This is a genomic window from Streptomyces sp. 4N124 (genome assembly GCF_052245395.1).
Lineage (GTDB): Bacteria > Actinomycetota > Actinomycetes > Streptomycetales > Streptomycetaceae > Streptomyces.
In genome coordinates, this window is the sequence record NZ_JBQQBS010000018.1 from 1 (window position 1) to 110,663 (window position 110,663).

111 protein-coding genes, 2 tRNA genes, 5 pseudogenes and 1 riboswitch (1 of these 119 running past the window's edge) are annotated in these 110,663 nt (G+C 68.5%); of the genes and pseudogenes, 41 read left to right on the top strand and 77 right to left on the bottom strand.

Annotated elements, in window-relative coordinates; genetic code table 11:
* Positions 1-40: 40 nt before the first annotated feature.
* Entirely contained in the window at positions 41-718 is a 678-nt protein-coding gene (locus ACTWQO_RS19735; protein ID WP_443238633.1) for a histidine phosphatase family protein, read from the bottom strand.
* A 57-nt stretch (positions 719-775) separates the two neighbouring features.
* Between ACTWQO_RS19735 and ACTWQO_RS19740 the strand changes: the two are divergent.
* Positions 776-1,007: pseudogene (locus ACTWQO_RS19740) on the top strand (hypothetical protein); the annotation flags it as partial.
* Positions 1,008-1,051: 44 nt separating this feature from the next.
* Here ACTWQO_RS19740 and ACTWQO_RS19745 read toward each other — a convergent pair.
* Positions 1,052-2,464, bottom strand: a complete 1,413-nt coding sequence (locus ACTWQO_RS19745; protein ID WP_443238634.1) for an HNH endonuclease — start codon at positions 2,462-2,464, stop codon at positions 1,052-1,054.
* 231 nt (positions 2,465-2,695) lie between these two features.
* Between ACTWQO_RS19745 and ACTWQO_RS19750 the strand changes: the two are divergent.
* The 4 genes and pseudogenes from ACTWQO_RS19750 to ACTWQO_RS19765 form a co-directional block, all read left to right on the top strand.
* A pseudogene (locus ACTWQO_RS19750) lies at positions 2,696-3,674 on the top strand (IS110 family transposase); the annotation flags it as partial.
* Positions 3,675-3,703: 29 nt separating this feature from the next.
* Complete coding sequence (locus ACTWQO_RS19755) at positions 3,704-4,015, top strand: YrhB domain-containing protein (protein ID WP_443238635.1); 312 nt, start codon at positions 3,704-3,706, stop codon at positions 4,013-4,015.
* Positions 4,016-4,369: 354 nt separating this feature from the next.
* Entirely contained in the window at positions 4,370-5,050 is a 681-nt protein-coding gene (locus ACTWQO_RS19760) for a hypothetical protein (protein ID WP_443238636.1), read from the top strand.
* The gene (locus ACTWQO_RS19765; protein WP_443238637.1) at positions 5,047-6,648 is read left to right on the top strand and encodes an ORC-CDC6 family AAA ATPase; all 1,602 of its coding nucleotides are present in this window, start codon (positions 5,047-5,049) and stop codon (positions 6,646-6,648) included. The genes ACTWQO_RS19760 and ACTWQO_RS19765 overlap by 4 nt, the downstream gene beginning before the upstream one ends.
* Before the next feature lie 912 nt (positions 6,649-7,560).
* On the opposite strand, the gene ACTWQO_RS19770 is transcribed toward ACTWQO_RS19765, so the two are convergent.
* Positions 7,561-8,133: a GNAT family N-acetyltransferase gene (locus ACTWQO_RS19770; protein WP_443238638.1), complete on the bottom strand. Its 573-nt coding sequence runs from the start codon at positions 8,131-8,133 to the stop codon at positions 7,561-7,563.
* A 2-nt stretch (positions 8,134-8,135) separates the two neighbouring features.
* Entirely contained in the window at positions 8,136-9,407 is a 1,272-nt protein-coding gene (locus ACTWQO_RS19775; RefSeq protein ID WP_443238639.1) for a hypothetical protein, read from the bottom strand.
* A 189-nt stretch (positions 9,408-9,596) separates the two neighbouring features.
* On the opposite strand from ACTWQO_RS19775, the gene ACTWQO_RS19780 reads away from it, so the two are divergent.
* The 3 genes from ACTWQO_RS19780 to ACTWQO_RS19790 all read left to right on the top strand — a co-directional run bounded on the left by ACTWQO_RS19780 (position 9,597) and on the right by ACTWQO_RS19790 (position 10,965).
* Complete coding sequence (locus tag ACTWQO_RS19780) at positions 9,597-10,076, top strand: hypothetical protein (RefSeq protein ID WP_443238640.1); 480 nt, start codon at positions 9,597-9,599, stop codon at positions 10,074-10,076.
* An 88-nt stretch (positions 10,077-10,164) separates the two neighbouring features.
* Positions 10,165-10,389 (top strand): DUF397 domain-containing protein, encoded by a 225-nt coding sequence (locus tag ACTWQO_RS19785; protein WP_443238641.1) that lies wholly within the window; start codon positions 10,165-10,167, stop codon positions 10,387-10,389.
* A gap of 108 nt (positions 10,390-10,497) precedes the next feature.
* Complete coding sequence (locus ACTWQO_RS19790; protein WP_443238642.1) at positions 10,498-10,965, top strand: hypothetical protein; 468 nt, start codon at positions 10,498-10,500, stop codon at positions 10,963-10,965.
* A gap of 190 nt (positions 10,966-11,155) precedes the next feature.
* Here the strand turns inward: ACTWQO_RS19790 and ACTWQO_RS19795 are convergent, their stop codons facing one another.
* Positions 11,156-11,905: an alpha/beta fold hydrolase gene (locus tag ACTWQO_RS19795; protein ID WP_443238643.1), complete on the bottom strand. Its 750-nt coding sequence runs from the start codon at positions 11,903-11,905 to the stop codon at positions 11,156-11,158.
* A gap of 25 nt (positions 11,906-11,930) precedes the next feature.
* Positions 11,931-12,389 carry a nuclear transport factor 2 family protein gene (locus tag ACTWQO_RS19800; RefSeq protein ID WP_443238644.1) on the bottom strand — a complete coding sequence of 153 codons (459 nt, stop codon included), beginning with the start codon at positions 12,387-12,389 and terminating at the stop codon, positions 11,931-11,933.
* 247 nt (positions 12,390-12,636) lie between these two features.
* On the opposite strand from ACTWQO_RS19800, the gene ACTWQO_RS19805 reads away from it, so the two are divergent.
* Positions 12,637-13,524 (top strand): alpha/beta fold hydrolase, encoded by an 888-nt coding sequence (locus ACTWQO_RS19805; RefSeq protein ID WP_443238645.1) that lies wholly within the window; start codon positions 12,637-12,639, stop codon positions 13,522-13,524.
* Positions 13,525-13,540: 16 nt separating this feature from the next.
* On the opposite strand, the gene ACTWQO_RS19810 is transcribed toward ACTWQO_RS19805, so the two are convergent.
* The 5 genes from ACTWQO_RS19810 to ACTWQO_RS19830 all read right to left on the bottom strand — a co-directional run bounded on the left by ACTWQO_RS19810 (position 13,541) and on the right by ACTWQO_RS19830 (position 17,074).
* Positions 13,541-13,936, bottom strand: coding sequence for a VOC family protein (locus ACTWQO_RS19810; RefSeq protein ID WP_443238646.1), 396 nt, complete (start codon positions 13,934-13,936; stop codon positions 13,541-13,543).
* A 93-nt stretch (positions 13,937-14,029) separates the two neighbouring features.
* On the bottom strand, positions 14,030-14,524 hold the full coding sequence (locus ACTWQO_RS19815) for a hypothetical protein (RefSeq protein WP_443238647.1): 495 nt from the start codon (positions 14,522-14,524) through the stop codon (positions 14,030-14,032).
* A 76-nt stretch (positions 14,525-14,600) separates the two neighbouring features.
* Positions 14,601-15,035 (bottom strand): VOC family protein, encoded by a 435-nt coding sequence (locus ACTWQO_RS19820; protein ID WP_443238648.1) that lies wholly within the window; start codon positions 15,033-15,035, stop codon positions 14,601-14,603.
* Positions 15,036-15,107: 72 nt separating this feature from the next.
* The gene (locus ACTWQO_RS19825) at positions 15,108-15,680 is read right to left on the bottom strand and encodes a dihydrofolate reductase family protein (RefSeq protein ID WP_443238649.1); all 573 of its coding nucleotides are present in this window, start codon (positions 15,678-15,680) and stop codon (positions 15,108-15,110) included.
* Positions 15,681-15,817: 137 nt separating this feature from the next.
* Complete coding sequence (locus ACTWQO_RS19830; protein ID WP_443238650.1) at positions 15,818-17,074, bottom strand: sulfatase-like hydrolase/transferase; 1,257 nt, start codon at positions 17,072-17,074, stop codon at positions 15,818-15,820.
* A 176-nt stretch (positions 17,075-17,250) separates the two neighbouring features.
* Here ACTWQO_RS19830 and ACTWQO_RS19835 point away from each other — a divergent pair, with 176 nt between their 5' ends.
* Positions 17,251-18,159, top strand: coding sequence for a LysR family transcriptional regulator (locus ACTWQO_RS19835; protein ID WP_443238651.1), 909 nt, complete (start codon positions 17,251-17,253; stop codon positions 18,157-18,159).
* 143 nt (positions 18,160-18,302) lie between these two features.
* On the opposite strand, the pseudogene ACTWQO_RS19840 reads toward ACTWQO_RS19835, so the two are convergent.
* The 3 genes and pseudogenes from ACTWQO_RS19840 to ACTWQO_RS19850 all read right to left on the bottom strand — a co-directional run.
* Positions 18,303-18,612, bottom strand: a pseudogene (locus tag ACTWQO_RS19840) (acyltransferase family protein); the annotation flags it as partial.
* A gap of 77 nt (positions 18,613-18,689) precedes the next feature.
* Complete coding sequence (locus ACTWQO_RS19845) at positions 18,690-18,944, bottom strand: hypothetical protein (RefSeq protein ID WP_443238652.1); 255 nt, start codon at positions 18,942-18,944, stop codon at positions 18,690-18,692.
* 245 nt (positions 18,945-19,189) lie between these two features.
* Complete coding sequence (locus ACTWQO_RS19850; RefSeq protein ID WP_443238653.1) at positions 19,190-20,296, bottom strand: DUF4037 domain-containing protein; 1,107 nt, start codon at positions 20,294-20,296, stop codon at positions 19,190-19,192.
* 128 nt (positions 20,297-20,424) lie between these two features.
* Between ACTWQO_RS19850 and ACTWQO_RS19855 the strand changes: the two genes are divergently transcribed.
* Positions 20,425-22,281 carry a leucine-rich repeat domain-containing protein gene (locus ACTWQO_RS19855; protein WP_443238654.1) on the top strand — a complete coding sequence of 619 codons (1,857 nt, stop codon included), beginning with the start codon at positions 20,425-20,427 and terminating at the stop codon, positions 22,279-22,281.
* Positions 22,282-22,287: 6 nt separating this feature from the next.
* Here ACTWQO_RS19855 and ACTWQO_RS19860 read toward each other — a convergent pair whose 3' ends face one another.
* The gene (locus tag ACTWQO_RS19860) at positions 22,288-22,611 is read right to left on the bottom strand and encodes an SCO4225 family membrane protein (RefSeq protein ID WP_443238655.1); all 324 of its coding nucleotides are present in this window, start codon (positions 22,609-22,611) and stop codon (positions 22,288-22,290) included.
* A 130-nt stretch (positions 22,612-22,741) separates the two neighbouring features.
* Here ACTWQO_RS19860 and ACTWQO_RS19865 point away from each other — a divergent pair, with 130 nt between their 5' ends.
* Both ACTWQO_RS19865 and ACTWQO_RS19870 read left to right on the top strand, forming a co-directional pair.
* Positions 22,742-23,218: a hypothetical protein gene (locus ACTWQO_RS19865; protein ID WP_443238656.1), complete on the top strand. Its 477-nt coding sequence runs from the start codon at positions 22,742-22,744 to the stop codon at positions 23,216-23,218.
* Positions 23,219-23,307: 89 nt separating this feature from the next.
* Positions 23,308-23,733, top strand: a complete 426-nt coding sequence (locus ACTWQO_RS19870) for a hypothetical protein (RefSeq protein ID WP_443238657.1) — start codon at positions 23,308-23,310, stop codon at positions 23,731-23,733.
* A 21-nt stretch (positions 23,734-23,754) separates the two neighbouring features.
* On the opposite strand, the gene ACTWQO_RS19875 is transcribed toward ACTWQO_RS19870, so the two are convergent.
* The 5 genes from ACTWQO_RS19875 to ACTWQO_RS19895 all read right to left on the bottom strand — a co-directional run bounded on the left by ACTWQO_RS19875 (position 23,755) and on the right by ACTWQO_RS19895 (position 28,770).
* Positions 23,755-25,449: a glycosyltransferase family 2 protein gene (locus ACTWQO_RS19875; protein WP_443238658.1), complete on the bottom strand. Its 1,695-nt coding sequence runs from the start codon at positions 25,447-25,449 to the stop codon at positions 23,755-23,757.
* A 208-nt stretch (positions 25,450-25,657) separates the two neighbouring features.
* Positions 25,658-27,073: a pectate lyase gene (locus ACTWQO_RS19880; RefSeq protein ID WP_443238659.1), complete on the bottom strand. Its 1,416-nt coding sequence runs from the start codon at positions 27,071-27,073 to the stop codon at positions 25,658-25,660.
* A 203-nt stretch (positions 27,074-27,276) separates the two neighbouring features.
* Positions 27,277-28,068, bottom strand: a complete 792-nt coding sequence (locus ACTWQO_RS19885) for an inositol monophosphatase family protein (protein ID WP_443238660.1) — start codon at positions 28,066-28,068, stop codon at positions 27,277-27,279.
* Positions 28,058-28,618, bottom strand: coding sequence for an alpha/beta fold hydrolase (locus ACTWQO_RS19890; protein WP_443238661.1), 561 nt, complete (start codon positions 28,616-28,618; stop codon positions 28,058-28,060). The genes ACTWQO_RS19885 and ACTWQO_RS19890 overlap by 11 nt, the downstream gene beginning before the upstream one ends.
* Positions 28,615-28,770, bottom strand: coding sequence for a hypothetical protein (locus tag ACTWQO_RS19895; RefSeq protein WP_443238662.1), 156 nt, complete (start codon positions 28,768-28,770; stop codon positions 28,615-28,617). Before ACTWQO_RS19895 ends, ACTWQO_RS19890 begins: the two co-directional genes overlap by 4 nt.
* Before the next feature lie 61 nt (positions 28,771-28,831).
* Between ACTWQO_RS19895 and ACTWQO_RS19900 the strand changes: the two genes are divergently transcribed.
* Positions 28,832-29,134: a hypothetical protein gene (locus ACTWQO_RS19900; RefSeq protein WP_301981385.1), complete on the top strand. Its 303-nt coding sequence runs from the start codon at positions 28,832-28,834 to the stop codon at positions 29,132-29,134.
* 1 nt (position 29,135) lies between these two features.
* On the opposite strand, the gene ACTWQO_RS19905 is transcribed toward ACTWQO_RS19900, so the two are convergent.
* Positions 29,136-30,428: a glycoside hydrolase family 27 protein gene (locus ACTWQO_RS19905; RefSeq protein WP_443238663.1), complete on the bottom strand. Its 1,293-nt coding sequence runs from the start codon at positions 30,426-30,428 to the stop codon at positions 29,136-29,138.
* Positions 30,429-30,480: 52 nt separating this feature from the next.
* Positions 30,481-30,843 (bottom strand): VOC family protein, encoded by a 363-nt coding sequence (locus ACTWQO_RS19910; protein WP_443238664.1) that lies wholly within the window; start codon positions 30,841-30,843, stop codon positions 30,481-30,483.
* A gap of 96 nt (positions 30,844-30,939) precedes the next feature.
* On the opposite strand from ACTWQO_RS19910, the gene ACTWQO_RS19915 reads away from it, so the two are divergent.
* Positions 30,940-32,418: an alginate lyase family protein gene (locus tag ACTWQO_RS19915; RefSeq protein WP_443238665.1), complete on the top strand. Its 1,479-nt coding sequence runs from the start codon at positions 30,940-30,942 to the stop codon at positions 32,416-32,418.
* Positions 32,419-32,451: 33 nt separating this feature from the next.
* On the opposite strand, the gene ACTWQO_RS19920 is transcribed toward ACTWQO_RS19915, so the two are convergent.
* Both ACTWQO_RS19920 and ACTWQO_RS19925 read right to left on the bottom strand, forming a co-directional pair.
* Entirely contained in the window at positions 32,452-32,922 is a 471-nt protein-coding gene (locus tag ACTWQO_RS19920) for a hypothetical protein (protein ID WP_443238666.1), read from the bottom strand.
* Positions 32,923-33,029: 107 nt separating this feature from the next.
* Positions 33,030-34,442: a DUF445 domain-containing protein gene (locus ACTWQO_RS19925; RefSeq protein ID WP_443238667.1), complete on the bottom strand. Its 1,413-nt coding sequence runs from the start codon at positions 34,440-34,442 to the stop codon at positions 33,030-33,032.
* A 189-nt stretch (positions 34,443-34,631) separates the two neighbouring features.
* Between ACTWQO_RS19925 and ACTWQO_RS19930 the strand changes: the two genes are divergently transcribed.
* Positions 34,632-35,969: an SGNH/GDSL hydrolase family protein gene (locus ACTWQO_RS19930; RefSeq protein ID WP_443238668.1), complete on the top strand. Its 1,338-nt coding sequence runs from the start codon at positions 34,632-34,634 to the stop codon at positions 35,967-35,969.
* Between the two features lie 46 nt (positions 35,970-36,015).
* On the opposite strand, the gene ACTWQO_RS19935 is transcribed toward ACTWQO_RS19930, so the two are convergent.
* From ACTWQO_RS19935 to ACTWQO_RS19950, 4 genes are read right to left on the bottom strand one after another with little or no spacing between them, the layout of a single operon-like run.
* On the bottom strand, positions 36,016-36,828 hold the full coding sequence (locus ACTWQO_RS19935; protein WP_443238669.1) for a DUF1707 SHOCT-like domain-containing protein: 813 nt from the start codon (positions 36,826-36,828) through the stop codon (positions 36,016-36,018).
* Between the two features lie 33 nt (positions 36,829-36,861).
* Positions 36,862-37,827: an ABC transporter ATP-binding protein gene (locus ACTWQO_RS19940; RefSeq protein ID WP_443238670.1), complete on the bottom strand. Its 966-nt coding sequence runs from the start codon at positions 37,825-37,827 to the stop codon at positions 36,862-36,864.
* A gap of 5 nt (positions 37,828-37,832) precedes the next feature.
* Positions 37,833-38,666 (bottom strand): ABC transporter permease, encoded by an 834-nt coding sequence (locus ACTWQO_RS19945; RefSeq protein ID WP_443238671.1) that lies wholly within the window; start codon positions 38,664-38,666, stop codon positions 37,833-37,835.
* Between the two features lie 7 nt (positions 38,667-38,673).
* Positions 38,674-39,474 (bottom strand): ABC transporter permease, encoded by an 801-nt coding sequence (locus ACTWQO_RS19950; protein WP_443238760.1) that lies wholly within the window; start codon positions 39,472-39,474, stop codon positions 38,674-38,676.
* A gap of 205 nt (positions 39,475-39,679) precedes the next feature.
* Between ACTWQO_RS19950 and ACTWQO_RS19955 the strand changes: the two genes are divergently transcribed.
* Positions 39,680-42,049, top strand: a complete 2,370-nt coding sequence (locus tag ACTWQO_RS19955) for a transglycosylase domain-containing protein (RefSeq protein ID WP_443238672.1) — start codon at positions 39,680-39,682, stop codon at positions 42,047-42,049.
* Here the strand turns inward: ACTWQO_RS19955 and sugE are convergent.
* The 3 genes from sugE to ACTWQO_RS19970 all read right to left on the bottom strand — a co-directional run bounded on the left by sugE (position 42,043) and on the right by ACTWQO_RS19970 (position 43,263).
* A complete protein-coding gene (gene sugE, locus ACTWQO_RS19960) occupies positions 42,043-42,363 on the bottom strand; it encodes a quaternary ammonium compound efflux SMR transporter SugE (protein WP_443238673.1) in 321 nt (106 codons plus the stop codon). The genes ACTWQO_RS19955 and sugE overlap by 7 nt on opposite strands.
* A gap of 52 nt (positions 42,364-42,415) precedes the next feature.
* Positions 42,416-42,478, bottom strand: a riboswitch (guanidine-III (ykkC-III) riboswitch).
* Between the two features lie 55 nt (positions 42,479-42,533).
* On the bottom strand, positions 42,534-42,890 hold the full coding sequence (locus ACTWQO_RS19965) for a GroES family chaperonin (protein WP_443238674.1): 357 nt from the start codon (positions 42,888-42,890) through the stop codon (positions 42,534-42,536).
* A gap of 43 nt (positions 42,891-42,933) precedes the next feature.
* Positions 42,934-43,263 (bottom strand): DUF3618 domain-containing protein, encoded by a 330-nt coding sequence (locus ACTWQO_RS19970; protein WP_443238675.1) that lies wholly within the window; start codon positions 43,261-43,263, stop codon positions 42,934-42,936.
* Between the two features lie 95 nt (positions 43,264-43,358).
* Here ACTWQO_RS19970 and bcp point away from each other — a divergent pair, with 95 nt between their 5' ends.
* On the top strand, positions 43,359-43,826 hold the full coding sequence (gene bcp, locus ACTWQO_RS19975) for a thioredoxin-dependent thiol peroxidase (protein ID WP_443238676.1): 468 nt from the start codon (positions 43,359-43,361) through the stop codon (positions 43,824-43,826).
* 42 nt (positions 43,827-43,868) lie between these two features.
* Positions 43,869-43,955, top strand: a tRNA-Leu gene (locus tag ACTWQO_RS19980).
* Between the two features lie 4 nt (positions 43,956-43,959).
* Here the strand turns inward: ACTWQO_RS19980 and rdgB are convergent.
* The 4 genes from rdgB to ACTWQO_RS20000 all read right to left on the bottom strand — a co-directional run bounded on the left by rdgB (position 43,960) and on the right by ACTWQO_RS20000 (position 46,244).
* Positions 43,960-44,562, bottom strand: a complete 603-nt coding sequence (gene rdgB, locus ACTWQO_RS19985) for an RdgB/HAM1 family non-canonical purine NTP pyrophosphatase (protein ID WP_443238677.1) — start codon at positions 44,560-44,562, stop codon at positions 43,960-43,962.
* A gap of 34 nt (positions 44,563-44,596) precedes the next feature.
* Positions 44,597-44,998: a hypothetical protein gene (locus ACTWQO_RS19990; protein ID WP_362933990.1), complete on the bottom strand. Its 402-nt coding sequence runs from the start codon at positions 44,996-44,998 to the stop codon at positions 44,597-44,599.
* Between the two features lie 146 nt (positions 44,999-45,144).
* A complete protein-coding gene (gene rph, locus ACTWQO_RS19995; RefSeq protein ID WP_328363783.1) occupies positions 45,145-45,882 on the bottom strand; it encodes a ribonuclease PH in 738 nt (245 codons plus the stop codon).
* Between the two features lie 128 nt (positions 45,883-46,010).
* A complete protein-coding gene (locus ACTWQO_RS20000) occupies positions 46,011-46,244 on the bottom strand; it encodes a glucose PTS transporter subunit EIIB (RefSeq protein WP_443238678.1) in 234 nt (77 codons plus the stop codon).
* 150 nt (positions 46,245-46,394) lie between these two features.
* On the opposite strand from ACTWQO_RS20000, the gene ACTWQO_RS20005 reads away from it, so the two are divergent.
* Positions 46,395-47,690 carry a PTS transporter subunit EIIC gene (locus tag ACTWQO_RS20005; RefSeq protein ID WP_443238679.1) on the top strand — a complete coding sequence of 432 codons (1,296 nt, stop codon included), beginning with the start codon at positions 46,395-46,397 and terminating at the stop codon, positions 47,688-47,690.
* Between the two features lie 93 nt (positions 47,691-47,783).
* Positions 47,784-49,031 carry a PTS transporter subunit EIIC gene (locus ACTWQO_RS20010; protein ID WP_443238680.1) on the top strand — a complete coding sequence of 416 codons (1,248 nt, stop codon included), beginning with the start codon at positions 47,784-47,786 and terminating at the stop codon, positions 49,029-49,031.
* A gap of 69 nt (positions 49,032-49,100) precedes the next feature.
* On the opposite strand, the gene ACTWQO_RS20015 is transcribed toward ACTWQO_RS20010, so the two are convergent.
* On the bottom strand, positions 49,101-49,853 hold the full coding sequence (locus ACTWQO_RS20015; RefSeq protein WP_443238681.1) for an MBL fold metallo-hydrolase: 753 nt from the start codon (positions 49,851-49,853) through the stop codon (positions 49,101-49,103).
* 215 nt (positions 49,854-50,068) lie between these two features.
* Between ACTWQO_RS20015 and ACTWQO_RS20020 the strand changes: the two genes are divergently transcribed.
* The gene (locus ACTWQO_RS20020) at positions 50,069-50,518 is read left to right on the top strand and encodes a type II toxin-antitoxin system PemK/MazF family toxin (protein ID WP_443238682.1); all 450 of its coding nucleotides are present in this window, start codon (positions 50,069-50,071) and stop codon (positions 50,516-50,518) included.
* 21 nt (positions 50,519-50,539) lie between these two features.
* On the opposite strand, the gene ACTWQO_RS20025 is transcribed toward ACTWQO_RS20020, so the two are convergent.
* From ACTWQO_RS20025 to clpS, 7 genes are all read right to left on the bottom strand, one after another.
* The gene (locus ACTWQO_RS20025; protein WP_443238683.1) at positions 50,540-51,490 is read right to left on the bottom strand and encodes a PLP-dependent cysteine synthase family protein; all 951 of its coding nucleotides are present in this window, start codon (positions 51,488-51,490) and stop codon (positions 50,540-50,542) included.
* Positions 51,491-51,496: 6 nt separating this feature from the next.
* The gene (locus ACTWQO_RS20030; RefSeq protein WP_155054671.1) at positions 51,497-51,775 is read right to left on the bottom strand and encodes a MoaD/ThiS family protein; all 279 of its coding nucleotides are present in this window, start codon (positions 51,773-51,775) and stop codon (positions 51,497-51,499) included.
* Between the two features lie 118 nt (positions 51,776-51,893).
* Complete coding sequence (locus ACTWQO_RS20035) at positions 51,894-51,989, bottom strand: putative leader peptide (RefSeq protein ID WP_350954403.1); 96 nt, start codon at positions 51,987-51,989, stop codon at positions 51,894-51,896.
* A gap of 79 nt (positions 51,990-52,068) precedes the next feature.
* Positions 52,069-52,491: a Mov34/MPN/PAD-1 family protein gene (locus ACTWQO_RS20040; RefSeq protein ID WP_443238684.1), complete on the bottom strand. Its 423-nt coding sequence runs from the start codon at positions 52,489-52,491 to the stop codon at positions 52,069-52,071.
* A 78-nt stretch (positions 52,492-52,569) separates the two neighbouring features.
* Positions 52,570-53,991 carry an amino acid permease gene (locus tag ACTWQO_RS20045; RefSeq protein WP_443238685.1) on the bottom strand — a complete coding sequence of 474 codons (1,422 nt, stop codon included), beginning with the start codon at positions 53,989-53,991 and terminating at the stop codon, positions 52,570-52,572.
* A 319-nt stretch (positions 53,992-54,310) separates the two neighbouring features.
* Positions 54,311-54,913, bottom strand: a complete 603-nt coding sequence (locus ACTWQO_RS20050; protein WP_443238686.1) for a DUF2017 domain-containing protein — start codon at positions 54,911-54,913, stop codon at positions 54,311-54,313.
* 70 nt (positions 54,914-54,983) lie between these two features.
* On the bottom strand, positions 54,984-55,301 hold the full coding sequence (gene clpS / locus ACTWQO_RS20055) for an ATP-dependent Clp protease adapter ClpS (protein ID WP_443238687.1): 318 nt from the start codon (positions 55,299-55,301) through the stop codon (positions 54,984-54,986).
* A gap of 156 nt (positions 55,302-55,457) precedes the next feature.
* On the opposite strand from clpS, the gene ACTWQO_RS20060 reads away from it, so the two are divergent.
* Complete coding sequence (locus tag ACTWQO_RS20060; RefSeq protein ID WP_443238688.1) at positions 55,458-56,804, top strand: nicotinate phosphoribosyltransferase; 1,347 nt, start codon at positions 55,458-55,460, stop codon at positions 56,802-56,804.
* Positions 56,805-56,934: 130 nt separating this feature from the next.
* Positions 56,935-57,519: a nicotinamidase gene (locus tag ACTWQO_RS20065; protein WP_443238689.1), complete on the top strand. Its 585-nt coding sequence runs from the start codon at positions 56,935-56,937 to the stop codon at positions 57,517-57,519.
* Positions 57,520-57,523: 4 nt separating this feature from the next.
* Here ACTWQO_RS20065 and ACTWQO_RS20070 read toward each other — a convergent pair whose 3' ends face one another.
* Together ACTWQO_RS20070 and ACTWQO_RS20075 are read right to left on the bottom strand one after the other, a co-directional pair.
* Positions 57,524-57,859: a hypothetical protein gene (locus ACTWQO_RS20070; protein WP_443238690.1), complete on the bottom strand. Its 336-nt coding sequence runs from the start codon at positions 57,857-57,859 to the stop codon at positions 57,524-57,526.
* Between the two features lie 121 nt (positions 57,860-57,980).
* Positions 57,981-60,326 carry an immune inhibitor A domain-containing protein gene (locus tag ACTWQO_RS20075; RefSeq protein ID WP_443238691.1) on the bottom strand — a complete coding sequence of 782 codons (2,346 nt, stop codon included), beginning with the start codon at positions 60,324-60,326 and terminating at the stop codon, positions 57,981-57,983.
* A gap of 370 nt (positions 60,327-60,696) precedes the next feature.
* Between ACTWQO_RS20075 and ACTWQO_RS20080 the strand changes: the two genes are divergently transcribed.
* Positions 60,697-60,966: a hypothetical protein gene (locus ACTWQO_RS20080; RefSeq protein ID WP_443238692.1), complete on the top strand. Its 270-nt coding sequence runs from the start codon at positions 60,697-60,699 to the stop codon at positions 60,964-60,966.
* Between the two features lie 76 nt (positions 60,967-61,042).
* Here the strand turns inward: ACTWQO_RS20080 and ACTWQO_RS20085 are convergent, their stop codons facing one another.
* Together ACTWQO_RS20085 and ACTWQO_RS20090 are read right to left on the bottom strand one after the other, a co-directional pair.
* Positions 61,043-61,654 (bottom strand): RDD family protein, encoded by a 612-nt coding sequence (locus tag ACTWQO_RS20085; RefSeq protein WP_443238693.1) that lies wholly within the window; start codon positions 61,652-61,654, stop codon positions 61,043-61,045.
* 89 nt (positions 61,655-61,743) lie between these two features.
* Positions 61,744-63,246, bottom strand: coding sequence for an RDD family protein (locus tag ACTWQO_RS20090; RefSeq protein WP_443238694.1), 1,503 nt, complete (start codon positions 63,244-63,246; stop codon positions 61,744-61,746).
* A gap of 276 nt (positions 63,247-63,522) precedes the next feature.
* Here ACTWQO_RS20090 and ACTWQO_RS20095 point away from each other — a divergent pair, with 276 nt between their 5' ends.
* Entirely contained in the window at positions 63,523-63,933 is a 411-nt protein-coding gene (locus tag ACTWQO_RS20095; RefSeq protein ID WP_443238695.1) for an SsgA family sporulation/cell division regulator, read from the top strand.
* A 17-nt stretch (positions 63,934-63,950) separates the two neighbouring features.
* On the opposite strand, the gene ACTWQO_RS20100 is transcribed toward ACTWQO_RS20095, so the two are convergent.
* Positions 63,951-65,357, bottom strand: coding sequence for an FAD-binding oxidoreductase (locus tag ACTWQO_RS20100; protein ID WP_443238696.1), 1,407 nt, complete (start codon positions 65,355-65,357; stop codon positions 63,951-63,953).
* Positions 65,358-65,449: 92 nt separating this feature from the next.
* Between ACTWQO_RS20100 and ACTWQO_RS20105 the strand changes: the two genes are divergently transcribed.
* On the top strand, positions 65,450-66,865 hold the full coding sequence (locus ACTWQO_RS20105; RefSeq protein ID WP_443238697.1) for a tetratricopeptide repeat protein: 1,416 nt from the start codon (positions 65,450-65,452) through the stop codon (positions 66,863-66,865).
* 4 nt (positions 66,866-66,869) lie between these two features.
* Here the strand turns inward: ACTWQO_RS20105 and hppD are convergent, their stop codons facing one another.
* Positions 66,870-68,015, bottom strand: coding sequence for a 4-hydroxyphenylpyruvate dioxygenase (gene hppD / locus ACTWQO_RS20110; RefSeq protein WP_443238698.1), 1,146 nt, complete (start codon positions 68,013-68,015; stop codon positions 66,870-66,872).
* Positions 68,016-68,137: 122 nt separating this feature from the next.
* On the opposite strand from hppD, the gene ACTWQO_RS20115 reads away from it, so the two are divergent.
* From ACTWQO_RS20115 to ACTWQO_RS20145, 7 genes are all read left to right on the top strand, one after another.
* Positions 68,138-68,623 carry an Lrp/AsnC family transcriptional regulator gene (locus ACTWQO_RS20115; protein ID WP_443238761.1) on the top strand — a complete coding sequence of 162 codons (486 nt, stop codon included), beginning with the start codon at positions 68,138-68,140 and terminating at the stop codon, positions 68,621-68,623.
* Between the two features lie 25 nt (positions 68,624-68,648).
* Positions 68,649-69,296 carry an ABC transporter permease gene (locus ACTWQO_RS20120; RefSeq protein ID WP_443238699.1) on the top strand — a complete coding sequence of 216 codons (648 nt, stop codon included), beginning with the start codon at positions 68,649-68,651 and terminating at the stop codon, positions 69,294-69,296.
* A 22-nt stretch (positions 69,297-69,318) separates the two neighbouring features.
* On the top strand, positions 69,319-70,593 hold the full coding sequence (locus tag ACTWQO_RS20125; protein ID WP_443238762.1) for a betaine/proline/choline family ABC transporter ATP-binding protein: 1,275 nt from the start codon (positions 69,319-69,321) through the stop codon (positions 70,591-70,593).
* Complete coding sequence (locus tag ACTWQO_RS20130) at positions 70,590-71,447, top strand: ABC transporter permease (RefSeq protein ID WP_443238700.1); 858 nt, start codon at positions 70,590-70,592, stop codon at positions 71,445-71,447. Before ACTWQO_RS20125 ends, ACTWQO_RS20130 begins: the two co-directional genes overlap by 4 nt.
* Positions 71,444-72,412, top strand: coding sequence for a glycine betaine ABC transporter substrate-binding protein (locus tag ACTWQO_RS20135; protein WP_443238701.1), 969 nt, complete (start codon positions 71,444-71,446; stop codon positions 72,410-72,412). The genes ACTWQO_RS20130 and ACTWQO_RS20135 overlap by 4 nt, the downstream gene beginning before the upstream one ends.
* A 67-nt stretch (positions 72,413-72,479) precedes the next feature.
* On the top strand, positions 72,480-73,067 hold the full coding sequence (locus tag ACTWQO_RS20140; protein WP_443238702.1) for an ArsR/SmtB family transcription factor: 588 nt from the start codon (positions 72,480-72,482) through the stop codon (positions 73,065-73,067).
* Between the two features lie 14 nt (positions 73,068-73,081).
* Positions 73,082-73,270: a hypothetical protein gene (locus tag ACTWQO_RS20145; RefSeq protein ID WP_443238703.1), complete on the top strand. Its 189-nt coding sequence runs from the start codon at positions 73,082-73,084 to the stop codon at positions 73,268-73,270.
* Here ACTWQO_RS20145 and ACTWQO_RS20150 read toward each other — a convergent pair.
* The 4 genes from ACTWQO_RS20150 to ACTWQO_RS20165 form a co-directional block, all read right to left on the bottom strand.
* Entirely contained in the window at positions 73,260-74,018 is a 759-nt protein-coding gene (locus tag ACTWQO_RS20150) for a S16 family serine protease (RefSeq protein WP_443238763.1), read from the bottom strand. The two genes, ACTWQO_RS20145 and ACTWQO_RS20150, sit on opposite strands and share 11 nt — an antisense overlap.
* Positions 74,019-74,178: 160 nt before the next feature.
* Positions 74,179-74,820 (bottom strand): IclR family transcriptional regulator, encoded by a 642-nt coding sequence (locus ACTWQO_RS20155; protein ID WP_443238704.1) that lies wholly within the window; start codon positions 74,818-74,820, stop codon positions 74,179-74,181.
* A gap of 359 nt (positions 74,821-75,179) precedes the next feature.
* Positions 75,180-76,979, bottom strand: coding sequence for a DEAD/DEAH box helicase (locus ACTWQO_RS20160; RefSeq protein ID WP_362933906.1), 1,800 nt, complete (start codon positions 76,977-76,979; stop codon positions 75,180-75,182).
* Positions 76,980-77,146: 167 nt separating this feature from the next.
* The gene (locus tag ACTWQO_RS20165; RefSeq protein ID WP_443238705.1) at positions 77,147-78,655 is read right to left on the bottom strand and encodes an MFS transporter; all 1,509 of its coding nucleotides are present in this window, start codon (positions 78,653-78,655) and stop codon (positions 77,147-77,149) included.
* 186 nt (positions 78,656-78,841) lie between these two features.
* Between ACTWQO_RS20165 and ACTWQO_RS20170 the strand changes: the two genes are divergently transcribed.
* Positions 78,842-78,916: transfer RNA gene (locus ACTWQO_RS20170), tRNA-Cys, on the top strand.
* Positions 78,917-78,937: 21 nt separating this feature from the next.
* On the opposite strand, the pseudogene ACTWQO_RS20175 reads toward ACTWQO_RS20170, so the two are convergent.
* The 11 genes and pseudogenes from ACTWQO_RS20175 to ACTWQO_RS20225 form a co-directional block, all read right to left on the bottom strand.
* Positions 78,938-79,576, bottom strand: a pseudogene (locus ACTWQO_RS20175) (SUKH-4 family immunity protein); the annotation flags it as partial.
* Between the two features lie 365 nt (positions 79,577-79,941).
* A complete protein-coding gene (locus tag ACTWQO_RS20180; protein WP_301981433.1) occupies positions 79,942-80,070 on the bottom strand; it encodes a hypothetical protein in 129 nt (42 codons plus the stop codon).
* The gene (locus tag ACTWQO_RS20185) at positions 80,067-82,376 is read right to left on the bottom strand and encodes a xanthine dehydrogenase family protein molybdopterin-binding subunit (RefSeq protein WP_443238706.1); all 2,310 of its coding nucleotides are present in this window, start codon (positions 82,374-82,376) and stop codon (positions 80,067-80,069) included. Before ACTWQO_RS20185 ends, ACTWQO_RS20180 begins: the two co-directional genes overlap by 4 nt.
* Entirely contained in the window at positions 82,373-84,151 is a 1,779-nt protein-coding gene (locus ACTWQO_RS20190) for a 2Fe-2S iron-sulfur cluster-binding protein (protein ID WP_443238707.1), read from the bottom strand. The genes ACTWQO_RS20185 and ACTWQO_RS20190 overlap by 4 nt, the downstream gene beginning before the upstream one ends.
* Positions 84,148-85,041, bottom strand: a complete 894-nt coding sequence (locus ACTWQO_RS20195) for an FAD binding domain-containing protein (RefSeq protein ID WP_443238708.1) — start codon at positions 85,039-85,041, stop codon at positions 84,148-84,150. Before ACTWQO_RS20195 ends, ACTWQO_RS20190 begins: the two co-directional genes overlap by 4 nt.
* A gap of 271 nt (positions 85,042-85,312) precedes the next feature.
* On the bottom strand, positions 85,313-86,929 hold the full coding sequence (locus ACTWQO_RS20200; RefSeq protein WP_443238709.1) for a beta-N-acetylhexosaminidase: 1,617 nt from the start codon (positions 86,927-86,929) through the stop codon (positions 85,313-85,315).
* Between the two features lies 1 nt (position 86,930).
* On the bottom strand, positions 86,931-87,776 hold the full coding sequence (locus ACTWQO_RS20205; RefSeq protein WP_443238710.1) for a carbohydrate ABC transporter permease: 846 nt from the start codon (positions 87,774-87,776) through the stop codon (positions 86,931-86,933).
* Positions 87,773-88,711 (bottom strand): carbohydrate ABC transporter permease, encoded by a 939-nt coding sequence (locus tag ACTWQO_RS20210; protein WP_443238711.1) that lies wholly within the window; start codon positions 88,709-88,711, stop codon positions 87,773-87,775. The genes ACTWQO_RS20205 and ACTWQO_RS20210 overlap by 4 nt, the downstream gene beginning before the upstream one ends.
* Before the next feature lie 44 nt (positions 88,712-88,755).
* Entirely contained in the window at positions 88,756-90,051 is a 1,296-nt protein-coding gene (locus tag ACTWQO_RS20215) for an extracellular solute-binding protein (protein WP_443238712.1), read from the bottom strand.
* Positions 90,052-90,267: 216 nt separating this feature from the next.
* The gene (locus ACTWQO_RS20220) at positions 90,268-90,573 is read right to left on the bottom strand and encodes a DUF3039 domain-containing protein (protein WP_365283380.1); all 306 of its coding nucleotides are present in this window, start codon (positions 90,571-90,573) and stop codon (positions 90,268-90,270) included.
* Positions 90,574-90,602: 29 nt separating this feature from the next.
* A complete protein-coding gene (locus ACTWQO_RS20225) occupies positions 90,603-91,175 on the bottom strand; it encodes a YqgE/AlgH family protein (RefSeq protein WP_443238713.1) in 573 nt (190 codons plus the stop codon).
* A gap of 250 nt (positions 91,176-91,425) precedes the next feature.
* Between ACTWQO_RS20225 and murA the strand changes: the two genes are divergently transcribed.
* Entirely contained in the window at positions 91,426-92,766 is a 1,341-nt protein-coding gene (murA, locus tag ACTWQO_RS20230; RefSeq protein ID WP_443238714.1) for a UDP-N-acetylglucosamine 1-carboxyvinyltransferase, read from the top strand.
* A gap of 117 nt (positions 92,767-92,883) precedes the next feature.
* Here the strand turns inward: murA and ACTWQO_RS20235 are convergent, their stop codons facing one another.
* The 6 genes from ACTWQO_RS20235 to ACTWQO_RS20260 form a co-directional block, all read right to left on the bottom strand.
* Positions 92,884-93,165 carry an HU family DNA-binding protein gene (locus tag ACTWQO_RS20235; protein ID WP_054220032.1) on the bottom strand — a complete coding sequence of 94 codons (282 nt, stop codon included), beginning with the start codon at positions 93,163-93,165 and terminating at the stop codon, positions 92,884-92,886.
* A 336-nt stretch (positions 93,166-93,501) separates the two neighbouring features.
* A complete protein-coding gene (locus tag ACTWQO_RS20240) occupies positions 93,502-94,920 on the bottom strand; it encodes an NAD-dependent malic enzyme (RefSeq protein ID WP_362933879.1) in 1,419 nt (472 codons plus the stop codon).
* Between the two features lie 302 nt (positions 94,921-95,222).
* Positions 95,223-97,628: a HelD family protein gene (locus ACTWQO_RS20245; protein WP_443238715.1), complete on the bottom strand. Its 2,406-nt coding sequence runs from the start codon at positions 97,626-97,628 to the stop codon at positions 95,223-95,225.
* A gap of 60 nt (positions 97,629-97,688) precedes the next feature.
* Complete coding sequence (locus ACTWQO_RS20250) at positions 97,689-98,516, bottom strand: anti-sigma factor family protein (protein WP_443238716.1); 828 nt, start codon at positions 98,514-98,516, stop codon at positions 97,689-97,691.
* Positions 98,516-99,037: a sigma-70 family RNA polymerase sigma factor gene (locus tag ACTWQO_RS20255; protein WP_010039908.1), complete on the bottom strand. Its 522-nt coding sequence runs from the start codon at positions 99,035-99,037 to the stop codon at positions 98,516-98,518. Before ACTWQO_RS20255 ends, ACTWQO_RS20250 begins: the two co-directional genes overlap by 1 nt.
* Before the next feature lie 318 nt (positions 99,038-99,355).
* Positions 99,356-99,964 carry a CGNR zinc finger domain-containing protein gene (locus ACTWQO_RS20260; protein WP_443238717.1) on the bottom strand — a complete coding sequence of 203 codons (609 nt, stop codon included), beginning with the start codon at positions 99,962-99,964 and terminating at the stop codon, positions 99,356-99,358.
* Positions 99,965-100,196: 232 nt separating this feature from the next.
* Here ACTWQO_RS20260 and ACTWQO_RS20265 point away from each other — a divergent pair, with 232 nt between their 5' ends.
* Positions 100,197-100,727 (top strand): anthrone oxygenase family protein, encoded by a 531-nt coding sequence (locus ACTWQO_RS20265; protein WP_443238718.1) that lies wholly within the window; start codon positions 100,197-100,199, stop codon positions 100,725-100,727.
* Here the strand turns inward: ACTWQO_RS20265 and ACTWQO_RS20270 are convergent.
* From ACTWQO_RS20270 to ACTWQO_RS20280, 3 genes are all read right to left on the bottom strand, one after another.
* Complete coding sequence (locus ACTWQO_RS20270; RefSeq protein ID WP_443238719.1) at positions 100,676-101,827, bottom strand: uroporphyrinogen-III synthase; 1,152 nt, start codon at positions 101,825-101,827, stop codon at positions 100,676-100,678. The genes ACTWQO_RS20265 and ACTWQO_RS20270 overlap by 52 nt on opposite strands.
* Positions 101,828-102,031: 204 nt before the next feature.
* Complete coding sequence (locus ACTWQO_RS20275; RefSeq protein WP_443238720.1) at positions 102,032-103,414, bottom strand: nitrate/nitrite transporter; 1,383 nt, start codon at positions 103,412-103,414, stop codon at positions 102,032-102,034.
* A gap of 257 nt (positions 103,415-103,671) precedes the next feature.
* Positions 103,672-104,088 (bottom strand): peptidoglycan-binding domain-containing protein, encoded by a 417-nt coding sequence (locus ACTWQO_RS20280; protein ID WP_443238721.1) that lies wholly within the window; start codon positions 104,086-104,088, stop codon positions 103,672-103,674.
* 287 nt (positions 104,089-104,375) lie between these two features.
* Here ACTWQO_RS20280 and ACTWQO_RS20285 point away from each other — a divergent pair, with 287 nt between their 5' ends.
* Both ACTWQO_RS20285 and ACTWQO_RS20290 read left to right on the top strand, forming a co-directional pair.
* Positions 104,376-105,152: a peptidoglycan-binding protein gene (locus tag ACTWQO_RS20285; protein WP_443238722.1), complete on the top strand. Its 777-nt coding sequence runs from the start codon at positions 104,376-104,378 to the stop codon at positions 105,150-105,152.
* The gene (locus tag ACTWQO_RS20290) at positions 105,149-105,961 is read left to right on the top strand and encodes a DUF2690 domain-containing protein (protein ID WP_443238723.1); all 813 of its coding nucleotides are present in this window, start codon (positions 105,149-105,151) and stop codon (positions 105,959-105,961) included. Before ACTWQO_RS20285 ends, ACTWQO_RS20290 begins: the two co-directional genes overlap by 4 nt.
* 67 nt (positions 105,962-106,028) lie before the next feature.
* Here ACTWQO_RS20290 and ACTWQO_RS20295 read toward each other — a convergent pair whose 3' ends face one another.
* Both ACTWQO_RS20295 and ACTWQO_RS20300 read right to left on the bottom strand, forming a co-directional pair.
* Positions 106,029-106,379 carry a hypothetical protein gene (locus ACTWQO_RS20295; RefSeq protein ID WP_443238724.1) on the bottom strand — a complete coding sequence of 117 codons (351 nt, stop codon included), beginning with the start codon at positions 106,377-106,379 and terminating at the stop codon, positions 106,029-106,031.
* Between the two features lie 47 nt (positions 106,380-106,426).
* A complete protein-coding gene (locus tag ACTWQO_RS20300; RefSeq protein ID WP_443238725.1) occupies positions 106,427-106,909 on the bottom strand; it encodes an ATP-binding protein in 483 nt (160 codons plus the stop codon).
* A gap of 228 nt (positions 106,910-107,137) precedes the next feature.
* Here ACTWQO_RS20300 and ACTWQO_RS20305 point away from each other — a divergent pair, with 228 nt between their 5' ends.
* The gene (locus ACTWQO_RS20305; RefSeq protein ID WP_443238726.1) at positions 107,138-107,989 is read left to right on the top strand and encodes a helix-turn-helix domain-containing protein; all 852 of its coding nucleotides are present in this window, start codon (positions 107,138-107,140) and stop codon (positions 107,987-107,989) included.
* 10 nt (positions 107,990-107,999) lie between these two features.
* Positions 108,000-108,200, top strand: a complete 201-nt coding sequence (locus ACTWQO_RS20310; protein ID WP_443238727.1) for a DUF397 domain-containing protein — start codon at positions 108,000-108,002, stop codon at positions 108,198-108,200.
* A gap of 273 nt (positions 108,201-108,473) precedes the next feature.
* Here ACTWQO_RS20310 and ACTWQO_RS20315 read toward each other — a convergent pair whose 3' ends face one another.
* Positions 108,474-109,439, bottom strand: a complete 966-nt coding sequence (locus ACTWQO_RS20315) for a WD40 repeat domain-containing protein (RefSeq protein ID WP_443238728.1) — start codon at positions 109,437-109,439, stop codon at positions 108,474-108,476.
* 773 nt (positions 109,440-110,212) lie between these two features.
* Positions 110,213-110,663: pseudogene (locus tag ACTWQO_RS20320) on the bottom strand (RHS repeat-associated core domain-containing protein); its annotated part runs 1,076 nt beyond the window's last position; the annotation flags it as partial.

Sequence of the window (110,663 nt, forward strand, 5' to 3'; positions counted from 1 at the left end):
TAGGCGCGTCAACTTTCGTTGACGTGAGGGTGCGCAGGTATCAGTCATCAACCGAAACGTGTAATCGCCAGCCCGGGCAACGGCCCATGCCCCTACCGTGGAAGATCATTTGCGGGACAACCCTTAGGTTCCGCGACGGGGATGGTCGGCCAGGTTCGTCTGCGGTGCTGGCCGACCACCCAGTCGGGAGGGTGTAGTGCCAGCCTTCCTGCCATTGGAACGGCGCGTCGACCAGGTCGTCGATCAGGGCACCGGTCAGAAGGCAATCAAGGGCCCACCTATTGGCCGAGTGCGCAATGATCAGTACGCGCTGACCGCTCCAGCCGACGCCCAGGTCCCCGAGGTAGTCCGCGGTGGCGTCGACGACCTCGCGATAGCTCTGTCCGCCTGGGAAAGGGACGTCGATGTGCCGACTGCGTTCGGCGGCGAGAACGGACACCGAGCAGCCGTTGAACTCGCCGTAGTTACATTCCCGCAGCCGTGAATCGTGGTGGATCGGGATCGAGGTGTCAGCGAATGCGATCTGAGCGGTCTCCACCGCCCGGTGCAGGTCTGACACAAAAACGGCCGTGAGGTTGTCGTCGCGACGCCGGTCACCGAGCTGAGCGGCAACGCGCCGCCCCGCGACGGAGAGCCTCCCGGGCAGCCAGCCGGTGGCGATGCCCTTCTCATTGTCCTCGGTGATCGAATGAGTCTCATAGACAATGTCGACGGCCATTGCGGCTCCGCTCCCGTCGCGATTCCGACCGCCCGCGCGCACGGCTGCTCCTGACATGTGACGGAACTCCCGGATTCGACACATCTACTCCGCTTGGGCCGCCAGAGAGTACGGCCGATTGTGTGCGCCGCCCACGACGACTGGGATCTCCTGGCCGACACCCTTCACTCGTCCCGTCTCCCTTTCGAGTTCCACGACCCGAAGCGCGGGACCCTTCCGCTCGAACAACCCGGCGGAACTGGAGGCGGAGATCTCCCGACTACGAGCCGAGCTGGGGACGTACCGGGAGGGGCGTGGGTCGGGTCGCGCGCACAAGGAGTGCCACGGGAACGACTAGTCGCTTTCCATAAACGAGCGATGGCGCGAACGAGCTATACCGAGCAGTTCCTTTTCCAGCTTGTGCCGGTTCCTGCCACGCGTCTTGAGAGCGTGACAGTTCGGGCAGAGAGCGATCATGACTTCGGGTATGTCCCGTCCGGTACGGGCCAGGCCATTAACATGGTCGACCTCGAGAAGGGGTTCGTCCGCGTCGGTGCGATCGAGCGGGTGTCCCATGCAGGACGGGTTTTCGCAGCGGCCTGCGCTGCGGAGTACCACTGCTTCCCGGGCAGCGGGTGAGCGCATATACCGCTCCACTTGAGCAATCTTGGATCGGCGGGTTCGGCCGGCTTCCGTCCGACGAGCGGCCGCCGCTAGCCGCTGATACCTCTCACGGGCACTAGTCCGCTTCGTCTCCGGGGCTGAGTCCACCTCAATGGGGATGACATCGACAGAGTCGTCATGAAGTTGCCCGTCATCTTCGTTGAGAGCCTCGATGACCTCAGGAGGCCAGGTCTCCCGCATCGGCGAGGGCACCGGCGCGAGGATCCAAACGAACTCTCGGCGGTGCAGACCGTCCTGACCGAGACCCCAGCGCTTCCGGCGCTGAACGACGACAGCCCAAGTCTCGAATGTCCAGTGGCCGTTGTAGGGCTTGTGCCAGTAGCGCAGAGCTTTCTGCTGCTCCTGGTACTCCGCCATCCTGCGATTGCCAGCACTCAAGGTCTGCTCGCCGGACAGCCCATCGCCGGTGTAGGCGATCCAGTCCATCTCCGGCAGGCGTTGGTCAGCGTATGGCCCCTTGTCGTCCGAATAGACGGTGAGGATGCCATCCGCGAGCGGAGTGATACCCAGTACCCGATTGCCTCCATAAACCTCGGCGATTGCGTTGCGATGCGGATACGGCTCCCCGGGAACAGGACGCAAGCAGGTGGCAACCTGTCCGGCCACCAACTCCTTTAGCCCCAAGGCTTCCAGCAACATCGGAGGCGTCGGAGTGAAGAACCGAATGATCAACGTGCTGACAGCCCATGCCGCCAGCTCCATGTCCTCGGACAGACGGTCGTAGTCCCGTTTCGGCAACCCAGCAAGAGGGTTCGCCTCATCCAGCGCAGACAGCTTCGGACGCCGCCCTTGACTCGTCAGGGGAAGGTCAGCGGACTCCGCGACCTCCCACAGCTTGTCCCGCTGCAACGCCCAGAAGGGATACAGCACATCCTGCTGGCCGTCGGATGAGTCGGTGAACGCGGTGAGCAGCGGCCCCACGGCCTCCTTGACCACCGACCAGGGCTGCTCCCGCGGGCGCCCATGGACAGCTTGGGCGATGGCCCACAAGAGCAACAGCGGCCGGTGCAGCGGTTGACCGGTGCGCCGGTGAGCCGGGCGCAGCTTCCCTATTCGCTCGATCAGATCCCGTCCGTCGGTCACTTCGTCACTCCAGCCCTCTAGTACTACTAGTAGGACTATCTGACCAGACGGCACTGACACTGCTCCCGTACCGGCACCCACGTCGACTCTAGGCTTGCGCGCGGCATGCGAAAGGGAGCACTCACACCGGAAGCCGGCCTGAGAGAATGCCCAGGTCAGATGCCGAAAGCGGCTCCTCCAGGAGACGCCCTCCGGAGCCGCGTGCGCAGGGACACCCTTCCTGAGGTGCCGCACGGCCAACGAGTGATCTATGTGCCCGGCCGGACGGTCAACCGCATGGCTGGCGCCTACCGGGGCGAGGCCAACACCGACGCCCGCGACGCCTACGTCATTGCCGACATCGCCCGTCTGCGGCGGGACTTCGTTCCCGTCGAGGTGTGCACAGACCCTGGCCGCGGACCTGGCCCTGCTCACCACACACCGGTCTGACCTGATCACCGACCGGGTCCGTCTACTCAACCGCCTCCACGACGTGCCTACCGGCATCAGCCCGGCGCTGGAGTCGGCCTTCGATGACGCCGGCCACAAGGGCGCCCTGGTTCTGCTCGCCGGCTACCCAGACCCCCGCCGCCCTGCGCCGGCGCGGGCAAACCGGCCTGACCCGTTGGCTCGGCGCCTGAGGCGTGCGCCACCCCGGCACGGTGGCTGAAACTGCCCTCGCTGCCGCGCACGCTCAGCGCATCATCCTGCCCGGCCAGGACACGGCCGCGTGCACTGCCGCGGACCTCGCTCAGCAGGTCCTGCCCCTGGACGACCGGCTCAAGCAACTCGACCGGCAGATCCGCGACGCTCTCCGCAGCCATCCGCACGCCGCCGTCATCGAATCGATGCCCGGCATGGGCCGCATCCTCGGGGCTGAGTCCTCATCGCTGCGGGAGACCTGGCGGCCTACCCGGACGCCGGACATCTCGCCTCCGCCGCCGGCCTGGTCCCGATAGCCAAGGACTCCGGACGCCGCACCGGCAACCTGCACCGGCCCACGCGCTACAGCCGACGCCTGCGCCGCGTGCTCTACCTCTCCGCCCAGACCAGCATCATCCGCGACGGCCCCAACCGCACCTACTACCTCAAGAAACGAGCCGAGGGCCACAAACACATTCCTGCCGTCATCGCTCTGGCCCACCGTCACGTCGACATCCTCTGGGCCCTGCTCCGCGACAACCGCCCTTTTACCTCTACACCACCAACAGCGCACGAGGCAGCCGCTTGACCTCGGCCCCTCGGGAGTAGCCTCACGCCGTGATCACAGCCGAGCAAGCACGTGAAACCGTCGAGGCACACCTCGCCATCATGCCCACCGAAGACGACATCGCCGCAGTCATCGTCAGCGTCACGGAACATCCCTTCGGCTGGGAGTTCCACTATCAAAGCTCGGTTTGGACCAGAACCCGACAGACCGGCGATATGTGGGTGGGCACCGGCCCCATCGTCGTAGACCGGCGCGACGGCAGCCTGCACCAACTCGGAGGCCACCAGTTCGGCGACACCGTCGCCGCCTACCAGCGTCAGTACGACAACGAGACATCAATACGCCAAGATCAGGCCCCTTGACTCCCCCATTAAGACTCCGCCGACCTTTGTCAGTGCCATCCGCTTGTGGCGTCCAGCCCCTTGACAAAGTCACGAGACGAAAGGCTCTATCACGCCGCAGGACAACCACGCCGAGCCTGACTGTCGCGCACCACGAGTCAGGGCCGGTTTCCTGTGAAGGAAACCGGCCCTGACCTGATCCTTACTCGGGCTGGCACCCGCGCCTGCTCCATAAGCAGACGTCTGTCCGGTGCGACCTCGACAGAAGACGACGACAAAAGGCGATAGCAGTGCTACATTACAATCATGTCGCAGCGGAGTGCTGAAAATGCTTCGAGCGTCGAAATAACGATGCTCAAGCTACATAAATCTTGCATGAATCACATTGAGCAAGCAACAAGATCAAACGAGTCTGAAATAAATCGGGTTCTCCATCTTGAGGCCGATCTAGCCGTATGGCTTGAAACTCTAAAGTTGCAGCCAGAATCCCAGCAACTACAATCTGCTCATCGCGACTTTGGGTTTGCCTTCTACGCCGCAATGAGCGGCCTTTACCGCCAGGCATTCTCTAGCTTGAGGTCTTTCCTCGAAGTTACGGTCGGCGCAACCTATCTAAGCTCCCACGAATTTAAGCGGCGGCAGTGGGTTAGCGGACTTCTCGACATAAGCTGGTCGTCAATCACCTCAAAAGAAGATGGACTCTACTCTGCACCATTCCTGAAAGAGTTCTGCCCAGAAGCAATGGACGAACGAGAGGAGATGCTCGACAGCCTGAAGCAGGCGTACAGGAGATGTTCGGAATATATCCACGGGAACGTCTCGACTTCCCAATTACTGCCCACCCACATCTCTTACCGTGAAGACATCGCCAAGGAATGGCTTTCGGTCGCGGCCTCATCCCTGACTGCAGCAATTCATTGCCTCATGGTCAGATACTATAAAGACTTGCCGCAAGCCGAAAAGGGGGTAGTGGAAGGCTCCCTTGAGGATCACTTTTCCCACCTCATATCCACTAGGCAGTTGCTAGGTCTTCCATTGGAGGAGCGAACCTCGTGAGCGCAAACGAACTTCACTTCCGGACAGAAGATCTCACACTGGAGGATGTCGGGAAGTACTTTGTCGAAACGGAATTTGACCGTCAGACCATCAACTCCCTAAAGAGTAGGAAGACAATAGTCCTACAGGGTGCGCGAGGCGTAGGTAAGTCCTTTCTTCTGAAGGCCCAGAAGGAGCTGAATGAAGACTTCTCTAACTCCAAGACGCTCGCTATTTATGTCACCTTCAACAAGTCCGGCCTTCTCGACAGCTCAGATTCGGAACGCTTCAAGCACTGGATGCTCGCCAAGATCTGCGAGAGGATAATTCGCGAGGCCCGAAAGAAGGGTCTGCTGCAAAGCCAGAGTAGCGTCTTCGCCACGCTCTCAAGCAGCCAAAGCGACGACGCCACCGCGTCCCGACTCGAAACTCTCTGGAAAACCGTGGAGGACTCCTGGAGGAACGAATCAGCTCCGCTCGAAGTCGACTCCGGAATTGATCCGGAGATGATTAAAGATGCAGTCGAGGATCTATGCGACCAGACTGGCACGAGCAGGATTGTACTACTCATCGATGAAGCAGCACATGTATTTATCCCTGAGCAGCAGCGACAATTCTTCACAGTGATGCGTGACCTCCGAAGCCCATACCTATCGGTCAAGGCAGCGGTATACCCGGGCGTGACGTACTTTGGCGACTCTTTTCAGTTGAGTCACGACGCAGAATTGATCAACGTTAACCGCAACATCCAAGATCCGACCTATCTCACCTCCATGCGCGAAATCGTGATTCGCCAGGACCCGTCACTAGAGGCTTCGATAACTCCAAATGGGGCAGTCTTTGACGCTCTGGCATTTGCTTCTAGCGGAAATCCACGAACTCTACTAAAGACGATATCAGCCACATCTAGGCTGAACTCAAATAACGCCCAGCGCGTCATGAGGGAGTACTATCGCGACACCATGTGGGGAGAGCACTCCGCTCTCGGCGATCGATACATTGGCCACCGCGCCGTGATCGATTGGGGTCGCGAATTCCTGCAACAGCACGTGATCCCAATGTTGCGAGGCAAACAGCGTCAGACGGGGGATGCCGATAAGCGAATATACCTTTGGATTCATCGCGACGCCCCTGCCGCCGTAAAAGAAGCACTGCGCCTTCTCTGCTACAGCGGGATTCTGCATGAGGCTGGCAGCGGGCTGGTTGCGACTCGTGGTCTAACTGGGACCCGATACATGTTGAACGTCGGAATACGAACCGCTCCCGAAGCAGATCCGGTCACGGCAACGAACTGGTTGCGAGGGAACATATCTATTAAGCGAATGGTCGAATTTGGGGCCAATCACGAGCTCTATGAGAGCATCGCTCGACTTGATGTCGAAAAGATGGACGAGGAACGGCAAGAGTTCATCAAATCGCAGCTCGGTCGAACCGTTGACGAGTTGGATATGACTGCTTTCGCTCGGGGGCGGCTCAAGGACCTTGGCTTCGATACGGTGGGAAAGATCCTCGCGGCCTCCGAGACTGATTTTCAGCAAGCAAAATGGGTCGGCCCGGTACGGTCGCGCCAAATGATGAACATCGCAACTGCCGCAGTGATGGAGTATTTGTCCGGCTGATGCATGTGTCCTTTGTGCGCGATCACGGCAGCTACGCTTCGGTCTGGAGCTCCGGCACCCCACGGCGCTCCAGAACTGCGTGTCTAAGTGAGTGACAACGATCGCGTACACCAGCCCACGTCCACGCACGTTCAGGGACAGCCGGAGCAGGTCAGCGCCCCGTGCCTCACTGGTCTGATCACTACCAAGATTGCTTCGGGACGAAGAGGTCGGGCTGCAGTTCGGCGCAGATCGACAGTCGCGTTCCGTTAGGGTGCGCCAGGTGATCAGCGATGTCCCGGTCTGTCCTGAGTGCGGCCAGCCGATGAGCTCTGGTGGACTCGTGCTCTCCAAGCGCGAGGACGACGGCCGGCGTGCCTGCCGATCTCTGTGGAGGTGTGCCAGTCGACATGTCTGGTGGAGATGGGCGGATCGAGCGGACGAGCCCTTGGAGATCTGCCCTGTGCCAGAACTGTTCCGCTGACATCAACGACCATGCACAGCCGCAGCCTTGGGCGGTTACAGACGGTCCTCGCCCTCGGTGACGTCAACTGCCGTGTCCCGGACCAGCTGCCGGGCCCGTTCCGCCTGCGAACCGGGCCCGGCTCCGGTGCGCGCAGCTGGGCCCAGTCAAGGCCGAGGCGGATCGAACTCCGCAGGCGGTGATCAGTCTGCTTCGATCAGCCGGGAGCCTGTGACCTGCGTAGACGCCTGGGACCGAAGGGCCCTCCGGAGCCGTTTGCGCACCGAGGCCCTCTTCTGCTCTTGCTCCCTGACGTGAACGGCTACTGGCTCCAGGTCCCGACCCTGCTCTCGAGCCTCAGGCTATGCGTCGGAGAGCGGTCAGCGACAGGCGGCGAGATCACTCGCGTCAGGCGCCGATTCCGCCGGAGACGAGATCACTGCGGCAACTCCCATAGCAACACACCGCCCTCACGGACTCGACATGTGCTGACCTGCTCGTCCAGTTCCGCGTCGGAGAAACAAGGCGTCGTACAAAGGCGCGTCGGGGAAGGGAAGCACTTCTCCGAACCACTCGTATCCCCATGACTCGTACAACGCCCGGACCTTGGGATGATCCCGCTCGACCAGGAGCGTCACGCGTTCCTCTGGCCGGTCGCGTAGCAACTCATCGTGGATGTGTCGGGCGACGCCCGTTCCGCGGGCCTTCTCGACGACCATGAGTTCCGAGAGAGCGAAGGTGCGGGCGCCAGTCTCCCTGGTTGCGTCTGCCGGGACCGGTGTTTTGAGGCCGTTCCACCAACGCGTCGTCTCCTGGAGCGTGCAGCCATACGCATAGCCGATCGGGGTGTCGTCGAGATAGCCGACGACGGCGGCGAAGCCGGGAACTTCGGTGTTCCAGCCCAGCCGTTCGTTGAACCTCTCGACGCTGTGGAAGTCCTCGCTCAACCGGTCCGCGTAGATCTCCGCGTACACGTCGAGGAGTTGCTGTCGGATGTCGCCCAGACCGGCCGCGTCCCTGCGTTCCAGTCGAAGCCCGTCCATTTTCACGCTCCCGTCTCTCGCGTTTGCTCCAGGAAGTCCGCTGCCGCCGGAACGTACGCGTATCGCTGAAGATGCTGTCGCAGGTCGCCGAGCTTGTTTCGGATGCGCTCGCTTTGAACTCGTCCCGCCAGTGCGACGGCTTCACCGGCTTGGGCTGCGGCGCGCTCAACATCTCCGTTGCTGATGAGGGCTTGAGCGTGTTGAGCGGTGTAGTAGACCCGATTCCGCTCGAAGCGCGGTTCAAGCATGTCGAGGGCGGACGCGGTGAGTTGCTCGGCCCGCCGGTGCTGTCCCAGGGCCTGATGCGCGGCGCCTGCCAGGCCTGTCAGCTCCGCTGAGGTGAGGAAGGACAGCCATGCTACGGGCTGGCCTTGGGTTCGATCGTAGGCCGTCTCAGCGCGGGACAGGGATCGCTGGGCGCGAGTGCGGTCTCCGGTGCGCGCGTGTCCGACGGCCTGACGGCAGTGGAGCAATGCCATCAGCCACGGGTCGCTCTTCGCCTGGCGCGTTTCGACGGCGGCACGACCAATTCGTAGGGCCTCCCTGTCGCGATTGAGGAGGCGAGCCTGCATCGCGAGGTTTGACCAGACACGGGCCTGCAGCATTCCGTCCCCGGAGAGCATGCCGGCCTGGAGGGCTTCGTTGTACAGACCGGTCGCGGCTTCCTGCCGTCCGGCGTCATACGCGAACCATCCGGCGGAAGCGGCCAGATCTCCCATCGCGGAGTACAGGAGACGCTCGATGCGCTCGCCATAAGTGCAGTGATTGACAGCGTTCTGAACGCGGCGCAGGGCTTCGGTAGCGACCTCGTGCAGGGCGCCACCGCCCAAAGAGTGGTCGTACTTGTACAGGGCCGGAACGATGGCTCGAAAGCGCTCAACGTCGCTGGTGCCAAGGCGGCCGACCGAGGGAATGGCGTCCAGACCAAGTGCCGCGACAAGACCAACGGCGATGAACTCCCGCCGTCGTACGGTGTGTCGACCTTTCGCGGGATCCGGCCGCCGAGGCGCAGGCGGGACGTGTGAAGAGCTGCGCGGGATGAAGCCCATGGCCTCGGGGCTGCGGCCGAAGATGTGCTGGAGCGGGAGGAGGTAGCGCGGCCAGGGCCACTGCACGTCGCCTGCAATCCAGCGGCGCACGTGGCGGTCAGTGCAGTTGGCGGGCGTGTCGAAGAGGTCCTCCGCCGCGCTGTTCACCGCGTCCGCAAGCTGCTGATGGGTGTAGCCGAACTCGGTTAACAGGGCTTCGAGCCTGGCGTTTCTCTTGTTGCCCACTTCTGCCCCCTCGCGCACGTGGTCCCTCGACGGTAGTCCTAGCGGCCTCCGCCACTCGGTGAAACTGTCCGGTCGGCTGCGAGTAACTCCCCAGGATCTGTCCTGATGGCCAACAGGCCACTTCGGGTTTCCTCATAGGCGTGACCAGCACATTCGACCTAGGGGGCTACGGTGCTGACGCCAGCCGACATGGACAGACTGATCACAGAGTGGCTTGCCCGCGCTCATCCGGTACCGCCGCAGGCACACGCAGAGTGGTCGCACCAGGGCGTGGCGCTCCTCCCACTCGGCGGTCTCTTTGCAGCAGTCCGATTGCCCTGCGAACTCGTGCAGGCTGCCGTCGGATATGAGGAACCCGCCCCCGTCGCCGCCGCCATTCAGGAATGGCTGAGTGGTCCCGTCATCCACGACCACCGCACGGCGGGTGCCACCTACTACGCCCTCATCAACTGGGGCGCAGGCGTGATCCAGCAATTGGAGCAGGACGAGGATGCGCCGTGCCTCGGCAAAGGCACGTATCTCGGCGTCCCACGGATCGACCGCCGGAAGCCGCCCGGAACCTACTGGGTGGTGCCACCGCGACGCGATGGCGATCTCTGCCGCCCGGCGGCCGTGCGCTCGCTCGTCGCCGCGGGCCGACGCGAGCTCGCACAGCGCGCCAACGCCTGAGTTTGGCCGCCACGAAATCAGACTCCCGCCCACCAAGGGCGGCGGCGGTCACCCACGGCCGCGACAGCTGAACAGGAAGGTGGAGCAAATGCTGGACGGAACCAACCTGTACGGACTCGACATCAACGGGGCTTCCTTCGTGAAGGCCTGCGGAGGCCCCTGCACGGAAGGCTGCGTCACCCTGGCCCGGATCGGCGACAACGCCTGGGCCCTGGGTGACAGCAAGCGGCCGGACACGGAGCCCTTGCGGTTCACCACGGAGGAATTGACGGCGGCCGGGATCGACCCGGCGCGGTTTGGCCTGTCCGTCTGACCCTCCCCTCTTCGGTCGGCCCCGCCCGAGTCCTCCGTCGGGTCGGGGCCGGCCAGTCCTTGGACCTTCGAGACTCTTTCGACCTTCGACACCGAACAGGTACGAGCGGTGCACCATCACGGCTACCTCTGGACCGGCCCGAAAGAGCGCTTCGACAACGAAGCCCTACGACGGCCCCCACACCCTGAGCCGCCCCCGGCCGGAAGCAGGCCCGAGCTGATCCAGCGCTACCGGGAGGTGGCGGCGGAGTTCCGGACCACGGATCTTCCGCCTCTGGAAACGGCGTACTGGCTCGTCAAACCGCGTGCCCTGATTCGTGGCACATGGGACCAGGCCAAGGAAGCCGCGGCCTGGCTCGGGGAGCAACTGGCCGAGTGCGCGCCTCGGTTCGCCTCGGAGAGGGATCGCGAGGTCACCCACCTGGCACGGCTGGTCGACTCCGCTGCCGAGAGGCTCGATGCGGGCGCTGACGTATCGCTCGGCTTCTATCTCGAACGCCCCTCGTATCTGTCGCTGGCGGTGGTGACATGCTCCCCGAACCACTCGAAGACCGAACTGCCGTGTCCTGTCCGGTAATCGCAACTCGCTGGTCAGGCGGATGAGGCCACGGCGCCGGGTGCTGGTTCGGTGATGGGGATGCACTCGTCAGCAACGGCGACTTCCCGGCGTACTGGCGTTATCACCTGCCCCCCCGAACACCACCGAACCCATGAGGACCAGACCATCACCAGGACGGATATCGCCTGACAGCCTGAGGGACCGTGGCTCAACTGGGTTCGGAGAGAAAGACGGTGACCGCATCGGCGAACCGCGCTGGAACATCGTGATGCACGACGTGACCGGCGGGCAGCTCGGCAAGGCGGACTCTGCCGGCACAGCGGGCGACCATGTCTTTGGCGTGATCGACCGCCAATTCGTCGCTGCGTGTTCCATGGACCAGCAGCGTGGGGCAGGACACCGATATCCAGTCGTCCCAGTGATCACCGTTGAGAGCCTTCTGGGACGCCACGGTGTCAGCGATGTCGAATGAGAACCCCCAGCCCTGGGCTGTCTGCCGGAAGGAACACTCCAGGTAGGGCGCCGTCGTGCCCAGAGCCGCGACCAGCGCTTCCCGGGACGGCGTGACACCGGGAAGGCGTGTGGTGAACGACCAGTCGCAGTCCACGACCGCACCGATGTCCTCGACGATCAACGCGCTGACCTTGTCCGCGTGCCGGGCCGCGAACTGGTAGGCGTTCACTCCGCCCAGTGAGTGGCCCAGCACCGGCACAGGGCCGACTTCCAGATGCCGGTGAAAGGCAGCCACATCGGCCACGTACTCGTCCCGCTCGTAACTGGGAGCCCGGTCGGACTCTCCATGCCCGCGTTGATCGAGCGCGATCACTCTCCACCGTGGGGTGAGTGCCGCAGCCAACGGCGCGAACGCCGAAGCTTCGTTGTAATGCCCGTGCAGGGCCAGAAGCGGCCTTCCCGGGCCGCCGAAGTCCAGATACGAGAGCTTGCGCCCGCCCGCCATGAAGAACCTACGCATGGTGCGGATATTAGGAGGCAGTACTGACACTTCGTTGCTGACCAGCAGCCGTCGCAGCCCCCGCGCCGCGCGGGGGCGCGAAGCCCGTCAGGGGACTCTCATCGAGGTACCGGATCTCGTAGACGCGCTCGGTGAACTTCCAGCCGTCCGAGGTGCGCTGGTAGCGGTCGTGGTAGATGGCGTAGTTCACCCCGGACCGGCCGTCGCGGCCGCGCCCGACCTCGGACATGTACGTACGGCCGGACGCGGTGTCGCCGTCGAGCCGGATCAGGCCCGGATGCGTGTTCTGCACCAGGAAGTCCACGAAATCCGGCACCCGTCGGCCCCAGGCGCGGATCTGCTCCTGGCCGGACATCTCGGCGGGGATGTCGGGCATCCGCCACACGCCGTCCGATGTGAACAGCGACGCGGCACGGTCGTAGTCGCGCATCATCACCGCGTCGGTGAACTCACCGCGCAGCGCCGTCATCGTTCGGGTGGCCGACCACCACATCGATCTGAATGCCCATGGTTGCTGAGGCTACTGGCCGCTTCCGACATGCCGGCCCAAACCTCCTGCGCCTGGTTCCGGGACGGTGGGGCGCGAGTCGGTGATCATCGAGGTCGACGGGGTACCTCGTAGGCTGGACATGCACCACGGGCCCCGGGAATTCGCCAGGGTTCCAGAACGGGGCTCCCGGCATCGTCACTACGCAAACCGGCCAAGGAGACCCCGGATGGATGTGATCCAAAAGCCACGCCACCGCAGCATCGACGTGGGCGGCCTCGAGATCTTCTACCGCGAGGCCGGGGCGGCGGACAAGCCATGCGTGCTGCTACTGCACGGCTTCCCGAGCTCCTCGCACATCTTCCGGCAGGTGCTCTCACCGCTGGCCGAGGTGAGCCGGGTCGTCGCCCCCGACCTGCCGGGCTTCGGCTTCTCCGCCGCGCCCGGCACCGACGAGTACGCGTACACCTTCACCAACCTGGCCGACACTGTCGAGGCGTTTCTGGAGCGGATCGGTGTGGGCGAGTTCTTCGTCTACCTGCACGACTTCGGCGCCCCCGTCGGCTACCACCTCGCCACCCGCCGTCCCGACCGCGTCCTCGGACTCATCGTGCAGAACGGCAACGCCCACGACGACGGCCTCGGGAGCCAATGGGACACCGCCAAGGCCTACTGGGCCGACCCCACGGAGGCCAACCGTGCCCGGTTGCCCGAGTGGCTGAACTTCGAAGGCGTCCGTGACGAGTACGCGGGCGGACTGCCGGACCGGCTGCGCGAACTCGCGCCGCCCGAGTCGTGGCACCTGGATTGGGCGCGGCTCTCACGGCCCGGCAACATCGAGGCACAGTTCCAACTCTTCGGCGACTACGGCAACCACGTAAGCCGCTTCGGCGAACTGGCCGACTACCACCGAACCCACCAGCCTCCGTGCCTACTCCTCTGGGGCCGTCACGACCCGTACTTCGACCTGGCCGAGATCATGGGCTATGCCCGGGTGCTGGACCGACTGGAGATGCATGTCTATGACGCCGGCCACATGCTGCTGGAGACCCACGCACCCGAATGTGCCGCGGTGATGCGCGACTTCGTCGCCGGGTACGCCACAGTGGTGGCCTAGTTCTGCCTAGTTCTGCCTAGTTCTGCGGTGCCAGGGTGCGCAGGACGCAGAACTCGTTGCCCTCGGGGTCTGCCATGACCACCCAGGTCGCATCTGGGCCCTGGCCCACATCCGCGTGGGTGGCGCCGAGGCCGAGCAATCTGGTCACCTCGTCCTCGGTGCTGCCGTCGATCGGGCTGACGTCGAGGTGAAGCCGGTTCTTCACGGTCTTGCCCTCGGGCACCTGGACGAACAGCAGGGCGGGCGGCATCTGGCGAGCCCGGACCTCCTCGACGGTCGGCGCCCAGGAGCCGATCTCGACCTTGCCCTCGCTCCGGTCGATCACCTTGAAGTCCAGGACCTCGCACCAGAAGGCCGCGAGTCTCTCCGGATCGTGGCAGTCAACGGCCAACTCGGTGAACCTACTTGTCATGACGCTCCCAGATCGTGCGGACGGGGCTCAGAGTATGGGCCTGTGCCGCCCTCGTCCTGGTCGAGCTCGACAGCGTGTGCAGTCGGCCGCCCGTCAACCCTCCGTGCGGGGCCGCAGGGTCACCTGGAAGTTCTCTCCGCCGTAGAGAGACTCGTAGCGGATCTCCAGGTGCAGGCGCCGAGTTATGAGGTCTATGAACTCGGCATGAGCGTGTGGCTCGTACGGTTCCACGCTCAGCAAGAACTCCTCATAGTCGGTGGCAATGGTCTGCGACTCGGTGAACGTCACGGCGTAGGGCCAGGCGACAAGGCCTTCGCGCGCCCTGTCCGCGCCGGGCTTGTTCCACACGCCGACCACTTCGCCGTCCACCGTCAGGGATGTGCTGAGGACGACGGCCGGGCCGAGGCCGGCGTTGATGAGCCTGATCCCCGCTTTCTCCCCCTTGGACATCCTTCGTTGCAGCTGGAGTATGGGCCGCACCGAGTGGCGGTTGTGCTGTCGTGTCGCGCGTACCTCGTAGACCGAGACGGCGAACGATGCCACGGCGATCGCGACGGCACACGCCGCGATAACCGTCTCCCCGTCCATTCCGGGCCCCCCCTCCTCCGACTCATCCCGCTTGGAATGCCCGGAGGAGGAAGAACCCATGCACCCCGGCGCAGCCTCAGTCGAGACAGAACTCGTTGCCCTCGATGTCCTGCATCGCGATGCAGGACTCGTTGAAGCCATCGGCACGCAGTAGTTGCACGCGTACCGCGCCGAGCGCGATCAGTCGTGCGCACTCGGCTTCGAGCACGGCGAGGCGCTCTTCACCCACGAGCCCGGTGCCCACCCGCACGTCGAGATGCACCCGATTCTTGACGACCTTGCCTTCGGGAACGCGCTGGAAGAAGAGTCGCGGGCCCACGCCTGAGGGATCAATGCACGCGAACGCTGAACCCTGACGCTCAGGCGGCAGGGAGCGATCGAAATCGTCCCAAGAAGCGAACCCCTTCGGTGGCGGCGGTACGACGTACCCCAACACCTCGCACCAGAAACGAGCGACGCGCTCAGGTTCTGCGCAGTCGAAGGTGACCTGGAACTGCTTGATCGACGTCATCGGTGCACCATAGCGAGACCCCGGAAGTCATCGCCGCACGGGTCGAGGGCTCCCGCCACTTCGACGGCCTTGTCAGCGGACCACGTCGAAGACGTTCTTCTGCAGACCGTTGGCGTAGACCTCGTGCTCGACGAGCTTCAGCTTCTGGGTGTCCTTGTCCGTGGCGCTGAAGAGCCGCTTGCCCGCGCCGAGCAGGAGCGGGAAGACGAGCAGGTGGTAGCGGTCGATCAGACCGGCGTCCGAAAGGGCGTGGTTGAGGGTGGCGCTGCCGTGGACGATGATCGGGCCGCCTTCGGTCTCCTTCAGCGCGGCGACTTCGTCGAGCGAGCGCAGGATCGTGGTCTCGCCCCAGTTCGACACCAGGTCGTCCTCGGTGAGGGTGGTGGAGACGACGTACTTCGGCATCACCTTGTAGTCGGGGAAGTCCTCCATGTCGGGCCACACCGGGCTGAACGCCTCGTAGCTGGTCCGGCCCAGCAGCAGCGCGGCGGCTTCCTTCTGCTCCCGGCCCTTGAGCTCGTATGCCTCGGGGAGGAACTCGACGTCCTTGAAGGTCCACCCCGAGTTGCGGTAGCCGGGCTCGCCGCCCGGGGCTTCCATGACGCCGTCGAGCGAGATGAACGCGGTGCTGATCAAGGTACGCATGAGGGTTCCTCGGTGTCTCGTGTCCGGTTCTCAGCAGGTTCGGTTGGAGCACGCTACGCCCACACTCGCGGTTGCAGCGCACCAACCATGAACTCTGACTGCGGATCACGGAGAAACTCATCGACAGCAACAACGACTCAGGACAGCGCGGGGGCGCCGGAGTCGTGGAGGGCCTGGCGCAGGGTGTCGAGTACGGAGTCGTTGTCCTCGATCATCCGGTCGATCGACTCGGCCTGGGGCCACTCGTCGATCCGGTCGAGGCCCCAGAACTGCGCGTCGGACAGCGAGCCGTTGCTGGCGCGCATCAGGCGGACGTCCAGGTACGGGTAGTCGCGGGCGTGGGCGCGCAGCCAGCCCTCCAGGCGGAGGTACTCGGCGATCTGCCGGTTGATCCGCTCGACGCGACGGGGCGCCCCGCGCCCCCGGGGCGCGGCGCCCGAGCGGTCGTCCGTCCGTATCTCGTCCAGCACGCGCCCGGAGCCGCCGTCGTCGCTGGGCGCGGGGACCTGCGCTAGAGCCGCCACGGTGGGGGCGATGTCGATGTTCTCGGCGTACGGGATGGTCCTGCCCTTCGCCGCCCCGGGACCCGCGAGGATGAGCGGGGTGCGCCAGGAGTCCTCAGCCTGGACGGGGTGCCAGCCGAACCGTGACTGGCCGTCGGAGAGCAGGACGAGCAGCGTGTCGTGCGTCATGCCGAGCCGCTCCAGGCCATCGAGGAACGTACCGAGCAGGGCGTCTGCTCGGCGGACCACCGCGGGGTACGGAGATCCCTTGGCGTAGATGTCGCGCGCCCAGGGCTCGCCGGCCGGGGCGTTGGCAACCTCCTGGCTGGCCGTGTTGGCGTCCTGGAGCAGCAGCCGCATGAAGGTGAGGTCGTCGTGCTCGCGCAGCAGACGCAGGCCGAGGCGTACGTTGTCCTCGTCGCTGTCGTCGCCGTTGAGGCGGGTGAAGTCGAAGCCGGGGTTGAGGGAGCGGTACGCCTCGCTGTTGGCGATGTGCGCCGTGAATCCGCCGAAGCCGTGCTGGAGATAGCGCTGCTCATGCGAGGGGCGGAGGAAGAGTGAGCCTGCGAAAGTGGTCGGGTTCGGGAAGGACGTGGTGGAGAGCGGCAGATAGCCGCTGACGGTGGGGTGCCAGGGCGAGATGACCAGGGACTCCTTCACCTGGGTGCCCCGCTCCGCCAGACGCTGGACATTCTCCAGGCCGAGGTGCCGGGATGCCTCGTGGTGCAGGCTGTCGATGTGGAACAGCACCACGCGCCGCACGCCGCCGGAGGGCCGTACGGGGTGAGCGGCGGCCCGTACCTCGGCCGCCTCAGCCGTCCCACCAGCCGTCCCACCGGCCGCTGCGACTCCCGTACTGCCGGCCGCCGCCGCACCGGCAAGCTTCAGCACACGTCGACGACTCGGCGCCGACGAGACCCCATCCCTCTGCTCCGCGCACATAACGTCCCTCGCTCCTTCCCGACTGCAGACGGCACTGTTGCGCCAGGTTGTCGGATACGGAGGCTTTCTTGCGTATCCATAGCGCAATTGACCGCCAGTAATACGCGGTGCATATCGTGGGCCGCGTGGAACTGAGACATTTACGGGCAGCCGTAGCTGTCGCCGACCATCTCCACTTCGGCCGCGCAGCCGCCGAACTGGGCATCGCACAGCCGCCGTTGAGCCAGACCATCAAGGCGTTGGAGCGCGAGCTGGGCGTCTCGCTGTTCGACCGGGACACCCGCCACGTGCGGCTGACCACGGCCGGGGAGCTCTTCGTCGCCGAGGCGCGCGGCGCGCTGGCTCTGGCAGCGCGGGCGGAGACCCGTGCGCGTTCCGCCGGGCGCGGCGACATCGGCGAGCTCTCCGTCGGCATGGTCGGGTCCGCCGCGCTGCACCCGTTGCCCGCCGTACTGCGCGCCTACCGCACTCGCTACCCGGACGTGGTCGTACGCTTCAGCGAGCTCCCCACGGCCACTCAGATCGAGCGGCTGCGCGCACACTCGCTCGACGTCGGCTTCGTCCGTCCGCCGCTCCCCTCACCCGCCGACGCGGAGTTCGCCCTCCTTCCCGTCTCCCGTGAACCGCTGCTCGTCGTGCTGCCCAGCGACCACAGGCTGGCCGACCGACAGCGCCTGCATATCCGCTCGCTGGCCGACGAGCCTTTCGTGCGCTTTCCCCGGCACCTGGGTGTGGGCCTCTACGACCGGATCACCACCCTGTGTCGGCACGCGGGCGGCTTCGAGCCGAGGGTGGTGCAGGAGGCGATACAGATGCAGACGATCGTCGGCCTGGTGGCGGCCGGCTGCGGCGTCAGCATCGTCCCGGGCTCGGTCGGGGCCCTGACCGGCCTGGGCGCGGTATTCGCCCGCCTGGTCCCCACCACATCACCGACCGAACTCGCCCTGGCGGTCCCGCGCCACGGCGTCTCACCCGTCACCGCGAACTTCGTGGCCGTCGCACGAGACGTCACGAGCGTCCCGAAAGCCGGTTGAACCAAACAAGGGACGGCCGACACTCCACAGCGCACCCCCCAGCCGATCATGAGTACCAGGCAGGACGCCGGGCTGTGGACAATGGTTCCGCGGGCCCGACCACTGCCCCAGCTCTGGGCCGGCGCCTCGATATAGCGGTACGTCAGGAGGTAGAAGGCCATCTCGTAGGAGAGTGTCCAGAGGACGAGCAGGAGATTGGGTGTGCCCAACAGCTCCTGGAACAGGGTGAGAGATCCAGAACGTCCGTACGCAGCCCCGGCGTTCCAGCGATGCGGGGATGATGTAGCCGCTCACCAGGAAGAACACCGGGATGCCGTGGGGGCTGGTGTTGAACTCCGGCATCAACTCCCGTCGGAACTCCGCCATGAAGGAGTACGAGGAGTGGTCGAACACCACGACCAGTGCCGCGATGCCGCGCAGCGCGTCCAGCCAGCCGAGCCGCGACGGAGACAGAAGCAAGGGCCCCGGCCCCGGGCTTGTGGCCCGGGTGCCGAGACCCATTGCGGTGAGCTACCAGTCTCGGATCTCCGCTAGTGGCCGTGGCCGCAGCTGGAGCCGACGTGCTGGTGTTGCCCGCCCGCGTTGCCTTCGCCGTTGATCGCGTTGCCCAGGAGGCCGTTGAGGAGGCCGACCTGGCCAAGGAGGCCGACGTTCAAGTCGTGAGACTTGCAGCCTCCGCCGCCGTACATGACGGGCGCGCTCTGGGCGGTCGCGGTGCCGGTGGCTATGCAGCTGAACGTCCCAATCATGGCGGCCGCAACAGCGGCCTTCTGAAGCTTGCGCATGTCTCCTCCTTGCGTGAGTAGAGCGCACCATCAAAAGATCCACTTTGCGCTCGTATCGGAGGCTAATCCGATATCTCCCACGGCGCTCTTCGGAGCTGCCATCCGGGGCGCGGAGCTGCCATCCGGGGCACGGGACACGCCCAAACCGGCTACATCGGCCCCTTCCAGGGCCCTGGCTGATACCCCCTCACCCTTCACCCCTCACCCTTCACCACTCACCCTTCACCACTCACCCTTCATCGCGCTCACCGCGGCTTCCTCATCACATCGCTCACCGCCCGCGTCAGTTCCGGTCGCGTGAGGACGTCCGTGCTGTCCATGAACTGGTCCGCCGATCCGACGGCCGGCAGGTCCCGGAGGGTGGGGTCGGTGATGCGGGCGCTCAGGGCGCGAGTGAAGCGTTCGGCGTGCAGGACCTGGAAGGGGCGGGAGTGGTACGGGCGGGTGGTCGGGTCCACGCGGTGGGTGAGGTCGAGCTGGTTGTGGATGCCGGCGACGATCTCGTAAGCCTGCGCGAGGTGCCGTTCGCGGGTGTGCCAGTCCGTGGCCGCGAGGACGGCGGTCAGGACGGGGGTGAGACGGGGGGACGCGTGGGTGCGCGCGAAGGCGCTGCCGAGCCATTTGGCGTACGGCGGGTAGCGGCGGTCCATGAGGAGGCAGAGCCGCATCAGGTCACGGACGAGGCGGGCGGCGACGACGGCGGAACCGAGTTCGTCGCCGACTTCGCCGCAGCGGCCGACGAAGGCCTCTTCCTGGGAGATGCGCTGCCATTGGCAGGCCAGGACGTGGAGCCAGACGTCGTGCGGGTACCAGCGGAGGGTGTGGCGTAAGGGGCCGAGTTCATGGAGGCCGTCGTGGAACACGGCGCCGGCGGTGACCTCGGCGAGGAGCTGGGTGGGGGTGGCCAGCCAGTCCGCGGGGGTGACGCCCTGCCACGGGTCGAAGCCGAGTTCGTCGGTGAACCAGGCTGCGCGATGGGTGACCTCGATGCGGTGGTGGACCGGCCCGTCGGTGGCCCGCATGACGCGGGTGTCACCCTCGCCGGTGGGGGCGAAGTGGGTGGGGTAGCCCTCGAAGGTCTTCGGAAGGTGTTCGGTCAGTACGTGTCTGATGCGGCCGCCGTGCCGGGAGACGTCACTTCTACGGAGGAAGAGCTGCAGACGCGGGCCCCATTCGTGGACGGCCGAGCGGGGGGTGTCGAAGCCGAGCACTTCCGATCCGCTGCCGATACGGGCTGCGGAGTGCGGGATTCCGGGGGCGGCTTCCTCTAGGAGGGGGCGTACGGCATCTGTGTAGAAGCGACGGGAGAGTTCAAGGCCGGGTATGAAAGGTGGCATATTCGTGAAGCTCATGCCGGTGCACCTTCCCCGTCCGCACATGATCGTGCAGAAAAGTTTCACCTCCGGCGCGCGAGCGTCGTACGGCATCAAGTCGCCTTGCTCGCAGCGGCGTTGTCAGACCCGTCCGCTAGCGTTCCTTCATGACTTCAGGCAAGGGCAACACCGCAGGTCGGCTGGACGAATTACGCGCGGGCGTGGAGACGGCCACACCGGTTCAGGCGCGCAAGGCGGTACGGGAACTCGTCCTCGTCGTCGACGACGGGGAGGCGCTCGAACTCGCCGTCCGGTACGCCCCTACGGCGGACCTGTCCTCCGAGATGCTGCTGCGGCTGTGGGAGGGGGCCGCCGACCCGGACGCGTTCTGTGCCGCGCTGCTCGCGCCCGCGTTCCACCGCGAAGGACGGACGGAACTGCGGTTGCAGCGGCGCAGTTCGCTGCTGGGCCTGCGGCATCTGACCATGCTCCGTACGCTCCACGTCTTCCGCTGCAAGGAGATCACGGACCTCACCGAGGTCGGAGCGCTGAGCGGGCTGACCGAGCTCGATCTGAACGGCTGCTCGGGCATCGAGGATCTGACGCCGCTCGGTCGGCTCACCGAGCTGGTCCGGCTCAACCTGCACCGGTGCCGGGGCGTGACGGACTTCGCGCCGCTGCTGACGCTCGGGCGGCTGCGTGAGCTGGACCTGAGCGTGACCAAGGTGTCCAGGCTGTCCTCGGACGACGGCTTCGGCCCGGCGTTCCCCGTGCTGGAGAGCCTGTCGCTGCGCGCGTGCCGTGCCTTCAAGGACGCGCGGCAGCTGTCCGGGCTGCAGCGGCTCACCCGTCTCGACCTGGGCCACACGGGTATCCGCGACCTGGCGGGCGTACGGGATCTCCCCGCCCTCGCCCACCTGGACCTGCGGGACTGCGCACAACTGCGCGGCCTGACCGGCATCGACGCCCTGACGGCGCTGACCGACCTGGTCCTCGACAACTGCCCCCGGCTCAGCACCCTGCAGGGCCTCGGCGCCCATCCCCGGCTGACCCAGCTCACCATCGCGAAGTGCCCCGAACTGCGGGACCTGGTCGGGCTGTCGCCGCTGGCCGGCCTGACCGAGCTGAAGATCAAGCAATGCGAGCGGCTGACGTCCGTGCGCGGCGTCGGAGCGCTGGGCACCCTGACGACGTTCAGTGTCACCGTCTGCCCCGCGCTGGAGGACTACGCCGAGCTGAGCTCCCTTCCGTCACTCAGCCACCTGAAACTGCACGGGCTTGAGCAGCTCCGGGATCTCTCACTGTTCGACGCCGTCCCGGGACTGCGGCGGCTGGACATATGGCACTGCCCGGGACTGACCGATCTCGAAACACTGGGAGAGCATGGCCAGTTGGCCAAGTTGACGGTCGGTGTGTGCGAGAACCTGCGGACACCGGGCAGCCTCACCGGCCTGCCCGCCCTACGGGAGGTGGAGTTCAACTGCCGCTCCATGACCGGCCTCGGAGGCCTCGGCAATCTCCCCTCGCTGAGGAAACTCGTGGTGGTCAGCGGCACGTTGGAAAGCATCGACCCCGTGGCCGGGACCCCGCTGGTCGAGGTGGCGCTCTACGGAGTGGATGGACTGACGTCCCTCCGCGCCCTGGAGCAGTGCCCCGACCTGCGCAAGCTGCTGATCCACCGGTGCGTCGATGTCGAGGAACTCCCCGTCGGCTCGCCCGGCGAGCTCTCCCTCGCCTTCCTGGACTGGAAGGACCTGTCACCCCTCACCGGCCATGACGGCATCCGCACGCTCCACCTCAACTCCATGAAAACGCTTCAGGACTTGAGCGCCCTGACCACCCTCCCCGCCCTCACCCACCTCAGCTTCAACACCGTCTCCGGCCCGGAGAACTTCGAGATCCTGCTCGAACTGCCGGCCCTGGAGCGGCTCACGATGCCGGGAGGACTACACAGGCGGAGAGGGGTGTACGACGCCGTCGTGGACGAACTCGCCGGGCGCGGGGTGGCCGTATCGCACGGGTGAAGTGTTTCAGGACGCCATGTCCGTGCTGCCGCCGCCGCGGCGCAGGGCGCGGGCGCAGCAGCCGATGATCGTGGCGTTGACGATCGCCCCGATCACGACGGCGACGACGAGCATCGCGCCGTTGTCCGGCAGCGCGAGCAGCACCAGGCTGACCGGGGCGGTGGCGAGCAGCGGTATGACACCTGCCATGGACTCGTCCGAGCTGTCGGCGACGGTCACCGCGAGCGCCCCCACGAGCAGGACGGCACAGAGGGCGAGGTAGAGGCGGGCGACGATGTCGCTGAGCGCGAGACGCAGGATGCGGGGGAAGGATCGTCCGGAAGCTGTCACGGTGGTGGACTCCTCGGTGGGGTCGCGTGCTGTGCGGCGGTTCGCTCTCTTCGACTCGACTGGACAACACAACACCCCGGTTGACCGGCAACTCGCTTTCCATGCCCACCCGTCCACAGGAAGGCGACTGATGCGGCCGGAACTCACCGAGCACTACATCTTCAAGGACAGCAGAACGATCGTGCTGGAGCGCGGATTTGAGTGGGATTCCGCGTCCGACCGGAATCCGCTCGAGTGGGAGCGCGTCACCGCTCACTGTGCGGTCCGAGCACTGACCTCGCTGTGTGAGGGGCTCATCAGACCCATGACGTTCGGCGTGACCCGACAGTGGGTGGACGAGGAGTTCGGCGTGCCGCTCGGCGGTGCCGGCAAGCCGCCGCGATGGAACTGGTTCCTGAAGACGCCGCAGACACCGCCCGACGCCGAATCGGCTTACGTGGATGAGCAAGTCATGGAGACGGCGACGCTGGACGAGCGGACGACCGACGAAATCATCAAGCTGACGATCAGCGTCAACTGGTCCTTCTGGTGGAACCCCGGAGCGGGCAGAGCCATGCTCGACGAAGCGGTGAACCGCCTCATTCGGCAGGGGTGGCGCGACGCGTAGGCCGAGCGACTCCCTCTTCGGGAGGGGTCCCCGTATCCAGGCGGTATCCATGCCTTGACGGCCCACGGGCGGCGAGGGGGTGGGTAGCGATGTTGTTGCTCAGCGAGATCGGGATGCGGGTGGGGACGGGCACAGCCGGTGTGGGTTCGGCAGTTCTGGTGGTGATCTTCGATGATCTTGTGATGCGCTTGGTGGCTGTCTGGCTCGCCGTGATCTTCTTGAGCGTGTTCACGGTGATGGTGGTCGGGGACATCCGGGAGCGGCGCGGCCTCCCGCCGCCGAAGATCTTTGGGACCGGCCGACCCACAGCCGCCGAATGGTGCTACGTCGTGGTCTTCGACGCCCTCATGGCTCTCATCGTCTACGCCGGAGTCCTCGACGTGCAGCGGGGCGGTACAGGCGAGTTGATGGTCGCCGGCGTGCTGGTCGTCGGGATGGTGCTGCACCTCACCGGCGGCATGGCGCTCCGTTGGTGGCGGCATCGCGGCGCCGGGACGACCGGTGGGAGGCGTTGAACGCCGCCTAGTTGGGCGGCGTCAACGTCCGGCGCCGGGCGGTCGCGTCCATGGGTCGGCTCTGCGGACGAGGGTCGTGACGTGGCGGCGCAGAGGCGGCGGGAGGTGGTGGAGGAGGGCGTGGGCCCTGCGGCGGAGAGTGGGGGACGTGGTGGTCCGTAGGAGGGCGCGGTGGGCGACGGTGGTCTTGCCCGGTGAGCCTACGGACAGGCGGAGTTGGGACTCCCGGGGGGTCCAGTTGGGGATGACCAGGCGGGGTGGGGTGCCCACGGTCATCGTGGGGAGGTGCGGGCCGGCCCCCGCACCGGAGAGCGGGGCCGTCACACGCATGTGGCGGCCCACGCCGAGGAGTTGGGCGTAGGCCCAGAGGTTGTGGTTTCCGGGGGGCAGGGACCGGCCGCCGGTCAGGGCCGAGGGGTCCAGGGCGGTCGTGCCCGAGACGACCACCCGGTGCCGGCCGCCGCCCAGCGGCTCGATGCGGGCGGCGAGGTCGGCGTCCGGGTACCACGAGAGGTTGCGGGACGTGTCGTGGAGGCGCAGTTCCCCGTAGGCGTATCCGAGGGGGTCCGGCACCTCCCAGTCCTCGGCGCCCTTGATGCCGTACAGGAGGTCGGGGTCCAGGAGCAGGCGGCCGTCGCGCTCCACGAGGGTGAGGGGTTCGCCGTCGGGGCGGAGCATGGCGATCGTCGTCGTGACGAGGAGGCGGTCCCGCTCCCGGCGGATGGCGTCGACGGCGATCCGGGGTCTGATGTCCTGGACCCGGCGGGCCAGTTCGACGAGGGACTCCAGCAGGCCCTCCTCCAGGAGGGTCGCTCTCAGGCGGGTGATCGCCGGGAGTCCCTGCCGGACGCCCGGCGGGTAGCAGTCGAGAGCCATACGGCGTACGGCGGTGAAGTACCGCTCAAGGGCCTTTCCGGTGCGTTGCAGGGCGCGGGGCTCGCTCACCGGGCGGAGGAGTTCCACCCGGTAGGAACGGCGGAGCAGATGGTCCTGGAGCGGGCCCGGTTCCGTGCCCTCCCTGATGGCTTCCACCACGGAGCGGAGGTGGCCGTAGTAATCCTCGGGAGTGGTGGCGCGGGCGCTGGTGTTGGCTCCGTCGTCGCGGCGGTTCCAGACGTAGCACGGGTGGTCGCCGAGGATGGAGACCGTCTTGGCGCGGACGTAGGCCCGGGCCATGAAGACCTGGTCCTCCAGGCGTACCCGGCCCTCGGGGAACTCGATGCCGTGGTCGAGCAGGAAGCGGCGCCGGAACATCTTGTGCGGGGTCATGCTCTCGAAGAGCGGGGCGTCGGCCGCGTTGCACCGCTCGACGGTGCGTTTGAAGACGCTGCTCGGGCCCTGCATGGTGCCGATGACCTTGCCGAGGACGATGTCGGAACCGTTGCGGACGGCGAGCCGGTGGAGGCGTTCGAGCGCCTCGGGGGTCAGCTCGTCGTCCTGGTCGACGAACTGGACGTACTCCCCTCGCGCGAGACGGACACCGACGTTGCGGGGTCTGCCGGGCCAGCCGGAGTTCTCCTGGTGGACCACGCGGACGTGGGGCCAGGCCGCGGCCAGCCGTTCGAGGCGCACGGCCGAGTCGTCGGTCGAGCCGTCGTCGACGTAGATGATCTCGTACGCCTCCGGTCCGAGGCTCTGGCCTAAGAGGGAGGGGGCGCAACGCTCGATGTAGGCGCCCGCGTTGTAGACGGGCACCACAATGCTGACCTTGAGCATCTCTAACCCCCGTTGTACGGACTCTGCACGGATCGGGCCCAGTCACCACGTTATGAGAGGTTCCGGGACCAGGCGAGTCACCACGCACGTCGGCCCCCACCGCAGTGACCGTGCGGTGGGGGCCGACGTACCGCTCAGGCCCCGTCTCCTGAGCGTGTCGTGGTGAGCCCTCGTCCCGGGGGCCCACCACTCGCAGTGGTTCAGTGGATCACTGGTACGCGACGGCCGACTCGCTGTACTTGCAGTGCGTACCGTCCGCGCCCGCCCCCAACGACGTCGGCTCGTCACCGGAGTCGTTGCCCTTGAAGCGCTCGCAGATGGTGAGGTCCTTGTCGCCGACGACCGTCACCCCCGAAAGGCTCGCGGTGTCGCCGAAGTTGGCGTTGATGCCGACGAGCACCTTGCCCGGGGCGGTCGCCTTGATGTTGCTGATGACGATGTGGCGCTGGTACTGGGTGGAGCAGTTGCCGCAGGAGCGGACCAGCTTGCCGAAGTTCTCGACCTGGAAGTTCTTGATGGTGAGGGTGCCCGCGCCGTTGAACTGGAGGACCTTGTCGTCCGCCTTGCGCGCGCCGCCGCCGTCGACGACGTACTTCGCCGACGCCGACTTGCCCTTGAAGCTGGCCGCGTCCTCGCCGACGTCCTCCCACCACACGTTCTGCAGCGTGCAACTGCCCAGGCAGTGAACGCCGTCGGCGGCCGGGGAGCCGAGGACGACGTTCTTCAGGACGGCGCCGTCGGCGAGTTCGAAGAGCGGGTCCTGGCCCTCGGACTGGCTGTCGCCGCCGAGGCCGCCGGAGCCGTAGAAGCGGGCGAGGCCACCGTCGTACGTACCGGAGACCGCGATCGTGGCCGTCACCGCCTTGTTGCCGGTGGGGGTCGGCCAGGCGCCCAGGGCGGTACCGCTGGTGGCGGCCGGGGCGGCGGTGGGGGTCTTGGTCGCGGGGGCGGACGTGGAGGGTGTGGCCGAGGGCGACTTGGTCGCGGAGGCCGACGCCGGGACGGACGGCGACGGGGAGGGCGACTTGGTGGCAGAGGCCGAAGGCGTCGCGGACTTCGTCGGCGTCGCGTCGCCCTCCCCCACCAGCGTCCAGCTCTTCGTGGTCGCCTTGTCACACGAGTTCTGCTGGAGCAGCCCGGCCTTCACATTGAGGCACTTGGCGCTCTTCGCGTTGACCAGGTGGTACGCGTCCCCGACCGCCGTCGGCTTCCACACCTGCGCGGCACTGCCGTCGCACGCCTGCAGTTGTACGGCCTTCCCGGCGGACGTCGATGCGCCCTTCACCCCGGCGCACAGCGCGCCGTCCGAGGACTTGACGGTGAATCCGCCGTCGCTGTCGGCCAGTTGCCAGGTCTGGGCAGTCTGCTGGGAGCCGGTGTTCGCGCACGCGGCCGTCGCCAGCCGGGTTCCGGCCGCGGTCGACGGTACGGTCACGCAGGTGCTGTCGGCGGCGTTCACCAGGTGATACGTGCCGGCGCCGGGACCCGACGCCGACGCCGTCATCAGCACACCGCCGGTGACCGCGCCCGCGCCGAGCGCCACGACCACGCCGCCGATCAGGACTCCCCTGCGGCGGCTCGTCTTCCTGCGCCGTGACCTGCGCACAGCTGCTCTCTCGCTCACGTCGTCGCTCTCGTTCGGAGGTTGGAGGGCGGAAGCGGCCCGCCCAGACAGCCGTGCGTTGCCTTCTGCCGCATGGGATGCCGCTCCTGTGCCGCTCCTGCCGCATCAGCCGTCTCTCGGGCCGCTTCCACCCCTTCTGTCGCCGCCGGAGGGGGAAGGGTTGCCGCGAGTGCGAGATTCTTTGCGAGTTCTCGGGCCGCCGATCACTCAGGCCGTACGGTCGCCCGCCACAACTCCTCCGCCTCGCCCGCCACTCCGGGCGCGGTCAGCAGCAACGGCTCGTCGTACGCCGGGAGTTGCGGCAGCGCCACCGCGCCCGCCTCCGTGGCGATCAGCAGGGCGGGGAGGCTGTCCACGGGGTGGAACTCGCCGATCGCGGTGGCGGAGGCGCGGCCCGCGGCGACCTGGGCCAGGGAGAGGGCGGTGGAGCCCATGACGCGGACGGTGCAGTGGCGGGCGGAGAGTTCGGCGAGGAGGGCGTCCATGCCGGGCCAATGCGCGTGGGCGGCCCACTCGGTGAGGAAGACATGGCCGGTGAGGGTGGTGTGGTCGGCGGCGCGGGTGGGGGCGCCGTTCAGCTGGGCGCCCCTGCCGCGGGCCGCCGTGAAGATCTCGCGGCGCCATGGGTCGGCCACGACGCCCAGGAGGGGGCTGCCGTCGGGGGCGGCCAGGCCCAGGGAGAAGGAGCACCAGCCGATGCCGTGCGCGTAGTTCGTCGTACCGTCGACCGGGTCGATCACCCAGTGCGGGGCGTCGGGCGCGCCCTCGTGGACGCCGTGTTCCTCGCCTTCGATGCCGTAGGAGGGGAACTTCGAGCGCAGCAGCGACCGTACGTACGTCTCGATCTCCTCGTCCGTGTCCGTGACGATGTCGGCGGGGCTCGCCTTCTCCCGCACCGGACCGTCCGCCGCGCCACGCGGCCGGCGGATCATCTCCGAGGCCCACTCGGCCAGCTTGGTCGCGACCCTCAGGGCGCGGTCGAGGTCATCGGTCACGGTTCGCTCGCTGTTCTTCGGTTACGTCTCTGTGGGCATCGGTCGTGAGGAAGGCACGCACGGCCGCGTGCAGGCGTTCCGGCTGGTCCAGGTGTACGTCGTGAGCCGCGGCCGGGATCACTTCGAGGGCCGTACGGGTCGGGCGGCGGGCCCGCATGTCCCTGTGGTCGTGCTCGGGCATCGTGCCGTCCGCTCCGCGGATCACGAGCGCCGGGCAGGTGATCCTGGTCCAGTCGTCCCAGTAGTCGTGGGCGGCCAGTTCCGTCACGGCCGCGATCATTGTGTCGCGGTCGACCCTCGGGTACCAGCCGTCCTCCCGTTCCTCCAGGTTCGCCGCCCACGCCTCATGGCCGAAGAAGGCCTGGACCGCGGCCCGCGAGCGGAACGGCGTCGGCCAGTTGTCCAGCCAGGCCGCGATGCGGGAGGGCAGGTCCGGGGTAGGGCCGCCCGGGCCCGCCTCGATGAGGATCAGGGACTTCACGAGGGCAGGGTGCGCGGCGGCCAGCAGCATGGCCGTGTGGCCGCCCAGGGACTGGCCGATCAGGGTCACGCCAGCAGCCGCCGCACCAAGTCGTCCCACTCGCCCATGTGACCCGCGAGGCCGTGCAGGAGGAGTACGGGGTCGGGGGCCTGCGGGGTGGGCGACGGGCTGTGGTCGCGGTAGGCGATGTGGGTGCCGTCCGGGGTGATGAGCGTCTTCACATGGGTTGCAGCGTGCGGGTTAGCCTCGCTGCATATCGGTCGTGAGCGGTTGGAGGCAGGCATGGCGAAGGTTCCCAGCGCGGTGGTCGCAGCGAGCGGGCTCGTCGGCGGGTACGGCGTGGCGCGGTGGACCAAGAAGCGGGAGCTCGGCGGTGCGGTGCTGGCCGTCGCCGGGGCCGCGGCCGCCCTGCAGTGGCGCCAGCAGGCCGGCGGGAAGGCCGCCGGCGCGCTGACGGCCGCGTATGTCGCCGGCTTCGCCGGTTCCCACCCGCTCGCGAAGAAGGTGGGCGCCTGGCCTGCCGTCTTCGGCGTCGCGGGGGCCGTGGCCCTTGCCTCGTGGGCGGTCGCGGACCGGCGAGGCTGACTCACGGCGGGGTGAGGCGGTACAGGGCCGACCCATGCACCGGCAGCTCCGCGTGGAGGCTGTGGCCGTCGTGGGCGATGTCCGTGTGGGTCCACAGCTCGCGGATGCGGTCGCCTGGCCGGGCGCCTATGGAGCCGAGCGGCACGGTGACCTTCTCGGGGCTGTCCGCCAGCGAGAACACGGCCGCGTAGCGCGTACGTCCGTCGGTGTCGTCGGCGGTCCACAGCACGAGGTCCCTCTCCCGCAGCACCTCGCGGTTGCCCCTGCTGTGCCACAGCACGTCGAGCGCCTCGTCGTTCGTGAGCAGTGCGATGGTCTCCGCCGGGCTGGTGGGCAGATCACCACCCATCATCAGCGGGGAACGGGAGATCAGCCACAGGCTCAGCAGGCTGATCTGCTCGTCGCGGGTGAGGCGGCAGAGGCGGTCCTCGCCCCGCTCGGCCCGGATGCCGATACGGCCGAGCGGCAGCATGTCGGCGTCGGCCCAGCCACGTTCGTCCTGCCAGGGCGCCCACCTGGCCATCCGGCCGAACTGCGCCTCCACGTCCTCCCACCGGTCCCACAGGTCGTCGCAGACACGCCACATCGTGGCCGTCTCCCGCAGATGGTCGAGGTGGGCGAGGGAGACGTCCGTACCGGGTGACAGGCTCAGCTCGATGGGCCGGCCGCTGCGGGCGATGGCCGCGGCGTAGGCGGAGATCTCCCGCTCGTGGTACGGGAAGAGCATGTCGTCGGCCTTGATGAAGTCGACGCCCCAGCGGGCGAATTGGGCGACCTGGGCGTCGTAATACGCCTGGGCACCCGGGTGGTCGTGATCGAGGCCGTAGTTGTCGCTGTTCCACGGGCAGACGGAGCCGGTGTCGGCGATCTCGTCGGCGGTGAAGCCGGTGCCCGCGACGGGCAGCCGGGCGGCGACGGCGCGGCGCGGGATGCCGCGCATGATGTGCAGGCCGAAACGCAGGCCCAGTCGGTGCACGCGCTCGGCGAGCGGCCCGAATCCGGCTCCGTCGGCCGCGGACGGGAACCGGTTCGGGGCGGGGAGCTGGCGGCCGTGGGCGTCGAGGACGAGGGGGGCGTCGGGGTTGTAGCCATGGGCGCGGGCTGTGGGCTCGTACCACTGGATGTCCACGACGACGGTGTCCCAGCCGTGCGGCAGCAGATGCTCGCGCATGAACTCCGCGTTGGCGAGGACCTCTTCCTCGGTGACGGTGGTGCCGTAGCAGTCCCAGCTGTTCCAGCCCATCGGGGGGCGCAGGGCGCGGTCGGGGAGCGGGCGACGTGCGGGGTGGGTCATGGGTGAAGGACTCCTGAGCGAGTGCGTACGACGTGACCTGGCCACGGCTGAGCTACTGGGCCTGGTGGCTCAGCACATTCACCACCCGCCCGTTCGGATCCCGGACGAAGAAGCGTCGTACGCCCCACTCCTCGTCCCGCAACTCCCGGACGATCTCCGCGCCCGAGGCCGCCACGCGCGCGTACACCGCGTCGACGTCCTCGACCTCCACGCTCAGGTCGGAGACGACGGGTGCGGTGCGCTCCTCGGTGAAGAGGCTGATCTGGGCGGTGGGGTTGGCGGGAGACGCGAGCGTCACCACCCAGCCCATGTTCATGACCTCCTCGAAGCCGAGAAGCCCGTAGAAATCACCGCCGGCCTTCATCGCTTCCTCGGACGGGACCTGCACGTTGGGGACGATCCTGCGAATGGTCATCGGACGCGGCTCCTCATCGGCGTCGGTTTTCTGTTATCGCCCACAGTCTCCCCGATAACCGTCTCCTGACCGTCCCCAGCCGCAGGCACGCGAGGAATGAGCCACGTGATACGACAGATCAGCCGCCGGAGCATGCTCAAGGCCGCGGGCGCGGCAGCCGGAGCGGCCGGTATCGGTACGGCCGCGATCCCCACACCCGCAGCGGCGGCCGGCGCCTACGCGCACCCCGGCCTCCTGCACACCCGTACCGACCTGGCCCGTATGGCGGCCGAGGTGAAGGCGGGTGCCGCGCCCTACACCGCCGGGTTCGCCAAGCTGACCGCCAACCGCCATGCGCAGAGCGGCTGGACGGCCAACCCGCAGGCCACGGTGGTCCGGGGCGGCGACGGCCAGAACTACGTGACCCTCTACAACGACATCCACGCCGCCTACCAGAACGCCCTGCGCGGACACATCAGCGGCGACGACGCGCACCTCGACACCGCCGTGGCGATCCTGAACGCCTGGTCGGCCAAGCTCACCGCGCTCGCCGGAAACGCCGACCGCTTCCTGGCCGCCGGCCTCTACGGCTACCAGTTCGCCAACGCCGCCGAACTCGTCCGCGACCACCCCGACTTCGAGCTCGCCCGGTCCCAGGAGATGCTGTCCACCGTCTTCGCGTCGGTCAGCGACAGGTTCCTCGTCGACCACAACGGCGCCGTCATCACGAACTACTGGCCCAACTGGGACCTCGCCAACATGGCGTGCGTCCTGGCCGCCGGCATCTTCTGCGAGGACAAGGCCCAAGTCGCCCGCGCCGTCGACTACTTCAAGCACGGTGAGGGCCTCGGCGCCGTCAAGAAGGCCATCCCCGTCGTGTACGACGACGGACTCGCGGAGTGGCTGGAGGCGGGCCGCGACCAGGGGCACGCGCTGCTCGGCGTCGGTCTGATGGGCACGTTCTGCGAGATGGCGTGGAACCAGGGGATCGACCTGTACGGCTATGACGACAACCGCTTCTTCAAGGGCGCGCAGTACGTGGCCAAGTGGAGCATGGGCGGCGACGTTCCCTACACCGCGAACACGCGGGCCAAGGGCGCGATCAACGGGTGGTCGGGCAGCGAGACCGTGAGTGAAGCCGCGGCCGTCGATCCCGCGTCGACCCGCCCGATCTGGGCGATGATCGCCAACCACTACACCAAGCGGCGGGGCATGTCCGCGTCCTACCTCACCCAGATCGCCGCGAAGTCCGCGCCGGAGGGCGGGGGCGGGGACTACGGTCCCAACAGCGGGGGCTTCGACCAACTGGGCTTCGGTACGTTGGCATTCACGCGGGACAAGTCCGAGGACACGCCGGCATCCCCGAGCCCGTCGGCTACGGCGTCCCCTTCTGCTTCATCTACTCCCCCGGGTGGCTCGGCCCCCCGCCCGCAGGGATCGACCACACCTTCCGCGTCGCCCGCCTCCGACGGTGATCTCGCCGCCACGGGCTCCAACGAGGTCGTCGGCTGGACCGCCGCCGCGGGCGTCGCCGCGGTCGCCGGCGGCGTGCTGTTCATGCGCCGACGTGACCGCGTCCGGCGGGAGAGCCAGTAGCTACGCTGGGGCGGGGGCGGGTGGCGGGACCCCCTACCTCTGCAGCACCCCCTCCGCCCAGTCCTCCCCCTCCCGGCGGAACGCCCGCCCCACCGTCGCCGCGACCAGCGCCCCCGCCGCGATCACCAGACTGAAGAAGGCCCAGGCCAACGGCCAGGCACCGGCGAAGCCGTCCGGCGGCCCGGGGTGGGTGCGCAGCGATATGTACATCAGGGTGACGGGCGGGGCGGCGACCAGGACCAGGGGCCAGGCCAAGTGGTCTCGGTGGCCGAAGTACGCCGCCAGGAGCAGCAGGGCGACGGCCAGGAGGATCACGCCCACACCCGTCACCGGCGTCGTCTCATGGAGAGAGCCCGGGGTTTCGACACGGTTGCGCAGGTCCCAGGGGATGCAGACCAGGTACGCCGCCGCAGCGAGCGCGGCGCCGAGTGCGCGGGTCAGCCAGCGTTCCGGCCAGGAGCACATCCGCAGAGGGCTCAGCAGCTTCTCGGTCTTCTCGGTCATGCATACGAGAGTTCTCCCCCGGACCGGCGTTCGACAGAGTACGCGTACTCAGACGTACCTAGTCAGGAGCGGACCGGCGTCCCCATCGCGGCGCTTCCAGCGGAGCGCTACGCCCCGACCACCCGAGTCAACGTATAGATCACCAACCCCGCCAACGACCCCACCACCGTGCCGTTGATCCGGATGAACTGCAGATCACGCCCAATATGCGCCTCGATCTTCCGCGTCGTGTGCTCCGCGTCCCACCCGGCGACCGTGTCGGTGATCAGCGAGGTGATCTCCTTGCGATACGTGGAGACCACATACACCGCGGCCCCCTCCACCCAACTGTCGACCTTGCCCTGCAGCCGCGATTCGTCCGCCATCCGCGCCCCGAGGGACAACAGCGACGCCCGCACCCGAAGCCGCAGCTCACTGCGCTCGTCCTCAGCCGCCGAAACGATCATCGAGCGTACGGCGGTCCAGGCGGACGCGATCAGGTCCTGGACCTCGCCCCGCCCCAGCACCTCCCCCTTCAGCCGCTCGACACGCGCACGCGTGTCCGTGTCGGACTGGAGGTCGGACGCGAAGTCGGTGAGGAACCGGTCGAGCGCACCTCGCGCCGGATGGGACGGCATGTCCCGCATCTCGGTCACGAACCGCAGCAGCTCCTTGTAGACCCGCTCGCCCACCTTCCGGTCGACGAACCGCGGCGTCCACCCAGGAGCCCCACCCTGCACGGCGTCCATCACCTGCTCGTCATGCAGCACGAGCCAGTCGTGCGCACGCGTGACGACAAGATCGACGACCCGCCTGTGCCCCCCGTCGGCGACGACCTTCTCCAGCATCTTCCCGATACCGGGCGCGATCTCCTGCGCGTCGGCCCGCCGGGTGATCGCCTCCCCGACCACGGCCTGCACATCGGAGTCCCGCAACACGGTCAACGCACCCCGCAAAGCGGCCGACAACTCGGCGGTCACCCGGTCGGCATGCTCCGGCTCAGCGAGCCACGCACCCAGCCGGCTCCCGATCCCGACGGCCCGCAGCCGCTGCCGTACGACGTCCTGGGAGAGGAAGTTCTCGCCGACGAACTCCCCCAGGGAGACGCCCAGCTGGTCCTTCTTCGTCGGGATGATCGCGGTGTGCGGAATGGGCAGCCCGAGCGGACGCCGGAAGAGGGCGGTCACAGCGAACCAGTCGGCGAGCGCACCGACCATGCCCGCCTCGGCAGCCGCGGCGACATACCCCGCCCAGGGACCGGCACCCTCGCCCGCGGCCCACTTGGCCAGGACGTACACCACCGCCACGAACAGCAGCAGCCCGGCCGCGGTGAGCTTCATACGGCGCACCCCGCGCTGCTTCTCCTCGTCCGCGGCGCTGAACGTCGTCATCGCGCGCGCGGCAGCGGCCGGGACGCCCTGGTTACCGGCGGCCCCGGGACGGGCATGCTGCTCTACGTCAGCCGCACCCGTTTCACCCGGTTCATCAGGTTTGGTACGTTCCATCCACTCCACCCGTTCGCGGCCCCTCGTACTCCTCATTGTCCCTTCCTGACCGACTCCCGGAACGGAACAAGAGTTCCCGGCGTCTGTACGGACGAGGGAACCTCAGGGAGAAATCAGGGTGGCGGAATGGGGCCCTGTTCAACTACGTCCATACCCATGCCTCATCATGGGTGATGATCACATCGGAGCCTCGGGCTCCCAATCCACCCGAGGAGCACGCACCGCATGACCAGGAAAGCCGGTTATGCCTTGCTTGCCGCGATCGTCGCCCTGATCGTGGCACTGTCCGCTGCCATATACGTCGGCGTCGCCGCCGGTGACGGCAGCGGCGGCAGCAGGGAGAACCTCGCCGGATCCCGTACCCCGCGCAGCCCCGCCGAGCCCGCCTCCACCGGCACCTGGGTCGGCACCTGGTCCGCTTCCCCGGTCGGCGCCGAGCCCGGCACCGAGATCACGGGCCTGGCGAACCGTTCGGTACGCAACGTCGTCCACACGAGCGCGGGCGGCACCTTCGCCCGGATCACCCTCTCCAACCTCTACGGCCAGTCCCCGCTGACGATCACGCACGCGTCCATCGCCGTCGCGGCCGGCGACGACACGGCAGCGGCGGCGCCCGGGACGATGAGCAGGGTGACCTTCAACGGCAGCACCACCGTCGTCGTACCGGCCGGCCAGCAGACGATGAGCGACGCCGTCCGCATCACCGTCCCGAACGACAGCGACGTACTGGTCACCACGTACTCCCCCACCGCGGCCGGGCCGGTCACCTACCACCCGCGCTCACGGCAGATCTCGTACGCCGCCCAGGGCGATCTCACCGAGGACGTGACCGGTACCGCGTACACCCAGCAGGTCGAGTACTGGCGCTATCTGACCGCCCTCGACGTGCTGAGCAACGAGTCCAACGGCACCGTCGTCGCGTTCGGCGACTCCCTCACCGACGGCGTCGGCTCCTCCACGGGCGCCAACAACCGCTGGCCCGACCTCCTTTCGGACCGGCTGCGCGAGGCCGTCGAGGACGGCGACGACGTGCCGCGCTACAGCTTCGTCAACCAGGGCATCGGCGGAAACCAGGTCCTCGCCAACGGGTTCGGCCGCCCCGCCGAGAACCAGGCCGGCCTCGTCCGCTTCGGCCGTGACGTCCTCAGCCGTACGAACGTCAAGGTCGTCATCATCGACCTCGGCGTGAACGACATCCTCCGCAACCGCGGCCAAGCCGACCCCGACGCGATCCTGGGCGGCCTGCGCACCCTCGTCCAGCAGGCCCACGCGCGCGGGCTGAAGGTCATCGGGGCGACGCTGATGCCGTTCGGCGGGCACATCGGCTACTCCGCCGAGCGGGAGAGCGTACGCCAGGCCATCAACGCCGCAATCCGCGCGGGTCAGGTCTTCGACGCGGTCGTCGACTTCGACGAGGCGGTACGCGACCCGTACGACCCCCGCAAGTTCCGCTCCGACTACGACTCCGGGGACCATCTGCACCCCAGCGACAAGGGGTACGAGCGGATAGCGGACACGTTCAACTTGGACGACCTGAAGGGCGGGGCGCCGGCCAAGCTGTAAGCCGCCAAGCTGCGGGCAGTCGTGCCGCCTGACTTACGGCGCCGGCTCAGTCCTCCCCGCGCCGACGCCGCTCCCGCCGCTCCTCGTGACGGTCGTGCATCAAGCTCCGGTGCCCGTCCAGCATCCGCCGATGAGCGTCGTGCACGTCGTCCATGTCGTCCCCGACGGACCCCCGCAGCTCCCGCCTGGACGCCTTCCGGTCCAGCTTCTCCTGCCGCCGTTCCTCCCGCAGCCGCTGCTTCTCGGCCCGGGTCAGCTTGCGCTCGACGCCCACGCCACCCCAGAAGGCGAACCCGGTGACGATCACACGAGGCGCCCCGGGGTCCCCGGGCACGCCCTCCTCGCGCTGGTCGAAGCCGCCCATGATGCCGATCCCGCGGACGACGACCTCGACGCCGGGCGGCACGATCACACTCATCCCGCCCATGATCGCGACGCAGTTGATCTCGACCTCACGGTCCGCGAAGTTCGCCTCGCGCAGATCGATCTCACCGCCGCCCCAGAAGGCGAAGCAGTTGAACCGCCTGGGCACGGTCCAGCGCCCCTTGCGCTGGAAGCCGGACATCACGGCGACGGCCCACGTGGACGAGCCCTCGCCGCCGACGATCCGTTGGGCCCAACTCCCGCTCTGCTCGGGCTTCTTGACCATGTCGACGGTCATCGGGGTCACCCCGGCGGCGGGCAGGTCACGGGTGATCGGCGTCAGTTCGCCGTACGTCCGTGCCTTGTACGTCGCGTCCAGCCGCTCCTCGAACTCCGTCATGTCGAGCCGCCCCTCGGCCAGGGCGTCCCGCAGTACCTCGGCGACTCGTTCTCGATCGGCGTCGGAAGCACGCAGTTCCGGGGCATCGTCCGTCATATACCTCAGCCTACGAGTTCGACGGCTCGGACACTATGCGGTCGCCTTCTCCCCGTACATTCTGGCGATCACGGCCTCGATGTCCGGCTCCCGCACCGACAGATCCACCAGCGGATACTCCGCCGCGATCCGCGCCACCAGCGGCGCCGCCGACTCCGACGCCGGGAAGGCGAGCCACTGGCGCGGCCCTTCCACCCGTACGACCCTGGCGGGCGGCGCCTCGATCGGCGGGAGTTCCCGCTCCAGGTCCACCACCAGGGTGCGTTCGCTCTCCCCCGCCTCGTGCAGGCCGGCGAGCGGGCCGTCGTACATCAGGCGCCCGTGGTCGATGACCATGACGCGGGAGCACAGTTGCTCGATGTCCTGGAGGTCGTGCGTGGTCAGCAGGACCGTGGTGCCGCGCTCGGTGTTCAACTCCCGCAGGAATTCCCGGACCTTGGCCTTGGAGATGACGTCGAGTCCGATCGTCGGCTCGTCGAGATAGAGCACCTCGGGGTCGTGGAGCAGGGCTGCCGCGATGTCGCCGCGCATCCGCTGGCCGAGCGAGAGTTGCCGTACGGGCACGTCCAACAGGGCGGCCAGTTCGAGGAGTTCGACGCAGCGGTCGAGGTTCTCGCGGTAACGGGCGTCCGGGATCCGGTACATGCGGTGCATCAGACGGTACGAGTCGATCAGCGGCAGATCCCACCACAGCGTCGTGCGCTGCCCGAACACCACCCCGATCCGGTGGGCGAGACGCGTGCGCTCCCGGGACGGGTCGATCCCGGCGACACGCAGCCGGCCGCCGCTCGGGGTGAGGATGCCGGTGAGCATCTTGATCGTGGTGGACTTTCCGGCACCGTTCGGACCGATGTAGCCGACCATCTCGCCGCGCGCCACGGAGACGGTGATCGAGTCGACCGCTCGCACCTCACGCCGTTCACGTTTGAGGAAGCCGGCCTTCTTGCGGACGACGAAGACCTTCTCGACTCGGTCGAGCTCGATGAAGCGCTCAGTCACTGGCCCTAACTCCCTGTACTCCGGTACGAACGAAGCCCCACGCGCCACGCCGCACCCGCCAGCGCACAGCACACTCCGGCGGCGAGCGGCGACAGGAACGTCACCCACGTCGGCAGGTCGAGCGGATACGGCCGCCCCAGCACGTAGGACGCGGGCAGCCAGTTGACGAAGGCGAGCGGCAGCACGAAGGTCACCCCGCGCACCAGGTCCTTCCCGAACAGCGTCGGGGGGTACTGCAGCATCGTGGTGCCGCCGTACGTGAACGCGTTCTGCACCTGGGCGGCGTCCTGCGCCAGGAACTGGAAGGCCGCGCCCGCGACGAAGATCGCCCCGAAGATCACCGCGCCGCTGACCAGCATCACCGGCACCAGCAGCACCTTCGGGGCACTCCAGTCGACGTCGACGGCGAACAGCCCCCAGCCCAGCACCAACGACCCCTGGATGACCCGGCCGAACCGGCGCAGCGGGAACTGGTCCGCGGCGACCTGCGCGAGCACCGGAACGGGCCGTACCAGCAATGTGTCGAACGACCCGTCGCGTATCCGGGTGCCCAGGCCCTCCGACGAGCCGAGCAGCAGGTCGGTGATTCCGAACGCCGTCACCGACAGGCCGTACAGGAAGGCCACCTCGGGCAGCGTCCAGCCGCCGAGCGAGTCGACCTGCGAGAACATCAGCAGGATGCCGACGAAGTCCAGGCCGGACAGCAGCAGGTTGCCGAAGACCGTGACGACGAAGGAGGTGCGGTAGGTCATGCCGGCCCGGATCCACATCCCGGCGATCAGCAGGTAGGCCCGCACACCGTCCGTGACCCTGAAAGCGGACTTCGAGGTCTCAACCATCGAGGTCTCACCCACCCTGCACCACCACCCTCCGCGTAGCCGCCGACTGCAACAGCCGCCCCGCCGCCAGCAGTGCCACCGCCCATGCCGCCTGGAAGGCGAACGCCCCGAGCGGGGCTCTCTCCCCCATCAGCACATCCGCCGGCACCTGGATCTGCCCGGCCCACGGCAACGCCTGGACCACGTCGCCGAGCGCGTCGGGGAAAGCGTTCAGCGGCAGTGTCATGCCCGAGCAGAAGATGCCCGTGACCATCAGGGCCTGCATGACGCCCCTCGCGTCCATGAGCCAGAACACGCTCAAGGCCGCCAGATAGCGGATCCCGAAGCTGACGACCGCCGCCAGCAACAGCGCGACCAGGAACGCCGCCCAGGTTCCGACGTCCCCCGGCAGGGCCATCGGGAAGAACAGCGCACCGAAGACGAACGGGATCACGCCACGCCCCGCCAACTGGAACAGCATCCGCCCCAAGTCGCTCGCCAGCCACCACAGTTGGAGATCGGCCGGCCGGTACAGGTCGACCGCGATCTCACCGGTGCGGATGCGTTCCATGAGCTCGGTCTCGAAGCCTCCGCCCTGGATGGCCAGCGCCGCGAACAGCGCCTGCCCCAGCCACACATAGGTCACGGCCTGCGCCTGGTCGTACCCGCCCAGATCCGGCCGCTCGTCCCACAGCGCCAGATATGTGTACACGAGGATCAGCCCGAACACGGTATTGGTGAACACCCCGGCCGCCGTGGCCACCCGATACGTCGCGTACCGCCGGAAACTCCCCGCCGCCACGGCCGCGAACAACCGCACCGAGCCCACACCCACAGCCCTCCTCGCCCGCGCCCGGCACCGAAGCGCAGGAGCCTAGTGCGCCGGTGACGCGGACTGCCACGTATTTTCCGGGCCCGACGCGTGCCGAGGTCGGGGAACTGATCGCCGGGTGCGACAGTCTTCAACAGGGGGACACAGAAGGCGTACGAGGCGTACGGGAACGTACGACGTAAAACAGGAGTCCGTGCACAACATGAACGACGAGCCGCAACCGCACCAGCCGGGCCCTGGCAAGAAGCGCCCCAAGCGCACTGGTTGGCGCCGGCTGATCCCGACCTGGCGGATGGTGCTCGGCACCTGCGTCATCGGGATACTGCTGCTGGTCGGCCTGTTCTTCCTCGGCTACTCCCTGGTCAAGATCCCGCCCGCGAACGCGCTCGCGACCAAGCAGAGCAACATCTACCTCTACGCGGACGGCAGTCAGCTCGCCCGTGACGGCGAGGTCAACCGGGAGAACGTCACCCTCGCGCAGATCTCCAAGGCCGCCCAGCACTCCGTACTGGCCGCCGAGGACCGCGACTTCTACTCGGAGTCCGCGATCGACCCCACGGCGATGGTCCGCGCCGCCTGGAACACCGCGACCGGCAAGGGCAAGCAGTCCGGCTCGACGATCACCCAGCAGTATGTGAAGAACTACTACCTGGCCCAGGAACAGACCGTCACCCGCAAGGTGAAGGAGTTCTTCATCTCGATCAAGCTGGACCAGGAGCAGAGCAAGGACGACATCCTCCAGGGCTACCTCAACACCAGCTACTTCGGCCGCAACGCCTACGGCATCCAGGCCGCCGCCCAGGCCTACTACGGCATGGACGCCGTCGACCTCGACGCGGCCCACGGCGCCTACCTCGCCGCCCTGCTGAACGCGCCCAGCGAGTACGACGTCGTCGCCCACCCCGAGAACAAGGCCGCCGCCGAGGCCCGTTGGAGGTACGTCCTCGACGGCATGGTCAAGGAGGGCTGGATCGGCAAGGCCGAACGGGCGGGCCTGAAGTTCCCGATGCCGAAGGAACAGACCGTCTCGACCGGCATGTCCGGGCAGCGCGGCTACATCGTCGCCGCGATCAAGGACTACCTCACCCAGAACAAGATCGTCAGCGCGGAGGAACTGGACGCCGGCGGCTACCGCATCACGACCACCCTGCAGAAGGGCCGGCAGAACGCGTTCGTCAAGGCCGTCGACGACCAGTTGATGTCCAAGCTCGACAAGAGGAACAACAAGGTCGACACCTACGTCCGCGCGGGCGGCGCCGCCGTCGACCCCAGGACCGGCAAGGTCGTCGCCATGTACGGCGGCATCGACTACGTGAAGCAGTACACGAACAACGCCACCCGCCGTGACTTCCAGGTCGGCTCCACCTTCAAGCCGTTCGTGTTCACCTCCGCCGTCGAGAACGAGTCCGTCACCCAGGACGGCCGCCCCATCACCCCGAACACGATCTACGACGGCACCAGCGAACGCCCCGTACAGGGCTGGAACGGTGCCTACGCCCCCGAGAACGAGGACGACTACAACTACGGCGACATCAGCGTCCGCACCGCCACCGACAAGTCCGTCAACTCGGTGTACGCGCAGATGGCCGTCGACGTGGGCCCCGACAAGGTCCGCCAGACCGCGGTCGACCTCGGCATCCCGGGCACCACCCCCGACCTGACCGCCACCCCGTCCATCGCACTCGGCCCGGCCACCGCCAGCGTCCTCGACATGGCGGAGGCGTACGCGACCCTCGCCAACCACGGCAAGCACGGCACGTACACGCTGATCGACAAGATCACCAAGGACGGCGCGGACGTCGTGGACCTGCCCAAGCGGTCCACCCGGCAGGTCGTCACCCGCGAGGCCGCCGACACCACGACGTCGATGCTGCAGAGCGTCGTAGACAACGGCACCGCCACCGCCGCCCAGGCCGCCGGCCGCCCGGCGGCGGGCAAGACCGGCACCGCGGAGGAGGACACCGCCGCCTGGTTCGCGGGCTACACCCCCGACCTGGCGACGGTCGTCTCCGTCATGGGCCAGGACCCCGTCACGGCCGCCCACAAGCCCCTGTACGGCGCCATCGGCGAGCCCCGTATCAACGGCGGCGGCGCGCCCGCCGACATCTGGGCCCAGTTCACCAAGGACGCCCTGAAGGGCACCCCGGTCAGCGACTTCGACCTCCGGCTCCAGGAGGGCGCGGACGAGCCGCAACTGCCGACGACCGAGCCGCCCGCCGACCCGGACCCGGACGCCCCGACCGACGACGCGACCACCGGACAGCCCACGGACGGCAGCACCACCGGCGGCCAGGACACCCAGGGCCAGACCGACGGCGGCACGACCACCACAGGAGGCACGACGACCGGCGGGACGACCACCGACGGGGGCACCACCGGAGACACCACCACCGGCGGCACCACGACCGACGGCGGCACGACAGGGGACACGGACACCGGCGGTACGACGGGCGACACCTCGACCGGCGGGACGACAGGCGACACGACGGGCGGCGACACCGGCGACACGACAGAGGGGACTTCGGGGACGTCGGGGACGTCGGCGGGCGGAGACCCACCGCTCTTTCAGTGACCGGAGGTCGCCTTGAGCCCGACCACGGCGACCAGCAGCAGACAGACGAAGAAGATCCGGGCGGCGGTGGCCGCCTCACCCAGCACCACCATGCCGAGCACCGCCGCACCGGCCGCCCCGATCCCGACCCACACGCCATAGGCGGTACCGATGGGCAGCGACTTCGCGGCGTACGACAGCAGGAACATGCTCGCGACAATGCCGGCGCCGGTGAGCACACTCGGCACCAGGCGCGTGAACCCGTCGGTGTACTTCATCCCGATCGACCAGCCGACCTCGAGCAGACCGGCTACGACAAGCAGAACCCAGGCCATGACGGGGCACCTCCGAGACTTCGGGCTTCGGAACTTCGGCAGAACTGACGGCAGTGCGTCGTCTTTGCCTTGTCCCGGTACGGCGCGTCTCGTCGGGTGCCTTTCAAAGGTAGCAAGAGGAACGAAAGAGGGGCTGGTGACGATGGTCACCAGCCCCTCACGCCGTTGTTCTACAGGTACAGCCCCGTCGAGTCCTCGGAGCCCTCGAAGCGGTCCGCGGCCACGGCATGCAGATCGCGCTCGCGCATGAGCACGTAGGCGATGCCGCGCACCTCCACCTCGGCCCGGTCCTCCGGGTCGTACAGGACCCGGTCGCCCGGCTCCACGGTCCGTACGTTCTGCCCCACCGCGACGACCTCGGCCCAGGCCAGTCGCCGCCCGACCGCCGCGGTGGCGGGAATCAGGATGCCCCCGCCCGACCGGCGCTCGCCCTCACCGGTCTCCTGCCGCACGAGTACACGGTCGTGCAGCATCCGGATGGGCAGCTTGTCGTGCTGGGTGCTGTGCTCGTTTCTGTTGGCGCTCACGCCACGAACCTACCTGCCTTTGACCCGTCCGTAAGCCGCTGGGTCAGCCCTTACGGCGCCGGGTGCCCAGGGCCAGCAGCCCCACGAGCCCGACGGCGACGACAGCGACGGGCACGATGCGCTCGAGCCGGGGCGCGCCCTCGCCGTCGACGAACCGTCCCTTCACATCGCTCACGACCCGATTGACGCCCACATAGGCCCGGCCTAGGGTCCGGTCCACATTGGAGACGACCTTGGCCTTGGCGTCCCCGACGATCGTCTTCGGATGCACGCGCACCCCGATCTCGTCGAGCGTCTCGGCCAGCACGTCACGGCGACGCTTGATGTCCGCCTCGATCTGCGCCGGGGTTCTGGTGTCCGAGGTGTCCGCCACCGTACGGCCTCCGAAGTCTGGTGCTGCGCTGTTCCGGACAGTCTGTCAGCTCTTACGCCGACCGCACTGTCAGGACCCCCCGTTACTCTGGCGGAATGAGTGAGCGACTGCAGCCCGGGGACACCGCCCCCGCCTTCACCCTCCCCGACGCCGACGGCACCGAGGTCTCCCTGTCCGACCACAAGGGCCGCAAGGTCATCGTCTACTTCTACCCGGCCGCCCTGACCCCCGGCTGCACGAAGCAGGCCTGCGACTTCACGGACAACCTGGAACTCCTGACCGGCGCCGGCTACGACGTCATCGGCGTCTCCCCCGACGCCCCCGAAAAGCTGGCCAAGTTCCGCGAGAAGGAAAACCTCAAGGTCACGCTGGTCGGGGACCCCGAGAAGACCGTCATCGAGGCGTACGGCGCCTACGGCGAGAAGAAGAACTACGGCAAGACCTACATGGGCGTCATCCGGTCGACGGTGGTCGTGGACGAGGAGGGCAAGGTCGAGCGGGCGCTGTACAACGTCCGGGCGACCGGGCACGTGGCCAAGATCATCAAGGATCTGGGGATCTGACCGTGCTGCCCGGCCAGTAGCATGACCGGGCAGCATCATCGGGCGGCCGTGGTGGAATTGGCAGTCACGCTGGGTTTAGGTCCCAGTGGGGTAACTCCCGTGAGGGTTCGAGTCCCTCCGGCCGCACCAGTACTCAGCCCAACAACTCCCGAACCACCGGCACCAGCGCCCGGAACGCCTTCCCCCGATGGCTGATCGCGTTCTTCTCGTCCGCGCTCATCTCAGCGCACGTCCGCGTCTCCCCCTCCGGCTGCAGAATCGGGTCGTATCCGAACCCGTTCGTGCCGACCGGCGTATGCCGGAGCACGCCCCGCAGTTGTCCCTCGACCACCCGCTCCGTCCCGTCCGGCAGGGCGAGCGCGGCGGCGCAGGCGAAATGGGCGCCGCGGTGTTCGTCGGGGATGTCGGAGAGCTGGGCCAGGAGGAGTTCCAGGTTGGCCTTGTCGTCGCCGTGGCGGCCGGACCAGCGGGCGGAGAAGATGCCCGGCGCGCCGTTGAGGACGTCGACGCACAGGCCGGAGTCGTCGGCGACGGCGGGCAGGCCCGTTGCCTGGGCCAAGGCGTGGGCCTTCAACAGGGCGTTTTCGGCGAAGGTGACGCCCGTTTCCCTGACGTCGGGGATGTCGGGGTAGGCGTCCGCGCCGACGAGGTCGTGGGCGAGATCTGCGTCGGCGAGGATCGCCTTGAGCTCGGTGATTTTTCCGGCGTTGCGGGTGGCGAGGATCAGGCGGGTCATGCCGTTCAGTATCCAGGGCCGGCCCGCAGCGCTGTTACGGCGTGCAGACCTTCGTCAGTTCGCCGGCCGCGTCGGTGACCGGGCTGATGTCGGGGGTCTCGTCGCCGTTCTTGACGGCGTCACGGACGTTGGTGACGGCCTGCTGGAGGTCGTCCACCGCCTTGTTGACGTCGGCGTTGTCCGTCTTGTCGCCGATCTTGTCGAGGTTCTTGTCGATGGAGTTGAGGGACTCCTCGAGCTGGGTCGGGTCGTTGGCGGCACTCTCCACGGCCTGCTGGAGGTCGGTGACGCTGTCGGCGATGGCGTCGGCGGTCTGGACGCAGTCCAGTGCCTTGTTGACGGCGTCGCAGCCGGTGGTGAGTCCGACTGTCAGCCCGACGGCCGCGATGGCGGCGACGATGGCTATGCGCGGACGACGGCTACGGCTCACGGCCATGGTTCGTTTCCCTCCTTGGCGCAGGCCTCGGAAGGCCCCCCGTTACTTGGCCGGGCGCACAGCGGCAAACCGTGCGCCCGTACCTCAAGTGACGCGAGGCCGCGCTGTGGGGTTGCCCGCGGCTGCCTGCTGTCTTGGTGCGTCCTTTACTTTTCGAGGACGGTATCAAGTGCCTTGCGCTGGAGGACAGCGAGTTCCGTGCAGCCGGAAACGGCCAGGTCGAGCAGGGCGTTGAGCTCGTCGCGGGCGAAGGGTTCGGCTTCGGCGGTGCCCTGGACCTCGACGAAGCGGCCGTCGCCGGTGCAGACGACGTTCATGTCGGTCTCGGCCTTGACGTCCTCTTCGTAGCAGAGGTCGAGGAGTGGGATGCCGCCGACGATGCCGACGGAGACCGCCGACACGGTGCCCGTGAGGGGCTGGCGGCCGGCCTTGATCAGCTTCTTGCCCTGGGCCCAGGAGACCGCGTCGGCCAGGGCCACGTAGGCGCCGGTGATCGCTGCGGTGCGCGTGCCGCCGTCCGCCTGGAGGACGTCGCAGTCGAGGACGATGGTGTTCTCGCCGAGCGCCTTGTAGTCGATGACCGCGCGCAGTGAGCGGCCGATGAGGCGGCTGATCTCGTGCGTACGGCCGCCGATCCTGCCCTTGACGGATTCGCGGTCGCCGCGGGTGTTGGTGGAGCGGGGCAGCATGGAGTATTCGGCGGTGACCCAGCCCTCGCCGCTGCCCTTGCGCCAGCGCGGGACTCCTTCGGTGACGGAGGCGGTGCAGAAGACCTTCGTGTCGCCGAAGGAGACGAGGACGGAGCCCTCGGCGTGCTTGCTCCAGCCACGTTCGATGGTGACGGGGCGGAGCTGTTCAGGGGTGCGGCCGTCGATTCGAGACATGGCGTTGAGCCTAGCCGTACATGTGGAAGGGGCTCCTCCCGCGTCGGGAAGAGCCCCTCGTCAGTGAGCGGGTGTGCTGACACCGGTGAGCGGTGTGCTCACAGCATGTCTTCTCACATCGTGTCTTCTCACATCATGTCTTCGATGTCCGCCGCGATCGGGTCCGCGTCGGTGCCGATGACGACCTGGATCGCCGTGCCCATCTTGACGACGCCGTGTGCGCCGGCCGCCTTGAGGGCTGCCTCGTTCACGAGGGAGGGGTCGTGGACCTCGGTGCGCAGGCGGGTGATGCAGCCCTCGACCTCTTCGATGTTGTCGATGCCGCCCAGCCCGGCAACGATCTTCTCAGCCTTGGTGGCCATGTTGTTTCTCCCTGATCCGAACCGCTTTGTCGCAGTAACCCACAGTTGGCCCATCTTCGCGAGCGGTCATGTCGCACCTGCCGAATGATGGCGATCACGACAGCGGAACCGTCCGTCAACTGGTCTACACCACCCTACCGAGGGGCGTCCATGAGTTCCGACAGCGCCGCCGCCGCCAGTCCTGTCCGCGCCCGCTGGAACAGCCTGTTCCAGGGCTTGCAGAAAATGGGCCGCAGTCTTCAGTTGCCCATCGCGGTCCTGCCGGCCGCGGGCATCCTCAACCGCCTTGGGCAGCCTGATGTGTTCGGCGAGGACGGGCTCGGCTGGGACAACGTCTCGAAGGTGATGGACGGCGCGGGCGGCGCGTTGCTCGACGGCTCACTCGGGCTGCCCTTGCTGTTCTGCGTCGGCGTGGCCATCGGCATGGCGAAGAAGGCGGACGGTTCGACGGCGTTGGCGGCGGTGGCGGGGTTCCTCGTCTACTACAACGTGCTGCGCGAGTTCCCGGAGGACTGCCCGGAGGGGACGAAGGAGATCACCAACATCGGCTGCACCACGACCGACGGGGCGGTGAGTGCGTACGAGTACCAGAACCCGGGCGTCTTCGGCGGCATCGTCATCGGCCTGCTGGCGGCCTTCTTCTGGCAGCGCTACCACCGGACGAAGCTGGTGGACTGGCTCGGCTTCTTCAACGGGCGGCGTCTCGTCCCGATCATCATGGCGTTCGTGGCGATCGTGTTCGCAGTGCTGTGCCTGTGGGTCTGGCCGCCGATCGGTGACGCGCTGGAGAACTTCAGCGACTGGATGAGCGACCTGGGCGCCTGGGGCGCGGGCGTGTTCGGCATCGCCAACCGTGCGCTGCTGGTCGTGGGCCTGCATCAGTTCCTGAACGTGCCCATCTGGTTCCAGTTCGGCAGCTACACCACGCCGGACGGCGAGGTGGTGCACGGCGACATCAACATGTTCCTGGCGGGCGACCCGGACGCGGGCCAGTTCACCTCGGGCTTCTTCCCGATCATGATGTTCGCCCTGCCTGCGGCCGCCCTCGCCATCACGCACTGCGCGAAGCCGAGCCGCCGCAAGGAGGTCGGCGGCCTGATGCTGTCGGTGGCACTGACCTCCTTCGTCACCGGCATCACCGAACCGATCGAGTACTCGTTCCTCTTCATCGCACCCCTGCTGTACGCGGTCCACGCCGTACTGACCGGCGTCTCGATGGCGGTGACGTGGGGGCTGGGGGTCCACGACGGCTTCAGCTTCTCCGCCGGGTTGATCGACTACATCATCAACTGGAACCTGGCGACGAGACCATGGGCGATGATCCCGATCGGCCTGTGCTTCGCGGTCGTCTATTACGTCATCTTCCGCTTCGCGATCACGAAGTTCGATTTGAAGACTCCGGGGCGGGAACCGGAGGAGGAGATCGAGGACGTAACGAAGGTCTGAACGTAACTTCGAGCGGGTTCCTTATCCGCCCTTCACCGTGCTACAAACAGGTCTACACCACTCAGTGGTGTAGACCACCACGTTGGAGGACGTATGAGCACCGCCACCGCTTCGGCGGTCCCCGCGAAGAGGCGGGGATCCGGACTTTTCCAGGGGCTGCAGAAGGTCGGCCGCAGCCTGCAGCTGCCGATCGCCGTACTGCCGGCGGCGGGCATTCTGCTGCGGCTCGGCCAGACCGACGTGCAGGAGAAGCTGAACCTGCCGGACAAGGTCACGGCAGTGTTCGCCACAGCCGGTGGCGCGATCTTCGACAACCTGCCGATGCTGTTCTGCATCGGTGTCGCGATCGGATTCGCCAAGAAGGCCGACGGCTCGACGGCGCTGGCCGCCCTGGTTGGCTTCCTGGTCTACAGCAATGTGCTGAAGGCGTTCCCGGTCACCGAGGCGAAGGTCCAGGACGGCGCGGACATAGCCGCGACCTACAACAACCCCGGTGTCCTCGGCGGCATCGTGATGGGTCTGCTGGCCGCGGTGCTGTGGCAGCGCTATCACCGCACCAAGCTGGTCGACTGGCTCGGCTTCTTCAACGGCCGCCGGCTCGTCCCGATCATCATGGCCTTCGTCGGCACCGTCATGGGTGTCTTCTTCGGTCTGGTCTGGGAGCCGATCGGTGAGGTCATCTCGGACTTCGGCGAGTGGATGACCGGTCTGGGCGCCTTCGGTGCCGGTCTGTTCGGTCTGATCAACCGTGCGCTGATCCCGGTCGGCATGCACCAGTTCGTGAACACCGTCTCCTGGTTCCAGATCGGCGACTTCACCAACGCCGCCGGTGAGGTCGTGCACGGTGACCTCAACCGCTTCTTCGCCGGTGACCCGGACGCCGGTCAGTTCATGTCGGGCTTCTTCCCGATCATGATGTTCGGTCTGCCGGCCGCGGCGCTCGCCATCGCTCACTGCGCTCGTCCCGAGCGCCGCAAGGCCGTGATGGGCATGATGATCTCGCTCGCCCTCACCTCCTTCGTGACCGGTGTGACCGAGCCGATCGAGTTCTCGTTCATGTTCATCGCCCCCGTGCTGTACGTGATCCACGCAGTCCTCACCGCCATCTCCATGGCGATCACCTGGGCGTTGGGCGTCCACGCGGGCTTCACCTTCTCCGCGGGCTTCATCGACTACGCACTCAACTGGAACCTGGCCACCAAGCCATGGCTGATCATTCCGATCGGTTTGGTCTTCGCGGCGATCTACTACTTCCTCTTCCGCTTCGCGATCACCAAGTTCAACCTCCCCACCCCGGGCCGCGAGCCCGAGGAGGAGCTCGAGGACCTCACCAAGGCGTGAGTGCCCGCCGCAAGGCATGACGAAGGCCCCGGTACCGACTCGGTACCGGGGCCTTCGTCCGCGTAAGGCTCAGATCTCGTACGACACCCTCGGCGCCGCCAGTTCCACCGGACCGTCGTACACCGCGCGGGCGTCGGCCAGGTTGATCTGGGGGTCGGTCCACGGGGGGATGTGGGTGAGGACGAGGCGGCGGGCGCCTGCGCGGGCCGCCGTCTCACCCGCCTCGCGGCCGTTGAGGTGCAGGTCGGGGATGTCTTCCTTGCCGTGCGTGAACGCGGCCTCGCACAGGAACAGGTCGGTGTCGCGGGCGAGTTCGTCGAGCGTCGGGGTGACGCCCGTGTCGCCGGAGTACGTCAGGGACTTCCCGTCGTGCTCGACGCGGATGCCGTACGCCTCCACCGGGTGGGCCACGCGTTCCGTGTGCACCGTGAACGGGCCGATCTCGAAGGTGGACGGCTTGACCGTGTGGAAGTCGAAGACCTCGCTCATCGAGGAGGCCGAGGGGGTGTCCGCGTAGGCGGTGGTCAGCCGGTGTTCCGTGCCCTCGGGTCCGTAGACGGGAAGCGGGTCGCAGCGGCCGCCGTCGTGGCGGTAGTAGCGCGCGACGAAGTACGCGCACATGTCGATGCAGTGGTCGGCGTGCAGATGGCTGAGGAAGATCGCGTCAAGGTCGTAGAGACCGCAGTGGCGCTGCAGCTCGCCCAGGGCACCGTTGCCCAGGTCGAGAAGCAGCCGGAAGCCGTCGGCCTCGACGAGGTAGCTCGAGCAGGCCGATTCCGCGGACGGGAACGACCCCGAGCAGCCGACGACGGTGAGCTTCATGAAGCAGAAACCTCCGCTGGCGGGAATTGACAATTGGGTGCGTCGGGGGTCGTGCGGTCCGTCGAGCGTAAGGCGCAAAACCTCCGGTCGCTCCTCCGCCAAGGGCTGTTGTGGGCGAACTCACCTGTGGTGTCACCGGTTCGGCTCGACGTGGGGAGCGTGTGCCGGGTGAGAAGGGCGCGCGGGGGTGTGCGCGCGCCGGTACCGTCTGTCGTATGGATACGTCCTGGTGGCTCGCGCTCGTGGCGGTGGTACTGCTCGCGCTGGTCGCTGCGCTGGTGGACGGCTGGGGGCGGCGTGGGCCGCGGGGGCGCAGGACGCGGCCGCCGGGGCGGCCGGGCGAGCGGGTGGCGGCGCGGCCGCAGCCCGCGGAGATCTGGTGGGCGAGCGTGCCCTTCGAGGACGGGCCGGGGGGTAAGGACCGGCCGTGTCTGGTGCTCTCGGTGCGGGGGCGGCGGGCGACCGTCGCGAAGATCACCAGCAAGTATCACGATGAGCGGGCCGGGGTGATTCCCTTGCCGCCGGGGGCCGTCGGCGATGCGCAGGGGCGCGCGAGCTTCTTGGAGACGGACGAGTTGCGGGACGTGCCGATGGGGGATTTCCGGCGACGGGTGGGGGTGGTGGACCCGGTCCTGTGGGACCAGGTCCGTCACCTGGCTACGTGAGCGGGCCTTACGCCCAGAGCCTTACGCCCAGAGTTGGCCCTGCAACGTCTTGATCGCTTCCTCCGTCGTCGTCGCCGTGTACACGCCCGTCGACAGGTACTTCCAGCCGCCGTCGGCCACGATGAACACGATGTCCGCGCTCTCGCCCGCCTTGACCGCCTTGTTGCCGACGCCGATCGCGGCGTGCAGGGCGGCGCCGGTGGAGACGCCGGCGAAGATGCCCTCCTGCTGGAGGAGTTCGCGGGTGCGGGTGACGGCGTCGGCGGAGCCGACGGAGAAGCGGGTGGTGAGGACGGAGGCGTCGTAGAGCTCGGGTACGAAGCCCTCGTCGAGGTTGCGCAGGCCGTAGACGAGGTCGTCGTAGCGCGGTTCGGCGGCGACGATCTTGATGTCCGGCTTGTTCTCGCGGAGGTAGCGGCCGACGCCCATCAGGGTGCCGGTGGTGCCGAGGCCGGCGACGAAGTGGGTGATGGAGGGGAGGTCCGTGAGGATCTCGGGCCCGGTCGTCGCGTAGTGCGCGCCCGCGTTGTCGGGGTTGCCGTACTGGTAGAGCATCACCCACTCGGGGTGCTCGGCCGAGAGTTCCTTGGCGACGCGTACGGCGGTGTTGGAGCCGCCCGCGGCGGGGGACGAGATGATCTCGGCACCCCACATGCCGAGCAGGTCCCGGCGTTCCTGCGAGGTGTTCTCCGGCATGACGCACACCATGCGGTAGCCCTTGAGCTTGGCGGCCATGGCGAGGGAGATGCCGGTGTTGCCGGAGGTGGGCTCCAGGATGGTGCAGCCCGGGGTGAGGCGGCCGTCCTTCTCCGCCTGCTCGATCATGTGCAGGGCGGGGCGGTCCTTGACGGAGCCGGTGGGGTTGCGGTCCTCCAGCTTGGCCCAGATCCGGACGTCGGCCGACGGCGACAGCCGCGGCAGGCGCACCAACGGGGTGTTGCCCACCGCGGCCAGCGGGGAGTCGTAGCGCATGAGGGATCAGACCATGCCGCCGGCCACGGCCGGCAGGATCGTGACGTTGTCGCCGTCGGTGAGCTTGGTGTTGATGCCGTCGAGGAAGCGGACGTCCTCGTCGTTGAGGTAGACGTTGACGAAGCGGCGCAGCTGGTCGCCGTCCACGATGCGGGCCTGGATGCCGTTGTGCCGGGTCTCGAGGTCGGCGAACAGCGCGGCGAGGGTGTCACCGCTGCCCTCCACCGCCTTCTGACCGTCGGTGTACTGGCGGAGGATGGTCGGGATGCGGACCTCGATGGCCATGGCTCAGGGCTCCTGTCGGGAGAAAGTCTGTCGTTGGACGCGCGGCAGCGCAGATACGGCGAGGGGTGGTGCGTGTGCGGCGCCGCGGCTCACGGCCGTACGGCGGCAGGGGTCGGCGTCAACAGATGGCGCTGGCGAGCCTGCACAGGTCGACGTGCAGCCGCGCCACGAGCAGTGCGCCCGGCGTCTTGTCGCTCACGTCGTGGAAAACCATGGGGTCATCGTATCGATTCCCGGTCCGGGTCCTGGAATGTGATCTCGCCTTTCGGACACATTTCATCCGCAGTACGAGATCAGTACGACTCCACCACCTTGACCTCCTCCTCCGTCACCTCGCCCTCGATGATCCGGAACGAGCGGAACTGGAACGGGCCGAGGTCGTCCGTGTCCGCCGTCGAGACGAGGACGTAGTGCGCGCCGGGCTCGTTGGCGTACGAGATGTCCGTGCGGGAGGGGTGGGCCTCGGTCGCCGTGTGGGAGTGGTAGATGACCACCGGCTCCTCGTCGCGGTCGTCCATCTCGCGGTAGAGCTTGAGCAGGTCGCCGGAGTCGAACTCGTAGAACGTGGGCGACATGGCGGCGTTCAGCATGGGGATGAAGCGCTCGGGGCGGTCCGAGCCCGCCGGGCCCGCGATCACGCCGCACGCCTCGTCGGGATGGTCCTTGCGCGCGTGGGCGACGATCCGGTCGACGAGGTCCTGGGTGATGGTCAGCATGTTCAGCAGGATAAGCAGAAGACAGCCCCGTACCGGTGGGTGGTACGGGGCTGCCCATATGCCGGACATCCAGCGTCGTCAGCCGACCTTCTCCAGCTCCGGGTCACGGCGCTGCGTGATCTCCGGGTTCCGCGACTTCAGCACGGCCCAGCCGACACCCAACGCGGCCGCCCAGCCGGCCATCACGTACAGGCAGACGCGGGAGTCGGCGTCGTACGCGATCAGGCCGGTGACGAAGAGCAGGAACGCGATGGCGACGTAGGAGAACACCGCGCCGCCCGGCGCCGGGAAGGAGGAGGCGGGCAGACGGCCCGCGACCACCGCTCGGCGGTAGAGGACGTGGCTGATCAGGATCATCAGCCAGGTCCAGATGCCGGCCGCGGTCGCCACCGAGGTGACGTAGCCGAAGGCCTTCTCCGGGACGATGTAGTTGAGGATCACGCCGATGCCCATGAAGAGCACGGAGATGAGGATGCCGAAGGCGGGGGTCTTGGTCGACGACAGCTTGCTGAAGACCTTGGGGGCCTCACCGCTGTCGGCGAGGTTCCGCAGCATCCGGCCCGTGGAGTACATGCCGGAGTTGCAGGACGACAGGGCGGCGGTCAGTACGACGAAGTTGACGATGCCGGCGGCGGCCGGGATGCCGATCATCGCGAAGGCCTTCACGAAGGGGCTGACGCCCTCCGCGAACTCGGTCCACTTCACCACGCACAGGATGACGGTGAGCGCACCGACGTAGAACAGCGCGATCCGCCAGGGCAGGGTGTTGATCGCCTTGGGGAGGGTCTTCTCCGGGTTCTCGGACTCGCCGGCCGTGACACCGACCAGCTCGACCGCGAGGTAGGCGAACATGACGCCCTGCAGGGTCATCAGGGACGAGCCGACACCCTTGGGGAAGAAGCCGTCGAAGGCCCAGAGGTTGGAGACCGCGGCGGTGTCACCGGCGGCGCTGAAACCGAAGGTGAGCACGCCGAGACCGATCACGATCATGCCGATCAGCGCGGTCACCTTGACCATCGAGAACCAGAACTCGATCTCGCCGAACAGCTTGACCGAGATCAGGTTGGCCGCGAACAGAACGATCAGGAAGACCAGCGCCGTGACCCATTGCGGGATCGACGGGAACCAGTAGTTCACGTAGATCGCGGCGGCCGTCAGCTCGGCCATGCCGGTGACGACCCACATCAGCCAGTACGTCCAGCCGGTGAAGTAGCCGAAGAACGGGCCGAGGAATTCGCGGGAGTACTCCGCGAAGGAGCCCGAGACCGGGCGGTAGAGCAGGAGCTCGCCGAGCGCCCGCATGATGAAGAAGATGATGACGCCGGCGAGGGCGTACATGAGGATGAGGCTGGGACCGGCCTTGGCGATGTTCGCCCCGGCTCCCAGGAACAGGCCGACGCCGATCGCGCCGCCGATCGCGATCATCTGGACCTGGCGACTGCCGAGCCCGCGCTCGTACCCCTCTTCAGGGGTCTCCGTGCTGACCTGAGCGGAGGTCATGTGTGGTGCGCCTTTCTCCATGCCGACCCGGGCCTTCGTCGGCCTCGGATCGGGTCTCGATCCCCCCGGACTGCTGGAGCGTTGTGCCTAACCGGCGGTCTGCCGATCGGTGGCGCACCCGGCGGAACAATGGGTGGTGTTCGCCGGGCGGTCGTGAAGATTTATCACGGCCGCCATATTGATCACCCGAGCGGGATGTGGCGCACAGCACAGGGAGAAGCGGACAAAGAGCGCGGAGAAGGTGCATACGACGCCGCTACGGTGACGGGATCGTTATTCGGATTTGAGCGTCCGCTGAGCGAACACGACACCGTCACAATCAGGGCATAAGTGTGGAGACAAGCGTCTCCTGGAGCCCGCCCAGCCACAGATACGCCATCACCATCGGCTTGCGCGGATCCTCGTCCGGCAGCCGGTAGAGGAGGTCGGTGTCCTCTTCGTCCGTGATGTCGAGCCGGGAGCCGATCGCCAGGCGCAGGTCGTTGAGGGCGCCGAGCCACTGCCGGGACTCTCCGTCCGACAGCTTGAGGACCGCCCCGCCCTCGTCGACCGGGCGCAGGGCGTCCAGGGAGCGGATCACCGCGAGGGCGTTCTCACGCTTCCCGGCGCGCAGATCGTTCTCGGTGTAGCGGCGGAACTCGGCGGAGTACGTCTTCTGCTCCGCGGCCTCCTCGGTCTGCGGCGTGGCCTCCGGGTCGCTGTAGGCGTCCGGGAAGAGCCGCTTGAGGACCGGGTCGGCGGGCGGTTCGCTCGGGCCCTCGGCGAACAGTTCGGCCAGCGGATCCTCGGAGGTGTCCTCGCCGGGACCGGGGCCGATGAGCTCCAGGAGCTGGACGGCCAGCGACCGGATGATGGAGATCTCGACGTCGTCGAGTGCGACGGCCGCGCCGCCGCCGGGGAGCGGTTCGAATTGACCTGGCATGAAGTGAGTTCGCTACTTCCGGTCCTGCGAGCGGGTTCGGATTACGTCCGGTCCTGTAGGCGAGTTCGGGTCATTTCCGGTCGTGCTGGAGGGTGGCCCACAGACCGTAGCCATGCATCGCCTGCACGTCGCGTTCCATCTCCTCGCGGGTCCCGCTGGAGACGACCGCCCGGCCCTTGTGGTGGACGTCGAGCATGAGCTTGGTGGCCTTGTCCTTCGGATAGCCGAAGTACGTCTGGAAGACATAGGTCACATAGCTCATGAGGTTGACCGGGTCGTTGTGCACGATCGTGACCCAGGGGACGTCGGGCTCGGGTACGGCGAAGACCTCCTCCGCCGACTCGGGGCGTTCGATCTCTACGGGCGCGGGTGACGTCACATGGCCCATGCTGCCACCGGAGGGGGGTGGTCGCACAAATGCGCACCGCGATTGCGGCTGCGATGTCCCCGCGATCGCCTTTCGGCCGACCCGGGATCTTCAGACTGCCGAAGACTGCCGACCCAAATCGTCAGACTGACGAGATGGGGGGTATCATCCTTAGTCATGAACACAGCGGACCTTGGGCTGCCGGTGGATGTTCCCTCGACGGCGCTCTTCACGGACCAGTACGAGCTGACGATGCTGCAGGCCGCGCTGAGGGCGGGCACCGCCGAGCGGCGGAGCGTGTTCGAGGTCTTCACCCGGCGGCTGCCCGACGGGCGGCGCTACGGCGTCGTCGCGGGCACCGGACGGGTGCTGGACGCCGTGGAGAACTTCCGTTTCGACGCGGACGTCCTCGGCTTTCTGCGCGAGCAGGGGATCGTCGACGAGGAGACCCTGACATGGCTCGCCGACTACCGCTTCAGCGGTGACATCTGGGGCTACCCCGAGGGCGAGGTGTACTTCCCGGGCTCGCCGATCATGCGGGTCGAGGGCTCCTTCGCCGAGTGCGTCCTGCTGGAGACCGTGATCCTGTCCATCCTCAACCACGACTCCGCGGTGGCCGCGGCGGCGTCCCGGATGTCGGCGGCGGCCGGAGACCGGCCCCTGATCGAGATGGGCGCCCGCCGCACCCACGAACTGTCGGCCGTCGCCGCCGCCCGCGCCGCGTACGTCGGCGGCTTCGCGACCACCTCCGACCTGGCCGCCGGCTTCCGTTACGGCATCCCGACCGTCGGCACCTCCGCGCACGCCTTCACCCTGCTGCACGACCGTGAGCGGGACGCCTTCCAGGCCCAGGTGAACTCGCTGGGCCGGAACACGACGCTGCTGGTGGACACGTACGACGTCGCCGAAGCCGTCCGTACGGCGGTGGAGGTCGCCGGGCCCGAGCTGGGCGCCGTGCGGATCGACTCCGGGGACCTGCTGCTGGTCGCGCACCGGGTGCGGCAGCAGCTGGACGAGCTGGGCGCGAGGGACACGAAGATCATCGTCACCTCGGACCTGGACGAGTACGCGATCGCCTCGCTGGCGGCGGCGCCGGTGGACGCGTACGGCGTCGGCACCCAGCTGGTGACGGGATCCGGCCATCCCACGTGCTCGATGGTCTACAAACTGGTCGCCCGCGCCGAATCCGCCGACCCGAAGGAACCCCTGGTCCCGGTCGCGAAGAAGTCCAGCGGCGGTAAAACGTCCATCGGCGGCCGCAAGTGGGCCGCTCGACGGCTGGACGAGGACGGGGTCGCCGAGGCCGAGGTCGTCGGCACCGGACCGGTCCCCGGCGAGCTGGCCGGCCGGCAACTGCTCGTGGAACTGGTCAAGGGCGGTGACGTGGTCGCACGTGAGCCGCTGGACGTCCCGCGTGACCGGCACATGGCCGCCCGCGCGAATCTGCCGCTGTCCGCTACGCAGTTGTCCCGGGGGGAACCCGTGATTCCGACCGAGTATGTCCATGGGCGCTCGGGTAGCTAGAGGCGGTGCTGCGGCGCAAGCCCTGAAATGCCCCCTCCCCTAGGGCCCTCCCAGTCTCTAGGCTCGTAACTTCACACCGGCGGGCCCGCACCCTGATCCACCCCGACCCCATAGTCGAAGGACACCGACCATGCGCCGCGCCTTGATCGTCGTAGACGTGCAGAACGATTTCTGCGAGGGGGGCAGCCTCGCGGTGGCCGGGGGTGCCGATGTGGCCGCCGCCATCACCGAGCTGATCGGGCAGGCGCCCGCCGGCTACCGGCATGTGGTGGCCACGCGCGACCACCACATCGCGCCCGGCGGACACTTCGCCAGCAACCCCGACTACGTCCACTCCTGGCCGGCGCACTGTGTCGCCGGCACCGAGGGCGTGGGCTTCCACCCCAACTTCGCGCCCGCCGTCGCCTCCGGCGCCGTCGACGCCGTGTTCGACAAGGGGGCGTACTCGGCGGCGTACAGCGGCTTCGAGGGCGTCGACGAGAACGGCGTCCCGCTGGCCGACTGGCTGCGCGCCCGGGAGGTCACCGAGGTGGACGTGGTCGGCATCGCGACCGACCACTGCGTGCGCGCCACCGCGCTGGACGCGGAGCGTGAAGGGTTCCGTACTCAGGTGCTGCTGGACCTCACCGCGGGGGTGGCCGAGGAGACCACGGAGCGGGCGCTGGAGGAGATGCGGGAGGCAGGCGTGGAGCTGTCGGGCAAGCCCGTCGTCTGACCGGTCAGGCTGGCGCCGCCGGACGCCTCCGCAGTGCCCTGATCGGGTGCCACAGCTCCTGTGACAGGGCCGGTACGCCGTCGTCCGGGGCCGTGCGCCATATCAGGCCGTCGGGGTGGTGCAGGACCGCGGTGATCTCGTCCGGGGTCGGCGGGGACGCGTTGCCGCGGAGGTAGACCGCGCGCATGCCCAGGTTGCGGAGCCTGGTCAGGGCCCGTGCCCGGTTCTGGGCGTGCACCAGGACACGTACACAGCCCGTGCCGTCGACGGTGGGGCTGGGCAGATTCAACGCCACCACCACGCTGCCGGACGGCAGCCTGCAGAAGCCTCCTACGGCCATTCAGTCACTTCCCCGTTCCCAGCGGTGTCAATAAGAGAACCACAGGACGCACCTAAACACGATCGGCGGCAACCCGCCAGGGGCTGCCGCCGAATCGTGCTCTGACCTGCGGAAACGTTGACTACTTCACCGCGGGGCCGACTTCGAGCGAGATCGTCGAGCCGTTCTTGGCCTCCTTGACGATCTTGATCTTCGTGTTGGTGTCAGTGATCTTGACGCCCGCGAGCGGGGTGCTCTCGTCGTAGTAGGTGCTGGTGTGGTCGTTGAAGACCGGCACCCCCTTCTTCGACGGGATCTTGGTCTGCACGTCCGCGTTGTGCAGCGTCAGACCGTCCGTGCGGTAGAGGCTGAACGGCGAGTCGTACGACTGGATGCGGTTGCGCATCAGCGTGCCGTCGGACCACTTCATCGCCGTCGGGTGGGCGTCCACCGGGAGGAGCAGGCCGGTGCCCTTGTGCTGGCTGGTGTTGTTGTCCGCCTGGGAGGTGTCCCACTTCCAGATCAGCAGGCCGTTCTGGTACGGGAAGTGCTCCACCCAGGACGGACGGGTGGTCGAGAAGCCGAAGTTGTACGGGCCGGTCTTGAGGGTCTTGTCGTACGACACGTACTGGCGGTTCTCGGCGATGTAGTACTGCGCGTACTTCTTGGTGAACGAGGCGCCGATGCGGGAGAAGCCGGTCGCGGTCCACGCGGCGTCCGCCGTCTCGGCGTTGTCGGTGAACAGCGGGCTGCCGTCGGCGGTCAGCGTGATCGCGTCGGCCGCGAAGCCCTTCAGCGCCACACCGCCGTCGGAGTAGTAGCGGAAGCGGAGTTGGACGCTCTTGCCCGCGTACGCGTCCAGGGAGTACGACAGCTTCTTGTAGCCGTCGACCGTGCCGGTGAGGGCGGGGTTGCCGCTGCCGTCGCGCGGGATGGCCTGACCGTCCACCGTGCCGTCCACGGGCGTCCACTTGGCGCCGCCGTCGGTGGAGACCTCGGTGTAGAGGTAGTCGTAGTCCCGCTCGATGTCGTAGAAGCCGTCGAGGGTCAGCGTCGCCGAGGACTTGCCCGTCAGGTCGACGGAGCGGGTCAGGGTGTTGCGGAGGTCGTTGCCGCTGCCGCTCCACCACTGGCTCGCGCCCTCGGCGGGGGCGACGACCTCGGTGGTGACCGCCTTGTCGGGCAGCGTGACCACGAGGGCCTGCTTGTTCCTGGTGTTGTACTCGGCTACGCCCAGCTTGTGCTTCGACTTCGTCGCGGCCTTCGCCGTGTCGTAGTCGAGCCAGCCGAGTTGGAGCTTGTCCCAGGCGGTCATGTCGCCGGGCAGGTCACCGATGGCGTCCTTGCCGGTGCCGAGCCAGGAGCCGGAGGACATCAGGGTCCAGAAGCCGGTGGAGTTCTCGCCGCCGCCGGAGGTGTCGTAGTGGTCCGGCAGACCAAGGTCGTGGCCGTACTCGTGGGCGAAGACGCCGAGTCCGCCGTTCTCCGGCTGGATGGTGTAGTCGCCGACCCAGATGCCGGTGCTGCCGATCTGGGTGCCGCCGAGCTTGTTGTTGTCGGGGCCCGTGGCACCCGCGTCGGTGCCGAACGCGTACCAGCGGTGGGCCCAGATCGCGTCCTCGCCCTGTGCGCCGCCGCCCGCGGACTCGTCCTCACCGGCGTGCACGATCTGGAAGTGGTCGATGTAGCCGTCGGACTCGTTGAAGTCGCCGTCGCCGTCGAAGTCGTAGCGGTCCCACTGGTCGTACTCGGCGAGCTTGGCCTTGATCTCGGCGTCGGTCTTGCCGGCCGCCTTCTGCCCCGCGGCCCACGCGGTCACGCCGTCCTGCACCGCGAACCAGGCGCAGTTGTCGGGGTCGCACTTGTTGGAGCCGTAACGGGCCTCGTTGTAGGGGACCTTGACCCAGTCGGCGACCTCGCCCTCGATGGAGTAGCGGCCCGAGGACTGCTTCTCGTAGTAGGTCTTCATCGAGGCGGTGCCCTCGCCGAAGTACAGGTCCTTGAAGTGCTCCTGGTTGTAATCCGCCTGCCAGGCCGTGCTGTTGTCCTGCGCACGGTCCGGCTCGGCTATCTGGTTGTGCAGCGGGCCGGGCGTGCCGCCGTAGCGGGGGTCCGTCTGGTCGCCGAACTCGACCAGGATCGTGAAGATCTTGTCGGTCTTCTCGCGGCCCAGCTCTACGTACTTGCTGTCGCCCTTCTTGCTCTTCAGCTGGACGACCTTGGAGCCCTCGCGCTCCTTGACCTGGGCGTCGCCGGAGAGGACCTGGTTGAGGGCCTCCTGGCGCTGCGCCTCCTGGGTCTTGGTGAACGGGCCGTCGAGATCGTGCTCTTCCTGGTGTTGCTCCGTGAGCGGGTCGTGCCGGTTCACGGCGGCCGGCTCCGCGGCGGTGTCGGCCTGTGCCACGGTGAAGGCGGAGATCGTGGCGGTGGCCGCGGCGAGCGCGACGGTCGTGGCCGCGGCTCTGAACGTCCAGGGTCTTCTGGTCACTTGAGATCCTCCCCCGCGTCCGGGCACACGGAAGGGGCTCCTGGGGTCATGGAAGATCCGCGTGCGCGTGAGAGACGCGTGTAGTCAAGTGACGACATTTGACTAGAGGTTGAACTGAAAAGACAGACCTTGACTTGAGCAAGTCAAGTGCATTACTGGGGCCTTACTAGCGGGCGCGTGGGTCCGTCCACTTGCTGGACGGTGTGACTCGATGCGCCCCCCATGCACCGATACTGTTGGTTAGGTCACGCTTACCGTTCGTTCCACTCGGGCATCCCTGCGATTAGAGTCGGTTGGCGGCTCGCCCGGAAGCCGACGCAATGCCAGGCCGGCGCCCCTTCTCACCCCCATTTCCGAGGACACGATTGCCATGCCTCGTCCGACTGCGCCTCGACCGACCGCCGCACAGCTCGCCTACGGTTCATGCACCGTGATCTTCTCGACCCTCGCCATGCTGCTGCTGTCACAGACGAGTTCAGGTGTGGGGATCGCGGTCATCGCCGTCGCGGCGCTCGCTCTCGGGCTCCTGGTCGCCATGACGGTTCCCCTGCCGAAGCCGAGCGCGGCCACCGCGCCATCGGCCGAGGCCCCCACCACCACGCCGGAGCGCGTACCGGTGAATTCCGGCAAGGCTGCCTGAATCTCGCAGCCTGATCTCGTACGTCCGACCGGCGGGCCCGTGATGCCACGGGCCCGCCGGTCGTTTGTCGCGCCCGTCAGGCGGTGACCACGACCGTCTTGGCCGCCTTGTCGTGCAGGCCCTGCTTGTACGGCTTGTCGAAGTAGCTCACGCCACCCGAGATCGCGGTCCAGATGCAGGCGCAGCAGAAGGCGAACGGGATCCACAGCACCAACGACCGCACCAGCATCGTCTGCACCGAGGGTGTGGAGCCGTTGTCGAGGTTGGCCACCCGCATCTTCAGCCACTTCTTGCCCAGGGTCTGCCCGGTCTTGGCCATCATGAAGGTGTCGTAGGCGATGTAGAGCACGGCGGCGACCGCGGACTGCGCGAACGACTTGCCGTACTCGACCTCGTCGGCGTCGACGTCGTACTCGCTGACACCGAAGCCCCAGGTGAGCAGCCAGACGACGACCCCGACGAGGATCATGTCGATGATGCGGGCGAGCGTGCGTCTGCCGCTGTCGGCGAGCGGGTCGCTGGGGTACGAGCCGCCGCCGTAGGGGTCACCGCCGTACGGCGGGGGCTGGGCGCCGCCGTGCGGGGCGCCGTACGGCGAGCCCGATCCCTGTTCTGGCGGGGGCTGCTTCCTGAACGGGTCGTCTTCCGGCGGCTGCTGACCGGAGCCGGGGGGCGGTTCACTGCTCATGGCCCGAGTCGACCGCGAACCTTCCGGCTCCGCATCCGGCGAGCGGCCGTCCGGAGTACGAAATCAACTGGTCCTTCTGGAGTACACCGTCATCCGGCGACGAACGTATGCGCCGCCTTGTCGTGCCAGCACTGGTGCCAGGGCCGGTCGAACAGGCACCACATGACACCCACCACACCGACGACGAGCAGCCCGGGCACGCTGTAGACGAGCCAGCGGCGGACGGCCGCGCCGAAGGACGGGGGCTCGTGGCCCTCGATGTCCCGCACGTCCAGACCGAGCAGCTTCTTGCCGAGGGTGCGGCCCCATTTGTGGGTGGGCAGCGCCTCGTAGGCGATGCCGAAGAGAAGCAGGACGGCCAGGACGATGCCGAGATACGTCGATGTCGTGCCGTCGAGCAGCCAGACGGTGACGGTCTCGCCGGACAGCTTGGCCGCGTCGATCTTCTCGTTGACGTGGTCCATCGCCTTGGTGCCGAGGGGGACGGCGGCGACGGAGGTGACGGCGGCGAGCACGAGGGTGTCGACGAGCCGGGCGGCGAGCCGCTTGCCGAGCCCGGCCGGACGGGCCGACGCCTGACGCCTGGCGGCCGCCTGGAAGATGTCCTCCACGGGCGGCTTCCAGGGTGCCACGGGCTGGTCGTCGCCCGGCCCTCCGGCGAGCCGGTGCACCTGCTGCGCCCAGGAGGGCTGCCCGCCACCGGCGCCGCTCGTCACGGGCGTGGCGGACTGGGGGGCGCCGGACTGCTGGGGGACGGCGGGGGCGGGGGTGGCGGAGGCGGGCGTGGCGGACTGCTGCACCGCCGCGGCACGGGCGGCGGCAGCCTTTCCGGCGCCGAAGCCGGTTCCGGGGGTGCCGGAGGAAGGCTCGGCAGCGGGGGCGGAGGAGGCCGGGGCACCGCCGGCCGACGCAGAACCGGTTCCGCCCGGGGTCGTTCCTGCTGTGCTCCCGCTCTGCGCCCCCGCTCCCCTGGTCTGCTGTGGGGTGCGCGGGGAGAGCGCGCGGAACTTCATCGTGCCGTCGGGGGCCTCGTCGGTGCCGGGGCTCGCGGATGCGGGCGCCGCGCCGGGTCCGGGTGTCGGCCGGCGGAAGACGAACGTGTTGCCGGAGGCGACGCCGTCCGACTCCTCCGTGGGCGGGATGGACGCCGTGCCGTCCGTGCGGGCGGTGGCCTGGCCGTCCGGCTGGGCCTGGGGGTCCGCGGGCACCCTCGGGTCGGCGTCCTGTCCGGCGCCCCAGGAGACGCGGCGGTCCTGGTCGCCGCCGAAGCCGGTCTGCCGGGACGTGTCGGCGCCCCACGCGGACGCGGGCTCGGGCCGGCTGCCGTACTGGGCGTCGGCCGGGCTGGGGGCGCCCGACGCACCCGCCGGGTCCTCGTCGAAGAAGTGCGGGCCCGTCTCCTCGACCTGCGCCGGAGCCGGGTCGGCGCCGGTCGGCGGGGCGAGCGGCTCGCCGTCCGTCGGGGCCGGACGGCTGGTGCCCGGAACCCAGGAGCCGCCGTTCCAGTACCGGACATATCCGGGAATGGAGGGGTCCGGGTAGAAGCCCTCGCGGGGCCTGTCGTCACCTGGGGCCGGGGTTGGGGCGCTCATGTCCGTCGTCCCGTATCTGCTCGTGGGTCATCTGGGGCCTCCACATCTACCAGACCGGCGCAACAACCACCGCCAGTCCCCTAGGACCCACCCCTTTCCGGGCAACCTCGTACACGTACTTCACACGACCCGGAGCCAAGCGACCCCCACCCGGCGAAAAAAGTTACGCGAACCCGCGTAATGGTTCCGTCCCTCCCCTCTCTCCACTCGTACGGGCCCACGCCAAGGCCCACGAGAGCGACCCACGAGAGCGACATGAGAGAGGAAACACGCCCTATGTACAGCGTGGTAGAGCGGGAGCTGGAGCTGAGGCTCATCCTGTCGCCGGAGCGGAGCATCCCGGTCCCGGCCCGGCTGAGCTTCCGCAGCGACGACCCGTACGCCGTCCACATCAGCTTCCACATCAACTCCGATGCCCCGGTGCACTGGACCTTCGCCCGTGACCTGCTTGTCGAGGGCGTGTTCCGGCCCTGCGGCAACGGGGACGTACGGGTGTGGCCGACGAAGGCCGAGGGGCGCAGCGTCGTCCTGATGGCGCTGAGTTCACCCGACGGGGACGCCCTGCTGGAGGCTCCCGCGGCCCAGGTGTCGGCCTGGCTCGAGCGCACGCTGCGGGTGGTGCCCCCGGGGACTGAGGGCGAGCAGCTGGGGATCGACGACGCGCTCGACCAGCTGCTCGCCCAGTGAGTCATAGAAGACCGAGCTCAGAACAGCTTGCCCGGATTCAGGATGCCCAGCGGGTCGAAGACGGACTTCACCGCCCGCTGCATCTCCACCCCCACCGGGCCGATCTCGCGTGCCAGCCACTCCTTCTTCAGCACGCCCACGCCGTGTTCGCCGGTGATCGTGCCGCCGAGTTCCAGGCCGAGGGCCATGATCTCGTCGAAGGACTCACGGGCGCGCCGGGACTCGTCGGGGTCCTGGGCGTCGAAGCAGACGGTCGGGTGCGTGTTGCCGTCGCCGGCGTGGGCGACGACGCCGATGGTGAGCTGGTACTTCTCGGCGATCCGCTCGGTCCCTTCGAGCATGTCGCCAAGGCGCGAGCGGGGCACGCACACGTCGTCGATCATCGTCGTGCCCTTGACCGCCTCCAGCGCGGTGAGCGACAACCGCCGCGCCTGGAGGAGGAGTTCCGACTCGGCCACGTCGTCCGCCGGTACGACCTGGGTGGCGCCGGCCGCCTCACACAGCGCGCCGAGGGCTGCGAGGTCGGCGGCGGGGTCCGGGGTGTCGAAGGCCGCCAGTAGCAGCGCCTCCGTCGTCTCGGGCAGTCCCATGTGCGCGATGTTGTTGACGGCCTTCACCGTCGTACGGTCCATCAGTTCGAGGAGGGACGGCACGTGCCCGCCGGCCATGATCCGGCACACCGCGTCGCACGCGGCGGCCCCGGACGCGAACTCGGCCGCCAGCACCAACTGCTGCGGCGGCTGCGGCCTCAGCCCCAGGATCGCCCGTACGACGATGCCCAGCGAGCCCTCCGAACCCACGAACAGGCGGGTCATGTCGTACCCCGCGACACCCTTCGCCGTGCGGCGGCCGGTGGTCATGAGCCGCCCGTCGGCCAGGACGACGTCCAGCCCGAGGACGTACTCGGCGGTGACCCCGTACTTCACACAGCACAGGCCGCCCGACGCCGTGCCGATGTTGCCGCCGATCGTGCACATCTCCCAGCTGGAGGGGTCCGGCGGGTAGTACAGGCCGTGCTCACCGACCGCGCGGGACAGGGCGGCGTTGATGACGCCGGGTTCGACGACGGCGATCCGGTCGACCGGGTTGATCTCGAGGATGCGGTCCATCTTGGTGAGGGACAGCACGATGCAGCCGTCGGAGGCGTTCGCCGCGCCCGACAGGCCGGTGCGGGCGCCCTGCGGGACGACCGGGACGCGCAGCTCGGTGGCGATGCGCATGATGTGCTGCACCTCTTCGACCGTGCGCGGCAGTACGACCACGGCGGGGGCGCCGGCCGGGCAGAAGCTGGCCATGTCGTTGGCGTAGGAGGCCGTGACGTCGGGGTCGGTGAGGACGGCCTCGGCGGGCAGGCCGCTGAGCAGGCGGTCGAGAAGGTTGCCGGTCGCTTCATCGCGAGGCGCTTCGATACGGCTCATGATCACAGGTTCGCACCCGGGGCCATCGGTGTGAACCCCGTCCGCACAAGGCTTCGGGTGCGGGAATGGGGTCGTCGTGTTGACGCACAGTGAGCGCCATGGGGAACCAAGAGGAAGCGCCGGCCGAGGTGCGCAGGCCTGTTGCCCGGTGGGTGCCGATCGCGGCCGTCGCCGCATGCGCCGTACTCGGCGTGGTGCTGATGCTGCTGCCCCCGGAACACGCGGTATCGCGGGCGCCGGCTCCGGCGCCAGGGGCGCAGGCGCTGACGGCGGTCGGTTCCGGGGTGCCCGCCGCGCTGCCCGACCTGGCGGCGCTGATCGGCGAGCGTGAGGCACGGGTGCGGGCGCATCCCGAGGACGCGCGGTCCTGGGCGGTGCTCGGGACGGCGTACGTCGAACAGGGGCGGCGGATCGCGGAGCCGTCCTACTTCCCGCGGGCCGAGCAGGCGCTGCGGACCTCGCTGCGGACCCGGGCGCAGGGGAATGTGCAGGCGCTGACCGGGATGGCGGCGCTGGCGAACGCCCGGCGCGACTTCCCGGCGGCGCGGAAGTGGGGGCAGGACGCGCTGGAGCTGGACGCGAAGCGCTGGACGACGTATCCCGTGCTCATCGACGCCTACACGGGGCTGGGCGATCACAAGGCGGCCAAGCGGACGCTGGACCGGATGCTGGAGCTGCACTCCGGGCCCGCCGCGCTGGCGCGGGCCGGGGCCCTCTACCGCGACCAGGGCTGGCGCGAGGACGCCGCCGCAGCGCTGGCCGACGCGGCGGCCGGGGCCGAGGCGCCCGCCGAGAAGGCCGCGTATCTGGAGCGGGGCGGGCAGCTGGCGTTCGAGCGCGGGGACCTCGACGTCGCGCTGCGGCACTTCCAGGAGGCGGTCCGTGTCGACCCCGACCAGCGGGCCGCGCAGGCCGGGCAGGGGCGGGCGCTGGCGGCACTGGGGCGGACGTCGGAGGCGCTGAACGCGTACCAGATGGCCCTCGCCAAGCAGCCGCTGCCGCAATACGCCCTGGAACTGGGCGAGTTGTACGAGTCGCTGGGGCTCGATCAGGCCGCACGCGTGCAGTACGACCTGCTGCGGGAGCGGGTGCGCGGTGCTGCGGCGGGCGGGGCCGACGAGGAGTTGGTCCTCGGGCAGTTCGAGGCGGACCACGGGGACCCGGAGGCGGCGGTACGGCGACTGCGCGCCGAGTGGCAGCGCCAGCCCGGGATCGCCGTGGCCGACGCGCTGGGGTGGGCGCTGCACCGGGCCAGGGAGCACGAGGAGGCGCTGAAGTTCGCGATGCGGGCGACGGACAAGGAGCATGGTGGGGTGCGCAGTGCCCTGTACGCGTTTCACCGGGGCATGATCGAGGGCGAGTTGGAGCTGTACGGGCCCGCCCGGCGGCACCTTCAGGAGGCACTGCGGATCAACCCGCACTTCTCACCGTGGCGGGCTCCCACGGCACGGGCGGCGCTGCAGGGGCTCGGCGACCTGCCGGCCGACGAGCCCCTGCCTGGCGAGTCTTCCTAGCGTGCTACAGGTTGCCCCGCTTCTCCTGCTCCCGCTCGATCGCCTCGAACAGGGCCTTGAAGTTGCCCTTGCCGAAGCCCATGGAGCCGTGGCGTTCGATCAGCTCGAAGAAGACGGTCGGGCGGTCCTGGACCGGCTTGGTGAAGATCTGCAGCAGGTAGCCGTCCTCGTCGCGGTCGGCGAGGATCTTCAGTTCGCGGAGGGTGTCGACGGGGACGCGGGTGTCGCCGACCCACTCGCCGAGGGTGTCGTAGTACGAGTCGGGGGTGTCGAGGAACTGCACGCCGGCCGCCCGCATCGTCCGTACCGTCTGAACGATGTCGTTGGTGTTGAGCGCGATGTGCTGGACGCCCGCGCCGCCGTAGAACTCCAGGTACTCGTCGATCTGGGACTTCTTCTTGGCGATGGCGGGCTCGTTGATCGGGAACTTGACCTTCAGCGTGCCGTCCGCGACCACCTTGGACATGAGCGCGCTGTACTCGGTGGCGATGTCGTCGCCCACGAACTCCTTCATGTTCGTGAAGCCCATGACCTTGTTGTAGAAGCCGACCCATTCGTTCATGTGGCCGAGTTCGACGTTGCCGACGCAGTGGTCGATGGCCTGGAAGGTGCGCTGCGCGGGCGGCTGGACGAGCGGGGTGGCGGCGGTGAAGCCGGGGAGGTACGGGCCGTCGTAGCCGCCGCGTTCGACGAGGGTGTGGCGGGTCTGGCCGTACGTGGCGATGGCGGCGAGGACGACCGTGCCGTGCTCGTCCTTCAGCTCGTACGGCTCGGCGATCGAGCGCGCGCCGTGCTCGACGGCGTACGCGTACGCGGCGCGGGCGTCCGGGACCTCGATGGCGAGGTCGATGACGCCGTCGCCGTGCTCGGCCACGTGCTCGGCGAGGAAGTGGCCCCAGGTGGTGGCCGGCTTGATCACCGAGGTGAGGAGGAAGCGGGCGGAGCCGTTGGTGAGGACGTAGCTCGCGGTCTCGCGGCTGCCGGTCTCCGGTCCGGAGTAGGCGACGAGCTGCATGCCGAAGGCGGTGGAGTAGTAGTGCGCCGCCTGCTTGGCGTTGCCCACGGCGAAGACGACCGCGTCCATTCCCTTGACCGGGAAGGGGTCGGCCTGCCGGGCGGTGTCGGGAGTGTGGTGTGTGGTCTGCGTCATAGCGGAAGCCTCGCTCCGGTCTGCAAGGTGCGCAATAGTTGGCGTAATCGCTGGGCAATCCGACCAGTGAAGTGCCCGAATCGGCGGGCTTTCTGTACAGGATGACCACCCTGGAGGGCCGTATGGCGATCGATCATCTGGACGGGCGGATCATCGGGCTGCTGGCGCGGGAGCCGCGGATCGGGGTGCTGGAGATGTCCCGGCGGCTGGGGGTGGCCCGGGGGACGGTGCAGGCGCGGCTCGACCGGCTTCAGTCGAATGGCGTCATCCGGGGGTTCGGGCCCGAAGTGGATCCGGCGGCGCTCGGGTATCCGGTCACGGCGTTCGCGACGCTGCAGATCCGGCAGGGGCAAGGGGCCGATGTACGAGCCCACTTGGCGACCGTGCCGGAGGTGCTGGAGTTGCACACGACCACCGGCACCGGGGACATGCTGTGCCGGCTCGTGGCCCGCTCGAATGCCGATCTTCAGCGGGTGATCGACTTGGTTGTCGGTTTTGATGGCATCGTCCGGGCCTCCACTGCGATCGTCATGGAGAACCCTGTTCCGCTGCGGATCATCCCGCTGGTGGAGCAGGCTGCGGAGGACCTGGGCCACGGACGGGAGTGATACCGAGCCTCTGAGGTGACCGCGGGTGAACTTCTGGGAGTACCTGGGCAACCGGCATCAGCAGTTGCTCACGGACGCCTACCAACACGCCAGCGCGGTCTTCCAGTGCATGGTCGTGGCGACCTTGCTGGGCGTCCTGATCGGGGTCGTGACCTACCGGAGCGAGTGGGCCGGAAGCCTCGCCACGACATCCACCTCGACCATTCTGACCATCCCGTCGCTCGCCATGATCGGTCTGCTCATCCCGATCGTCGGGCTGGGCGTACCGCCCACGGTGATCGCGCTGACGCTGTACGGACTGCTGCCGATCGTGCGCAACTCGATCGTCGGGCTGCGCGGGGTCGATCCGACGCTGGTGGACGCGGCGACCGGCATCGGGATGTCGCGCCTGGCCCGGCTGGTGCGGATCGAGCTGCCGCTGGCCTGGCCGCCGATCCTGACCGGGATCCGGGTCTCCACGCAGATGCTGATGGGCATCGCGGCGATCGCGGCGTACGCCTCCGGACCCGGCCTCGGCAATGTGATCTTCCGCGGGCTGGCCTCGCTGGGCAGCAAGAACGCGATCAACCAGGTGCTCGCGGGAACGCTCGGGATCATCATCCTGGCGCTGTTGTTCGATGCCGCGTACGTCCTCATCGGACGGCTGACCATCCCCAGGGGGATCCGTGTCTGAGACCTCCGTAGCCGAGACCGCCGTGGCCGAGACCGCCGTGGCCGAGAAGGCGGCCTCCGTGGCCGGGAAAACGACCTCCGGCGCCTCCATCGAGCTGGAGAACCTCACCAAGCGGTATCCGGGGACCCCGCAGCCGGCCGTCGACAGCGTGAACATGGAGATCAAGGCGGGCGAGATCGTCATCTTCGTCGGGCCCTCCGGCTGCGGGAAGTCCACGACGCTCAAGATGATCAACCGGCTGATCGAACCGACCGGCGGGCGCATCCGCATCAACGGCGAGGACGTCACCGACATGGACCCGGTGAAGCTGCGCCGCAGCGTCGGGTACGCCATCCAGGCGTCCGGCCTCTTCCCGCACATGACGGTCGCCCAGAACATCGCGCTGGTGCCGAAGATGATCGGCTGGCCGAAGGCGCGGATCAGATCGCGGGTGGAGGAGATGCTGGACCTCGTCGGGCTCGACCCGGGCGAGTTCCACGGCCGCTATCCGCGCCAGCTCTCCGGCGGTCAGCAGCAACGCGTGGGGGTGGCACGGGCGTTGGCAGCCGACCCGCCGGTGCTGTTGATGGACGAGCCGTTCGGCGCGGTCGACCCGATCACCCGCGATCACCTCCAGGACGAGCTGATCAGGCTGCAGCACGAACTGCACAAGACGATCGTCTTCGTCACCCATGACTTCGACGAGGCGATCAAGCTCGGTGATCGCATCGCCGTGCTGCGCGAACGGTCCCACATCGCTCAGTTCGACACCCCGGAGGCGATCCTCACCAACCCGGCCGACGACTTCGTCTCGGGGTTCGTCGGGGCCGGGGCGGCGCTGAAGCGGCTGAACCTCACCCGCGTACGGGATGTGGAGATCACCGACTATCCGACGGTCACCGTCGACGACCCGCTCCAGCAGATCTTCAACAAGCTGCGCGCCAGCGGCACCAACGAGATCCTCCTGCTCGACAAGCGCGGACGGCCGTACAAGTGGCTCCGGCGCGGCGACATGATGCGCGCCCGGGGCTCGCTGGCCCGCGCGGGCACGCTCGTGCACGACACGGTGACCCGGGACGCGACCCTCCGCGACGCGCTGGAGGCGGTCCTCACCGACAACGCGGGGCGGGTCGCGGTGACCGGGCGGCGCGGCGAGTACACGGGCGTCGTCGACATGGAGACGCTGATGAACTCCGTGCACGAGCTGCTGGAGGCCGACCGGCTGGACGCCATGGAGCACCAGCACGAACTGGAGGAGACCCGGGCCCAGCAGACGCACGCCGAGCAGGAGGGCGTCGGAGGGGAGAAGAAAGCGTGACCACCTCCTCCGACCAGCGCCCCCGAGGCGAGCACGAGGTCAAGGGGCACGCCTTCCGGGACGAGGGCGAGGCCCCCGGCGACCAGGAACCCCCGCCGCCACGGGCGGTGCCGCGGCGCCGGATCGGCTGGCAGAAGCTCACCTTCCTGCCGGTCGTCCTCATCGCTGTGCTGCTGGCGACCTGGCTGTGGTTCGAGCAGGCCGACCTGGACCCCCTCTCCGAGAACGCGCTGTCGGACGGCGAGGTGTCCAAACTGCTCTGGGAGCACATCCAACTCACCGCGATCTCCACCTTCTTCGTGCTGATCATCGCGATCCCGCTGGGCATCCTGCTGACCCGCAAGGCGTTCCGTAAGGCGACCCCGGTGGCGATGGCGTTCGCCAACATGGGCCAGGCGACACCCGCGATCGGCCTGCTCGCCCTGCTGGTGATCTGGCTGGGCATCGGCCGGAGGGCGGCCCTGATCGGCATGATCATCTACGCCGTTCTGCCGGTGCTGTCGAACACGATCGCCGGTCTGAAGGCCAACGACCCGACCCTGCTGGAGGCTGCCCGCGGCATCGGCATGTCCCCGCTCGGCGTGCTCTCCCGCGTCGAACTGCCGCTGGCGGTCCCACTGATCCTGGCGGGCGTGCGGACGGCGCTCGTCCTGAACGTCGGTACGGCGACGCTGGCGACGTTCGGCGGGGGCGGCGGGCTGGGCGTACTGATCACGACCGGTATCACCAACCAGCGGATGCCCGTGCTGATGCTGGGTTCGATCCTCACGGTCGCACTCGCCCTGCTGGTGGACTGGCTGGCCTCGCTGGCCGAACTGCTGCTGCGGCCACGGGGGTTGGAGGTGGGGACATGAGGCGGCGGCTGTGTGCGGTGCTGGCTGTGGCATTCGTGGCGGGCGTGACGGGCTGTGGTCTGACCAGCGGGTCGCCGATGGTGGATGACGTGCGTCCCGGTTCGATCGGGCAGGGCGAGCCGCTCAAGGGCGCCGACCTCACCGTCACCTCCAAGGAATTCACCGAGCAGCTGATCCTCGGCGCGATCATGGGCATCGCCTTCGAAGCGGCCGGCGCGGACGTGCTCGACCGCACCGGCATCCAGGGCTCCGTCGGCGCACGCGAGGCGGTCAAGGGCGGCGACGCCGACGGGATGTACGAGTACACGGGCACCGCCTGGATCACCTACCTCGGCAACAGCGAGCCCATCGCCGACCCGCAGAAGCAGTGGGAGGCGGTGCGGGACGCGGACGCGAAGAACGGGCTGACCTGGCTGCCGCCGGCGTCGCTCAACAACACGTACGCCCTCGCCATGAACCAGGCCAACTTCAAGAAGTACGGCACCAAGACCCTCTCCGACGTGGCCGCCCTGTCGAAGTCCGACCCGAGCGCGGTGACGCTCTGCGTGGAGGGCGAGTTCGCGAACCGGGCGGACGGGTTGCCGGGGATGCAGAAGGCGTACGGCATGGACGTACCGGCGGGCAACATCACGCAGATGGACACCGGGATCATCTACACGCAGGCGGCGAAGGGCAGTTGCACCTACGGGGAGGTCTTCACCACCGACGGGCGCATCAAGTCCATGAACCTGGTGGTGATGCAGGACGACAAGAAGTTCTTCCCCAACTACAACGCGGCGCCCTCGATCAACTCCGAGACGCTGAAGGAGTATCCGGCGATCGCGGATGTCCTCGACCCGATCACCAGGCGGTTGGACAACGCGGTGGCGCAGGAGCTGAACGCGAAGGTGGATGTCGCCGGGGAGGATCCGCATCAGGTGGCGTTGGACTGGATGGTGGGGGAGGGGTTTGTCAGGGAGGGGTGAGGAGGGCCTGGGGCCACTTGCAAAGAATCCGTTGCAAAGGCCTCTTTGCAACGCTACCTTTGTACGCGTGACCGAGCCCGAAGAATCCAAGGTGCGTGACCTTGATGCCCGTTCGCTGCGCGGGCTCGCGCATCCCCTGCGCATACAGCTGCTGATCGCGCTGCGGCGCCATGGACCGGCCACCGCGTCGATGCTCGCCGAGCGGCTGGGCGAGTCGAGCGGCGCCACCAGCTACCACCTGCGCCAGCTCGCCGCGCACGGCTTCATCGAGGACGCGCCGGAGCATGGCAAGGGGCGGGAACGGTGGTGGCAGGCGGCCGACGGTGGCCTGCGGTTGGACGAGAAGCTGCGCAGGGACCCGGATCCCAGTGTGCGCGGTGCGGCCGCGCTGTTCATGCACGAACTGGCGAACGTCCACACCCGGGAGGTCTCGACCTGGGTCGGCAACCAAGGCAGCTGGTCCGTCGAGTGGAACCGCGCGAGCGACATCAGCGACTTCACCCTGCGGCTCACGCCCGAGCTCGCCGAGGAACTCGTCAAGAAGATGCACGACCTGGTGGACAGCTACGCGTCACTGCCGTCTCTGCCCGAGGACACCCCGGACGCGGAGACGGTACGCGTCCACACGCACGTCTTTCCCAGCCCGACGCAGTGAGAGGCGACCGCCCGATGCACCCCGAGATCCATCTCGCCCTGCACCACATACGCGCCGCCGAGCTGCACGCCGAGGCAGCCGCCCACCGCCGCACCGCGAAGCCCGGCCGTCCCCTGCGGACCCGCGTCGGCTGGACCCTCGTAGAAGTGGGCCTGCGTCTGGCCACCCCGAGGCCGACGCCGGCGCCCAGCGCTAGCAGCTAGGTACGGAACCCTTCCCGCTCTCCAACGCCACCAGCGCACTGACCGCGCCCTTGAGGGTGGTCACCGGAATCAGCCGCAGCCCCTTCGGCAGCTCCGACTTCGCGTCGCCGCACTCGTCCTTCGGGACCAGGAACACGGTCGCCCCGTCGCGCCGCGCGGCCTGCGTCTTCAGGGCGACGCCGCCGACCGCGCCGACCGTTCCGTCGGCCTCGATCGTCCCCGTGCCGGCGACGCTACGACCGCCGGTGAGGTCGCCGCCGCTGCCGTTTCCGTTGAGCTTGTCGATGATGCCGAGGGAGAAGAGGAGCCCGGCGCTGGGGCCGCCGACGTCGGCGAGTCTCAGGGTGACCTTGACGTTCTTGTCGCTGAGGTCGAGATAGTTCAGCGCGGCCTCGGTGGCCGCGTCCTGCGACGCGCGCATCTGCTCCGTGTTGTGCCGCTCGATCTCCTTGACGCTCTCGCCGCTCGGATAGACCGAGTCGCGCGGCATGACCGCCCGATCCGTACGGAACCACGAGTCGATCACGTCCCCGAGCGAAACGTTCGTTTCCGGGTTGGTCGCCTCGATCGTCGTCATCCGCAGCTGCCCGCTCGTGTCACGGGTCGACGCCCCGGAAATCGTGATCACCGGCGTCCCCCGGTTCTCCCCGAGCACATCCGCGGTCAGCCCCGGCTGCGTCAACGAAAACGGCAGCGGCGCGAACACCGCCGCCCCGATCAGACCGACGACGGGCAGAGCACAGACCATCAGGGCCTGCGGGCGCGTGAGACGAGAGAGGAACACGGGATCAATCTAACGGGCGAGGTTGGGGATGATGACCGAGGGCGGCACGGGTGGGCGCAGGCGGCACCCCGTCAGCGCCGGGCCGCGCGACCCACCCCCGCCAGCCCTGACGCACGGCAACTGTTCAGCGCAGGGCTTCGGCGACTTCCCGCGCCGCGTCCACCACCCGCGGCCCCACCCGCTCCGGCACCGCATCCGCCAGCATCACGACCCCCACACTCCCCTCGACCCCGGTCACCCCGATCAACGGCGCCGCCGCCCCACTCGCCCCCGCCTCCAACTCCCCGTGCGTCAGGGTGTACCCCGGCTCCGCCACCGTCCGCTGCCGCGCCGAGAGAATCGCCTTACCCGCGGCCCCCCGGTCCAACGGATGCCGGAACCCCGCCCGATACGCCACGTGATAGTCGGTCCACGTCGGCTCGACGACCGCGACGGCCAACGCCTCCGCCCCGTCCACCAGCGTGAGATGCGCGGTCGCGCCTATGTCCTCGGCCAGCGACCGCAGAGCGGGCAACGCCGCCTCCCGCACCAACGGATGCACCTGCCGCCCCAGCCGCAGCACCCCGAGCCCGACCCGGGCTCGTCCGCCCAGGTCACGTCGTACCAGTGCATGCTGCTCAAGCGTGGCGAGCAACCGGTACACCACGGTCCGGTTCACGCCCAGTTTGTGGGAAAGCTCGGTGACGGTCAGCCCGTGGTCCGTGTCGGCCAGCAGCTTGAGGACACGCAGTCCCCGGTCGAGCGTCTGGGAGGTCTCCGCGGTCACGACGCCCACTCCTTAGTGGTGAGGTCGACGGCCCCCTCGCGGCGGATGCGTCACCGAGTCCCGTCGGTGACGCGCTTCAGAGGCCGCCGATCGGTCGGCGGCCCGGACCGACTGTCCGAACCGCGTCGCTTCACGGCTGCGCTCCGCGGCGGCGCTGCCACGGGGCGTGTGCGTAGCGGGACAGTAGCGAAGGCAGTTCGCTGAGCGGAAGGCTCCGTCCAGAATCCGGTCAGTGACCGGTACGGACTAGCACTCTTTACCGGACGACGTACAACCGTTTACCCCGTTTTGTACGATGCCCAGTACTCCCCGTACACCACACCCGCACACTCTGCACACGACCGGCTACGGACCTCACCTCACCGCATCCGCGTGGCCCACTCCTGCACCTTGGCGATCCGCTGCCGCAGCTGACCCGCCGTGGCCTCCGCGCTCGGCGGCCCACCGCACACGCGGCGCAGCTCGGTGTGGATGACGCCATGCGGCTTGCCGCTCTGGTGGACGTACGCGCTCACCATGGTGTTGAGCTGCTTGCGCAGCTCCATCATCTCCTTGTGGCTGACCACCGGCCGCCGCTCGGCGGGCAGTTCGAGCAGGTCGGCCTCGGAGTCCGGCTTCTTGCGGCTGTGCGCGATCTGCCGGGCCTGCCGCTTCTGCAGCAGCATCTGCACCTGGTCGGGCTCCAACAGCCCAGGAATACCGAGGTAGTCCTGCTCCTCCTCGCTGCCGGGGTGGGCCTGCATGCCGAACTCGGCGCCGTCGTACAGGACTCGGTCGAAGACTGCGTCGGACTCCAGCGCCTCGAAGGGCAGTTGGTCCTGCTCGCCGGTGTCCTCGTCCTGCTGCTGCTCGGCCTCCTGGAGAAGCTTCTCCTCCTCGGCGTACGGGTCCTCCTCGCCCTCCTTCTTGGGCTTGTCGAGGGCGTGGTCGCGCTCGACCTCCATCTCGTTGGCGAAGGTGAGGAGGTCGGGGATGGTGGGGAGGAAGACGGAAGCCGTCTCGCCGCGCCGCCGGGACCGTACGAAACGGCCGACGGCCTGCGCGAAGAACAGCGGCGTGGAGATGGTCGTGGCGTACACCCCGACCGCGAGCCGCGGCACGTCGACGCCTTCCGACACCATCCGGACCGCGACCATCCACCGGTCGTTGCTGCCGCTGAACTCGTCGATCCGGCCGGACGCGCCGGCGTCGTCGGACAGGACGAGCGTCGCCTTCGTGCCCGTGATCTCGCGGATGAGCTTGGCGTACGCACGCGCCGAGTCCTGGTCGGACGCGATGACGAGCGCGCCCGCGTCCGGGATGGCCTTGCGGACCTCGGTCAGCCGCTGGTCGGCGGCGCGCAGCACGCTCGGCATCCACTCGCCGCGCGGATCGAGGGCCGTGCGCCAGGCCTGACTGACCGCGTCCTTGGTCATGGGCTCGCCGAGCCGGGCGGCGACCTCGTCACCGGCCTTCGTGCGCCACCGCATGTTGCCGCTGTAGGAGAGGAAGATGACGGGCCGGACGACGCCGTCGGAGAGGGCGGAGCCGTAGCCGTACGTGTAGTCGGCGGCGGAGCGCCGGATTCCGTCGTTGCCCTCCTCGTAGGCCACGAAGGGAATGGGGTTGGTGTCGGACCGGAACGGCGTACCGGTGAGCGCGAGGCGGCGCGTGGCCGGTTCGAAGGCCTCCAGGCAGGCCTCGCCCCAGGACTTCGAGTCACCGGCGTGATGGATCTCGTCGAGGATGACGAGGGTCTTGCGCTGCTCGACGCGGTTGCGGTGCAGCATGGGGCGCACGCCGACACCGGCGTACGTGACCGCGACGCCCTGATAGTCCTTGCCGAGCGGCCCCGCGCTGTACTCCGGGTCGAGCTTGATCCCGATCCGCGCCGCGGCCTCCGCCCACTGCTTCTTCAGATGCTCGGTCGGCGCGACGACGGTCACCTGCTGCACGACGTGATGGTGCAGCAACCAGGACGCCAGCGTCAGCGCGAACGTCGTCTTTCCGGCGCCGGGCGTCGCCACGGCCAGGAAGTCACGCGGCTGCTCCTGGATGTACCTCTCCATCGCCCCTTGCTGCCAGGCACGCAGCTTGCTGGCGGTACCCCAGGGGGCGCGGCCGGGGAACGCGGGTGACAGGTGATGCGACGACGAGGAGCTGGCGGCGGTGGTAGTCACGGTCTCCGGTGAGGGGGTCGGGCGGCTCGGCTGGGTATGACAACCGGGCCACCCTACCGGCGCCGGGTTTCCGTCAACGGGCGGACCGTGCCGGGGCAGCCTTGGATGGGACTGAGGTCACAGTGGGCTTTGGGGTCAGCGTGCGAAGCGCGGCAACTCACCGCGCATCATCCATCAGCGAGCTCTACTCGCGGGGCCCGCAACCGCGTAGTCACCCAAGCCCCCGCCAACGCCACCCCCGCCATCGGCAGGAACACCGCGGCGAACGCGGCCGGATGCGAACCCGCGCCGGCCGCCTCCGTCGCCGCGTGCGACACCGTGCCGCCGCCCAGCGCCGCGAAGGCCGCGCCGCCCGCCGCGAGGAGGAGGACGTTGGAGAGGCCGTCGGAGATCTGGAGGGCGGCGGAGTTGGTGCCGGCCTCCTCGGGGGCGGAGAGCTTCAGCAGCAGCACACTGGTGGAGGAGATCACCAGCCCCATGCCGAAGCAGCCCACGGCCCAGGCGACGGCAACGATCCAAGCCGGCACCGCCTCGATCAGCACGCTCGGCGCGGCGGCGATCGCGGCCGCCACCAGCACCATCCCGAGCGCCATCAGCCGCTCCCGGTACGGCGCCACCCGCGCCCGCGACTGCACCCACGACCCCAGCGCCCACGTCCCCCCGCCCGCCGCGAGAGAGAACCCGGCCAGCGTCGGCGACAGCCCCCGCTGGGTGACCAGCATCAACGGCACGAAGGACTCCGCGGCAATGAAGGAGCCCGCGGCGATCCCCCGCAACAACACGACGGACGGCAGCCCACGGGCCGCCCGGTACGTACCGCGCGGCAACAGCCCCAGAGCAGCCGGCACGAGCAGCGCCGCACCCACCACGCCGGGCACCAGCGACAGCCACCGCAGATCCTGAGCGGCGTACTGCAGCAGCCCCGCGCCGAGCGAGATCCCGAGTGCGAGCCGGATACGACGCCGGTCGAAGGAGGCCCGGCGCACCCGCGCGGGCTCGTCGGACACCGAGCCGCCCACCGCGCCGTCCACCGGCCCCGCCGCCCTCCGCCGTATCTGCGGCAGCGCGAGCGCCAATGGGAAGACGACGAGGACCGGGATGCCGACGAACACCCAGCGCCAGCCGAGGTGTTCGGTCACCGCGCCCGACGCGAGCGGGCCGACGACGGACGGCACGACCCAGCTCGCCGCGAACGCCGCCATGATCGCGGGCTGCAGCCGCCCCGGGTAGGCGCGGCCCACGACGACATACAGCGCGACGATCACCAGCCCGCCACCGAACCCCTGCACGGCCCGCCCCAGGATGAACAGCCACATCGCGCCCGCCGTGCCGGACAGCACAAGACCAGCCGCGAAGGAGGCGATACCCGTGGTCAACGCCCCGAGCGGCCCTCGCCGGTCCGACCACTGACCGGAGAGCACCATGCCGAACAGGCTCGTCGTGAAGTATCCCGAGAACGCGAACGCGTACAGCGACACCCCGTCCAACTCCCGCGCCGCCACCGGCATAGCCGTCCCGACAGCGGTCGCCTCGAAGGCGATCAGCAGCACGACGGAGACGATCCCGACACTGAGCGCACGATAGGAACGGCTCAGGACGGTCTCGTCACGCTCGGCGGCCGAGGTGGAGCCATCGGGATCAGCAACGCCGGTGTCACTCGGTTCAAGGGCGGTCACGATCGTCAGCGTAAGGGCCACAACCCACTTTGACCCCTGTCGAGAGAACGGCCCCACCTCAGCCCTTGGTCGTACGACCGCCCCGCACTCCCCGCTTCATGAACGCGGTATGGCAGTCCCGTTGCACCACCCCCGCATCCCTTGAGCCCCTCCCCCACAGCGCCCTACGGTCAATGCACGAAGCAAGGCCGTGTGCCCGAGTGGTTGAGGGGCTCGCCTGCAAAGCGAGTTACGTGGGTTCGATTCCCGCCACGGCCTCCAAGAAGGTCCGATTCAGTTCCCGTCTCGGTTCTCCTCGCGCCGCAGCAGCCACAGAGTGAACGCCAACGTGGAGAGGTCCGTGTTCAGTGGGCGGGGCAGTGCGTGCCGCTCGGCCCAGTACAGGACCATCCCCGTCGCGCCGTCGATCACGAGGCTGGTGTCCTCCGCGATGTGGCCGAGGCGTATCAGGTGGTCCGCGCCGGGCGGGAGTGCGAGGTCGCCGTCACGCTCGTCTGTCGCGTACTCGGCGAGGGTTCGTGGTGGGACGTCCGTGTCCAGTGTGAAACGGGTGGCCTCTTCCGGGAGGCCCACGTCGCGCAGGAAGCGGCGGGTGGGGTCGTGGGTGAGGGCCGCGGGGAAGTCGACGTCCTCGAAGCGGACGATCGCCGCGGTGCCGAACTCCTCGTCCAGCAGCCGCGGTGGCAGGTCGAGGGCGAGGCCGCTGCCGGGCTCGGCGATCCAGGCGAGGGGGCGGATCAGGGCGCCCATGCTGCGGAACGCCGGCATCGCACCGCCCGTGCCCTCTTCCCAGACGGCCAGGAGCCGGCGGGAGGCCTCCGCCACCGCGCCCGGCCCGAAGCGTCCCGCGTAGGCCGCGAACTCGTGGCGCAGTCGGGCCAGTTCATCGGCCGTCGACGCGAAGCGCAGCAGCGTGCGCAGCCGGGCTTCCTGGCGCAGCTCGGGGAGCGACAGCAGCTCATCGCCGCCCGGCTGCCGGAGGGCCAGCTCCGGCTCCGCTTCACGCCAGACCCCATGGCCCGGCGGCGCATCCACCCCGAACGGGTCCGGCTCGCCCTCGGTCAGGCCGGTCACCGCGATACAAGTCCCGCTGGTCGTGCTCATGGAATCCCCCGTGCATGAATGGCCGTTCAGTCCCCGAGCGGGGCGCGACGCGGCACCGTGCGGCAGCCGTCGTACGAGCGCGGTCTCAGGCCCGCCGTCCCCACGTCCAGAACACTACGCCGCACCACTGACAACGGCCCGCAGCCCGGCAACGCCAAGGCTGTTGCGTCGCACACAGCCGCTCACGCGAAGTAGATGCCGCCCAGCACGACCACCACCGCCGCGAACACGAACACCAGCGCCCACACCAGCAATTTCCCCACGCTGGGCGGCGGTTCGTACCGCGGCGGACCCGGGTCGGGGGCCGTCACTGGCCGGTCACCACCGCGGCCTGCGGGCGGATGGGGAGGCGGTTGACGGGGCGGCCCGTCGCGGCGCGGACCGCGGAGGCGACTGCCGCCGGGGACGTCACCACCGGGACCGCGCTGGCGGCCTTCGCGCCGAAGGGGGCGACCACGTCGCGCTCCTCGACCAGTTTCACGATGCGGATGTCCGGCGCGTCCAACGCCGTGGGCAAGGCGTAGCCCGTGAGGTCGGGGTGGCGGATCAGCCCGCGTGCCGTGCGCAGGTTCTCCGTCAGCGCGATGCCCACGCCCTGCGTGACACCGGCCTCGATACGTGCCGTCAGCTGGGCGGGGTTCAGCACGCGCCCCACGTCCTGGGCGACGGCCAGTTCGACGACCCGGACCGAGCCGAGTTCGATGTCGACGTCCACGACCGCGCGGATCGCGCAGAAGGCGAGGCCCACGAAGGCGTCGCCCTGTCCGGCTGCGTTCAGGGGTTCCGTCGGGTGCGGGCGGCACTGGGCGGTGGCCCACAGTTCCTTGCCGTCCATCGCCTCGGTGACGGTCGTCGACAGGACTCCGTCGTACGACGTGATCTTGCCGTCGGTGATCTGCAGCAGCTCCGTGGACATGCCGAACTTGTGCGCCAGGGGCTGGAGGAGTTGCGTGCGGACCATCTTCGCCGCCCGCTCTACCGCGCCGCCGGACACCCAGGTGTGCCGGCCCCGGCAGCCGGCGCCCGCCGGTGGCTGGTCGGTGTCGACGGGGGCGACGTGCACCTCGTCGATGCCAAGTGTCTCCTGGACGATCTGTCGAGCGAGGGTGGTGAAGCCCTGGCCGGTCTCGACGGCCGCGCACAGGACGGTGGCGACTCCGTCGTGAACCTTGACGGTCGCCGTGGAGACCTCGTCCGCGCCCTCCGCGCCGAGCATGTGGACCATGCCGAGGCCGTAGCCGACTCCCCGGCGCACCGCGCCCGGTTCGCCCGCGCCTTCGGGGCCGCCGGGCAGCAGCCAGTCCTCCTCGGGCGTGTCCTTGGGGAGCGCCGGAAGGGGGAAGTCCCGTACGGCCTGCAACAACTCCGCCACCGGTGCGGGGCAGGTCACCGTCTGGCCGGTCGGCAGGACGTCGCCCGTGGCGAGCGCGTTGCGCAGGCGCAGCTCCGCCGGGTCGACGCCGAGCTTCTTCGCCAGCTTGTCCATCTGGGCTTCGTAGGCGGCGGCGACCTGCATGGCGCCCTCTCCGCGTACGTGGCCGGAGGGCGGGTTGTTGGTGCGTACGGCCCAGCCCTCGATGAACGCGTTCGGGACGACATACGGGCCGCAGGCGAAGGACACCGCGGCGGCCAGCGCCTCCGAGGAGGTGTCCGCGTAGGCGCCCGCGTCCAGGAGGATCTGGGCCTCGACCTTGACCAACTTGCCCTCAGCGTCCGCGTGGTGGCGGTACCGCAGCAGGGTCGGGTGGCGGTGGGTGTGGCCCAGGAAGGACTCTTCGCGCGTGGCGGTCAGTTTGACCGGGCAGCCGGTCTTCAACGCCAGCAGACCCAGCGGGAGTTGGAAGCCCTGGTCCTCGCGGTCGGCGGTCGCGCCGGGCACGCCGGTGACGACGACCTTCACGCGGTCGGGCTCCAGGCCGTAGCAGGCGGCGGCCGTGTCGCGGTCGCTGTGCGGGTCCGTGGACGCCAGATACAGCTCGACGCCGCCGTCCGGACGCGGCACCGCGAGACCCGCCTCGGCTCCTATGGGCGCCGGGTCCTGGCGGCCGATGCGGTACTGGCCCTCGACGACGATGGCGCCGGCCGCGTCCGGGTCGCCGTGGCGCAGCGGGATGTGGCGGATCAGGTTGCCGTCGGGGTGCAGCGCCTCGGCCTCGAAGGCCTGTTCCGGGTCGGTCACCGGGTCGAGTACTTCGTACTCGACGATGACGGCCGCCGCGGCCATCCGCGCGGTGTCGGGGTGGTCGGCGGCGACTGCGGCGATGGGTTCGCCGTGGTGGCGTACGACCTCGGAGGCGAACACCGGGCGGTCGGCGCTGCCCCGGCCGTACCGGGGGGCGCCGGGCACGTCCTCGTGGGTGACGACGGCGCGGACGCCGGGCATCTCGCGCGCGTGGGACGTGTCGATCGACACAATGCGCGCGTGCGGGTGCGGTGAGCGCAGGACGGCCGCCCAGAGCAGGCCCTCGGCCCACAGGTCGGCCGCGTACGGGAACGTGCCCTCGGTCTTGGCGCCCGCGTCGGCGGGCTGCAGGGACACGCCGAGGCCGTGCGGGATCTCCTCGGGGGCGGGGGCTGCCTCCGCGGCCGTGGTCGCGGTGGCGGCTTCGTTGCTCACGCCGGGCCTCCGTCCTGTCCGTACGCCTGGTCACGCGGCTCGAACGCCGACGGGTTGACGCCGCCGGCTCCCGGGCCCGCCTGGTGCGGGATACGTGCCTCGTCCGCGTCCGTCTCAGCGTCGGCCGCGCGGTGTGCCTCGCGTTCGGCGACGACCTCCTGGACGGCGTCCAGGACACCGCGGTAGCCGGAGCAGCGGCACAGGTTGCCGCACAGCGCCTGGCGGGCCTCGAGTTCGGTCGGCGCCGGGTTGCCCTCCAGCAGGTCGTGCACGGTCATCGCCATGCCCGGCACGCAGAAGCCGCACTGCACCGCGCCGCACCGGGCGAGCGCCCGCTGCACGTCGGAGGGGTGTCCCTCCTCCGCGAGGCCCTCGACCGTACGGACCTCGCTGCCGGCCGCGGTGACGCCGGGCACCAGACAGGAGGCGACGAGCCGGCCGTCGACCTGGACGTTGCACGCGCCGCACTCGCCCTGCGAGCAGCCGTCCTTGGCGCCGGCGAGGCCGAGCCGTTCGCGCAGTACGTAGAGCAGCGATTCGCCGATCCAGGCGTCGGTGACGGGCCGGTCGACGCCGTTGACGCGCAGGACGTACGAGGAGAGGGGGTGTTCCTCGCCGGACGGCGGGGGTGCCTCGTCCGGGGTCTCGGACCCGGCGGACTCCTCACCGGCCTCAGCGTCGGCACGCGACTCCCGCTCCCGCTCCGGCTCCCCGGAACGCTCCACGGGCCCCTCAGCGGCCTCTCCGGCCCCCTGGGCACCCTCGGACACCTCGGCTGCCTCACGGACCCTCTGAGCGGGCTGTGGGGCGGCTACGGCGGTCTCGTGCGCGTTCGGTGAGTCCGCTACGGCGGTTCCGTCCGCGGGCTGTTGGTCGTGGGCCCCGTCGGATGCCGGACGGGCCGGTGCCTCGCCGTGCTGCGAGGCGTGGGCCTGCGCGTGCTGCGCGGCGGCCTCCCCGTGAGCGTGCGAGGCATGGACTTCCGGGTGCTGTTGGGCGCGAGCATCCGCGTGCGGCTGTGCCGCGCGCTCTCCGTGCTCCTCCGCGTGCGGCCGGGCGGGAGCGACCCCGTGCTGCTGCGCCGGAGTTCCCGGGTGTGGCCTCGTGTACGCCTGTGCGGACACCTCGCCGTGTGTCTTGCCGGGTGCGTCCACCGCGGCGTCGGCGGGAGGCGCGGTGTTCGCCTCATCCTGCGCCCACGGCTGCCCGGCCGCCTCCGTCGCCCAGGGAGCGGGCGCGCCACCGGGGAGTGTGGCCGGCGGTGTGCCGCCCCACTGCTCGACCAGGGACGACGTGGTGAACTCGCCCGATTCGTCCGGAAGATCACCCCCGGCGACCGGGATCGACCACTGCCCGGTCACATCGTGGCCCGGCGCCGCGGCCGTGTGCTCCGCCGCCGATCCCGCTGAGCCGTCGACGGTCCCGAAGTTCCACTGCCCGGTCGCCCCCGGGTTGTACGTGAACCGGTCGCTCCCGGTGTCCTGGGGCACCGCGTTCGGGTCGGGCCACTGCACCGCTTCGGCGGGCGCCGGCCAGCCGCCGGTGGCGGCGGGGTCGGTCCCGGGGGACGTGGCGGGGTCGACCGTTATCTGCGGAGGCACATAGCCGTGGCCGGGCGCCGCCAGCGGGCTGTCGGCGGAGGCCAGGAGGGCGTCGATGCCCCCTTCGGGGAGTTTCACGAAGGCGGTGGCGCCGTCGTCGTAGTCGCCCTGGGGCAGCGGGTCCCAGCGGCTGCCGCCCTGGGGCGTGCCCTCTCCGTGCTGGTCGTCGGTCACGACAGCGCCCTCCCCAGTGCTCGTCGGGCCAGCGCGGCGACGGTGCGCCGCAGGTGCAGTACGGCGGGCGGAAGCTGTTGTACGGAGCCGTCCTCGGCCGGGACCGGATCGGGGATGCAGGCCGCGGCGACGTACTCCCCGAAGGCGGCCAGCGCTTCGGGGACGATCGCGCGGCTGTTGTCCCAGTCGATCAGCCGGGCGACCCACTGCTCGGCGTCCAGAGGCCTGAGCGGCATCGGCGCTATGGCGCCGACGGCGCACCGCACTCCGCGCCGGGCGGGGTCGAGGACCAGCGCGACCGACGCGACCGCGCGGCCGGGGCCGGTGCGGCCGGTGGCCTTGAGGAAGACCTGCGGGGCGTGCAGCAGGGGCACGCGCACGTACCCGATGAGTTCGCCGCCGCGCAGCATCTCCACACCGGCCAGCAGGTGCGACACCGGGATCTCCCGGCGGGCTCCGCCCGGGCCCGCGATGATCAGCGTCGCCTCCAGGGCGGCCAGTACGGGAAGCGCGTCCCCCGTGGGGGCGGCTGTCGCGATGTTGCCGCCCAGGGTGCCCGCGTTGCGGATCTGCGGCGGGCCCGCCGCGCGCGCCGCAGCGGCGAGCGCCGGGATCAGGGCGGCGAAGTCGGGGCGGCCCATGCGCGCGTGGGTGAGGCCCGCGCCGAGCAGTGCGTGCCCGTCCTGGTACTGCCAGCCGCGGATCTCGCTGATCTTGCCGAGGCCGACCAGTGCGGCGGGCCTGAGCTGTCCGGAGTTGACGGCGGCCATGAGGTCGGTGCCGCCGGCCACGGGAACGGCGGCGGGCACGGCCGTGAGGGCCGCCACGGCCTCGTCCAGCGTCGTAGGCAGCGTGACGGCCTGCGCCGCCTGCGGTGCGCTCGTGGTCAAACCGGCTGCCCCTTCCCGCTGCCCCACCTGGTCCCACCTGTGTTGCCGTACGGTACGTGCTGACAGGGCGGACGTGGCAACTCTGGCACATCTTCGCAGGGCCCGAACGCGGGGGTCCGCTAGGAGGCATTCGCCCCCCTCACCAGCGAGATGGTCCGTTTTCGCACGACATCAACCGTGCGCGCGAATTGCCACTCTTCGGTGACACTTAGGGCCTTTTCCATGACCTGTTCCCATGCGTGTTCCCATCGCTGGTCCCTTACCTGTCCGGCTACCTGTTCGGCGGCGCCCCCTCGATGGGACGGCCCAGCACGCCCGGCCGCCGCTGCCACGGCAACGGCCCTGTAGGCGGCCGGTAGGCGACTCCCAGGGCGTCAAGTCGCCGGTAGTGGACGGCCATCCGCCGCTCGAAATCGGCGAAGTCCCGTTCCGCGGGGGCGGGCAGGCCGACGCTCCAGGCCACCTCGGCGAAGGCCGCGAGCCTGGGGAACGTCTGGTAGTCCACGCGCGCGTGATCCTCCATCACCTCGGTCCACACGTTGGCCTGCGTCCCGAGGACGTGCCGGGCCTGTTCCGGCGTCAGCTCGGGTGGAACGGGTTCGAACCGGTAGACGTCCTCCAGGGTGCGGACGTAGCCGATGGGGACCGGCTCGTCCGCACCCGCGTCCTGGCGGTGGTCCAAGTACACCTGCTGTTCAGGGCACATGACGACGTCGTGTCCGGCCCGGGCGGCGGCGATTCCGCCCGCGTAGCCGCGCCACGACGACACCGCGGCGCCCGGCGCCAGGCCGCCCTCCAGGATCTCGTCCCAGCCGATGAGCCTGCGCCCGCGCGCGGAGAGCCACGTGTCGAAGTGTCCGATGAACCAGGCCTGCAACTCGTCCTCGTCCGCGAGTCCGAGTTCTGCGATACGCGCCTGGACGAAGGGCGACTCCCGCCACTGCTCCTTGGCGCATTCGTCGCCGCCGATGTGAATGAACTCGGAAGGGAACAGCTCCAGCAGTTCCTCGAACACCCCCTCGTAGAAGCGAAGGGTGTTGTCAGAGGGTGCGAGTACGTTCAGAGAGACGCCCCAGTTGTCCCAGACCGTGAGGGAGGTCGTGTCGATGACGTCGGTGTTGCCGAGTTCCGGGTACGCGGCGATGGCGGCCTGCGAGTGTCCTGGTACGTCGATTTCGGGGACGACGGTGATATGCCGCTCGGCGGCGTACGCGACGATCTCCCGGATGTCGTCCTGGGTGTAGAAGCCCCCGTGCGGCTTCTCCTCCCACAGCGGCGAGGCACGGTGGCCGAATTTCGTGCGGGCCCGCCAGGAGCCGACCTCCGTCAGCCGGGGGTACTTCCTGATCTCGATGCGCCAGCCCTGGTCGTCCGTCAGATGGAAGTGGAAGACGTTGAGTTTGTGGGCGGCCATGAGGTCCAGGTAGCGCAGGACACCGTCCTTGGGCATGAAGTGCCGGGCCACGTCGAGCATGAGGCCGCGCCAGCGGAATCGGGGGGAGTCCCGGATCTCCGTCAGGGGCAGCCGCCACGTACGGCCGGGAAGGGGCGCGCGCCGGAAGGCGTCGGGGCCGAGAAGCTGGCGCAGCGTCTGGGCGCCCCAGAAGACACCGGCGGGCGAGCCGCCCTGGATGTGGACGCCATGGGGGGCGATGACGAGGCGGTAGGCCTCATCATCGAGGCCGGGCCGGACGGACAGATGGAGGACGTCGTACTGGCCCCCCTTCTTGGGCGGCAGCGCGAGCCCGGTCGCCGCGCCGAGCGTCGCGCGCAGCCATCGCGCGGTGCCCTCGGTGCCCGGCCCGGCCTCGATCCCGAAGTCGTCGCCGAGTTCGTAGAAGCGCTCGTTCCGCTCCATGTGTTGAGGTACCGGAATCAGTTCAGTCACGTCAGTCCTTTACCGCTCCGCCCAGCCCCGACACCAGCCGTCGCTGCACGAGCACGAAGAAGATCAGCACCGGAATCGTCATCACCGTGGACGCCGCCATCACACCACCCCAGTCCGGCTCGTCCGGCTTGTAGAAGACCAGCAGGGCCATCGGCAGGGTCGACTGGGAGGTGTCGCTGATGATGAAGGACTTGGCGAACAGGAAGTCGTTCCAGGCCGAGATGAAGGAAAACACGCTGGTGGCCACCAACCCCGGGAAGACCAGCGGGAAAAGGATCTGCCACAGGAATCGCGCCCGGCTCGCCCCGTCGATGTACGCGGCCTCCTCCAGCGCCTCCGGAACGGCTTTCACGAACCCCCGCAGCATCCAGATCGCGAAGGGCAGCGAGAAGGCGATGTGCGGCAGGATCAGCGAGCCCAGCGTGTTCAGCTGGCCGAAGTCCCGCATGAGGAAGAACAGCGGGATCGTCAGCGCCTCCACGGGCACCATCTGGGCCACCAGAAACATGATCAGCAGGGTGGTCCGGAAACGGAAGCGGAATCGTGTCACCGCGGTCGCGGCGAGAAACGCGATGAGCGCCGAGGCGACCACCACCGTGCAGGCCACCACAAGGCTGTTGACGAAGTAGCGGCCGAATTCCTGCTGTCCGAAGACCCGCCGGAAGGAATCCAGCGACGGCGCCAGCGTCCACGGCCGAGGCTCGGTCGACTCGATCTCGCCGGCCGGTTTGAAGGCGCTGAGCACCATCCAGTAGAGGGGAAAGGCGACGACGGCCGCGATCAGCAGCGCCGACACCTCGGCGGCCAGCCGCCAGGGACGCCGTACGAGACCACGTACGAGATTCACAGCTCCTCCCCCTGCCTGCGCAACAACCGCAAGTACACGAGCGTGACCGCCAGCAGGATCAGCAGCATCACCACGCCGATCGCCGAGCCGAGGCTGTACTGCGAGGACGCGAAGGCCTTTTGATACGCGTACACGTTCAGCACGAGGTTCTGGCCCGCGATGCCGCCGCCGTTCGTCATGACGTAGATCTGGGTGAAGACCTTGAAGTCCCAGATCACCGACTGAATCGTGACGACCACGAGGATCGGCCGGAGCATCGGCGCCAGCACCGAGCGCCAGATACGCCACTGCGAGGCCCCGTCCAGAGAGGCCGCCTCCAGCACCTCACTCGGCACCGCCCGAATCCCGGCGTACACCGTCACCATCACGAACGGAAAGGAACACCACACCACTTCCAGCAGGACCAGGAAGAACGCGCTGACGCGCCCGTACGTCCATGAGTAGTCACCGAGTCCCAACACCCTGTTCACCGGCCCGAAGTCCGGATCGAACAGCAACAGCCACACCGTCGACCCCGTGATCGCCGGCGTTGCCCACGCCCCCAACGCCGCCAGCATCAACACCAGCCGCGGCACGGCACGTACGCGTGTGAGCAACACGGCAAGCGCACAGCCGACGGCGAGCGTCGACACCACACAAGCCGCCGCGAACACCACGGTCGCCAGCAGCACCTGCCAGAACTGCGAGTCGGAGAACAGCTCCTGGTAGTTCCCGAACCCCTCGAAGGTGGTCGGTTCCCCACCACTCACCTGGGCCTGCGTGTACTGGAAGAACGAGATCAGCCCGAGCTGATAGATGGGATAGACGAGCAGCCCACCGAGTACGACGAGAGCGGGTGCGAGGTACAGCCAGGGAGCCCGGCTTCCTCGACGCCGCGCACCGGAACCCCCCAAGGGGCGCGGGGAACTGCGCGACAAGCCACCGACAACCCGCACCCGCCGACGCTCCACAACCCCCGAGCTATTGGGCGTCACCGGCGTCACCCGGCGGAGCCAAACGCGTCATCCATCTTCGCCGCCGCACCCTCCGCAGCCGCAGCCACCCCCTTCTTACCGCTGACGACCTCCTGGAACATCGTCGGCAACACCAGCCCCGAATCGATCTCCGCCCACGCAGGCGACGCGGGAACGAACTTCGTGCCCGCGGCCAACGTCTGCGCGAACGGCTTCACATACGGCTCCTTGGCCGACACCTGCTTCCGCACATCCGCGAAGGTCGGCAGAAAACCCATCGCATCGAACATCGACGCCTGCGTCTGCTTCGACGCAAGCTGTTCCATCAGCCCGACGGCCAGCGTCCGATGCGAAGTGGACTTCAGCACACCGATGTTGTTGCCACCGGCGAACGCCGGCGCGATCGACCCGGCCTTGACACCCGGCAGCGGCACCACCGCGTACTTGCCCTTCACCTTGCCCGCCTCGACGGCCGTGTGACTGAAGTCGCCGCCGATCGCCATGCCCGCCTTGCCGGCCGCGAACGCGGTGATCGTGTCGTTGCCGCCCATGCCGGCGCACTTGGCGGCGGGGCAGTTGTCGTCACCGAAGAGGGAGGTGTACGCCTTGATGCCCTTCTGGGCGGCCGCGCTGTCGATGGCGGAGACATACGATCCGCCCTTGCCGGTGGCGAGTTCACCGCCGTTGGCCCAGATGAACGGCATCGCGCCGTACGTGTAGGCGCCGCCGACGACCAGGCCGTACAGGTCGGGCTTCGCGGCGCGGATCTCACGGGCCGTGGAGGCCAACTCGGCCATGGTCTTGGGGACTTCCAGGCCCAGCTCGTCGAAGACGTCCGTCCGGTAGTACAGGGCGCGGACGCCGACGTAGAAGGGCGCGCCGTAGACCTTGCCGTCCACCGTGACCGACTGCTTCGCCGTGGGGTCGGTGTCCTTCGCCTCGTTCCAGTCGCCGAACTCCTTCGTGACGTCGAGGAGTCCGCCGTCCTTCACATAGCCGGCCGTGTCGGTGTTGCCGTACTCCATGACGTCGGGAGCGGACTTGGGGTCGTTGAAGGCGGCCTTGACACGCTGGGCGCGGGTTTCGATCGGGATGTACTCGACCTCGACCTTCGTACCCTCATGGTCCTTCTCGAAGGCGGTGACGACGGAGTCGACGACCTTCTCCTTCGGCTGGTTGCCGACCTCCTGGAAGAGCCAGACCCGCAGCGTGCCGGTCTTCTCGTCCTTGTCGGAGGAGGAGTTGTCGGACGTCTGGGGTGCGCAGGCCGTGACGACGAGGCCGGCGAGGAGGAGCGCGGGGAGTCTGCGGGAGAGCTTCATGGAGTGATCCTCCGGAGTGCGTTGCAACATACGCAATGGTGGTTTCGCTCTGCACAACACCACGGAGGCTAGGGACTGCATGAACACGACCACAAGAGGTCTCAACCACTCTGTGACCAGCAGACGCACCCTGCGCAACGCACAGACAGCACAAAGGCCCCCAGGGCACGCAAAACGTGCCCTGGGGGCCTTACTTACGTACGACCGGCCGGAGAGCTACTTGTCGCCCTTGCCGCCCTTGCCCTTGTCGTCGCCACCGCCGGCGCCCATGGACTCGTAGATCTCCTTGCACATGGGACACACCGGGTACTTCTTCGGGTCGCGGCCCGGTACCCAGACCTTGCCGCAGAGCGCCACGACGGGGGTGCCGTCGAGGGCGCTCGCCATGATCTTGTCCTTCTGGACGTAGTGGGCGAAGCGCTCGTGGTCACCGTCGCCATGGGACACCTGCGGCGTCGGCTCTACGAGGGTCCCCGTACCAGTCCCGCGCTGCGGCTGGGTCTCAGGCTCAAGAGTGCTCATAGGCCCAAGGGTACTGAAGCTCACATGTCTCAGTTGAGCGAAGGGTCGTCCGGATAGGTGGCGACCATCGCGAGCTCGTTGCGCTGGCGGCGCAGGACCTCGCGCCAGAGTCTTTCCGGGGACGGGGAGGACACGTCGCCGGGCTCCGACTCCACGACGTACCAGGCACCCTCCACAAGCTCGTCCTCCAGCTGGCCGGGGCCCCATCCGGCGTAACCGGCGAAGATGCGCAGGGAGCCGAGGGCCGCGGCGAGCAGTTCCGGCGGGGCCTCCAGGTCCACGAGCCCGATCGCGCCGTGCACCCGGCGCCAGCCCAGCGGCACGTACCCGCCCGCGGGCTCGCCCGGGATGACGGCCACGCCGAGGGCCGAGTCCAGCGAAACCGGCCCGCCCTGGAAGACGACACCGGGCTCGCCTGTCAGGTCCGCCCAGCCCTCCAGGATGTCGCCCACGTCCACCGGGGTGGGGCGGTTGAGGACGACACCGAGCGAGCCCTCCTCGTCGTGGTCGAGAAGGAGCACCACCGCGCGGTCGAAGTTCGGGTCCGCCAGGGCGGGCGTTGCCACGAGCAACCGCCCTGTGAGCGAGGACACCTCGGTCATGCCAGACATGATCCCGCATCTTCCCTTCGCGCGGGGAGGCAATGCGGGTTCGGGAGTGAATGCAGCTCAGGGCTCACAGGTGCGTTCCGGGCGCACGACTCGGCCGGTGACCCCATGTGCCCGTTTGCGAACGGTTCGTGTTGTGACAGAGCTATGACGGAGCTGGGTGGTACTTGGGCTTACGGAAGGGGGGTCGGCGGCGATTACTCTGTCTCTCCGGCCCTGCCCAACTCATCGGAACGCGAGATACATGACCGTCAACGACGATGTCCTGCTTGTCCACGGCGGAACCCCGCTGGAGGGCGAGATTCGTGTCCGCGGTGCGAAGAACCTCGTACCGAAGGCGATGGTCGCCGCCCTGCTGGGCAGCGCGCCGAGTCGACTGCGCAACGTTCCGGACATCCGTGACGTGCGTGTCGTACGCGGACTGCTGCAACTGCACGGGGTGACGGTCCGTCCCGGAGAGGAGCCGGGTGAACTGGTCCTGGACCCGTCGCACGTGGAGAGCGCGAATGTCGCCGACATCGATGCCCACGCGGGTTCTTCGCGCATCCCCATCCTGTTCTGCGGTCCACTGCTGCACCGCCTCGGGCACGCGTTCATTCCCGGCCTCGGCGGCTGCGACATCGGCGGCCGGCCCATCGACTTCCACTTCGAGGTGCTGCGGCAGTTCGGCGCGAAGATCGAGAAGCGGGCGGACGGGCAGTACCTGGAGGCTCCGCAGCGGCTGCGCGGCACCAAGATCCAGCTGCCGTACCCGTCCGTCGGCGCGACCGAGCAGGTGCTGCTGACGGCGGTGCTCGCGGAGGGCGTGACGGAACTGTCCAACGCCGCCGTGGAACCGGAGATCGAGGACCTGATCTGCGTCCTGCAGAAAATGGGCGCGATCATCGCGATGGACACCGACCGCACCATCCGCATCACCGGTGTGGACAGGCTCGGCGGCTACACCCACCGCGCCCTCCCGGACCGCCTGGAGGCCGCCTCCTGGGCGTCCGCGGCGCTGGCGACCGAGGGCAACATCTACGTCCGTGGCGCGCAGCAGCGCTCGATGATGACGTTCCTCAACACCTACCGGAAGGTGGGCGGTGCCTTCGAGATCGACGACGAGGGCATCCGCTTCTGGCACCCCGGCGGCCAGTTGAAGTCCATCGCGCTCGAAACGGACGTCCACCCGGGCTTCCAGACGGACTGGCAGCAGCCGCTCGTCGTGGCGCTGACCCAGGCGACGGGCCTCTCGATCATCCACGAGACGGTCTACGAGTCCCGCCTCGGGTTCACCTCCGCGCTCAACCAGATGGGCGCCCACATCCAGCTCTACCGCGAGTGCCTCGGCGGCTCGAACTGCCGCTTCGGCCAGCGCAACTTCCTCCACTCGGCGGTCGTCAGCGGCCCCACCAAGCTCCAGGGCGCCGACCTGGTCATCCCCGACCTCCGCGGCGGCTTCTCGTACCTCATCGCGGCCCTGGCGGCCCAGGGCACGTCCCGCGTCCACGGCATCGACCTCATCAACCGCGGCTACGAGAACTTCATGGAGAAGCTGATCGAGCTGGGCGCGAAGGTGGAGCTGCCGGGCAAGGCGCTCGGGTAGCACGGCGGCTCGGGTAACAGGCGTTCATACGACGATGGGGCGGCCCCTGGTGAAGGGGCCGCCCCATTGGCGTTACTCAGGCGCCGTACACCGTCCCGTGGTGCACAGGCAAGGTCACTACTGGCCCTTGGCCGCTTCCTTGAGCTTGGAGCCCGCGGAGACCTTCACGCTGTAGCCGGCCGGGATCTGGATGGGGTCGCCGGTCTGCGGGTTGCGCGCGGTGCGAGCGGCACGGTGGGTGCGCTCGAAGGTCAGGAAGCCGGGGATGGTGACCTTCTCGTCGCCCTTGGCGACGATCTCGCCGACGGTCTCGGCGAACGCGGCCAGAACGGCGTCGGCGTCCTTGCGGGTCACCTCGGCGCGGTCGGCCAGCGCGGCCACCAGCTCACTGCGGTTCATGTTGTTACTCCCGTGTTCTTCTTGCCGTATGAGGCGTGCCACGCGGCGGAGCCGCATATCGGGCACTTCGAAGTCGATGCTGCCAGGGCCCTCGGACAATCCCCGGACCCGGGTCCGCCATCGGACCCTCGCGCCCAGGGAGGCATCCTGCCCCTACCTGCGGCGGGAAAGCCAATCCGGCACCCGTAGGAGTCGTGAGAACACCCTTGGGAGTCACACGAAAAGAGGGCTGAGCCTGGCCGCAACGATAAACGGCGGCCAAAGCCCCTGCGTTCCGCGACGCGCCGGGTAAGGCCCGTCGTGGCGATCCTCACAGCAGGCCACACACCGACGAGCCTACGACGCCGTCGCGCCCGCCGCCTTGGCGGCCTCCCGTACCGCGCCCGCCACCGCGCCCGCGACCTTGTCGTTGAAGACGCTCGGCACGATGTAGTTCGGGTTGAGCTCGTCCTCGGTCACCACGTCCGCCAGGGCCTTCGCCGCCGCGAGCATCATCTCGGTGTTGACCGTGCGGGACTGGGCGTCGAGCAGGCCGCGGAAGACGCCCGGGAAGACCAGCACGTTGTTGATCTGGTTCGGGAAGTCGGAGCGGCCGGTGGCCACAACAGCCGCCGTCTGACGGGCGATTGCCGGGTCGACCTCGGGGTCGGGGTTCGCGAGCGCGAACACGATGGCGCCGTCGGCCATGGCGGCCACGTCATCGGCGTCCAGGACGTTCGGGGCGGAGACGCCGATGAAGACGTCGGCGCCGCGCACGGCCTCCTTGAGGGTGCCGGTGACGCCCTCGGGGTTGGTGTTGTCGGCGATCCAGCGCAGCGGCGAGTCGGGAGCGGCGGCCACCAGGTCCTCGCGGCCGGCGTGCACGACACCGTGGATGTCGGCGACGACGGCGTGCTTCACGCCCGCGGCGATGAGCAGCTTCAGGATCGCCGTACCGGCCGCGCCGGCGCCCGACATGACGACGCGTACGTTCTCAACTCCCTTGCCCACCACGCGAAGTGCGTTGGTGAGCGCGGCCAGCACGACGATCGCGGTGCCGTGCTGGTCGTCGTGGAAGACGGGGATGTCGAGGGCCTCGCGCAGCCGTGCCTCGATCTCGAAGCAGCGGGGTGCGGAGATGTCCTCGAGGTTGATGCCGGCGAAGCCGGGGGCGATCGCCTTGACGATCTCGACGATCGCGTCGGTGTCCTGGGTGTCCAGGCACAGCGGCCAGGCGTCGATACCGGCGAACCGCTTGAACAGGGCCGCCTTGCCCTCCATGACGGGCAGCGCGGCCTTCGGGCCGATGTTGCCGAGGCCCAGCACCGCCGAGCCGTCCGTCACGACCGCAACGGAGTTGCGCTTGATGGTGAGGCGGCGGGCGTCCTCGGGGTTCTCGGCGATCGCCATGCAGACGCGGGCCACACCCGGCGTGTAGATCATGGAGAGGTCGTCACGGTTGCGGATGGGGTGCTTGGACTGCATCTCGATCTTGCCGCCGAGGTGCATGAGGAACGTACGGTCGGAGACCTTGCCGAGCGTGACGCCCTCGATGGTGCGCAGCTGCTCGACGATCTCGTCGGCGTGCGTCGTGGAGGTCGCCGCGATGGTGACGTCGATGCGGAGCTTCTCATGGCCGGAAGCCGTCACGTCGAGGCCGGTCACCGAGCCTCCGTGGGACTCGACGGCCGTGGTGAGCTGGGAGACCGCGGTACCGCTCGCGGGCACCTCCAGCCGGACCGTCATCGAGTAGGAGACGCTGGGCGCCGTTGCCATGGCCGACTTCCTCTGCTTTCACCGTGTGACGCTGGATGCCGTCCGATCGTCGCACCTACTGCCGGGTAGCTGGTAGCCGCCCCGGATTGCGGACTTTTTGTTCACAGCGAAAGAGGCTCACGTCACAGGGTGACGTGAGCCTCTCGCACACTCAGTGACACCGACCCGCCATGCTCGCCTCGCGGCAAGTGGTCGCTCGTAGCGACGAAGGTTGGGCCCGGGGGCTTGGATCGGGCCGGTGCCACACCCAGGCTAACAAACAGATCCCGTAGGGCCATTCCCGTACCTGGAGTCCATCTGGATCAATCCCGGAGAAGGTCCGGAACCCCGGTCGCGTCCGGCTCGTCCCGCTCCCCCGACACCACCGTCAGCTGCTGGGTGGCCCGGGTCAGTGCGACGTACAGCACACGCAGGCCGGCCGGGCTCTCGTCGGCGATCTCCGCGGGCGAGACGACGACCGTCGCGTCGTACTCCAGGCCCTTCGCCTCCAGGCTGCCGAGCGCCACGACCCGCTCGCCGAGGCCGGTGAGCCAGCGGCGGGCCTCCTCGCGCCGGTTCATGGCGACGACGACGCCGACTGTGCCGTCGACGCGGTCGAGCAGCCGGGCGGCCTCTTCGCGGACGGTGCGGCCGAGGGAGTCGCGGACGGCGGTGAAATGTGGCTCGACGCCGGTGGAGCGGACCGCCCTCGGTGACTCGGAGCCGGGCATGGCCAGTGCCAGTACCTTCGCCGCCAGCTCGGCGATCTCGGCCGGGTTGCGGTAGTTCACGGTGAGCTGGAAGCGGCGGCGCGGGCGGGTGCCGAGGGCTTCGTCGCGGGCCTGGGCCGCCTCCTCGGGGTCGGACCAGGACGACTGGGCCGGGTCGCCCACGACCGTCCAGGTGGCGTGCCGGCCGCGGCGGCCGACCATGCGCCACTGCATGGGCGTGAGGTCCTGGGCCTCGTCGACGATGACATGCGCGTACTCGACGCGTTCCTGCGCCAGCCGCTCGGCCCGTTCCCGCTGCGACTCCTCGCGTACGGGCATCAGCTCGTCGAGCCCGGTGAGCTGGTCGAGCGGGTCCAGCTCGCGCTTCCTGCGGGGGCGGGCGGGGGTGCCGAGGATCGCCTGGAGCTCGTCGAGCATGGCGATGTCGTGCACGCTGTGGCCGTTCCGCTTGAGCGAGCGGGCCACCTTGCGGATCTCCCCGGGGTTGAGGATCCGGCGGGCCCAGCGGCCGAGACGGCGTTCGTCGGCCATGGCGGCCAGGACCTGCTTCGGCGTGAGCTCCGGCCACCAGGCGTCGAGGAAGGCGATGAAGGCGTCCTCGGACGTGATGTCCTCGTCGAACGAGGAGCGCAGCTCGGCGGCCAGCTCGGGGTCGGTGTGCCGGGTCGCGGCGCCCGACTGCTCCCACAGCGCGTCGAGCAGCAGCTTGCGGGCGCGCGGGCGGAGCAGGTTCACGGGCGCGGTGCCGCTGAGGACGGCGTGGCGGATACGTTCCAGCTCCGCCGCCTCCAGTTCGAGGCGGCGCCCGAAGGCGACCACGCGCAGCCGGGTGGGCGGAGCGGCAGGTGCCTGCGCCGATCCGGCAGCGGCGTCTTCGGCCTCCTCACCGAACGCGAGCTGGCCGGATACGGCAGGCCGCCCTGCCGTGACACCCAGCTCCAGCGCCCCCCGCGCCGCCTTCCGCAGCACCTTCAGCATCCGGTACGAGCCCTTGGCGCGGGCCACCGACGGGGAGTCGTACAGCGTGGCCTCGGTGCCGTCGACGAGGGAGCCGATGGCGCGGATGGCGACCTGGCCCTCCTCGCCGAGGGAGGGGAGGACGCCCTCGGTGTACGCGACCAGCAGCGGGGTCGGCGAGACGATGAGGATGCCGCCCGCGTACCGGCGCCGGTCCTGGTACAGCAGATACGCCGCCCGGTGCAGCGCCACCGCGGTCTTGCCGGTGCCGGGGCCGCCCTCGACGTACGTCACGGAGGCGGCGGGGGCGCGGATGACCAGGTCCTGCTCGGCCTGGATGGAGGCGACGATGTCGCGCATGGTGTGGCTGCGGGCCTGTCCGAGCGCGGCCATCAGCGCGCCGTCACCGATCACCGGGAGCTCGTGGCCGTCCAGCGTGGCCTTCAGCTCGGGGCGCATCAGGTCGTCCTCGACGCCGAGGACACGGCGGCCCTTGGAGCGGATCACCCGGCGGCGTACCACCCGGCCCGGATCGACCGGGGTGGAGCGGTAGAAGGGTGCGGCGGCCGGGGCGCGCCAGTCGATGACCAGTGGTGCGTAGTCCTGGTCGAGGACGCCGATCCGGCCGATGTGCAGGGTCTCGGCGATGTCGGCCGTGCCGTCGTCGCGCACGGCGCCGTCGGCGGGCTCGACCGCGGTGTACGCGCCGTCGGGTCCCTTCTTGCCGTCCTTGCCGAGCAGCAGGTCGATACGGCCGAAGAGGAAGTCCTCGAACTCGTTGTTCAGGCGGCTGAGGTGGATGCCCGCCCGGAAGACCTGCGCATCACGCTCGGCGAGTGCGCCGGGCGTGCCGACCTGGCCGCGCTTGGCGGCGTCGTTCATGAGGAACTCGGCCTCGTGGATCTTCTCCTCGAGCCGCTGGTACACCCGGTCCAGGTGTTCCTGTTCGACGCCGATCTCCCGGTCGCGCACGGAGTCGTCGCGTACGGAGTCCTGGGCGGAGGAGTCGAGCGCGGTTTCCTGTTGAGCCTGTGCGGCCACCGGGCCCCCTTCTGACGTGCTGGGCAGCCGTCAAAGGTACGCGAAGGGGGCCCCGGAAAGCTATGCGTCTACCTCGACAAGCCGCTTCCCTTCGAAGGTCATGACCTCGAAGTGGTCGATCTCGTTCGGTGCGAAGGCGGCGCCGCCGTGGACGTAGAGCGGGTTTCGGGCCTGCTCGGTCTTGGCGTTCTCGATGCCGTAGCCCCAGTTCGGGACGGACCAGGAGGTGATCGTCTCACGTTCGCCGTTCTTGCCGACGGCGATGAGAGAGCACTTCAGAGGGCCTTTGACGTTCTTGAGCTCAAGGACGGCGTGGGTGCCCCAGGCCTTCGGTTCCAGAGCGACGCTGGCGCTGACCTTGGTGGTCGGGTCGGTCGCCGAGATCTTGTCGGACATGTGGTCGAAGGCTTCCTTGGCGGGGCTGGCCGCCAGCGTCTCGTTGCCGCCGCTCGAGCCTTCGTCGCCGGCCGTCGTCGCCACCGCGGCGACCGGACCGCCGATGATCAGCGCCGCCGCGGCCGCCACCATGTAGAAGGAGCGGCGACGGGTCATGGCGCGTCGCTCGGCGACTTCGTTGACCAGCTTCTCCGCGAGCCGCGGAGAGGGCTTGGCGGACAGCGACTCGCCGATGGCGGGCGTACCGGTGCCGGGCAGGTCCGCGAGGGCTGCCAGCATCGGCTCCATCCCGGCGAGTTCGTCGAGCTGCTGGGCGCACCATTCGCAGCCGGCGAGATGTGCCTCGAAAGCGGTTGCCTCGGCGTCGTCGAGAATCCCGAGAGCGTAGGCGCCGACGGTCTCGTGCTCGTTCGGGCCCGGAGATCCCTGCATGGGGCCAGACATACCCGGACCACCCGAGCCGAATCCCTGATGTCCCCCGTACACACTCATCACGCCGTCACCCCCCGCTCCTCCAGTGCCAGCTTCATCGATCGCAGGGCATAGAACACCCGTGAGCGCACCGTGCCACTCGGTATGCCAAGCGTCTCGGCCGCCTCATTGACCGTACGCCCCTTGAAGTACGTCTCTACGAGCACCTCCCGGTGGGCGGGGGTCAGGTCGTCGAGCGCGTCCGACAGCGTCATCAACCACAGCGCCTTGTCGATCTCGTCCTCCGCGGGGATGACCTCCAGCGGCGACGGATCGACCTCCTGCGGCCGGGCCTGCCGGCTGCGGTGGCCGTCGATGACGATGCGGCGTGCGACCGTCACCAGCCAGGGGCGTACAGATCCGGTCGCTCGATTGAGCTGACCGGCGTTCTTCCAGGCACGGATGAGTGTCTCCTGCACGACGTCCTCGGCGCGCTGCCGGTCTCCGGCGACCAGCCGGAGTACATAAGCGAGCAGAGGTCCGGCGTGCTCTCGGTACAGCGCACGCATCAGCTCCTCATCTGGTTCCGAGGGCTGGGACATGCGATGTCGGGCCCTCGATGCACGTTCATTGGCCACGACGGAATCCTTGCGCACGCCCACCTCCGATGTCCGGGGGTTCCCCCAGTCGGTCGCTCGACAACCGGTACGGAAGCCAACAGCGGTGTGTTCAAAGTGACGTGACAGTTTTCTCAGCGGTGACGTGACGAGGGGGGACATGGCCGCACATTCCCCCCGCCTTGTCTTTACATTCCCGCCACACTGGCAAGATCGATGCCTTTGCCAGGGGCATGCGGCAGGGTCACGGAGTGTTGTCGAAATCACTTCGACGGCCGTTTTACATACGGGACTTATCGGGCACTAGGCGCGGGCGAGTGCCGCGCGGCGGCGGTGCCGGGCCACCCTTTCGCGGTTTCCGCAGACCTCACTGGAGCACCAGCGCCTCCTGCGGCCCCGGGAGGAGTCGACGTACACAATGGGGCAATTGTCCCCTTCGCACTGCCTGAGACTCGCTCGCGCGACGGGGTCGGTGAGCAGTTCGACGGTGTCCCGGGCGATCGCGCCGAGCAGGGCGGAGTACTCCGGCGGGTCCAACTCCCGCACCAGCGTGCCGTCTTCGCGACGCAGGGCGCGGGGGGCCGGGGGCGCGGTGCGGGCGAGTTCATTGACGCGGGCGAGCGCGCGGTCGTACGGCGGTGTCGCGGGCGACAGCCTGCCGTGCACCAACCGGCCGATGTGGCCGCGCAGTTCACGGAAGCCCACCAGCCAGGAGGCGTCGGCGTGGCTGAGCGGGGTGCCCTGCGGGACGAGCCCCGAGCCGGTGATCCAGGCGTGCAGCACCTCGACGGAGTCGAGCTTTTCGCCGGGGTGCGTGGTCGCGGTCGCGAGGAGATCCAGGCAGATGCGCCCGGCGTCGAAGCGCAGCTCGTACGCGGAGGACGCGTCTGTGACCGTACGACCCATTGCCATGTGCCTGTCACCCACCTGTGCCGTGTTCTGCCGTCGTTCGACTGCGGCGCCGTCGTGGCTGGTCGCGCAGTTCCCCGCGCCCCTTCTCGGCGTCGGGAGAACCGTTCCTTTAACAGTGCCTTCCCTCTCACGCGGCCGGAACCCCTCGTACCGGGCCGACGTGGACGACTGCGTATGCCGACGCGCGTCTGGGCCATGTTCCGTCCACGGTGCGGGCCGTTGACTGAGAGGTATGACGCAGAACAGGACTGCCACTGGATTCGTACTGGGTGCGGCCACGGTCGCGATGGGGCTGATCGCCGGGGCCTTCTATGTTTTTGCCTGCGGTGTGATGCCGGGCCTGGCCCGCAGTGACGACCGGGCGTATGTCGAGGTCATGCGGAACATCAACGACGCGATCCAGAACCCCGTGTTCTTCCTGAGCTTCATGGGGGCGCTGCTGCTGGCGGCGGTGTCGGCGTGGCAACTGCGCGGGGCGACCTGCCGGAAGTGGGTGTGGGCGGGCCTCGCGGCGTACGCCCTGACCTTCCTCGTCACGGTCGTCGTGAACATCCCGCTGAACAACGACCTCGCCGAGACCGGCACTTCGGCGTCGGTCGCGCGTGAGGAGTTCGAGGACATGTGGGTGGCCTGGAACGTCGTACGCGCGCTGCTGTCGACGCTCGCGCTGGCGTTCCTGGCCCGGGCGCTGGTCCTGTACGGCCGCGGCCGTCAGGCGTCGGCGTACTTGGCGTCGGCGGCCGGGTCGAGCGCGAGCCGGTAGCCGCGCTTGACGACGGTTTGGATGAGTTTGGGCGCCCCGAGTGCCGTACGCAGCCGGGCCATCGCGGTCTCGACGGCGTGCTCGTCGCGGCCGGCACCGGGCAGCGCGCGCAGCAGTTCGGCCCGGGCGACGACCCAGCCGGGCCGCCGGGACAGGGCCCGCAGCAGGGACATTCCGGCGGGCGGTACGGGTTTCAGCTCGCCGTCGACCAGGACCGCGTGGCCCCGGATCTCCACCCGGTGCCCGGCGATCGGCAGCGCCCGCGCCCGGGCCGGCAGCTCCTGGCAGAGCAGCTGGACGAGCGGGCCGAGCCGGAAACGCTCCGGCGAGACCGTGTCCACGCCACGCGCCTGGAGCGGCAGCGCGGTGACCGGGCCGACACAGGCGGGAAGTACGTCGTGGTGCAGGGCGGCGAGCAGTTCGGGCAGCAGACCGCGCTCCTCGGCGCGGGACAGCAGGGACGCGGCGGCGGGCGCGCTGGTGAAGGTGAGCGCGTCCAGGCCACGGGACACGGCGGCGTCGAGCAAACGGTCGACCGGCCCGATGTCCTCCGGCGGCATCCACCGGTAGACCGGCACCCCGACGACCTCCGCGCCCGCGGCCCGCAGCGACTCCACGAACCCCGGCAACGGCTCACCGTGCAGCTGTACGGCGATACGACGCCCCTCGACCCCTTCCTCCAGGAGCCGGTCGAGCACCTCCGCCATGGACTCGCTGGACGGCGACCAGTGCTCGGTCAGCCCCGCGGCCCGTATCGCGCCCTTGACCTTGGGCCCGCGCGCGAGCAGCTCCACCCCGCGCAGCCGGTCCAGCAGATCCTCGCCGAGGCCCCACCCGTCGGCGGCCTCGACCCAGCCCCGGAAGCCGATCGCGGTCGTGGCGACCGCGATGTCCGGCACGTTCTCGACGATGTCCTTGGTGGCGGCGAGCAGCTCACTGTCGTCGGAGAGCGGCACGATCCGCAGGGCCGGGGCGTGCAGAACGGCGGCACCGCGTCGCTGGAGCAGCGCCCCGAGCTCGTCGGCCCGGCGCGCGGCGGTGACACCCACGGTGAACCCGGCGAGGGGCCCGTGTTCCGGTCGCTGCTGTTCGTCGTACATAAACTCTCGTCCCGCACTCGAGTCGTTGCACCGTATGACCCAGGTGAGGCCACGGCCCTGCATGAGGCACTGCCCCACATCAGGCACTACCTCAGATCAGGCGCTACCTCACATGAGGCATTTCGGCTCTTCTGCCTGCATGCCGACCGAGCCTGTCAACGGTGCGTGACAGGCTCGGTTCGACTTGATGTCGCTGGTGTTACGTCACACCTCGGCGTAGCTGAGCTGCGCTTTCGCCTGCGAAGCCTCGGCGGTGGCCGGAGCCTGCGCGGCCGGGCGGCGAAGGTATACGGCCCAGGTGACCACGAAGCAGACGCCGTAGAAGGCGAGGAAGGCGACGAAGGCGCCGGTGCCGGAGCCCACGCTCAGGAACGACTGCCGGAAGGCGAGGTTGATCCCGAGCCCGCCGAGTGCGCCCACCGCGCCGATGAGTCCCATGGAGGCACCGGAGAGCCGGCGGCCGTAGGAGGCGGCCTCCTCACCCTCGAGTCCCATGGCGGTCGCCTTGGTCTGGAAGATGCCGGGGATCATCTTGTACGTCGAGCCGTTGCCGAGCCCGGTCAGCACGAACAGGATGATGAACGCGGTGGTGAACAGCGCCAGCGACTCCTGCATCGACGCCATCACGATGACGCCGGTGGCCGCGGCCATGGCGACGAAGTTCCACAGCGTGATCTTCGCGCCGCCGTAGCGGTCGGCGAGCCAGCCGCCCACCGGACGGATCAGCGAGCCGAGCAGCGGGCCGATGAAGGTGACGTACGCGGACTCCAGCGGCGTACGCCCGAACTGCGTCTGCAGGACGAGCCCGAAGGCGAAGCTGTAGCCGATGAACGAGCCGAAGGTGCCGATGTAGAGGAAGGACATGATCCAGGTGTGGGCGTCCTTCGCGGCCTCCTTGGCGGCGCCGGTGTCGTTCTTCACGGACGAGATGTTGTCCATGTACAGCGCGGCGAGGACCGCGGCGACGATGATGCAGGGGATGTAGATCCCGAGCAGCACGCGCGGGCCGGCGCTGGCGCCGATGACCGCGAGGCCGACGAGCTGCACGACGGGGACACCGATGTTGCCGCCGCCGGCGTTCAGGCCGAGCGCCCACCCCTTCTTCCTGAGCGGGAAGAAGGCGTTGATGTTGGTCATGCTGGACGCGAAGTTTCCGCCACCGATGCCGGCGAGCATCGCGCACAGCAGGAAGGTGGTGAAGGACGTCCCCGGCTCCATCACGATGAAGGCGGCGATGGTGGGGAGTAGCAGCAGCGAGGCCGAGACGATAGTCCAGTTCCGGCCACCGAAGATCGCGACCGCGAAGGTGTAGGGGACCCGGACGATCGCGCCGACCAGCGTCGCCATCGACACGATGAAGAACTTGTCGGCCGGGGTGAGCCCGTACTCGGGCCCCATGAACAGCACCATCACGGACCACAGGGTCCAGATCGAGAACCCGATGTGCTCGGAGAGCACGGAGAAGATGAGGTTGCGGCGGGCCACCTTCTCTCCGGTCTCGTTCCAGAAGGTCTCGTCCTCGGGATCCCAGTGATCGATCCAACGGCCTCCCCTGCTCGGGGCGGGGGCCTGGCTAGGGGCTGTCATGACGCCTCCACGGTGCTCCGGGGCTCGGGCGGTTCTTTGCGGTGCTGAGCGGTATGAGTCCTGAAGGTAGGGAGGGCGCGTTTCCTGTCTGTGGCGTCGGGTGACCGGAAAGGAACTTTGCTCTCACCCCGGCGAAGGGCGGGATGAGAGGTTGTACGGCGAAACGAACACGGACGGCCCTCACCGACGGGCGGCGCGGCCCGTCCTCTCCCCCGAGGGAGGACGGACCGCGCCGGTCATCCGCTCACCTCACGCGCTCACCAGAAGACGCGCAGGTACGGCCACGACTTCGAGCCGGGCAGCCCGTCGACGTCGAGGACGTGCCGTCCGTAGTGCGCGTTGACGCCGGTCTGGAACTGCTTCATCGCGTTCTTGGACTTGCTGCCGAAGACGCCGTCGACCGTGCCGGTCGGGTAGCCCATGTCCTTGAGGATGCACTGGGCCTCGATGCCGGCCTTGGTGACCCTGCTCGACGACGGGACGACGGTGTTGCCGCTGTAGTAGCCGGCCTGCTTCTTCCCGCCGACGTTCTTGATGGTGCAGGAGTACGCCTGCGCGGAGACGCCACTGTCGGCGGACCCGTCCGCGGCCACGGCGGTGACCGGGGCGACGAGGACGCTGCCGAGGGCGGCGGTGGCGGCGAGGAGGGCGATGCGCTTGCGTGTCGCGGTCATGAGATCCCCGTTTCGGTTCGCTTCACTTCGGGTGGGCTGTGCTGCTCACCGAGATTGCGGGTGCCGGGCAGGGGTTTCCACAGCAGCCGCGGAAGTGACGTACTCATGGGATGTCCCGGGCGCTGACCTGCGGGGATGAGGGTCGCAGGGAGGACACGGCGGGACGGTGGCCGATTCCGGACGGGTGCGGGAACCGACTTCCGGGGCGGTCCGTGGTTGCTGACGGGGGAAGGGAAGGACCAAAGGGACGACGGACTGCAGGGACACGGACGCGAACGGGGTGGGGCATGTCGCGTTGGAATGAACTGCCGGAGGGACTGGACCCGCGGGTCCGGCAATTGGTGGTGCGATTACGCCGCCTGAAGGATCACAGCGGGCTGAGCCTCAGGCAGCTGGCGGCGAAGACGGGCTACAGCTCGTCGTCATGGGAGCGGTATCTGGGCGGCCGGTCGCTGCCGCCGCGGGAGGCCGTGGAGGCGATGGCGCGGATCGGGGGTGACGATCCGACGCGGTTGCTGGTGCTGCATGAGGTGGCGGCGGAGGCGTGGGGCACGCGGCGCGGGACAGCTGCCCCGGAGACCGAGGTCACCGTCGCGAGAGTGCGTCTCCTCGCGCGCCGGCTCCGGGTGCTCCGGCGTCCGCTCCCGCTGCGGAGGCGGCCGGTGCGGATCGCGGTGCTGGCGGGGACGGCGACCGCGGTGCTGGCTGTCTTCTCGGCCCTCATGATCGTGACCGTCGGCGACGGTGAGACCCGGGCGGCACCGCACGGCTCGTCCTCCGCGTCGCGGTCGGCACCGACGTACACCTGCCGTGTCGAGCGGATCGACGGCCACTGGTACGCGGGCAACAGCCGCACCCTGGACGCGATCCTGACCAACGGCATGGCAGGGCCGAAGGTGGCCGAGGCGCAGTGCCTGTTGCGGCGGGCGGGGGCCGCGCCGGGGGACGTCGACGGGATCTACGGCCCGCTGACGGAGCGCGCGGTCGAGCGGGTGCAGCAGCGGGCGGGGCTGGTGGTGGACGGGATCATGGGGCCGCACACGTGGGAGGCGCTGCGGGGATGAGTGGGCGGACTCAGGGTTCGGCTCCGTCACCGGAACGCGCACGGCTGACCACCGCCCTGCGGGAGCTGAAGGCCCGCACCGGGCTGAGCCTGGCGGGCCTGGAGGACCGCACTCCGTACAGCAAGTCGTCCTGGGAGCGCTATCTCAACGGCAAGACGATGCCGCCACGGCAGGCGGTACAGGCGCTGTGCCGACTCGCCGGTGAGCCGGAGGGGCGACCGCTCGCGTTGTGGGAGATCGCGGAGGCGGAGTGGAGGGGGCGGGCGGGGGAGCGGGCGGGGGAGACGGCGGCTCCGGGCGACGGTCCAAAAGACAGGGGCGTGTCTGTGGCGATGATCGTGACGGTGGTGGTGTCTGCCGTGGCCGTCGGGGGCGTGGCGCTGGCTCTCTTCCTGCTGCTGGGCGGGGAGGAGGAGCCCCAGGTGGCGACGGTGTCCTCCTCCCCCACGGGGCCTCGATGCCGGGGCGCCGAGTGCGAGGGCAGGAACCCGATGCACATGAGGTGCGGTAGCGGTCCCGACACGCTCGCTTCTTATCGCACAGCCACCGGGGCACGGATGGAGCTGCGTTACAGCGAGGCGTGCCGGGCGGGCTGGGCCCGGGTGTGGGACACGCGGGTCGGCGACCGGATCGAGATGACGGCGGGCAACAGGCCAGTACGTACCGCCGAGGTCGTCGACGAGGTGGACGCGCAGGCCTACGTCTATACCGCCATGACGGAGGCCCGTCCGGGGACGGTGGTACGGGCTTGCTTTCGGCCTGCGGCGGGGGGCGGGGAGAGGGAGTGCTTCGATGAGCGGGTGGGGTGACCCCCGCTGCTGAGAGGGTTGGGCGTGCGGGCATCCGCCAGCAGACGGCGGTGCAGCGCGGGCAGCTTCATGCGGTGCCGGAGCGGCGGAGCTCGGGGAAGGCTTCCTCCCATGTCTCACGCACACCACGCCCCAGCATCTTGCGCAGGATCGGCCAGTGGCGGACGAGATGTTCGCGGCTGAGGTAACGCACAAAGTCATCCCTGGACCCGTTGTTGAGGATGATCCGGTACAGACCCAGCAGCAGCTTTACGTCACCGAGGTCGAACGCCCGCAGCCCGGACCATGCGAGCTCCAGCGGAAGCTCGACGGACCCGCTCTCGGGACCGGCCAGCTCGTCGAGCGTCGCCGGCAGCCGCTCCGTCCCGTAACCCCAGCGGGAGGGCGCTCTGCTGCTTCCGTCTGCGTATTCGGCCACGGCAGCAGTATGCCGGGCGGGTACGACAGAGGCGGCCGGAAGGACGATCACGCGGCGACTCGCACGCTGCTCTCGGCCGACGGCCCGACCTCACACCAGAGCAGCTTCCCACCCGCGCCGAAGAGACCATCCCCGAGCAGACAGCCACCCCATGCGTCCGCGTAATGGCATACGAGGAACAGCCCGCGCCCGCCGACAGCCTCCGCGGGGACAGAAGCCAGAGTGCCCGGCCCCTTGTCGAACGGAGGAGGGATATGAGGGTTGGTGTCCCAGACGCTCACCCGCAGCCGGCCTCGGCCCATGCCGCGCAGACGGAGAGCCGCGGGACCGGCGGAGTGACGGTAGGCGTTGGTGACGAGCTCTGAGGTCAACAGCTCCGCAGGGTCCAGCAGTTGAGTCATGCCGTGCGCAGAGAGCACGGCATGGAGAGTGACACGGGCGATGTGTACGGCACGTGCGTCGTGGGGCAGTTGGAGGGCGTACGCCCAAGTTGGCGATGCTTCGCACTGCGACGGGGATACGGTGACCATGAACGCCTCCTGCGGTGGGGGGACTTGGTTCGCTCAAGGGCCGGGCCAGCGGTGGCAGTGCCACGCATGAGCGCGGTGCGCTTCCGGCTTACGGGCTGGGCCGGTTGAGCGGTTCGGGACTCACCGTAGCGGCGCCCGTAGGATGGTTTCTACGAATTCTGCGAATGCATCTGACGAGCCACTCGTATGGGTGACCACGCAGGGGGCAAGACAAGGGAGCGGACGGACATGCCGCCACGGCAGACACCCACAGCACGCCAGATCCGCCTGGGAGTTGAGCTGCGCAAGCTGCGCGAGCACGCGGGCCTCACCGCCCGCGAGGCCGGCGAGATGCTCGGCGCCAACCAGGCACGCATCAGCAACATCGAGACGGGCCGCTTCGGCCTCAGCGAGCAGCGCGTCCGCACCCTCGCCCACAACTACGACTGCACCGACGAAGCTCTCATCGACGCGCTCGTAGCCATGGCGGCACACCGCGAGCGCGGCTGGTGGGAGGAATACCGGGACACGCTCCCGCCTCGCTTCCTGGACGTCGCGGAGATGGAACACCACGCGACCGCCCTCCGCGTGGCCCAGGTCATCAACATCCCCGGCCTGCTCCAGACCCCGGAGCACGCCCGCACCCTCTTCCGCCAAGCAGTCCCGACACTCCATCCGCACGAGATCGAATACCGCATCTCCCACCGCATCAAGCGCCAGGCCATCCTCCACCGCGAGCAGCCGCCGCAGTACACGGCGATCATCCACGAGGCCGCGCTGCGCATGCGGTTCGGCGGCAGAGAAGTGGCCCGCGCCCAACTGGACCACCTCGCCAAGATGAGCGAACAGCCCCACATCACGCTCCGGGTGATCCCCTTCGACGGCACGACGTTCCCCACCGTCGGCCATGGACTCGACTACGCCTACGGCCCCGTCCCCGCGCTCGACACGGCACAACTCGACGCCGCGCACGGCAGCGAACTCATCGATGCGGTAGCACAGTTGACGAAATACCGACTGATCCTGGACCGCATGGAGGAGGCCACCCTGGAACCCAACGCATCCCGCGACCTCATCCACCGCATCACCCAAGACACCTGAAAGCCGAGCCGTGAACGAACTCAACTGGCAGAAGTCCACGTACAGCGAGGAAGCGTCCTCCTGCATCTACGTCGCTTCCGCCCCCACCGGAACGATCCTCCTCCGCGAAAGCGACGACCCGGCGCAGACCATCCTCACCACCGGATCCCGCCAACTCGGCGTGCTGATATCGGGGATACGCCAGTTCACTCCCCACAACCGGGAAAAGTGATCAGAGCCGTACCAGTGCCGACGTGTCGCCGGCCACGGGCCCGGTACTGAACGAACCACGCAGGCCAACCCGACTCTGTCGTCGTACACCTTCAGACTGACGAGAAGGCCGCCCGTCGTTATGTTACGTCGCGCCTCAACTGTCTCTGACAGCCCACCAAGCCATCCTCGGCGTGGCCGGGCTGCACAACTTGGCCGTGGCCATGTATGCCAACCCAGCCATTCCCCCACACCGGTACCGGACGTCATGTTCTCGGCCCGTGCGACGGGTGAGCTATTCGGCGACGAAGGCACACTTCTGGACGACGATGTCGCCCAGAGCCGTGCTCGTCGCCAAGAACGCTGTCCCGTCCGGCTGGGCAAGTGCGCTTACCACGGCCCCCTGCACAGAGAGTTCGACCGCCTCACCCGTGTCCGCGTCCCAGGCGCGGATGATCTCGTCAGCACCCGATGCGAACAAGAGTCCGCCCCCACTCACGTCTGCCGTCGCGAGCGCGAACACATCTGTTCCGGTTTCGATCGACGGGCCGATCGGAGCTCCGGTAAGTACGTTCCACCTCCGAAGGAGACCCTTTTGATCGCTGGAGACGAACCCTGACTCCCCGGCTGAGGGCAATGCCTTGACGATGCGGATCTTGGAGGTATGCCCCTCGACCGCCTCCCCGACCGGGTCTCCGGTCACCGCGTCCCAGCGCCGAATCCAGCCGTTCTCGTCACCCGACACGATCACCCCAGCCCCGTCCGGCAGCGGCACGAATCCCACAGCCAATACCGTTCCGCTCGTTCGCTCCCCACCCGGCGACGATCCCAGCAACGCACCGCTCACCCCGTCCCACCGATAGACCTCACCGTCGTGGCCTGCGCCGACGAGGACAGGCCTCCCCTCAGGCACCAACCCGACGCTCAAATCCCAGATGGTCCACCCCTCCCAGGTAAGTTCCGGGCGGTGCCGTCCCGTCCAGGCGTCCAACCACTCGACACCGTCCTCAGTAGCGACAGCGAGCGACACGCCCCCGCCAGGAAGCCGCGTCAACGCCATGTCATTGCAGCCGGACATGCCCTCGTCATAGCACCAGACCAACTCACCGGTACGCAGGTCCCACCGGTGCACTTCCGACCCGTCCGGCACCGACGAGAACAGGAGCGCCTGTCCATCCTGCCCCACCTCAAGCATGGGCCGGACAGCATGGCCGAATCCTGATGAGATCCGAGTGATCTCCTGCGCGATCATCTGCCGCATGGCCGCCATCTCTCTCAACGCCTGGTCCCACCCGATCTAACCGTAAAGTTCCACTGCCCGGGAAGTAGTCCCTTGGCCATACCTCTGGTCACAACCGGCATGGCCCCACCCTTGCCCACGGACTGCCTGAGCTCCTTCAAATACGAGGCGTTGACCGTGCGCCCGTAGATCTGTCCGTTTGTCCCTTTGAATTCCCCTGTCTCCTTTGCCCCGAGGAACTTCGACAGATGCTTCGAGCACTCAGTGGAACAAACCTTGGTGGTGACGTAAGCGTTCTGCACCTTAACAATTTTGCCGCCCAGATCTTGCTTTTGAAAATTGACGTCCGCTCTATACCTTGCGGCAACCTCTTCGGCATGCATACCTGGATCCGTGGCCTTCACAACAGCCACACCAAGTTTCCCCAGCTGCCCTTCCAGGTCCTTCTTAATCCCAGAACTAGAGAAGACTATGAAACGTGCACCAGTCTTCCCGGCGCCCTCGTCCACGTCGACCTGCGAGACGACGAGCGTGAAATCGCGGTTACTCAACCCAGCGGACGCAGCAGCTGCTTTCTCTCTATATTCGTTTATGTACCACATGAGCGAGTAGTAGAGGTTCGCAGCGAAGGCCGCTGGGAGTTCCCTACGCTCGACGCTGCGCCGGATCAGGCCGGACGCCTCATCGCTTTTCCCTGAGCAGTTGTGGTAACAACCACCTGGGAGTGTCCCCCCGGCGGGGATGCCAGGGGTCGAGCTACGGGGGCCAGAAGGCCCGTCGGACCGTGGTTCGCTGTGACCGGTTCCGTCGTCCAGCCAAAGCCCCGAAGGGTCGCTGGATGTGACGGGGCTGTTGTTGGCGTACGCGTACCCATTCATCTGGAGCGGGTCAGTTAGGTCGATGACAGGGTCCGCCGAGAGGAAGCGGCCCGAGTTCTGGTCGTACTCGCGCGCACCGATGTGCGTGAGGCCAGTAGCCGCGTCGTCGATGCCGACGCCGAGGTAGCTTCGTTTGTTGGGCCACACCGTCGGCTTGGTGCCGCGGATCTCTCCATACGGCTTGAAGTCGCGGCGCGTAACCGGCTGAGTGCCGGAGAGTTCCACCGTCGTGTTCGCCGTGCCTTGGTGATCGGCGATCAGCGCGTTGAGCTTGTGGCCTGTCATCGCGCCGTTGCTCGTGGTGCGGACCACCGTTGGAGCACCGGTCTGGGTGTAGGAGCGTGACGCGCGGGTGATCTTGCCTGTC

What these genes read in the sequence shown, in the direction of transcription:
- ACTWQO_RS19735 (WP_443238633.1), bottom strand. Translation starts at nt 718, where the DNA reads ATGGCCGTCGACATTGTCTATGAGACTCATTCGATCACCGAGGACAAT.
- ACTWQO_RS19760 (WP_443238636.1), top strand. Translation starts at nt 4,370, where the DNA reads ATGAATCACATTGAGCAAGCAACAAGATCAAACGAGTCTGAAATAAAT.
- ACTWQO_RS19770 (WP_443238638.1), bottom strand. Translation starts at nt 8,133, where the DNA reads ATGGACGGGCTTCGACTGGAACGCAGGGACGCGGCCGGTCTGGGCGAC.
- ACTWQO_RS19780 (WP_443238640.1), top strand. Translation starts at nt 9,597, where the DNA reads ATGGACAGACTGATCACAGAGTGGCTTGCCCGCGCTCATCCGGTACCG.
- ACTWQO_RS19785 (WP_443238641.1), top strand. Translation starts at nt 10,165, where the DNA reads ATGCTGGACGGAACCAACCTGTACGGACTCGACATCAACGGGGCTTCC.
- ACTWQO_RS19795 (WP_443238643.1), bottom strand. Translation starts at nt 11,905, where the DNA reads ATGGCGGGCGGGCGCAAGCTCTCGTATCTGGACTTCGGCGGCCCGGGA.
- ACTWQO_RS19800 (WP_443238644.1), bottom strand. Translation starts at nt 12,389, where the DNA reads ATGACGGCGCTGCGCGGTGAGTTCACCGACGCGGTGATGATGCGCGAC.
- ACTWQO_RS19805 (WP_443238645.1), top strand. Translation starts at nt 12,637, where the DNA reads ATGGATGTGATCCAAAAGCCACGCCACCGCAGCATCGACGTGGGCGGC.
- ACTWQO_RS19810 (WP_443238646.1), bottom strand. Translation starts at nt 13,936, where the DNA reads ATGACAAGTAGGTTCACCGAGTTGGCCGTTGACTGCCACGATCCGGAG.
- ACTWQO_RS19815 (WP_443238647.1), bottom strand. Translation starts at nt 14,524, where the DNA reads ATGGACGGGGAGACGGTTATCGCGGCGTGTGCCGTCGCGATCGCCGTG.
- ACTWQO_RS19820 (WP_443238648.1), bottom strand. Translation starts at nt 15,035, where the DNA reads ATGACGTCGATCAAGCAGTTCCAGGTCACCTTCGACTGCGCAGAACCT.
- ACTWQO_RS19825 (WP_443238649.1), bottom strand. Translation starts at nt 15,680, where the DNA reads ATGCGTACCTTGATCAGCACCGCGTTCATCTCGCTCGACGGCGTCATG.
- ACTWQO_RS19845 (WP_443238652.1), bottom strand. Translation starts at nt 18,944, where the DNA reads ATGCGCAAGCTTCAGAAGGCCGCTGTTGCGGCCGCCATGATTGGGACG.
- ACTWQO_RS19850 (WP_443238653.1), bottom strand. Translation starts at nt 20,296, where the DNA reads ATGAGCTTCACGAATATGCCACCTTTCATACCCGGCCTTGAACTCTCC.
- ACTWQO_RS19855 (WP_443238654.1), top strand. Translation starts at nt 20,425, where the DNA reads ATGACTTCAGGCAAGGGCAACACCGCAGGTCGGCTGGACGAATTACGC.
- ACTWQO_RS19865 (WP_443238656.1), top strand. Translation starts at nt 22,742, where the DNA reads ATGCGGCCGGAACTCACCGAGCACTACATCTTCAAGGACAGCAGAACG.
- ACTWQO_RS19870 (WP_443238657.1), top strand. Translation starts at nt 23,308, where the DNA reads ATGTTGTTGCTCAGCGAGATCGGGATGCGGGTGGGGACGGGCACAGCC.
- ACTWQO_RS19875 (WP_443238658.1), bottom strand. Translation starts at nt 25,449, where the DNA reads ATGCTCAAGGTCAGCATTGTGGTGCCCGTCTACAACGCGGGCGCCTAC.
- ACTWQO_RS19900 (WP_301981385.1), top strand. Translation starts at nt 28,832, where the DNA reads ATGGCGAAGGTTCCCAGCGCGGTGGTCGCAGCGAGCGGGCTCGTCGGC.
- ACTWQO_RS19905 (WP_443238663.1), bottom strand. Translation starts at nt 30,428, where the DNA reads ATGACCCACCCCGCACGTCGCCCGCTCCCCGACCGCGCCCTGCGCCCC.
- ACTWQO_RS19910 (WP_443238664.1), bottom strand. Translation starts at nt 30,843, where the DNA reads ATGACCATTCGCAGGATCGTCCCCAACGTGCAGGTCCCGTCCGAGGAA.
- ACTWQO_RS19915 (WP_443238665.1), top strand. Translation starts at nt 30,940, where the DNA reads ATGAGCCACGTGATACGACAGATCAGCCGCCGGAGCATGCTCAAGGCC.
- ACTWQO_RS19920 (WP_443238666.1), bottom strand. Translation starts at nt 32,922, where the DNA reads ATGACCGAGAAGACCGAGAAGCTGCTGAGCCCTCTGCGGATGTGCTCC.
- ACTWQO_RS19925 (WP_443238667.1), bottom strand. Translation starts at nt 34,442, where the DNA reads ATGAGGAGTACGAGGGGCCGCGAACGGGTGGAGTGGATGGAACGTACC.
- ACTWQO_RS19930 (WP_443238668.1), top strand. Translation starts at nt 34,632, where the DNA reads ATGACCAGGAAAGCCGGTTATGCCTTGCTTGCCGCGATCGTCGCCCTG.
- ACTWQO_RS19935 (WP_443238669.1), bottom strand. Translation starts at nt 36,828, where the DNA reads ATGACGGACGATGCCCCGGAACTGCGTGCTTCCGACGCCGATCGAGAA.
- ACTWQO_RS19945 (WP_443238671.1), bottom strand. Translation starts at nt 38,666, where the DNA reads ATGGTTGAGACCTCGAAGTCCGCTTTCAGGGTCACGGACGGTGTGCGG.
- ACTWQO_RS19955 (WP_443238672.1), top strand. Translation starts at nt 39,680, where the DNA reads ATGAACGACGAGCCGCAACCGCACCAGCCGGGCCCTGGCAAGAAGCGC.
- sugE (WP_443238673.1), bottom strand. Translation starts at nt 42,363, where the DNA reads ATGGCCTGGGTTCTGCTTGTCGTAGCCGGTCTGCTCGAGGTCGGCTGG.
- bcp (WP_443238676.1), top strand. Translation starts at nt 43,359, where the DNA reads ATGAGTGAGCGACTGCAGCCCGGGGACACCGCCCCCGCCTTCACCCTC.
- rdgB (WP_443238677.1), bottom strand. Translation starts at nt 44,562, where the DNA reads ATGACCCGCCTGATCCTCGCCACCCGCAACGCCGGAAAAATCACCGAG.
- ACTWQO_RS19990 (WP_362933990.1), bottom strand. Translation starts at nt 44,998, where the DNA reads ATGGCCGTGAGCCGTAGCCGTCGTCCGCGCATAGCCATCGTCGCCGCC.
- rph (WP_328363783.1), bottom strand. Translation starts at nt 45,882, where the DNA reads ATGTCTCGAATCGACGGCCGCACCCCTGAACAGCTCCGCCCCGTCACC.
- ACTWQO_RS20000 (WP_443238678.1), bottom strand. Translation starts at nt 46,244, where the DNA reads ATGGCCACCAAGGCTGAGAAGATCGTTGCCGGGCTGGGCGGCATCGAC.
- ACTWQO_RS20005 (WP_443238679.1), top strand. Translation starts at nt 46,395, where the DNA reads ATGAGTTCCGACAGCGCCGCCGCCGCCAGTCCTGTCCGCGCCCGCTGG.
- ACTWQO_RS20010 (WP_443238680.1), top strand. Translation starts at nt 47,784, where the DNA reads ATGAGCACCGCCACCGCTTCGGCGGTCCCCGCGAAGAGGCGGGGATCC.
- ACTWQO_RS20015 (WP_443238681.1), bottom strand. Translation starts at nt 49,853, where the DNA reads ATGAAGCTCACCGTCGTCGGCTGCTCGGGGTCGTTCCCGTCCGCGGAA.
- ACTWQO_RS20020 (WP_443238682.1), top strand. Translation starts at nt 50,069, where the DNA reads ATGGATACGTCCTGGTGGCTCGCGCTCGTGGCGGTGGTACTGCTCGCG.
- ACTWQO_RS20025 (WP_443238683.1), bottom strand. Translation starts at nt 51,490, where the DNA reads ATGCGCTACGACTCCCCGCTGGCCGCGGTGGGCAACACCCCGTTGGTG.
- ACTWQO_RS20030 (WP_155054671.1), bottom strand. Translation starts at nt 51,775, where the DNA reads ATGGCCATCGAGGTCCGCATCCCGACCATCCTCCGCCAGTACACCGAC.
- ACTWQO_RS20035 (WP_350954403.1), bottom strand. Translation starts at nt 51,989, where the DNA reads ATGGTTTTCCACGACGTGAGCGACAAGACGCCGGGCGCACTGCTCGTG.
- ACTWQO_RS20040 (WP_443238684.1), bottom strand. Translation starts at nt 52,491, where the DNA reads ATGCTGACCATCACCCAGGACCTCGTCGACCGGATCGTCGCCCACGCG.
- ACTWQO_RS20045 (WP_443238685.1), bottom strand. Translation starts at nt 53,991, where the DNA reads ATGACCTCCGCTCAGGTCAGCACGGAGACCCCTGAAGAGGGGTACGAG.
- ACTWQO_RS20050 (WP_443238686.1), bottom strand. Translation starts at nt 54,913, where the DNA reads ATGCCAGGTCAATTCGAACCGCTCCCCGGCGGCGGCGCGGCCGTCGCA.
- clpS (WP_443238687.1), bottom strand. Translation starts at nt 55,301, where the DNA reads ATGGGCCATGTGACGTCACCCGCGCCCGTAGAGATCGAACGCCCCGAG.
- ACTWQO_RS20060 (WP_443238688.1), top strand. Translation starts at nt 55,458, where the DNA reads ATGAACACAGCGGACCTTGGGCTGCCGGTGGATGTTCCCTCGACGGCG.
- ACTWQO_RS20065 (WP_443238689.1), top strand. Translation starts at nt 56,935, where the DNA reads ATGCGCCGCGCCTTGATCGTCGTAGACGTGCAGAACGATTTCTGCGAG.
- ACTWQO_RS20070 (WP_443238690.1), bottom strand. Translation starts at nt 57,859, where the DNA reads ATGGCCGTAGGAGGCTTCTGCAGGCTGCCGTCCGGCAGCGTGGTGGTG.
- ACTWQO_RS20080 (WP_443238692.1), top strand. Translation starts at nt 60,697, where the DNA reads ATGCCTCGTCCGACTGCGCCTCGACCGACCGCCGCACAGCTCGCCTAC.
- ACTWQO_RS20085 (WP_443238693.1), bottom strand. Translation starts at nt 61,654, where the DNA reads ATGAGCAGTGAACCGCCCCCCGGCTCCGGTCAGCAGCCGCCGGAAGAC.
- ACTWQO_RS20090 (WP_443238694.1), bottom strand. Translation starts at nt 63,246, where the DNA reads ATGAGCGCCCCAACCCCGGCCCCAGGTGACGACAGGCCCCGCGAGGGC.
- ACTWQO_RS20095 (WP_443238695.1), top strand. Translation starts at nt 63,523, where the DNA reads ATGTACAGCGTGGTAGAGCGGGAGCTGGAGCTGAGGCTCATCCTGTCG.
- ACTWQO_RS20105 (WP_443238697.1), top strand. Translation starts at nt 65,450, where the DNA reads ATGGGGAACCAAGAGGAAGCGCCGGCCGAGGTGCGCAGGCCTGTTGCC.
- hppD (WP_443238698.1), bottom strand. Translation starts at nt 68,015, where the DNA reads ATGACGCAGACCACACACCACACTCCCGACACCGCCCGGCAGGCCGAC.
- ACTWQO_RS20115 (WP_443238761.1), top strand. Translation starts at nt 68,138, where the DNA reads ATGGCGATCGATCATCTGGACGGGCGGATCATCGGGCTGCTGGCGCGG.
- ACTWQO_RS20135 (WP_443238701.1), top strand. Translation starts at nt 71,444, where the DNA reads ATGAGGCGGCGGCTGTGTGCGGTGCTGGCTGTGGCATTCGTGGCGGGC.
- ACTWQO_RS20145 (WP_443238703.1), top strand. Translation starts at nt 73,082, where the DNA reads ATGCACCCCGAGATCCATCTCGCCCTGCACCACATACGCGCCGCCGAG.
- ACTWQO_RS20150 (WP_443238763.1), bottom strand. Translation starts at nt 74,018, where the DNA reads ATGGTCTGTGCTCTGCCCGTCGTCGGTCTGATCGGGGCGGCGGTGTTC.
- ACTWQO_RS20215 (WP_443238712.1), bottom strand. Translation starts at nt 90,051, where the DNA reads ATGAAGCTCTCCCGCAGACTCCCCGCGCTCCTCCTCGCCGGCCTCGTC.
- ACTWQO_RS20220 (WP_365283380.1), bottom strand. Translation starts at nt 90,573, where the DNA reads ATGAGCACTCTTGAGCCTGAGACCCAGCCGCAGCGCGGGACTGGTACG.
- ACTWQO_RS20225 (WP_443238713.1), bottom strand. Translation starts at nt 91,175, where the DNA reads ATGACCGAGGTGTCCTCGCTCACAGGGCGGTTGCTCGTGGCAACGCCC.
- murA (WP_443238714.1), top strand. Translation starts at nt 91,426, where the DNA reads ATGACCGTCAACGACGATGTCCTGCTTGTCCACGGCGGAACCCCGCTG.
- ACTWQO_RS20235 (WP_054220032.1), bottom strand. Translation starts at nt 93,165, where the DNA reads ATGAACCGCAGTGAGCTGGTGGCCGCGCTGGCCGACCGCGCCGAGGTG.
- ACTWQO_RS20240 (WP_362933879.1), bottom strand. Translation starts at nt 94,920, where the DNA reads ATGGCAACGGCGCCCAGCGTCTCCTACTCGATGACGGTCCGGCTGGAG.
- ACTWQO_RS20250 (WP_443238716.1), bottom strand. Translation starts at nt 98,516, where the DNA reads ATGAGTGTGTACGGGGGACATCAGGGATTCGGCTCGGGTGGTCCGGGT.
- ACTWQO_RS20255 (WP_010039908.1), bottom strand. Translation starts at nt 99,037, where the DNA reads ATGTCCCAGCCCTCGGAACCAGATGAGGAGCTGATGCGTGCGCTGTAC.
- ACTWQO_RS20260 (WP_443238717.1), bottom strand. Translation starts at nt 99,964, where the DNA reads ATGGCAATGGGTCGTACGGTCACAGACGCGTCCTCCGCGTACGAGCTG.
- ACTWQO_RS20265 (WP_443238718.1), top strand. Translation starts at nt 100,197, where the DNA reads ATGACGCAGAACAGGACTGCCACTGGATTCGTACTGGGTGCGGCCACG.
- ACTWQO_RS20270 (WP_443238719.1), bottom strand. Translation starts at nt 101,827, where the DNA reads ATGTACGACGAACAGCAGCGACCGGAACACGGGCCCCTCGCCGGGTTC.
- ACTWQO_RS20275 (WP_443238720.1), bottom strand. Translation starts at nt 103,414, where the DNA reads ATGACAGCCCCTAGCCAGGCCCCCGCCCCGAGCAGGGGAGGCCGTTGG.
- ACTWQO_RS20280 (WP_443238721.1), bottom strand. Translation starts at nt 104,088, where the DNA reads ATGACCGCGACACGCAAGCGCATCGCCCTCCTCGCCGCCACCGCCGCC.
- ACTWQO_RS20285 (WP_443238722.1), top strand. Translation starts at nt 104,376, where the DNA reads ATGTCGCGTTGGAATGAACTGCCGGAGGGACTGGACCCGCGGGTCCGG.
- ACTWQO_RS20290 (WP_443238723.1), top strand. Translation starts at nt 105,149, where the DNA reads ATGAGTGGGCGGACTCAGGGTTCGGCTCCGTCACCGGAACGCGCACGG.
- ACTWQO_RS20300 (WP_443238725.1), bottom strand. Translation starts at nt 106,909, where the DNA reads ATGGTCACCGTATCCCCGTCGCAGTGCGAAGCATCGCCAACTTGGGCG.
- ACTWQO_RS20305 (WP_443238726.1), top strand. Translation starts at nt 107,138, where the DNA reads ATGCCGCCACGGCAGACACCCACAGCACGCCAGATCCGCCTGGGAGTT.
- ACTWQO_RS20315 (WP_443238728.1), bottom strand. Translation starts at nt 109,439, where the DNA reads ATGCGGCAGATGATCGCGCAGGAGATCACTCGGATCTCATCAGGATTC.